Source organism: Nonomuraea terrae, from assembly GCF_044465245.1.
Taxonomy (GTDB): domain Bacteria; phylum Actinomycetota; class Actinomycetes; order Streptosporangiales; family Streptosporangiaceae; genus Nonomuraea; species Nonomuraea terrae.
Window position 1 is genome coordinate 333329 of sequence record NZ_JBITLL010000002.1, and the last position, 113222, is coordinate 446550.

A 113222-nucleotide genomic window follows, 5' to 3' on the forward strand; every position below is an offset into this window, starting at 1 on the left:
CTGGGGCTGCCGCTGCTGCGCCGCCGCCCGGTCGAGCCGACCCCGGCCGGGGCGCGGCTGCTGGAGCACGCCGAGCCGCTGCTGCTGCGCCTGAGCGCGGCCCGCGCCGACGTGCTGCGTGCCGCGGCCCGGCCGCGCCACCGGCTGCACCTGGCCGCGACCCCACTGGCGGTCAACCCCGTCCTGGCCGAACGCCTGGCGCGGGCGCGCGATCGCGAGGCGCGCCTGGACCTCGTCCTGCACACGTGCGCGGCCGAACAGGTGGTCGCCGCCGTCGCCGAGGGGCGGGCCGAGCTGGGCCTGGCCGGCGGCATCGCGGCGCCCAGCGATCCGCTGCGGCTGCCGGACGCGGGCCCGATGACCACCACCGGGGTGAGCCAGGAGGACCTCGTCGTGGTGCTGCCGCCGGGGCATCCGCTGGCCGGGCGGGCGGCGCTGCGGCTGGCGGATCTCGTCGACGCCCGCTGGCTGGACACGCCGCTGTGCCCGCCGTCGCGGCTGCGCGACCTGGTGGGCGAGGGCTTCGCGGCGGGGCTGGGTTACCAGGGCGACGACGTGCACACGGTCGTCACCCTGGTGGCCGCCGGTCACGGCCTGACCTTGCTGCCGGTCTCGGCGGTGCCGGCGGGGGTGTGCGGGGTGGCGCTGGCCGAGCCCCGGCTGGTGCACCGGGTGGAGCTGCTGCACGGCGCCCTGCCCGCCGGCGCCGCCGCCGGCCTGGCCGCGGCCCTGTCGGGCTGAGCGCTCCCCGTTTCCCGCCGCTCCGCGCGTCACGTGGTGGGACGGTGGTCAGGTGTCCGGGGTCAGGCGTGCCCGTCGCGTCCGCAGGAAGGTTCGTTCGGTGTCGTTGGTGGCCAGGGTGATCGCCTCGTCGTAGGCGGCGACGGCATCGGCGGTGCGGCCGAGGCGGGTGAGCAGGTCGGCGCGGGTGGCGGGCAGCAGGTGGTAGCCCGGCAGGTCCAGCTCATCGACGGCGGCCAGCGCCGGCGCCGGTCCGTGCACCTCGGCGACGGCGACCGCCCGGTTGAGCGCGACGATCGGCGTCGGGCTGTGCCGCAGCAGCTGGTCGTAGAGCGCCAGCACCTGCGCCCAGTCGGTCGCCGGCCCGTCGGTGTGCACGGCGTTGATCGCGGCCTGCACCTGGTACGGCCCCGGCTGAGCACGGCGCAGGCACCGCCGCACCAGCTCATGCCCTTCGGCGATCAGCGCCCGGTTCCACAACGACCGGTCCTGCTCCGCCAGCACCACCAGCTCACCCGAAGGCCCCACCCGCGCGGGCCGCCGGGCTTCGATGAGCAGGAGCAGCGCCAGCAGCCCGATCACCTCCGGCTCGTCGGGCATCAGCTCGGCGAGCGCTCTGGCCAGGCGAACCGCCTCCAGGCACAGGTCCGTGCGCAGCAGCTCTCCCGATGTGGAGGTGTATCCCTCGTTGAAGACCAGGTAGAGCACGGTGAGCACCGATGTCAGCCGATCGGGGAGTTCGGCGGCCTCCGGCACGCGGTAGGGGATGCCGGCGTCCCGGATCTTCTTCTTCGCGCGGACGATCCGCTGGGAGACGGTCGCCTCCGGCACCAGGTAGGCCCGCGCGATCTGCGCCACCTCCAGCCCGCCGAGCAGGCGCAGGGTGAGCGCGGTCTGCGCGAGCGGCGACAGCGCCGGGTGGCAGCAGGTGAAGATCATGCGGAGCTGGTCGTCGCGCACCGGTCCCACCACCTCTGGCTCGTCGGGTTGGTGCAGCAGCAGCGCCTGCGCGTGGCGGGCCTCGCGGGTGGATTCCCGGCGCAGGCGGTCGATCGCCCGGTTGCGGGCGGTCGTCACGATCCACGCGCCGGGATTGGGCGGCGTCTCGTCCCACTTCTGCACGGCCACCGCGAACGCGTCCTGCACGGCCTCCTCGGCGAGCCCGATGTCACCGAGCAGGCGCGTCAGCGTGGCCACGCACCGGCCGTACTCCGTCCGGTAGACGGTGTCCAGATCCATCCGCGCTCATCCCCCCTGCGCGTCCACGAACGGGCGCACCTCGATCGGGGCCCCGCAGGCCAGCGCGCACTTCTCGGCCCAGGACAGCGCCTGGTCCAGGTCCTCGCACCGGATCACCCAGAACCCGCCGAGCTGCTCCTTCGTCTCGGCGAACGGGCCGTCGGTCATCGTGGTCGTGCCGTTGCCGGGGCGGACGACCGTGGTGGCGTGCGAGGGCAGCAGGCCGCCGACGAACACCCACGAACCGGCGGACTGCATCTCGGCGGTGACCTTGGCCGTCCGGGCCAGCTGATCCTGCATTTCCGTTTCCGACGGCGACGGCGCGCTTTCGTCGAACTGGACGGCGAGCAGGTACTTCTTCACGGCGAACTCCTTCGCAGGATCAGGCGGGCAGGCGGCGGGCGACGGCCGGGATCTCGATCGCGGCGGCGACCACGTGCCATCCGCGCAACCCGCCCGCCGCGGCGGTCGGGCGGTCGGTGATCAGTGCCATCGCGGACCTCCGGTGCGTGGCGGCCGGCTCGTCGCCGGCCTCTCACCTTGGCTACGAACGCGCACGGCGCCATTCGACACCCCCGGCAGAAAAGAATCAGAAGACGTACTCTCCCCGACCGTGTCCCAGGCGACAAGGCCGTTTCAGGGCAGCGCGGCGGTCGCCCGTTCGCGCAGCGACGCCTCGTGCTCCGGCTCCGTGCACAAGGTCACCGTCAGCCCGGCGTCGCCCAGGACGGCCAGCAGGGCGGTGAACTGCCCGGCAGGCTCGGCGCTGAGCAGGTCCTCGGCGTGCTCCACGGCCAGGGCGGCGGTCTCGGTGTCGCGCAGGCTGTCGGTGAGCGCGTCCCAGTTGCGGCCGAAGTGGCCGGGAAGGCGCAGCGCCCGCGCCGCCTCCTCGAAGAAGGCGGCACGGGTGCGGCAGGCCCGCCCGTCCATCACCGGGCCGGTGGGCGCCGGGCCGGTGGACACCGCCAGCCAGGAGGGCAGCGGACGTGCGGCTGAGCTCATGACAGGTCCTAGAGCCGGTAGAAGTCGGTGTAGTGGTCGGGCGAGAACCACACCGCGCCGGTGCTGCGGTTGACGACGATCCGGTACGCGTCGCGGGCGGCGCCTCTCGCGCGGGAGTACACGTCGTACTCATGGTAGGTGGCGCCGGCGGGCAGCTGGCCTTCGCGGTTGTAGAAGCGTCCGCCGGTGTAGTTGTAGCGGCCGTCCGGCCAGGAGTACCAGCCGGCGGAGGTGGGATAGCCCTTGGACTGCCAGACCGACCTGGTCGTGCGCGCGTCGGCGCACCGCGACATGGTGCAGGAGCCGTAGACGTCGGCGTTCGCGGGGACGACGCCGGCCAGGCCGACGAGCGAGACGAGGGCGGCGAGTACGACGGCGAGCCTCAGCGGCCAGGCAGGTCCGGGGCGTTGCGGGGTGTGCACGGGTCCTCCTCGTGACGTGACGGACACGGAGAGGATCATCGCCCGGCCGGCGAACGTCAACGACAAAGCACCCGAAAGGAATGGTGAACTCTGCGCGGACGATCAGCGCGCCCGCAGCGCGTACACCTCCTGGGTCGCGTCGCGCTGGGTGCGGGTGGCCGAGCGGTCGGTGGTGAAGACGACCACGCCCCGGTCGGCGGCCGGCCAGGTGTTGTTGCCCGGCGTGGTCAGCTGCTCGGCGGCGCTCCAGCCGGTGCGCCCGCGCCGGGAGGTGAACACCTTCCACCGCCAGTCGGCCGAGCGGGAGTCGTACCACACGGCGCGGATCGTCCGGTCGGGGTCGCGGCTGAGGCGCGGACGCTGGCTCATCGCGTCCGGGGCGAGCCCGACCGGCTCCGCCGGCGTCCAGGTGCGGCCGCCGTCGGCCGAGCGGGAGGCGCGCAGCGACAGGTTCGTGCCGGAACTGCGCAGCGCCCTGGTCTCCCAGATGGCCACGAACCCGCCGTCGCCGTCGGCGGCGAGGCTCGGGTGCCGGTCCGCGGCGTCGGCGGCCGCGCTCACGCGTACGGGCTCGCTCCAGGACCGGCCGGAGCGCACGCAGACCAGGATCTGCCAGTTGTCCGGGTCGGTGCCGCCCGGCTGCTCGCCCGGCTCGGGGGTGTGGCCGGTCCACAGCGGGTCGGGGTCGAAGCGGTTGTCCTGCCAGGCGACGATGACGCGCCCGTCCTCCCCGACGGCGACCGAGGGGAACAGTGAGGCGGGGAAGCGCGGCGAGCGGGCGTCCTGCGGCGTGCCGAGGTCGACGCTCTTGCCGGGCGCCGACAGGTTGACCGGCGCGCGGTCCTCGCCGACGACCTGCGCGTACACGTCGAAGGGGCCGCGGGCGTTGTCGGCCCACACCACGACGGGGCGCCGCCCGTCGAGGAGGGCGAGGCCGGGGTGGACGGCCCTGCCCCGCCCGTCCGACAGCCGTACGGCGCGTTCGAACGAGCGGCCGCCGTCGTGGCTGTGGCGCAGCAGGATCACCGGCCGGTGCGGCTGCTCCTGCCCGAGCTCGTCCTGCCAGACGACCCACACGTCGTCGCCGGAGACGGCGATCCGGGGGAAGCGGGCGGTGGGGGAGTCGCCGGAGAGCGTCACGGTGCGGCCGTGTCCCCGGTACACGACCGAGGTCCGGGCGTCGTCGTGCACCTCGGCGACCACGTGCGTCGTGCCGCCGTCCACGGCCACGTCGGGGAAGCCGGTGAACCGGCCGGCGCCGCCGACGGCCAGGCTCGCGCGGTCGTCGCCGTGCTGCGCCGGCGGCAGCGCGATCTCCGGCGCCGGTACGGCGGGCGCCGCCGCCGAGACGAACACCGGGGAGGTCGCCGCGCGCAGCTGGTCGGGCAGGTCCGGGTCGGCGTCCGCGCCGGAGGCCGCGCCGGGCGCGCGGACCTCGGCCCGGTACCAGGTGTGCTCGCCCTTGAGGGTGACGGGCAGGTGGTAGGTCTCGTCGTCGGAGGCCGCCGTGTACGTCGCCACCGGCCCGGCCGAGCGCCCCGGCGCGCCGTACACGAGGACGCGGGCTCCGGCGGCGCGCCGCACGCGCACCCGCAGGGACGCCTTCTTCGGCAGCCGGCCGTGCTTGAGGACGATCTCGTCGCCGCCGAGCGCCTCGTACGTCCCGTCGCCGTCGAGGTCGGCCTCGATGGTGACGAAGGGACCGTTGCGGCGGTGGGACACCGTCGTACGGCCGCCGCGCAGGCCGTCCAGGATGCCGCGCACCGAGCGTTCGGCGGCGAACACCCACGTGGTGGGCTGACCTGGGCCGGCGGTGCCCCACAGCTCGCGGAAGTGGCAGTCGCTGGCGGCGACCGCGCCGAACCGGAAGCCGGCGTTCCACCGGTTCTCCGCGTAGTCGATCTGGGCGTCGGGGTCGGAGGCGACGTTCCACACCTCGACGGTGTTCATGCCCTGGGCGCTGGCGTTGTCGTCGGGCCCGGCGTCGGGGGTGTACTCGCCGTCGTCGGGGTGGGCGGTGGACCAGACGGCGTCCTGGGCGTGGGCGTCCCAGATCGACTGCTGCACGTGCCGGAACGCCGGGGAGCCGGGCGGGTTGGCGCCGTCCACGACGGTGTCGACCGCGCCGAGGACGATGGCGTGCGGTGACCCGTTCGCCTCCTCGCCGGGCACCAGCAGCAGTTCGGACGACTGCCACTGCGGGTCCCAGTGCTGGTCGTAGGTGCGGTGGTCGGTCAGCGGCAGGAAGTCCAGCCCGGTGCGCTCGGCCTCGGCGATCTGGTCGGCGACGGGCAGGTTGCCGGGCAGGGTCTGCTTGGACTGCTGGCGGGGCAGACTGCCGTCCGCGGAGTGGTCGTCGTGCACGTGGGTGTCGCCGGCCAGCCACTCACCTCGCGGGGTCTTCTCGCCGGCCTGTGCGGGGCTCGCCGTCATCGCGCCGGCCGCGACCGCCGCGCCCCCCGCGACGGCCACGAAGTTCCTGCGGCTCAATTCCATTCGGTACGCCTCCCAGTGCCTTGATCCGGAACGGCGCTGACACTAGGGAGGTCTCAGTCCAAAAAGGTAAATACATCGCAAATCGCCCACGCCGCGTGGGGGAACCTTTGGCCCGCTCGGGCGATCCGCGGCAGGCGGGCCCGCACGGCGCAGTGACCGGTGTCGGCACGGACGCGTACGCCGGCCGGATCTCCGCGATGCCGTCGCGCTCCGCCGGGACACCACGGTGAACGGGTATCGCGCGTCGCGGCCGTCGACAGCGTTGTCCACGACCGGCGGGCCGGCCTCCCGCCAGGCCGCGACGATGCCGGCGGGCGGTCTGACAACCGGCGCGTTACTCGCCGTACTCGTCGTCCCGGGGCGCGAGCACCGGCCCCCTGACCTGCTCGGCCGGCCGATTCACGATTCCTCCTTCCCGCCGCGAAGCCGGAGGGCCAGGAACCGACCGGCCCGCTCCAGCGCCGCCGCGGCTTCGGCCGATCCGTTGAGCTGGAACACGTGCGGCTGGCGCGGAGCCACCTCCAACGTCACCGCCACCTCGTCGGCCCCGGCGCGCCCGGCCAGCCGTACGGCGTCGTCCAGCAGGATCTCGCTCGAGCCGACCTGGATCAGCAGCGGCGGCAGCCCCGTGAGGTCGGCGAAGACCGGGCTCGCCTCGGGCGCCGACCTGTCACCGCCGGGGATGTACTGATCGAAGTACCACTCCAGATCGGCCGGAGTGAAGATCGGGTCGACCCCGTCCTTGGACCGCGCGCTCGCGCCGCTGAGGGTGAGATCGACCGCCGGCGAGAACAGGACCGCCGCCGCCGGCATCGGCAGGCCCGCGTCCCGGGCGCGCATCAAGGTGACGACGGCCAGCCCGGCGCCGGCCGAGTCGCCCGCGATCACCAGCCGCCGGGGGTCGGTGCCGGAGTCCAGCAGCTCGCGGTAGGCCGCCAGGCAGTCGTCGGGCGCGGCCGGGAACGCATGCTCCGGCGAGAGCCGGTAGTCGAGCGAGACCGCCCGGCCGTTGAGGTGCCGCAGCAGCGCGACGGTGAGATGGGCGGCGACGCGCGCCGACCCGACCACGAAGCCGCCGCCGTGGAGATACAGCAGCACGTCCTCGCCTGCCGTGCCGGGCGCCTCGATCCGCAGCTCCAGCGCCGGCCGCCCGCCGAGTGCCGTCGCCGACGAGCGGACGTCCGTGGGTAGGGGCCTGGTGAGCATGGCCGCGAACTGCTCGCGCTGTTCGGCAACGTTTCGCATCTCGTCCTCCAGCTTTTAGTTAAGCCGCCTGACAGTCAGGTGACTTTACCATTCATCCTGATACCGTCAAGCTGCCTGACGACATCGCATGGAAGAAAGGCCGCACGGGGATGACGACGCGATCCGCAGCGAACGAGCGGCAAGACAAGCCCAACGTGCCGCTCCCCACCCTGCTCACGCAGGCCAAGGACATCGCGATAGAGCGACTTCACCAGCGGCTGGCCGACGAAGGATTCGACGGGATCCGGTACGTGCACGGCTCCGTCTTCCGGTTCATCGACGCCGAAGGCTCACGGCTGACCACGCTCGCCGAGCGCTCCGGGCTCACCAAGCAGGCGATCGGCGAACTGGTCGGCGAACTGGAGGATCACGGTTACGTCGAGCGGGTGGCCGACGCGGGCGACCGCCGCGCGAAGATCATCCGGCTCACCGACCAGGGCAGGCTGGCCCAGGTCACAGCGGCCCGGATCCTCACGGAGATCGAGCGGCGGTGGTCGCGGCATCTCGGCGGGGACCAGGTCACCATGCTGCGGCGCGCCTTGGAGGAGGTCGTCGCCCTCGAAAGCGGTTAGCCCTCCGACCCCGCACCCGGAGCACCACTGACAGCCGCGGGTTCATGCCCGGCGACGCCGCGCCGGCGCAGGCCACGTCCGGCCGGCCGACGCGCGCCTCGGTGATCCGCGATCCCGCCGGCCGACACGAACGCGACCGCCTCACCGAACGCGTCACGAACCCGGCCGCCGGCGCCAAGTCGGGCACGCAAGTCGGGCGCGACGGACAGGCGCGGACAGGCACGGCAGGTTCGCCCGCCGCATCGAACCACGCGAAAGGCTGGGGCTCACACCACCATCGGCAGGCCACGGTCCAGGCCGGTCATGTGCAGCAGCCGCGACATGAACGGGCGTGGCGCGGTCAGGGCCACGGTGATGCCCATCGGCCGGGCGCGGTGCTGGATGCCGACCAGCACGGCGAGCCCGGAGGCGTCGCAGAACGACACTTCCGACAGGTCGACGATGAGCAGGTTCGTGCTGTAGTCCAGCGTGCTCATCAGTTGCCGGCGCAGCGCCGCGCTGCTGAAGATGTCGATCTCGCCGGACAGGTGGACGATCGTCGGCCTCGACGGGTCGGCCACGCCGAGCGGCGCGGGGTCGATGACGGTCATGGGAATTCTCCTTTCGGAGAAGCTGCGACGATGGAGATGCCTGCCGGCCAGAGATCGGCCCGCCGCCAGAACGGGCGGTACCTGAACCGCTCAATCCGGCCGGCAGGCGGCACGTGGGTCACGTCGACGCCTGGGCCCCCTGCCCGGTGACTGATCCGCCCTCGTTCTCCCAGCGTGCCGAGCTGTCTTCCGGCGCACGCCGGGCGGCGCCGGGCGACGGACAGGCCAGGGCGAGGATGGCGCCGGTGGTCAAGCCGGCGGTGTCCTGGGCGGTGAGGTCGAGCGTGGCCTCGGCGGGCCCGGCCGCGGTGTCCGGCGGGATGATCAGCAGGACGACCGGCTCGCCGGCGGCGAAGATCAGAGTGATCACGCGTGGATCGGTGGAGCGGAACCAGCCGACCCGGACCTGCCGTCCGCGTGCCGGGAAGCGGTGCGGGATGTGCCGCCAGGCGTCCCGATGCAGCCCGACCCGCAGCGTGGTGCGGCCCAGCCGCTCGTCGACCGCGGCGACGAGCGCGGGCAGTTCGGCGGCGGCGTCGCGGGAGCGGGGCCACCAGGCCCCGTCCACGACGGTTCGCCGCTCCGGCACCGGGTGCAGAATGAGCCGCGGCGCGGCATCGACCTGGGGACGCGCAGGTGTGACACGGCTGGATGGTAGCCGTCGAGGCACAAGTGTCGTGGTCATGGTCGCCTGGCCCGTCCAGGCCCTCCGGGGAGGGCCGGTCGTGGTTCGCCGGGGGCGACGCCGACTTGAATGCCAACGCTCGAAAAGTCCTCGGTACCTTCAGTCTACCTCACCACGTTCGGCGAAACCGGGCGTGCGCCGGGCGGCGTCAGACGTGCCAGCCGCTCACTCCGCCCGGCACCGGCGCGGCCGGGTCGTACGGTTCGCGGGTGAAGATGAACGTGTTGAGGTCGAGGTGGTCGCTCGCCACCCGCAGGGTCTCACCGGCGTAGTAGCCGTCGAGCCCCAGCCACGTCCCGTCGTCCTGCGGCACGAACCGGGAGGCCCGCCCGGACCCGCCGACGGGCTCCAGCGACAGCCCCCGCTCGGGCAGCAGCCGCAGGGTGTACGGCTTGGGCCCCCAATGCCACAGCCCCGTCACGGGGAGCAGGTCGGGGTCGGCGGCGACCGGCTGCCACTCCTCGGGCAGGCGGGGCTCGTGCTCGTCCAGGAGGTCCAGCAGGTCGCCGAGCAGTGTGCCGCTCATGCCGGAGGTGGTGTTGGCCATGAACAGCACGCCGACGCCTTCGGCCGGATCGCTCCACACGGTGGCCAGGAACCCCGGCATGGAGCCCGTGTGCCCGGCCAGCCGGCGCCCGCCGGCGCGTGACAGCTGCAGGCCGAGCCCGAAGCCGGAGGTCCACGTGTCGCCGTCGTCGACGGTGGCCGGCTCGCGCATCTCGGCGACGGTGCCGGGGGAGAGCACGCCGGCGCTCTCCCCGCACAGGAACGCCGCCCAGCGGGCCAGGTCGTGCGGGGTGGACCACAGCTGCCCGGCCGGCCCCATCGCGTCGGCGTCGTGCTCGGGCTCGGTGAGCAGCACGTCGGCCCACGGGTGGACGGCGTAGCCGGTGGCGTGCGGGGCGCGCGGCCGGGCCGTGGTGTCGCGCATGCCGAGCGGGTCGAGCACCTCCTCCCGCAGCGCCTTGAGCCAGGTGGTGCCGCGCAGCCGGGCGACGAGCTCGCCGAGCAGTGCGAACCCCACGTTGGAGTAGTGGAAGCGCCGCCCCGGCCGGTGTTTGAGCTCGCGGGGGCCGAGCCGGTCGAGCAGCTCCGCGGCCGGGACGCCGGGGGTGCGCTCCCACCAGGCGGTGGGCGGCTCGGCGGTCAGGCCGGTGGTGTGCGACAGCAGCTGCGCGATGGTCAGGTGGCCCAGCTGCGTGCCGGGCAGGTGCCGCTCCAGCGGGTCGGTCAGGTCGAGTACGCCCTCGTCGCGCAGCCGCATCACCACGACGGCGACCATGCTCTTGGTGATCGACCCGATGCGGTACTGCGTGGCGGCGGTGGGGGCGGCGCCGTCGACGCGGCCGCGTCCGCCGAACCACGCCGTCCGCCCGTCGCGGACGATCGCGGCCGTCAGGGACGGGATCCTGCACTCGGCCTGCTCGACGGCCAGCCTGCGCATCAGCGCGCGGGCGGTCGTGTGGTGCACCTGACTCATGGGCGACAAGAGTAGCCGCTGCCTCCGCGCCCGCCGCCGGCTCACGAGCCGGAACCACCCGGCCGAACGCGTCTTCGCGGTTCGCCGGCCCGAGCAGCGGTCAGCGGGAAGGGGCGCGGTCGAAGGCGTTCAGGATGACCGCGGTGGCGTCCAGGTCGCGGGTGACCGGTCCCAGCCGCGGCACGTCGGCGGAGCCGGGCCAGGTGTGCCCGCCGCCCTCGACCGTGTACAGCGCCAGCGTGGCCCGGCCGGGGCAGGTCCGCCACCGCTGCAGGCGTACGTTCGCGGCCGGCCGGGCGGTCGCGCGGGCGGTGGCGCGGCCGGTGCAGCCGAGCCGGGCCGCCCACGCCGCGGCGGCGCGCTCGACCGGCTCCAGCGTGACGAGCCGTCCGAGGGCGCGCAGGTCGCCGGGGGCGCTGCGCAGCGGGTGCCCGCCCTCGTAGGGGACGACCTGGTCGCCGGTGCCGTGGAAGGCCACGATCGTGGTCGGCGGGGCGTCCTGGCAGGGGCGCACGATGTTGAGCCCGGCGACCGCGGCCACGGCGGACAGGCGGCCGTCCATCACGCACACGAGCGAGACGGCCATCGCCGCGCCGTACGACATGCCCGCGGCGAACTGCCGGCGCGCGTCGACGCACAAGGTGCGCCGCAGGTGGTCCAGCAGCGCGGCGAGGAACGCGGTGTCGTCGGGCCCGCCGGTGCGGGGCAGCGTCCAGCCCATGCGCCCGTCGGCGGCCTGCGGCGTGGCCACCACGTAGCCGCGCCGCGTCCCCTGCTCGGCGAGCCGGCTGTAGGCGCGCTGCTGAACGGCGCCGGACCCGAGTCCGTGCAGATCGAGGATGACGGGATGAGGCCCGTCGCCCTCCGGCAGCGCCAGCAGGAACCGCCGCCGCAGCCCGCCATGGGACAGCACGTGCCGACCGGCCTCCAGCCCCGGCCCGCGCCCGCAGCCATCGACCCCGGCGCCCGTACTGCCGCCGCTGGGACGGGCGGGAGGCGAGGCGGCCGGGGGAGGCCCGGCGGCACACCCGGCGGCGACCAGCGCCGCCACCATCAGCATGATCACGCGTGCCCGCATCCGCGCCCCTCCCTGCGGCGCCCCCGCCGCACCGGCGCGACGCGTCCGCCGGGGCGCCCGGCTAGCATCGCAGGCATGAGCGAGCCCCGGCCTGTCAGGCTTCCCCACGGCGGCACCTTGTCCTGCGACACCTGCCGCAACGACGTGTTCGAAGAGTACCGGTGGAAGCTCCAGACGACCGGGATGACGTTCTTCAACCTCGACTGGGCCAACCGCGACGCGACCTGCTTCGTGTGCACCTCATGCCGCCGCATCCACTGGTTCCACCTGTGACCGTGCGCCGCCCGGGCCGGGCCTGAGGCCGCCGCGAAGACCCGTCCCACGGTTCCGGACCTCTCTCGCGTCTCAGAACGCGACGGCCGACCCGGGTGATCTTCAGGCGGCTTGCCCGTGCTGCTCTACTCTTGCCACGAAAGCAGGCGGGAAAGGGGTTCGCGTGAAGCCTGGCGTGGATGATTCCCACGGTTCGTCCTTGGACGCTGTCCTTGAGCGCATCACGTACGCCAACGAGGAGACCGGCTACACCATCGCCCGCGTGGCCACCGACCGGTCGGGGTCCGAGCTGCTCACCGTCGTCGGGCCGCTGCTGGGCGCGCAGGTCGGCGAGTCGCTGCGGCTGCGCGGCCGCTGGACGTCCCATCCCCGTTACGGCCGCCAGTTCGAGGTCTGGTCCTACACCACCGTGCTGCCGGCCACCGTGCAGGGCATCCGCCGTTATCTCGGCTCCGGGCTGATCAAGGGCATCGGCCCCAAGATGGCCGAACGCATCGTCGACCACTTCGGCACCGACACCCTCGACGTCATCGAACAGCACCCGGAACGCCTCGTCGAGGTGCCCGGCCTCGGCCCCAAACGCACCAAGATGATCGCCGCCGCGTGGGAGGAACAGAAGATCATCAAAGAGGTGATGATCTTCCTGCAGGGCGTCGGCGTGTCCACCTCGATCGCGGTGCGCATCTTCAAGCAGTACGGCGAGGAGTCCGTCTCCGTCGTGCGCAGCCGGCCGTACCAGCTGGCCGACGACGTGTGGGGGATCGGCTTCAAGACCGCCGACACCATCGCCCAGGCCGTCGGCATCCCGCACGACAGCCCCGAACGCGTCAAGGCCGGCCTGCGTTACACCCTGTCGCAGGCCGCCGACGACGGCCACTGCTACCTGCCGGCCCCCAACCTCGTCGCCGACGCCGTCAAGATCCTCGACGTGCCCGCCGACCTCGTCGCCGCCTGCCTGGAGGAGCTCGTCGAGGCCGAGGGCGTCGTACGCGAGCCCGTCCCCGCCGGCGACAACGTGGTGCCGGCCGTCTACCTGCCGCCCTTCCACCGCGCCGAGGTCTCCCTGGCCTCCGGGCTGCTGTCGCTGCTGCGCGCCGGCCACGACCGGCTCAAGGCGTTCGCCGACGTCGACTGGGAACGCGCCGAACGCTGGCTGCACGGCCAGACCGGCGCCGACCTGGCCGCCGAGCAGCGCCAGGCCGTCCGCCTGGCCCTGACCGAGAAGGTCGCCGTGCTCACCGGCGGCCCCGGCTGCGGCAAGAGCTTCACCGTACGCTCGATCGTGCTGCTGGCCCGCGCCAGGCGCGCCAAGGTCATCCTGGCCGCGCCCACCGGCCGCGCCGCCAAACGCCTGGCCGAGCTCACCGGTCACGAGGCCACCACCGTGCACCGCCTGCTGCAGCTGCGCCCCGGCGGCGAGGCCACCTTCGACCGCGACAACCCCCTGGACGCCGACCTGGTCGTCGTCGACGAGGCGTCCATGCTCGACCTGCTGCTGGCCAACAAGCTCGTCAAGGCGGTCGCGCCCGGCGCCCACCTGCTGTTCGTCGGCGACGTCGACCAGCTGCCGTCGGTCGGCGCCGGCGAGGTGCTCAAAGACCTGCTGGCCGCCGACGACGTCCCCCGCGTCCGGCTCACCCAGGTCTTCCGCCAGGCCGCCGAGTCCGGCGTCGTCGTCAACGCCCACCGCGTCAACACCGGCCGCCACCCCGTGCTGGAGGGCATGAAGGACTTCTTCCTGTTCCCCTGCGAGGAGCCGGAGGAGATCGCCGCCCTCACCGTCGACGTCGTCGCCCGCCGCATCCCGCGCCGCTTCCGCCTCGATCCGCGCCGCGACGTGCAGGTCCTGGCCCCGATGCACCGCGGCGCCGCCGGCGCCGGCGCCCTCAACGCCGCCCTGCAGGAGGCCCTGACCCCCGCCCGCGAGGGCATGCCGGAGCGCCGCTACGGCGGGCGCGTCTTCCGCGTCGGCGACAAGGTCACCCAGCTGCGCAACAACTACGACAAGGGCGCCAACGGCGTGTTCAACGGCACCGTCGGCATCGTCACCGACCTGCGCCCCGACGAGCACAAGCTCACCGTCCTGACGGACGAGGACGAGAGCGTCGAGTACGCCTTCGACGAGCTGGACGAGCTCGCCCACGCCTACGCCGTCTCCATCCACCGCTCCCAGGGCAGCGAGTACCCCGCGGTCGTCATCCCGCTGGCCACCAGCGCGTGGATGATGCTGCAGCGCAACCTGCTGTACACCGCCATCACCCGGGCCAAGAAACTCGTCGTGATCGTCGGCTCGCGGCGGGCCCTGGCGCAGGCCGTGCGCACCCGCGGGGCGGGCCGCCGGCACACCGGCCTCACCCACCGCCTGACCCGCCGGTGACCTGCCCGCACACCAGCAAAAGTGACGGAAATGTGACCGAACATCCCTAATTGATTCGGCGTCTTACGAGCAGGAGCATTAAGGTCTTTGACGTACCTTTAGGTACCGCTGGGAGAGGACTGCCTTGAACGTCGCGCCCGCTCGAAGGAGAACCGCCACCGCGCTCGCGCTGCTCACCGCCGCAACGCTGACGGCCTCATGTTCGAGTGGTCCCGCCGCGCAAGAACCCGTCGGCCCCGACGGCACCACCGTGGCCACACCGCAGGCCCCCACCGTCCAGATCACCCCCGCCGAGGGCGCCAAGAAGGTCGGCCTGGACAAGAAGATCGTGGTGACCGCCGCCGGCGCCGCACTCGAGGACGTCACCGTCGAAGCCGACGGCGAGACCCTCAACGGCACCTACAACGCCGACCGCACCCGCTGGACCTCCAAGACCGCGCTCAAGCCGTCCACCAGCTACAACGTCTCCGCCAAGGCCGGCGTCACGAGCGTCACCAGCACGTTCACCACCGCCAAGCCCGAGCGCGCCCTCCAGGTCGCCGACGTCACCCCCAACCGCAAGGGCGAGACCGTCGGCGTCGGCGCCCCCATCATCGTCACCTTCAACCAGCCCGTCTCCAACAAGGCCACCATCGAACGCGCCCTGGAGATCGAGGCGGAAAAGCCCGTCGAGGGCGCCTGGCGCTGGATCAACGACACCGTCGTCATCTACCGCACCGAGAAGTACTGGCCCGCCCACCAGAAGATCACCTTCAACGCCGACATCACCGGCCTGAAAGCCGGCAAGGGCCTGTGGGGAGTCAAGGACTACTCCGCCACCCTCGAGATCGGCGCCAAGCAGATCAGCAAGGTCGACGTCGACAAGCACATGATGTACGTCTACAAGGACGGCAAGCGCGTGCAGACCATGCGCATCAGCGCCGGCATGGCCACCACCCGCGAGTACACCACCACCTCCGGCGTCCACCTGACCATGGAACGTGCCCACCCGGTCCGCATGATCTCCCCCGGCCGCAAGAAGGGTGACCCCGGCTACTACGACGTGATGATCGACCACGCGGTGCGCATCTCCAACTCCGGCGAGTACGTCCACGCCAAGGACAACGTCTGGGCCCAAGGCGTGCGCAACGTCAGCCACGGCTGCATCAACGCCCGCCCCGACCAGGCCAAGTGGTTCTACGACAACATGCAGCGCGGCGACGTCGTCGAAGTCACCGGCACCGACCGCGAGCTCGAATGGAACAACGGCTGGGGCTACTGGCAGATGTCCTTCGCCGCATGGAAGAAGGGCAGCGCGCTCAAGGGCGAGCAGGCATGAGCGCGCCGCGCATCCGTCCCGGCGGCCCCGCCGACACCCCCGCCGTCCTGGCCATGTTCGACAGCGCCGTCGCCTGGCTGGCCGCCTCCGGCCGCACCGGCCAGTGGGGCAGCGCCCCCTTCACCGGCAACCCGCAGCGCACCCGCCAGGTCGCCGCCTGGGCCGCCGGCGGCGGCATGCGCATCGCCGAGGTCGGCGGCGAGCCCGCCGCCTGCATCGTCGTCGGCGCCGCCCACGACTACGTCCCCGCGGCCACCGAACCCGAGCTGTACGTGCAGGGCCTGGTCGCCGACCGCCGCTTCACCGGCCACGGCGCCGGCCGCGCCCTGCTCGACTGGGCCGCCGGCGAGGCCCGCGAGCGCGACGCCGGCCTGCTGCGCGTCGACTGCTACGCCGGCGGCGACGGCCGCCTGGTCGCCTACTACGAAGGCTGCGGCTTCACCCGCGTCGCGCCGTTCACCGTGGGGGAGTGGCCCGGCATGCTCCTGCAGCGCCGCCTGACCTGACCGCCTGACCAACCGCGGCCGATTCAGGAACGAACCCGGCCGCGACCCTTCCTACCGTGGTCCCTCACGCGACAACGCAACGGAGGACCACCATGACCGTCGACCAGGCCACCACCGAGCGCGCCGACCTGCTGGCGGTGCTGGCCAACCAGCGCCGCCTGCTGCGGCACACCACCCGCGACCTCACCGACGAGCAGGCCGGGCGCCGCACCACCGTCAGCGAGCTGTGCCTGGGCGGCCTGATCAAGCACGTCACCGCCTCCGAGCGCAACTGGGCGGGCTTCATCCTGAACGGGCCGTCGGCGATGGCCGACTTCGACGCCATGACCGAGGCCGACCTGGCCACCTGGGCCGACACCTTCCGGATGCTGCCCGGCGAGAGTCTCGCCGGCCTCCTGGCCGACTACGCCGACGTGGCGCGCCGTACCGACGAACTGATCGCCACCCTGCCCGACCTGGACGCCGCCCAGCCGCTGCCGCGAGCCCCCTGGTTCGAGGCCGGCGCGCACTGGTCGGCGCGCAAGGTGCTGCTGCACATCACCACCGAGACCGCCCAGCACGCCGGCCACGCCGACATCATCCGCGAATCCCTGGACGGCGCCAGGACCATGGGCTGACCACACCGGCGGTGAGTCAGCCCATGATGATGACCGATCGCCTGCCGGCACGGCCCTCGGCCATGGCGTCGAGCGCCGCGCCGGCATCGCGCAGGCCGATCGGGGTGAACTCGGGCACGATGCCGTGCGCCGCCGAGAACGCGAGGGCGTCGCGCAGGTCGTGCGGGGAGCCGGACGGGTTCACCATGACGTGCAGCCGGTTGAGGACCATCGGCTGCGTGGGCAGGATCAGCGGCTCCGGGCCGTACCCGACGAGCACGAGCGTGCCGTCGGGTGCCAGGCCGGTGAACGCCGCCGCGGCCGCCGAGGTGGACGGGGTGGTGTTGAGGATCAGGTCCGCGCCGCCGTCCCAGGCATGGAGAGCCTCGGCCGGGTCGCGGTCCTGGGTGGCGATGAAGCGCTCGGCGCCCATCCGCCTGGCCGCCGCCTCGCCCCGGCCGGAGCGGCTGATGACGGCCACGCGGGCTCCCATGGCGGCGGCGTAGCGGACGGCCAGCGCGCCGACACCGCCGGTGCCGATGACCGCGACACGCGAGGTGGCGGTGATCCCGCCCTGCCGCAGGCCGTTGAAGGCGGTCAGGCCCGCGCACATCAGCGGCGCCGCCGCGACCGGGTCCAGCCCCTCCGGCAGCGGGGTCACGAAGTCCGCCTTGAGGACGGCGTATTCGGCGTAACCGCCGTCCATGGCGACGCCCGTGAACCGCTTGCGCGGGCAGAGGATCTGCTCGCCGCGCACGCAGTGGTCGCAGTGGCGGCAGGAGTCGCCGAGGAACTGCGCGCCCACGGCCGTGCCGGCCTCCGGCCACGACACACCGGGGCCGGTCGCGGCCACCACGCCGGTGATCTCGTGACCGGGGACGACCGGGAAACGGGCGATGGGCCAGTGACCCTGGAGCAGGTCCAGGTCCGTGTAACAGATTCCGCACGCGGTGATCTCGACCAGGACCTCGCCCTGTCCGGGCTCGGGCACCTGGCGTTCGATGCATATGAGCGGCTCATGGGCCGCGGTGGCCATGGCGGTGAGCACGCGTGGACCTCGATTCGTGAATGCCGGTTGTCACGTCGTCATGCTCTGGCCGGCCCCGGGCCGCCGTTCGTCAGCTGGAGATGGAGCTGGAGCAGCTCCTCGACGTGACGAAAGCTCGACGATCTTGCCGTCGGCCACGCGCATGAGGTCGGTGCCGGTGAAGGAGACCCGGCGTCCGGTGGCGGGTGTGCCGAACCAGTCGCCGGTGTGAACGGCGGTCATGCGCCAGTGACAGACCACCCAGCCGTCACCGGTCTCTCCTTGCTGGATCACCTCGTGGCGGGTGCCGGTGAATCCGTCGCGGACCGCGGCGACCAGCAGCCGCAGGCCGTCGATGCCGGACCCGGCTCCGGGGACGGGATTGTGATCGACCATGTCGGGCGCCACGATCTCATCGAGGCCCCCGACGTCACCCGTATCGAAGAGCTGGTAAACACGTACGGCGACGGCCTGAGGCTCCGTTCCCTCAAAAAAGGGTTTGTCGTTGTTTCCCACGCCTGCATCTTGCCGCAGCGGGAATACCGGCGGCGAAAAAATGCCCACACCTGCTTTTTCTACGTCCTCTGCGCCTACCACCAGCAGAGACAGGCTGACAGACTTCGCCGAAAACCGCCATTGCCATGCTGGGACAGACGATGACATCGGCCTTTTCCAAAGGCCGCGATTCCCTCCACCAGCAGTCAGGAGAAAACGGCGAATGTCGCCCCTTGTGCAATACACGAACGCTTTCCAGGAAAGCGGCCGATGGCACGCATTCCCTTTCCGACAAGGGGACATCGTCATCAGCACGCACTCCAAGAGCGGTACGACCTGGATGCAGATGATCTGCGCCCTGCTCGTCTTCCAGACCGCCGACCTCCCGGAGCCGCTGCCGGTGACGTCTCCCTGGCTGGACCACCGGATCGTCCCGCACGACGAGGTGCTCACCCGGCTGGAGGCCCAGCGGCACCGGCGGTTCATCAAGACGCACACACCGCTCGACGGAATCCCGAACGACGCACGCGTCACCTACATCGTGGTCGCGCGCCACCCTCTGGACATGGCCGTGTCGCTCTACCACCACGCCCGCAACCTCGACGTGGAACGGATCCGAGCGCTGACGAACCAGCCGGAGCCCGCCAGGCCGCCGGCGCCGGCCTTGCCGCTGCGCGACTGGCTGCTGCACTGGATGGACAAGGACGTGCCACCCCTCGACGACATGGACTCTCTGCCGGGGGTGATGAGGCACCTGTCGGACGCGTGGGAACGACGCCTGCGGCAACCGAACGTCGTCCTCGTGCATTACGACGACCTCCTCACGGACCTGGCCGGCGAGATGCGCGAACTCGCGCGAGCGCTGAACATCAGCGTGCCGGAGAACATCTGGCCGACACTGGTGAAGGCCGCCACGTTCGACACCATGAAGTCCCGCGCCGACAGCCTCGCGCCGAACACCGGGGACGTGCTCAAGGACGCCGCCGCGTTCTTCCACCGGGGCGCCTCCGCCGCGGGCCGCGTGTTGCTCAACGACGACGAGCTCGCCCGCTACCAGGAACGGACCCGCCGGCTGGCCCCACCCGACCTGCTCGAATGGCTGCACCGCCACTGACCCGCCCCCTCCCGCGGCTCAGCCGCCGACACCCCGCAAACCACCACCGATATCCACACCCCGGACAGGGAGTTCACCAGCCATGCCGACAGCAGTGCTGTTCGACGCCTTCGGCGGACCCGAGGTCCTTCAGGTTCGCGAGGCCGAGGCCGGCGAGCTGCGGATCCGCGTCGACGCGATCGGCCTGAACCGCGCCGAGATCATGTTCCGTTCCGGCGCCTACTTCGACAAGCCGAGCTTCCCCGGCGCGCACCTCGGATACGAGGCCGCCGGCGTCGTGGAAGCCGTCGGGCCCGACGTGACGGGCTTCACCGCAGGCGACACCGTCGCCGTCGTCCCCGCCTTCCAGCAGTCCAGCTACGGCGCCTATGGCGACCACGTGATCGTCCCCGCCGCCGCGACCGTGCACCGCCCCGCCTCCGTCCCGGCCCAGCGGGCCGCCGCCGTGTGGATGGCCTGCCTCACCGCCTACGGCGCGCTCGTCGAGGACGCCTTCACCCGCCCGGGCGACCACGTTCTGATCACCGCCGCGTCCTCCAGCGTCGGGATCGCCGCGATCCAGACCGCCCGCCACCTCGGCGCCACCCCGATCGCCACGACCCGCACCGCCGCCAAGAAGCAGCGACTCCTGGACGCCGGGGCCGCGCACGTCATCGTCACCGACGACCAGGACGTGGCCACCACGGTCAAGGACATCACCGGCGGCGCCGGGGTGCGGCTCGCGTTCGACCCGATCGCCGGCCCGGGAGTCGACGACATCGCCCGGGCCATCGCCCCGGGAGGCCGCCTCGTCGTCTACGGCAAACTCGACCCGCGCCCCACCCCTTCCCGAACGCCCACAGTTACCCGGCGCTGACCACCCGCACCTACACCTTGTTCGAGGTCACCACCGATCCGCAGCGCCTGGCCCGCGGCGTCGCGTTCGTCAACGCCGGGCTGGCCTGCGGCAGCCTGAGCCCGATCATCGACCGCATCTTCGAACTGGCGGACATCGCCGAAGCCCATCGGTACATGGAGTCCAACACCCAGATCGGCAAGATCGTGGTCGTCGTCCGGCACTGACTCCGCCGTCCGGCGCGTCACGCTGCCTCGACGTGGCGCAGACCCGGGGAGCGGCACCGCGGCTGTTCGCCCGGGAGGGCGCCAGGGTGCTGACCCGCGACCATCTTTCCCCCGCGACACTCACACGACGCGGGCCGCACGACCAGACCGACGCGGTCCGGCCCGCTCACCGACGTCGCGGGACCACGCACCGCCCACGCGCTGCCACCCGACGACGCGGTGGACGGCGGCGTCGAGTCCCTCACCGGCGAGTTCGACCTGCGGGCGGAATGCCCCCGGCCGACCCCAGCGGGCGCCGGGCGGGCCGGCGTTCTGGGCCAACGCCATGACCGCGCGCGACTTCGACCGCGTCACCCACCCCCGGCCGCGCGCCGCACCAGATCACCGAGCCCGCCCTCGTGCGACCACCTGGCGCCCGCGAGTACACCGACGTCCTGCCGAACGCCGTCCACGATCGACGGCTACGGCCACGACATCACCCACGCCGGCCCGGCACGTACCAGGAACTGGCCACCCTCACCTTCACCCCAGGCACCGGCTCCACCTACGTCCCGCGTGCCTACCACCGGCAGGGACAGGCTCGCGGGCCCCGGCCACGCACACCCAGCGCGATACTGGGAAGCATGGCCACCCGCCCCGACCTGCGCACCGACCCGGCAACCACGCCGGGCCCAGGCCACGGACGACGCCTCGACCCGCGCACCGAGCTGAGCGAGTTCCTGCGCACCCGCAGGGCCCGGCTGAAGCCGGCCGACGTCGGGCTCGACGAGCACGGCCGACGACGCCGCGTACCCGGCCTGAGGCGGGAGGAGCTGGCCCAGCTCGCCGGCGTCTCCGTGGCGTACTACACGCGCCTCGAACAGGGCAACGGCCGCAACGTCTCGGCCGAGGTGCTGGACGCGATCTCCGGCGTGCTCAAGCTCTCCGACGCCGAGCACGCCCATCTGCTGCACCTCGCCAAGCCGAAACAGCACCACCGGCGACGGCCCGCGCCGCAACGCCAGCAGGTGCGGCCCGAACTCCTGGAACTGCTGACGGCCCTGGAGGGCGTACCCGCCTACGTGTGGGGCCGCCGCACCGACGTGCTGGCATGGAACCACACAGCCTGCGCGCTCTTCGGCGACTGGGCGGCGCGCGCCCCCCAGGAGCGGAACTGGGCCAGGATCACCTTCCTCGACCCGGCGGCCCGGCGGCTGTTCGCCGACTGGGAGTCCAAGGCTTCCGACGTGGTGGGCAACCTGAGGCTGGACGCCGGCCTGCACGCCGACGACCCACTGCTCACGGCCCTGATCGAGGAGCTGTCCGCCGACAGCGGCGACTTCCGCAGGCTGTGGGCGTCCCACGACGTCAAGAACAAGGCGCACGGCAGCATGCGGATGACACACCCGCTGGCCGGTGAGCTGACGCTCCGCTACGAGACCTTCACCCTCCCCGGCGACCAGGAACAGTCACTGTCGACCTACCACGCCGAACCCGGTTCGGCCTCGGAGGAGGCACTGCGCCTGCTGCGACGCTGACACCGCCGGCCGTACCGACACCGATCTCAGCCCGGGGGAGAGGCCGGCACCCACGTCAGCAGCGCGACCAGCCGCTCGCGCCCGTCCACCCGACAACGACGCCGGCGAACGGAACTGAACAACCTCCGCCGCAGGGGAGAGGACCCCCACCGAACGCGCCGCACACCCCCAGGCCGCGCGCCCTCACACCAGCCTCAGCTGCGCCGCCCGAGGCCGCACCCGAGCCGGCTCCGGCGCCCCACACGCCATCCCATACACCCGGCACAACTGAGCGATCTGCTCCGTGATCCGCCCCTCATACTGCGGCGACGGCAACCCCGCCCCGTCGTACAACTCCTCATACCGCCCCACCAACTGCGGATGCGCCTGCGCCAGCCACTCCACATACCACTCCCGCGTCCCCGCAGGCAGGCGCAACACCACCGGCTCCACCACCCGCACCCCCGCCGACGCGATCCGCCGCACCGTCGCCCCCAGCTGATCAGCCGCATCACTCAGCAACGGCAACACCGGCGCCATCAGCACCCGGCACTCAACCCCAGCCTCCACCAGCGCCGACACCAACTCCAGCCGCGCCTGCGCCGTCGGCGCCCCCGGCTCCACCACCCGCCGGATCCGCTCGTCCACGAACGCGATCGACACCGCCACCCGAGCCCCCGCCCGCGCCAGCAACCCCGTATCCCGCAACACCAGCGCACTCTTCGTGTACACCGTGAACGGCACCCCCGCGCCCTCCAGAGCCCCGATCACCCCCGGCATCAACCGGTACGTCTCCTCAGCTGCCTGATAACAGTCACCACCGACCCCCACCGCCAGCTCACCGCCATCCCAGCGCGCCAGCTCCACCCGCAGCCGCTCCACCACATTCGGCCGCACCACGACCCGCGTGTCGAAATCACGCCCCGCATCCAGCCCCAGCCGCCGGTGCCCCGCCCGCGCACCACACCCCCGGCACGCGTGAACACAACCCCGATAAGGGGAGACCCCCCACCCCTGCGCGACCCCCGCCACCTGCGGCACCCGCTCGATCACCGTACGGGCCTGCATCTCGTAAAAACCACCACGCACCACCGCACGCCGCTCGATCAGCGGCCGATCATCGGCAGCATCGACAAGCGCAAGCGCGTCCCAACCCACATCCACAGTGGAACACGCATTCGACTCCACTTTCAAGCGGAACCCCCACACCCACCGGGGGAGCAAACCCCTAAAATCCGTACACCCGTACCACTTCTCCACCCAAGGAGACCCCCATGGCCTGGATCCTCCTCGCCCTCGCCATCGCCACAGAAGTCCTCGCCACCACCGCACTCAAACTCAGCAACGGCTTCACCCACCTCGGCTGGACCATCGCCGTCATCGCCGGCTACGTCACCTCCTTCACCCTCCTCGCCCGCGTACTCAAACTCCAACTCGACATGGGCACCGCCTACGCCGTCTGGTCCGGAGCCGGCACCGCCGCCATCGCCCTCATCGGCGCCGCCTTCATGGGCGAAACCCTCACCCCACTCAAAATCGGCGGCATCCTCCTCATCATCGGCGGCGTCGTCCTCCTCAACCTCGCCGGCGGTGCCCATTGACCCAAGAACGCGCCCGCCGCCGCCGCGCCACCCTCCTCACCGCCGCCGTCGACCTGCTCACCGAAGGCGGATTCGCCGCCGTCACCCACCGAGCCGTAGCCCAACGCGCCCAACTACCCCTCGCCGCCACCACCTACTACTTCACCTCCCGCGACCACCTCCTCGCCGAAGCCTTCGCCCAACTCGTCGACACCGAACTCGCCACCACCCGCACCTGGACCACCGACCACGGCATCACCGGCATCCCCGACCAGCTCGCCACCACCGACCGCACCCGCCAACTCGGCCTCTGGGAGCTCTACGTCCACGCCGGACGCCACCCCCACCTCCAGCACATCGCCCGCCGCTGGACCGACGGCTGCGTCCGCATCGTCGCCGACGCCCTCCACCTACCGGAAACCGACCCCCGCGCCCGCCTCCTCTACACCACCATCTGCACCCTCTGGCTCGAGCACATCGTCGAACAACGCCCCCTCGACGACGCCCACACCCTGCTCACCCTCGCCCTCGAAAACGCGTTGCCACCCCCCTGACCCCTCCTTACACTGCCCCCGTGCTCACACCCCACTATCCGATCACCACCCCCCGGCTGACCCTGCGCCCCTTCACCACCGCCGACCTCGACGCCCTGCACGCCTACGAATCCCGCCCCGACGTCACCCGCTACCTCTACTGGGACCCACGCGACCGCGACACCACCCGCGACCTCCTCGACAAAAAGATCAACCGCACCGCCATCCACCACGAAGGCGACGCCATCGACCTCGCCGTCACCCTGCGCGACACCGGCGACCTCATCGGCAACTGCCTGCTCATCTGGACCAGCGAACAACACCGCCAAGGCGAGATCGGCTACGTCCTCAACCCCGCCCACCACGGCCACGGCTACGCCGCCGAAGCCGCCCGCGCCCTGCTCCACCTCGGCTTCACCGCACTCGGCCTCCACCGCATCGTCGGCCGCCTCGACGCCCGCAACACCGCCTCCGCCCGCGTGCTGGAAAAACTCCACATGCGCCACGAAGCCACCCTCATCGAGAACGAATTCGTCAAAGGCGAATGGTCCAGCGAAGCCATCTACGCCATCCTCGCCACCGAATGGACAGCATGACCATCCACCACCTCGCCCTCCGCACCGACTGGGAAAACGCCCAGCACGCGGGGGAGTACCGCATCTCCACCCTCGGCCGCACCCTGGACCACGAAGGCTTCATCCACTGCAGCCGCGACCACACCCAGCTACGCGCCGTCCACACCGCCTACTACAGCCACGTCACCGAGCCGCTGCTCGTCCTCGACATCGACCCCACCGGCCTCGACATCCGCACCGAGAACGGCTACCCCCACCTGTACGGACCCCTGCCCATCACCGCGGTCACCGCCGTACACCCCTACACAGCCTGAAGGACCGCGTGGACACCCGCACCGCCGCCCAGCGCTTCGCCCACACCTGGCAACACGGCTGGACCCACCACGACACCGACGCCATCATCGCCCTCTACCACGACGACGCCGTCCACACCAGCATGCCCTTCCGCCCCCCACACCAGGGCAAACAGGCCATCGCCGACTACATCCGCTGGTCCTTCACCGGCGAAACCGACCCCCACGCCACCTTCGCCACCCCCATCGTCGACGGCGACCAAGCCGCCATCGAATTCCGCGTCCACGCCCACGAAAACGGCCGCCCCATCACCTTGGCCGGCTGCGTCTTCGCCCGCTTCGACCCCGACGGCCTCGCCGTACGAACCCGCGACTACTGGCACACCACCGAAGGACACCACTGACCCGTCAGCGCGGCCCCCGCACCTGCGACACCACCGGACGCGAACGCTCCACCTGCTGCGTCCGCACCTGAGACTCATCCACCGGCCGCCCCGCCACCTGATCAGCGACCTGATCCACCACCTCGGCCCGCCGCTCGGCACACCCGCCCGCGCAATAACCGTTCGTCACGATCAGCCGCCCACGCAACGGCGTGTACGACTCCTTACCGGACGCGGGCCGAACACCCTGACACACCGGACATATGACCGACTCGTTTCCCACGTGCTGCCCCTCTCCGCGCGAATAGCAGAAACTCCACCCTAAATCGCGCAACCCGACAAGGACAGCGAATCAACCGAACGTCAACCGAACCGTCAACACCGGCATGATCACGAGCCGGGGAGACGAGCGGCCGGACACCGGCCCGCGAAATCCCTGCTCACCAACACCGCGGCCACACACCACGCGACTCCCGCCCGCCGCACCGACCGCCACCGACAGGCCGCGCCGAATCGGAAAATCGTCCCGCCAGCCCCACGCGTCCAGGGGAGCACTCACCCCTTCCGGAACGGTCTACTTGACATAATGTTCATTATCGAGCAACCACCGGAGGGCCCGCATAAACCGCCCGCACCCGGGAAGACGCCCCGCATGCCCGCCCAGATCGCACTGCAGATCAGCCCCGGCATCATCGCGCTCAGCGCCGTCCTCACCGCGGCCGCCATCTGGCTGATCATTCTCGCCGTACGTCTCACATACCGGCCGCGCAACCGTCCCGGAATCAGCGTCGATCTCGTCGACCAGGCCCGCGAGCTCAAGGCTCTCGGGCAGATCCAGGAAGCCGTCTTCCTCGTACGCGGCGAGACCGGCATGAGCCACCGCGCCGCCGCCAGGTTCGTCAACCGCTTATGACCCCCCAGGCCCGGCACGGCCCGGTAAAGCGCACTTATATCCCATACCAAACAGAAGGTGGATTCTGTTCGGTATGGGACATAAAGCCTGATGGCCCATAAATCGTGACATCGGCACCACAACGGCCCAGCACGACCCCGCCTCCTCGCCGTACGGACCCGCGACTCCCCGCCCACGACAGCGGCGAACGGCCGGATTCAGCAAGAAGTTCGGCCGGGTCGAGGACGTTCGGGTTCCGCACCGGAAATCGCCGCTTCTCAACCCCTCCCCCGAAATCGCGGCGCCGACGGCCGTTCTTGACGGCCGGCCTCGGCCGGTGGCGCCTCCTCGGCCGCCGTAGCAGGCTTGGGCTTGATGCAGCGGCAGGTGCGGGCAAGATCAGTCACGCCTGCAGGGTCTTCCCTACCATCAAGATGATCGCCAAGCGGCGCATACTCGTCTTCATCCGGGTCGCGCCGAGACCGTAACGGGCGTCCGCGGGCCAGCCTTCCTGCTCGACCTTCCCACCTACTTTGCCCGGGGCTGCGATGATCAGCGGCCGGGACCGGGCCGGGCGTGCCGCCACCGTCTACGTCACTGGCGGGCCCAAGAACCGGCAGCACCTGATCGACACCTTTGTCGTCGCGATGTGCGACCGCGGAGCCCGGGCAGCAGCCGCGGCCACTGGACCGACGGGACGCCTCCAGTTCTGCTACTTGCTGGGCCAGAAAGGGATGGCCTCTTCAGCATCTACGGTCCCCCGCCATCCCCAGCGCCGACGGGCCGGTTACCAGGCGTAAGCCTCGGGGGCCGGACCGGGACCGGGGAAGATCTCATCCAGGCGGGCCAGCTCGCTCGCGCCGAGGCGGAGATCGAGGGCCTGGAGGGAACGGTCTAGCTGGTCCAGTGTGCGTGGTCCGATGATCGGGCCGGTGACGCCGGGCTGGTGGAGCAGCCAGGCCATGGCGACGTCGGCCGGAGGGTGGCCGATCTCGTCGCAGAACTGCTCGTAGGCCGCCACCCGCTCGCGGTTGGCCGCCAGCCGCTTGGCCGTGAGGTCCGATCCCGAGGCGCGTCCGGTGTGGGTTTTGCGCAGGATGCCGCCGAGGATGCCGCCGTACAGCGGGGACCAGGGATCACTCCGAGGCCGTACTCACGTGCGGCCGGCAGCACCTCCAGTTCCGCGGTTGCGTTCAGCGAGGTTGTACAGCGGCTGCTCGCTCACCAGACCGAGCGAGTGGCGTCGCCTGGCGGCCTCGTTGGCCTGGGCGATGTGCCAGCCGGCGAAGTTGGAGGAGCCGACGTACAAGATCTTGCCCTGGTTCACCAGGACGTCCATGGCCTGCCAGAACTCCTCCCATGGCGTGTTCCTGTCGATGTGGTGAGCCTGGTAGAGATCGATGTGATCGGTGCGCAGCCGGCGCAGGCTGTCCTCGACCTGCCGGCGGATGTGCAGCGCCGACAGGCCGCGAGTGTTGGGGCCCTCCCCCATCGGCTCGTAGACCTTGGTGGCCAGGACGATGTCGTCGCGGCGCCGGTTCTTGGCCACCCAGTGTCCGATGATCTGCTCGGTCCAGCCCTCGCCGAGGCGCCAGCCGTAGATGTTGGCGGTGTCGAAGAAGTTGATGCCGAGTTCGAGAGCACGGTCCATGATCGTGTGGCTGGTGTCCTCGGGAGTGTCCGGCCCGAAGTTCATCGTGCCGAGCACAAGCCGGGATCGCTCGACGTGGTGGGTCTGGTCTGGGTGCCGCCGCCGCTGAGTCGTCGAGCGGTCGCCGATTTGCCCGTGGGATCAGTTGGTAAAAGCAGTCTGGGTGCGGTGGTGCTTGGGGGTGTCGATCTCGTCGAGCAGGGCGATGGCGAAGTCGGCGTAGGAAATGAGGCCGATGCCCGCAGGGCCACCGGTCCGGTAGTGGCCGACTCGCGGGCCGTCGTGGTCGAAATTTCCGGTGGGGCTGGCGTACACCCAATCGAGGCTGCTGGCGGTGGAGAGCAGAACCTGCAGTCCTGCGGCATGGCCCTCAGAGAACGGCCGATACTCGGGCGGGAATGCGTCGGTGTCCATGAGCCGTACCCCTGGTTCGGTCTCCAAGAGGGTGCCAAGACCGACCACCAGCAACCGGCCGACTCCGGCACGAGACAGTCCGTCCAGCAACGCGGTGGCCGCGCCGACATAGAAGCTGTCGGGCGACGCTTCGGCGTCATGGACGGCGCTGATCGCCGCATCGTGGCCGGCGGCGACCGCGGCGACGCCGTCCACATCCGTGACATCACCGGCCACGACCGCCACCTCATCGGCCGCCAGGTCGCCGTACTTGGCCGGATCACGGACCACCGCGGTGACCTGGTGGCCGCGCATGCGAGCCTCGCCGACCGCCGCGCGGCCGGCCCTGCCACCGGCACCGAAAATAACGATCTTGCTCATCTGGATGCTCCGTTGTGTCCGGCAGGCCAGGTCACCCGCCACTGCTCCGGAACGGTATCCACAAGATACTTGTTACTTCAACGGTACTGAGTTACCGCCAGGATAGTGACTGTGCCACTCGACCCTGAGATGTTCGACCCAGCCTGTCCATCCAGCGTCATGCCGATCCGGATCGGCGAGAAATGGTCAGCGATGGTCCTCATCTGCCTTGAGCACGGCCCTCGCCGGTTCACTGAGATCCGCACCCCGCTCCGTGGGATCACGCCGAAGGTGCTCACCGAGACGCTGCGCGCGCTCGAACGCGACGGGCTGATCACCCGCACCGCCTACCTGGAGATCCCACCCCGGGTCGAGTACGAGCTGACACCGCTGGGCCGCACGCTGCTCGAACCGATCGCGGCCTGCCGCGTCTGGGCACAGAACCATCTTCCCCAACTGCTCAAGGCACGTGAAGCCTACGAGCACCGGATCTCCCGCTGATGGTCGAAGCGCGTCCTGGTCCGCTCGGCGTACCTCCTCACACAACGGATCGACGATGCCGAGCTGCTCGGCCACGAAGTCGACGACCGAGGCCGGCACGTCGGAATCCTCCAGGAACGCCCCGGCCCACCGAACGGTGACGAGCTGAAGGCCGAAGCCAAGCCGAGTGGCGTCGCGCTTTCCGGCGATCAGGCCCGCGCTCTTCGTCCAGGATCGTCCAGTGCTCGACCAACGCGTCGATGTGCATCGGGGGCGTTTCATGACCAACGAGCATTGACGCCAAGGGGGTGTCGCCCAGTTGAGGCCTTGCGGTTGACTGTTCCCGAGTGATCTACGGGAGGCTGCGGTGGGCTGGATCCGCGAGTACCCGCGCGTTCAGGTGCGGCATCTGCACAACGCGCGCCCTAAGTTCGGGGAGTGGGAGTTGACCATCTCTGTGACCCCGATCGCCGTGCGGCGGCCGGCACGCGGGGTCAAGCAGGCGACCGTAGTGTGCCGCGCGTGCGGCGCCGAGCTGGGTGTACGAGTCCACAGCGCGATGAGCACCCGCGTGACGAAGTTGCTCCTGCTGCTGCTCGGCATCGTCGCGACGCCCGCGACCGTGGCGCTGTCCCTGATCATGGTCGAGACCGACAACGGCGGGGCGATCGCCGGGGCGTGGGTGTCGCTGTTCCTCGCGCTCGGGGGGTTCATCGGCTGCTACTTCGTTGACGGCGTGCGGCTGCCCAAGGGTGGCGCCCTGCACCGGCTGGCCTATCAGAGGCGACAAGGGCAAGATCACGGGTAACGGGCACTAAGGTGGCGGAATTTCGAAACGGCCTCGGCGCCTCGGGTTTCCGCTTCGCTCTTGTCGCTGGGTTACAGCCCGGAAAGGTACCGGAACGGCAGCTCGGAGCGAGGTGATCTTTGCCCGATTTGCTCTAATATGCAGCTCCTTGTCGGGGTGCCGACGGCGCTCCCCTGCCCGGGCAGCTTCGCGGGCTGAAACCCTGCCCGGCACCGACGACGGTGACCTGGGCGGGGCTTCCTGGCGCGGCGGCGGCCGTGCACACGATCTGTTCGACGGCCAGAGCGGACAGGTCGCCTGCCGGAGTGGACGGGTGCACCGCCAAGTGGCCGGCCGGCTCGGCCTTCACCGAGAACGGGGCGGCTTCGCGCGGGACGTCGCTGGTGAGTCCTTGCGCCCGCTCCCCCGGAGTGGGTCCGGCTGCCAGCAGCGCGAGCGTGTCCGCCGGGAACAGTGGACGCCGGCCGGCCGGCCGTGTCACCGCGCTGAGCCTGCCGTGCTTGACCAGGTAGAGGGTGATCGTCGGGGATGGTGCGACGGCTCCGCTCGGCGGCTCGCCGGCGGAGATGGCGTCGCTGGGTCGTACGCCGCAGCCGGTGACGGCGGCGAGCGACACGAGGCCGGCGGCGAGTGCGCGGTGTGCGAGCCTGGTCGTCACTCGGGGTCTCCGTCCGGGTCGTGTGTCCGGCGTGGCAGGCGCAGGGTGAAGAGGGCGCCGCCGTCGGGGGCGTTGGTGGCGGTGAGGTCGCCTTGGTGCAGGCGGGCGTTCTCGCGTGCGATGGCGAGGCCGAGGCCGCTGCCGTCGGATCTGGCTCTTGCCGCGTTGGCTTTGTAGAACCGGTCGAAGACGTGTGGCAGGGCGGTTTCGTCGAGTCCGGGTCCGTGGTCGCGGACGTGGAGGGTGATCCAGTGGTGGTCGGCGGTGAGGTGCACGGACACGGGTGGTTCGCCGTGTCGCAGGGCGTTGCCGACGAGGTTGGCGAGGATGACGTCGACTCGGCGTGGGTCGAGGCGTGCCGTCACGGCGGGTGGGAGTTCGGTGTGGACGGGTTGTGACCAGCCTCGGGCGCGCAGGGTGGCGTGTACGAGTTCGGCCATGTCGACTTCGTTGAGGGCGAGGGCGGCGACGCCGGAGTCGAATCGGCTGATTTCGATGAGGTCGTTGACCAGTTCGGTGAGGTTGAGGGTTTCCTGGCTGACCAGTTTGGCGGCTCGGCCGGCGGGTTCAGGAAGGTGGGATGCTTCTTCGTCGAGGATGTCGGCGACGGCGGTGAGTGCGGCCAGTGGGGTGCGTAGTTCGTGGGATACGTCGGCTACGAATCGGCGGGCGTCGGCTTCCATGTCGCGGAGTTGTTCGACGTGTCGTTCCAGTTCGGCGGCGGTGTTGTTGAAGGTGTGTGCGACGTCGGCGAGTTCGTCGGTGCCGCGGACGGTGATTCTGGTGCGCATGTCGCCTTGGCCGAGGAGGCGTGCGGCGTGGCCGAGTTCGCGTACGGGGCGGAGTACGCCGCGGGTGGCCAGGAGTGCGAGGAGGACGGCGAAGGCGAGGGCGGCTGCGCCGGTGAGCCAGGCGCGTGTGGCGAGGCGGTCGATGCTGCGTTGTTCGGACAGGAGGCTGCGTACGGTGTAGACCTCGATGCCGGACGTCCGGGTGGGCCGGTCTCCTTCGGTGATCAGCAGGGGCGAGCCGATGATGAGGAAGGGGGCGTCGTGCCATATGACGCGTTGCCAGGCGACGACGCCGTCGGCGACTGTTCGTCGCAGTTCTGGCGGGATCATGGCGGGGTCGAGGCGGCCGGGTGAGTGGGTTTCGTGGTAGAGGGCGATCGCGTTGCTGTTGTGGTCGGTCATGGTGTGGGCGATGTCGGTGAGTTCGGCCGGGCCTGGTGTGGGGGTTCGCAGCGGGTAGAGGGTTTCCAGGCGGTTTTTCATGGCTTGTACGGCGGCGTCCTGGGCGCGTTGCAGGATGGCGGTGCGGGCTTCGACGTACATTCCGCCGGCCACCACCGCCGCGGTGACCACGCACAGCAGGGCGAACGCCGACAGCAGCCGGGCGCGTAGCCCGAAGCTTGGCCGAGGTGTCACCTTTGGTTCACACCGGCCCGAATCGGTAGCCGAACCCGCGGACCGTCTGGATGTAGACGGGGGCGGCGGAGTCGTCCTCGATCTTGGCGCGCAGCCGCTGTACGCAGGCGTCGACGAGGCGTGAGTCGCCGAAGTATCCGTGTTCCCACACGGATTCCAGCAGTTGCTGGCGGCTGTGCACGCGGCCTGGTGCGGCGGACAGTTCGAGCAGCAGGCGCAGTTCGGTCGGGGCGAGGCTGAGGGGTGTGCCGCGTTTGGCGATCACGAGTCCGGCCCGGTCGATGGTCAGGTCGGCGTGCCGTTCGAGCTCTGCTTGATCCCGGCCGACGCGGCGGAGTACCGCGCGGATGCGTGCCTCGAGCACTCGGGGTTGTACTGGTTTGACGACGTAGTCGTCGGCGCCTGCCTCGAGGCCGGCGACCACGTCGATGTCGTCGCTTCGTGCGGTCAGCATGATGATGGGGATGTCGCCGGTGGCTCGGATGCGGCGGCAGACTTCGAATCCGTCGATGCCTGGCAGCATCAGGTCGAGCACGACGACGTCGGGAAGGTCGGTACGCAGGCGGTCCAGTCCTTGTTCGCCGGACTCCACTGCGCGTACCCGGTGCCCGTGGCGGGTGAGGGCCAGGTCGAGGCCCTCCCGTACGGCGGGGTCGTCCTCGATCAGCAACACCCGCGACACGCCGCCGAGTTTCACAGCTCGCTCCGTAACTCGTCCGCCGGTCAACGTCTTCCATTGTCGGCCGGTCGTGTCCTCGCTTCGTCGCCGCGATGTCATGGTCGTGTCACGGTCGCGCGGGCGGTGGCGGCCGTCGAGAAACGGTGACATGCGGCGGACAACGCACGCATATTCGGCGCCAATCGTAGTCGGCATGAACGAAGCACGCATCATCCCGCTTCGGCCCCGAGACCGGCTGTTCGCGCTGGTCACGATGGTGCTGGCGGTGCTGCTGTTGCCGGTGGCGTTCGTCCGCCGTCCTGGCCGTGCCCGGGAACTGGCCGGTGCTTGGGCGTTGGGCATGCGGTTCCCGGCCGAGGACCTCACGGGGCTCACGGAGGGCGCCAGGGCGGCGTTCACCGCGGCGCGTACGGAGGCGCTGTGGCGGCATGGCCAGCTCATCGGCCTGACGTCGGGATATCGCGATCCGGTTGTTCAGCAGCGGATGTTCGATGAGGAGGTGCGCCGCTGCGGCTCTGCGGTGTTGGCGCGGATGCTGGTGTTACCGCCGGCGGAGTCCTGCCATGTGCGGGGTGTGGCGCTGGACGTGCGTCCGTATGAAGGCGCGCGCTGGCTGGAGGAGCACGGTGCTCGCTACGACCTGTACCGCATGTACGACAACGAGTGGTGGCATTTCGAGTACCGCCCGGACCGCGGTGGCGTGCCACCGCGGCGACGGCCTCATCCGGGCGTGAGCTACGTGTTCGAGGACGGGGACCGGACGCGGCCCGGGTCCTCCGAGTGACGGGGTCGCTTTCGGTGAGTGACGACGGCGGGTTGCTGGGATGGCGTCTGCAGGCGGCGCGTGAGCGGGCGTTCGTGGGGCGGGAGGAGGAGGTGGCGGTTTTCCGGGCGGCGTTGTACGGCGGCGGCTGCGATGTGGTGTACGTGCACGGTCCTGGTGGTGCCGGGAAGTCGGCCTTGTTGCGGCGGTTCGCTCAGGAGGCGGTGGTGGCGGGGCGGCCGGTGTCCGTGGTGGACGGGCGCATGGTGGAGTCGTCCCCGGCGGCGTTCGAGGCGGCGGCCGGGCTGGTGCTTCGTGACGCGGACAGGGTGCTGCTGGTCGACGGGTTCGAACGCCTTCAGGGTCTGGAGGGGTGGCTGCGCGAGTGGTTCCTGCCGCGCGTGCCGGTGGGGGCGCTGGTGGTGATCGCGGGGCGGAACCCGCCGGATCTGCGGTGGCGGGTGGATCCGGGATGGGCGGGGGCGCTGGAGGTGCTGCCGCTGGGCGGCCTGCGGGCCGGGGACGCGCGGGCCTTGTTGGACTTTTCCGGGGTGCCGGCCGAGGTGCGCGAGCCGCTGCTGGCGTTCGCGGGTGGTCATCCGCTGGCGTTGTTGCTCGGTGCGGCGGCGGGGGTGAAGGCGGTGGCGGTGAAGGAAGGCGGGCGGTGGATGCCGCGTCAGGACGTGGTGGCGGCGTTGCTGGATCAACTGGTGGGTGAGGTGCCGTCGGTGGCGCATCGGCGTGCTCTGGAGGTCTGTGCGCATGCGTACGTGACGACGGAGGATCTGCTGCGGGCGGTGTTGCCGGAGGATGCCGGGACGTTGTTCCGGTGGTTGCGGGGGTTGCCGTTCGTGGAGTCGAACGGTCTCGGGTTGTTTCCGCTTGCTGTGGTGCGGGAGGTGGTGGAGGCGGATCTGCGGTGGCGGGACCCGGAGGGGTACGCGGTGATGCACGACCGGGTCCGTGCGCATCTGGCGGAGCGGGTGCGCACGGCGGGTGATGGGGACGTGGCGGGTGCGGTGGCGGCGCTGCTCTACCTGCATCGCGGCGATGGGGTGGCGGCCGGTTTCGGTGGCCGGCATGACGGGGGCGGGTTCCGGGAGGAGGCGGTGCGGGAGGAGGATGTCGGCACGTTGCTTCAGGTGGCCGAGGGTGCGGGGGCTGCGGGCTGGGTCGCTTTCTGGGCGGAGCGTCAGCTGGAGGCGTTCCGGTTGTACCGGCGGGTCGAGACCGGCGAGCCGGTGGCGTTTTCGGCGTGGTTGCGGTTGGCGGAAGTCGATGAGGAGGAGTTGCGGGCTGATCCGGTCGTGGCGATGGCGTGGGGGCATGCGCGGGCTGCCGCGCCGTTGCGGGCCGGTGAGCATGTGGGGGTCGGGCGGTTGTGGGTGGTTCCGTCGTATCGCGGGAGTTGGCCGGTGATGGAGGTGGTGCTGGGGCGGGTGGTCGGCGATTGTCTGCGGTCGGAGCGGCTGGCATGGTCGTTCATCGGGATGCGGCATCCGGACGACGCGTGGGTGGAGTTTTTGGGGCGGCGTTTGGGGATGCGTGACATCTCCGGGCGGCCAGGGCTGGGTGATGACGGGTACGCGGTGTTCGTTCATGATTGGCGCGCGGTGCCGGCGCGGGCGTGGCTGGACCGGCTGCCCGTCGCCGGGTCTGCCGGCGGTCCGGGTGCGACGGCGACGTTGGCGGTGTTGTCGCAGGCGGAGTTCGCCGACGCGGTTCGCCAGGCGTTGCGGCAGTTGCCGCGGCTGGACGTGCTGGCGGCTTCCCCGCTGACGCGCACCCGGCTGGTCGCCGAGCGGGCCGGGCAGAGCCCGGCCACGGCATTGGGTGACCTGCTCCGGCAGGCGATCGACGATCTGCGTGAGGATCCGCGGGCGGTCAAGTTCCATCGGGCGTTGTCCGTCACGTACCTGCGTGGCGCGCCCACGCAGGAGGTGGCCGCGGAGCGGCTCGGTCTTCCTTTCACCACCTATCGCCGCCATCTGGCGGCCGGTATCGAGCGGGTCTGCGCCGACCTGTGGCACCGGGAGTTGTACGGCGCGTCGGCGTAGCGGTCCGGCTGAGCCGCGGAGCACCGGCTCTATCGCGGTGGACGAACGTGACCGAGGGCGTGTCCGTCGGCGAGCGCGAGGCCGGCCGCCGCCTCCGCGTGCAGTCGAGCGCTCGGCAGCACGGGGATGGCGCCGTCCTTGTCGCTGATGAGCAGTTCGATCTCGGTGCAGCCGAGGATGACGCCTTCGGCGCCGTCGTCGGCGAGGTCGTCGATGATCTGGGCGTAGGCGTCCCTGGACGATTCCCGGAGGACTCCGCGCACCAGTTCGTCGAAGATCACGCGATGGACGCGTTCTCGCTGCTCGCGGCGCGGGATCACCACGTCGAGGCCGTGGGCGGCGAGCCGGTCCCGGTAGAAGTGCTGCTCCATGGTGAAGCGCGTGCCGAGCAGGCCGACCTTGCGCATGCCTCTGGCGCGGATCTCGGCGCCGACGGCGTCGGCGATGTGCAGCACGGGCACGTTCACGGCCCGCTCCACGTCGTCGCTCACCCGGCTGAAGGTGTTGCTGCAGACGAGCAGGAGGCCGGCGCCGAGCTCCTGGAGTTTCCTGCCCGCGTCGGTGAGCAACGTGCTCACCTCGTCCCAGCGGTCGGCGAAGATGAGGTTCTCGACGGTCGCGTAGTCGATTGACCAGATGAGGCTGTCGGCGGAGTGGCTGCCGCCGAGTCGCTCGCGTACCCGCTGGTTGATGATCTGGTAGTAGATCACCGTCGATTCCCAGCTCAATCCGCCGATGAGACCGATGGTGCGCATGGAGCTCCGTTTCGTCAGATGGTGATCGGAGGGAACGGACCGGCGTCGGCCAGCGCGCGGGCGCAGGCGCCGAGGCCGGTCTCGCTGGAGGCCTTGACGAACACCACGTCTCCCGGTTCCAGGAGCGCGGTGGCGAGCCTGAGGGCTGCGGTCACGTCGTCGGCGGTGTGCACGGCCACGCCGTGGCCCGCGGATCGCGCCGCCTGCGCCATCGCGTGCGGATCCCCCGCTCCGACCGTGATCAGCACGTCGTAGCGGAGGTCGGCGACGAGCCGGCCGATCTCGGCGTGCTGGGCGCGGGAGGCGTCCGCCTGCTGTCCCATCGCGCCGAGCACGGCGACGGTACGACGGGTGCCGGCCAGGGCCTTGGCCGCGCGCAGCCCGGCCCGCATGGATGCGGGGCTGGCGTTGTAGGCGTCGTCGACGACGGTGACGCCGTCGGGTCGTTCGACGATCTCCAGGCGGCCCGCGGAGCGGCGTCGTGCGGCGTTCAGCCCGTCGGCGATCTCGGCGACGTCCAGGCCGAGCGCGGTGGCGGCGGCGGCCGCGGCCAGGGCGTTGCTCACCTGGTGCTCGCCTATGAGGTCGAGCTGGACCGGGGCGCGGCCGGAGGGCGTCACCAGCGTGAACGCGGGTCGTGCGCGGTCGGTCAGGCGCACGTGTTCGGCTCGCACCTGTGCCTGCGCCGATCCGCCGTACAGCAGGATCCGGGCGTTCGTGCGGCCGGCCATGCCGATGACGTACGGGTCGTCGGCGTTGAGCAGGGCGTACCCGTCGGCCGGGAGCGCCTCGACCAGCTCGCCTTTGGCCTGGGCCACGTCGGCCGGCCCGCCTCCCATCCGCTCCACGTGGGCGGTGCCGACGTTGAGCACGAGCCCGATCCGGGGTGGTGCGAGCCCGGTCAGGTAGGTCAGGTCGCCCTTGCGGCCTGCGCCCATTTCGAGCACGAGGTAGCGGGTGGTGGCGTCGGCGCGCAGCACGGTGAGCGGCAGCCCGAGCTCGTTGTTGAACGACCGGTCGGTGGCGACCGTCGGGGCGTGTCGTTCGAGGACCTGGGCGAGCAGGTCCTTGGTCGTGGTCTTGCCCACGGAGCCGGTCAGGCCGATCACGGTCGGGCTGATGTGGTGGAGCAGGTGCCTGGCCAGCAGGCCGATCGCGCGCTGGACGTCGTCGACGACGAGGGCGGGCACGCCGACGGGCCGTGCGGCCAGCACGGCGACGGCGCCGTTCGCGACGGCGCCGGCCGCGTGGTCGTGGCCGTCGACGCGGGCGCCGATCGTCGCGGCGAACAGGCCGCCGGGCACCACTTCGCGGGAGTCGACCGCCGAGGGCGCCGTCACCAGCGCGTGCGGGTCGGGTACGTCGTGCGGGCTCGCGCCGACGGCCTGCGCGATCTCGTTCAGCGTCATGGGGATCATGAGCCGCTCCTGGCGAAGGCGAGGTCGATGAGGCGGCGCAGCAGGTCCGGGTACGGGACGCCGCTCGCGGCCCAGGCTCTGGCGTAGACGGAGCGGGCGGTGAAGCCGGGCATGGTGTTGATCTCCAGTACGTACAGGCGTCCGGTGTGCTCCTCGTGGAGGAAGTCGACCCGGGACAGGCCGTAGCCGCCGATGGCCCGGAAGGCGCGCAGGGACAGCTCGCGCACGTCCTCGGCCACCCGTTCCGGCAGTTCGGCGGGGATGGTGGCGATCTCGGCCTGGCTGAGGTATTTGGCCTCGTAGTCGAGCCAGTCGCCGGGCACGATGAGCTCGCCGGGGACGGAGGCGTCCGGGGTGTCGTGGTCGCCGAGCACGCCGCAGATGATCTCGCGTGCGGTCACGCCCTGCTCGATGACGACCACGCGGTCGTAGGTCAGCGCCAGTTCCACGCCGGCGCGCAGTTCCCGCATGGAGGTGACGCGTGAGATGCCGATGGAGGAGCCCAGGTTGGCCGGTTTGACGTACATCGGCCAGTCGAGCGACTTCACCAGATCAAAGTGGTCGGTGGTGGTGCGCCATTGGTGCTCGGTGAACCACGCATGCGGGGTGACCGGAATGTCCTCCGCGAGGAACGTGCGCCGCATCGCGACCTTGTTCATGGCCACGGCGGAGGCCATGACGCCGCAGCCCACGTACGGGATGCCGAGCGTCTCCAGGTGACCTTGGACGACGCCGTCCTCGCCGAACGGCCCGTGCAGGACGGGGAAGACCACGTCGGCCAGGTCGCGTCGCAGCTCCACCGGCCATCTGCCCTGCCGGTCGATGATGACGGGGACGGGCTCGTACAGGTCCCTCGGCAGGGCTTCGAGCACAGCCTGTGCCGACTGCAGCGACACCTCGTGCTCGGCGGACGGCCCACCCGCCAGCACGGCCACGCGTACGCGTTCAGCCACGATCGATCAGCCTTTCTCGGTGGCACGGAGACAGCACCGCCGGCGGCACGGTGTTTCCCGGTCGCCGGACCAGCCCGCCGAGTGTCGGCTGTTCGCCTGACCGGTTTCCAGGCCATTCGCCGTCCACTTCCTGGCCAAGGGTGGGGCATTCCTCTTGCGCCGAGGTGCCATCGGTGGGGGTCCAGAGGCGCTGAGTGCGGGATTGCATGGCGTGGCGGGTGGCGGGGGTCACGCGGGGTCGAGGGTGGTGGCGGGGGGCGGTTCGGGTTCATGAGGTTTTCCCGGGGCCGAACCTTTGCCTCAAACCAGGCGAAATAGGCCACGAGCTGTGGCATTTGCGTTGAAATGTCAGCAGCGGTGGAGATTTCGTGTCAGCATCGGTGACCATGGATGGGTCGTACGGGACTGCGGTGAAGGTCCGGGACATGTGGGATCTCCCCTGCCCTGGGCCGGGAGCCGCGGCGTGAGCCTCCTGTGACAGCCCCGCCCCGTCCCGCCAAGACCGCGCGTGCAGCCGGTGTCGTCCCCCTTGCCTGGAAAGAAGTTCCGCGTTGCGTATCTTGCTGCTCTGCTCGTCCTTCAACGGCCTGACCCAGCGTTCCTGGCTGGAGTTGCGCCGGGCCGGTCACGACGTGAGCGTCGAGCTGGCCGTGTCCGAGGAGGCCATGGTGGAGGCCGCCGAGCTGGCCAAGCCGGATCTGATCATCTGCCCGTTCCTGAAGGAGCGGGTGCCGGACGCGTTGTGGCGCACCCACCGTACGGTGATCATCCACCCGGGGCCGCCCGGTGACCGGGGGCCGTCGTCGCTGGACTGGGCGATCGTGGACGGCGAGCCGGAGTGGGGCGTGACGGCGCTGCAGGCGGTCGAGGAGATGGACGCGGGCCCCATCTGGGGTTACCGGCTGTTCCCGATGCCGCCCGAGCCGCCGCGCAAGTCGTCGTTGTACAACGGCCCGGTGGCCGACGCGGCGGTGGAACTGGTGGCGGAGGTGGCGGCCAAGGCGGGCGACGCGTCGTTCGTGCCGGTGCCGCTGGACTACCGCTCTCCCGAGGTGCGAGGGCGGCTGCGGCGGGCGATGCGGCACGCCGACCGCGAGTTCTCCTGGGCCGAGCCGAGCGAGCAGATCCTGCGGCGGGTGCGCGCGGCCGACGGCTCCCCCGGCGGCCGGACGGTGCTGGGCGAGCTGCCGGTGCGGGTGTTCGACGTCTACCGGGGGCCGGACCTGCCGGGCACGCCGGGCGCGGTGGCGGCGCGGCGTGAGGGCGCCGTGCTGGTGCACACCGGCGACGGCACGGTGTGGGTGGGTCACCTGCGCGTCGAGCGTGAGGGCGCGGTGAAGCTGCCGGCGGCGATGGCGCTGGGCGAGCTGGTGGCGGGCCTGCCGGAGCGGCCCGGCTACAGCGAGATCACCTACGACCGCAGCGTGGGCGTGGGCGTGGTGAGCTTCGACTTCTACAACGGGGCGATGTCGAGCGAGCAGTGCCGGCGGCTGGCCTCGGCGCTGCGGTACGCGGCCGCGCAGGACACGCGAGTGCTGGTGGTGCGCGGCGGTGAGACGTTCTCCAACGGCATCCACCTCAACGTGATCGAGGCCTCGCCGCAGCCGGAGCTGGAGGCGTGGACGAACATCAACGCGATCAACGCGGTGTGCCGGGAGATCCTCGACTGCACCGGCCAGCTGGTGGTGACGTCGATGGCGGGCAACGCCGGCGCTGGCGGCGTGATGATGGGGCTGGGCGCCGACCGGGTGATCGTGCGCGATTCGGTGGTGCTCAATCCGCACTACCGGACGATGGGGCTGTTCGGCAGCGAGTACTGGACGTACGTGCTGCCGCGCCGGGTGGGCGCCGAGCAGGCCTGGCGGCTGACGCAGGAGGCGCTGCCGATCGGCGCGGCGCAGGCGGTGGAGCTGGGACTGGCCGACAAGGCGGTGGCCGGGTCGCGGATGGAGTTCGAGCGGCGGGTGCTGGAGTACGCCGAGCGGCTGGCGGCCGATCCGGGCTACGATCGGCTGCTGGCGGCGCGGCGGCAGGCGCGGGAGGCCGACGAGCGGCGCAAGCCGCTGGACGCCTACCGGGCGGAGGAGCTGGCGGAGATGAGCCGCGACATGTTCGACGACCGCAACGGGTTCCGGCAGGCGCGGCAGGCGTTCGTGTACAAGGCGCCGGCGCAGGCGACGCCGGAGCATCTGGCACGGCATCGGGAGTGGTCCGGCGCGTCGGCCCCCTCGATCGCGGGTACATCTCATATGTGAGATAAGGTCTGCTGTTGTGGCAGATGACTATCTTGTGCGGATCGGCCGGCTGATCCGGGACGCCCGCCAGCATCGCGGGTGGACACAGCTTCAGCTGGCCGACGCTCTGGCGACGAGCCAGAGCGCGGTGAACCGGATCGAGCGCGGTAACCAGAACATCAGTCTTGAGATGATCGCCCGGATCGGTGAGGCGCTCGACAGCGAGATCGTCTCCCTGGGGTATGCCGGGCCGATGCATCTGCGGGTGGTGGGCGGCCGCCGGCTGTCGGGCAGCATCGACGTCAAGACGTCGAAGAACGCGTGCGTGGCGCTGCTGTGCGCGTCGCTGCTCAACTCCGGCCGGACGATCCTGCGCAAGGTGGCGCGGATCGAGGAGGTCTACCGGATCCTCGAGGTGCTGGCCTCGATCGGGGTGCGGGCGCGGTGGATCAACGAGGGCAGCGATCTGGAGATCGTGCCTCCGGCGCGGCTGGAGCTGGAGTCGATGGACACCGACGCCGCCCGCCGCACCCGCAGCGTGATCATGTTCCTGGGTCCGCTGATGCACCGCACGGAGCAGTTCCAGATCCCGTACGCGGGCGGCTGCGACCTCGGCACGCGTACGGTGCAGCCGCACATGTCGGCGCTGCGGCACTTCGGGCTCGACATCACCGCGACCGGCGGCTTCTACCACGCGCAGGTGGACCGCGGGGCGGCGCCGTCGCGGCCGATCGTGCTGACCGAGCGGGGCGACACGGTGACGGAGAACGCGCTGCTGGCCGCGGCCCGTCACGACGGGGTGACGGTGATCCGCAACGCCTCCTCCAACTACATGGTGCAGGACCTGTGCTTCTTCCTGGAGCAGCTCGGCGTCCGGGTGGAGGGCATCGGGACGACGACGCTGACGGTGCACGGGCAGCCGCACATCGAGCGTGACGTCGACTACTCCCCCTCCGAGGACCCGGTCGAGGCGATGAGCCTGCTGGCCGCCGCCGTGGTGACGTCGTCGGAGCTGACGATCTGCCGGGTGCCGGTGGAGTTCCTGGAGATCGAGCTGGCGGTGCTGGAGGAGATGGGTCTGGATCACGACCGGGGGCGGGAGTATCCGGCGGCCAACGGCCGCACCCGGCTGGTCGACCTGACGGTGCGGCCGTCGAAACTGATCTCCCCCATCGACAAGATCCACCCGATGCCGTTCCCGGGGCTGAACATCGACAACGTGCCGTTCTTCGCGGCAATCGCGGCCTCGGCTCAGGGTTCGACGCTGATTCACGACTGGGTCTACGACAACCGGGCCATCTACCTGACGGAGCTGACCCGGCTCGGGGCGTCGGTGAAGCTGCTGGACCCGCATCGGGTGCTGGTGGAGGGTCCGACGCGCTGGCGCAGCGCGGAGATGATGTGCCCGCCGGCGCTGCGCCCGGCGGTGGTGGTGCTGCTGGCGATGATGGCGGCCGAGGGCACGTCGGTGCTGCGCAACGTGTACGTGATCAACCGCGGTTACGAGGATCTCGCCGAACGGCTGAACGCGCTGGGCGCGCGTATCGAGACGTTCCGCGACATCTGATTTTTCTGTCGGTGCGGGCCGCTACCGTCGTCCTTGGATCTTCCGTGGGAGAAGGGGGTGGCGGGTGCGGCCTGCTGAGCTGGAGCGCATCACCGTGGCGCAGGCGGCCGACCGTTATGTGGAGCTGGTGCGGGCCAAGACGCTGACGGGCGCGCTGTCGCCGGCGACGGCGGAGGTGTACGCGCGTGACGTGGCGACGCTGGTGGAGCTGGCCGGCGACGGCACGGTGCTGGACGACCTGACCGGCGCCGACGTCGACGCGATCCTGGTGGCGTTCGCCCGCAAACCGGACGGGCGCCGGGCGGGCGGTACGGCGGGAGACTCGGCGGGGGCGGGGCAGTCGCCGTCGTCGCAGGCGCGGTTCCGCCGGTCGATCTCGGCGCTGTTCAAGCACGCGACGCTGGCCGGCTGGGTGCAGCTCAACCCGATGACCCGCTCGACGGTGACGGCCAGGCAGCGGGGCGGGCTGCGGCCGGAGCGGCGGGCGCTGACGCGTGAGCAGGCGCAGGGCCTGGTCGGAGCGGCGCGGGAGCTGCCGCAGGCGCCGCCGGAGCGGAGCAAGCGCCGCGACCAGCGCACCGAGCTGCGCGACGCGGTGATCGTGCTGCTGCTGACCACGATGGGGCCGCGGGTGTCGGAGCTGGTGCGGGCCAACGTGGAGGATTTCTTCACCAACGACGGGGTGCGCTACTGGCGGATCTTCGGCAAGGGCGGCCGCACGCGTGACGTGCCGCTGCCGGGCGACGTCGCCGAGGTGTTGCAGGCGTATCTGGAGCGGGGGCGGCCGCGGGTGGCCGACAAGGCGCTGCTGCTGTCGTGGCGGGGGCGGCGGCTGGCGCGCGGTGACGTGCAGGCGGTGATCGACCGGGTGCAGCGGCGGGTGCCGCCCGATCAGCGGCGCTCGGTGACGCCTCATGGGTTGCGCCATACGACGGCGACGCATCTGCTGGCCGACGCGGTCGACATGGACGCGGTGCGGCGGGTGCTGGGCCACAGTGACCTGTCGACGCTGGGCCGCTACCGCGACGAGCTGCCGGGCGAGCTGGAGGTGGCGATGCGCACGCACCCGCTGCTGCGCGAGCGGCCCGCGCCGGAGGGGTGAGCGGGCTCAGGTGAGCGGGCCGCGGCTGTAGGCGGCGGCCACGGCCGAGGCGCGGTCGCGGACGCCGAGTTTGGCGTAGATGTGCGCCAGGTGGGTTTTGACGGTGGTCTCGCTGACGAACATCGCGGCGGCCGTCTCCTTCGGCCCCCGCGATGAGCGGCCCCGCAGCGGCGGCGCGCCGCAGCACCGTCGTGTCCGCGTGGGACAGCAGCGAGCGGCGGCCCGCCCACACGCCCACGAGCGCGGCCGTGACCGCGCCCGTCATCCCCGAACGGGGTCATCATCCACTCCAGCTGCCGCAGCGCCGGCGCCGCCATCGGTCCGGCACGGCGAGCGACCACAGGTACGCCCGCTGCGTCGTACCGGACGGGCCGCCGTACACGAGCGCGGAGATCACCGCGACGGGGACGAGCCACGCCGCGGCGGTGGCGGGCAGCATTCGGCCCCGCACCCGCATCAGCCGGCACATCAGGAGCCCGAGCAGGCCGAGCACGTCGCCGGGGAACAGCAGCAGCCCGTGGGCGGCGCCGAACGCCAGCAGCCCCCGGCCGCGCCGCCTGAGCACCGCCCGGCCTTAGGCGTCGTCGCGCCGCCGGTTCCACATCTGCGCCATGCCGTAACCGAACAGGGCGGCGAACATCGGGTGGGCGCGGGCGTCCACGAACGGCTCACCGCGGACACCACCCGGTCGGCGAGGCCGTGCTCGATGACGTGCTGCCGGATGCTGTACGGCCGGCCGTACAGGAAGAGGGCGGAATTGGCGACGGCGATCAGCGCGAGCCTGACGCCTCGGGCCACATCGGGGGCGAGCAGGCGGTCGCGTTCGCCGACGCGGCTCAGTGTCACGGGTGGTCTCCCTGCCGCTCGATGGGTTCGCACCGAGCGTGCGGGGAGGCGGGCGGCCGGCGAAACCTGCGAAGGGTCCCATTCGGCGGCGGATGGACGATACACGGGCATCGCCCATCCGGGCAGACGCCTTGAGGAGCGTTACAGGGTGGGTGTCGGCGTGATGTGGTGGGCGAGCTGGTCGAGCGAGATGCCCAGCACGTCGGCGAGCGCGGCGATGGTGAAGAACGCGGGCGTGGCGATGCGGCCGGTCTCGATCTTGCGGAGGGTCTCGGCGGACATGCCGGCCGCGGCGGCGACCTCGACGATGCTGCGCTCGCCTCGGGCCCGGCGCAGCACCAGACCGAGTTGCTCGCCGCGGAGCCGCTCTTCGGGGGTCAGCGGAGGTCGCACCATGTCTTCACTCTATACCTGCGAATAGAAATACCGGCCCGGCCGATGCGTCCCCGTGGGCGGCGGGCCCATCCGGGGCAGAGGCACGCGCCGCCGGTGGTGTCCGGCACGATGCCGGCGATCCAGCGGGTGCCCTTGGCGGCGAGGGCCATGGGGCAGGGCCGTGCAGGGCCGTGGGGCAGGTGGCTACGCGTCGGCTCGAGCGTCGGCGCCGGAGGTGGTGAAGTAGGCGGCGCTCTCCGCGTCCGCCGGGTAGTACGACTCGATCGCGACCTCGTCCAGGGTGATGTCCGTCGGGGTGCCGAACGTGGTGGTGGTCGAGAACAGCCGCAGCTCTCGCCCGCCGAAGCGAAAGATCATCGGGATCACGACCTCGGACTCGATCGGGTGGATCACCTCCTCGGCGTGGGGCGCCAGCAGTTCCTCGTAGATCGCGGTGAGCTCGGGGTCGGCAGCGGTGGCAAGCTGCCGCGCGATCCGGGTACGCAGCAGCGAGCGGACCTCCGCCAGATTGACGAGGTGAGGGGCGAGCCCGCGTGGGTCCAGTCCCAGCCGCACCATGTTGATCGGCGGCCGCAGCAGGTCGGGGTCGACGCCGGTGAGGAACGCGTCGATGGCGCGATTGCTCATCACGATGTTCCACCGGCGATCGATGACCAGCGCCGGGTACGGCTCGTGCGCACGCAGCACCCGGGCGATCGCGTCCCGGACCGCCGGCAGCGCCTCCCCGTCGAGCGGCCGCTCGGCATAGCGGGGAGCGAAGCCGGCGGCGAGCAACAGCCGGTTGCGCTCACGCAACGGCACATCCAGCTGGTCGGCGAGCCGGAGGATCATGTCGGCACTCGGGTTGGACTTCCCGGTCTCCACCAGGCTGACGTGACGGGCCGAGACGTCGGCGGCGATCGCGAGATCCAGCTGGCTGAGCCGCCGGCGATGCCGCCACTGCCGCAACAGTTGCCCGACCGAGTCCATGACCGCTGACCTTACTCCTCCGCGAGCCGGACGCCATGACATGCCATGTCATCGACAACCCCCACGAACGGCGGGAACACTGCTGACCTGTGACTACGCACGACATGACCACAGACAACAAGAGCATCGTCCAGCGAGCGCTGACGGCACTGGTCGCGACCGGCGACGTCGATGCGCTCGCGCCACTGCTGAGCGACGACTTCGCCCACCACCGGCCGGACGCGACCTCGAAGACCAAGGCGGAATGGCTCGCCGCCGTAGGCGCCGCGCTCGTCCCGCTCGCCGGCATGCACGTCGAGATCCAGCACGTGCTGGCCGACGGCGATCACGTGGTGATGCACTCGAGACGCCGGCTGCCCGGTGCAGAGCCGGAAATCGCCGTCGTCGACATCTGGCGGCTCGACGACGGGCTGATCGCCGAGGCATGGGAGATCATCGAGCCGGTGAACCAGGCGGCCGCCAACCTGACGTGGTGGGAATCCGCTGATCATTGACCCGGCCACGAACCGGGAGCCGCTGCCGGGAAGGGCAGGGGCATCGAGGGACAGCCCGATGCCCCTGCCGTCCGGCCCGGCGATCCCACCGTCATGCCGGCCTTCGAGGCTGCCGCGGCAGGAGCGCCGGAGCCGTCCGAACCGGTGCGCGTCGATGTCGCCGGGATCGGCGAGCAGCCGGCGGAACCGTACCGGAGCAGGTCTTCGCCTCCGAGGCGGCGGCGCATCCGGGAGATCCGCGCGTGCGGGCGTACAGGCCCTCGGCGATCGGCTGGAACGGTCAGCCCTGGTGTCCGGCGGCGACGTCCACGACCCAGACGATGCCGTAGCGGTCTTGGAGCATCCCGTACAGGGGAGCCCACTGCGCGGCCGCGAGCGGCCGCACGATGCTCGCTCCGGCGCAGAGCTTCTCCCAGTACGCGGTGATCTCCTGTGTGCTCTCGCCGCGCAGGGAGACGAAGAACGAGTTCTCGCCCCGCTCCCACGGCATCCGCGCGGGCACGTCGTAGGCCATCACGCGGAAGCCGTTGCCGGCGACCACCTGGCCCCACATGACGTGGTCCGCCTCGGCGGGGTCGTGCACGTTCCCGGCGTCCTCGTAGGTGACGACGGCGAGGTCGCCGCCGAACACGGACCGGTAGAACTCCAGCGCCGCGCGGGCGTCGCCGCGGAAGTTCAGATGAGTCACGGACGTGACGGACATGGTCGGCTCCTGAGCGTCGATGATCGTCACCGGACGGCCGTCCGGCGCGGGACAACAGTCGCAGGGGAACAGGCCAGGAAGTGGCCGCTACTTGCGGCAGGATGGGGAGCATGCCGAAGACCTCAGCGCGACTGCTGGCGCTGCTCTCGCTGCTGCAGGCGCGCCGGGACTGGCCGGGCGCCCTGCTGGCCGAACGGCTGCGGGTCAGCCCGCGCACCGTGCGACGCGACGTCGACCGGCTGCGCGAGCTCGGCTATCCCATCGCGGCCTACAAAGGACCCGACGGCGGTTACCGGCTCCAGGCCGGCACGGAGCTGCCGCCGCTGCTGTTCGACGACGAGCAGGCCGTCGCCCTCGCCGTCGCGCTCCAGCTCGCCACCACCACCGGCGCCGGCATCGAGGAGGCCGCGGCACGCGCGCTGACCACCGTCCGGCAGGTCATGCCCGCACGGCTGCGCCACCGCATCGACACCCTCCACGTCACCGCCGTCGAACCGCGGGCGGCGGGCCCGCAGGCCGACAGCGGCGTGCTCATGACGCTCGGCGCCGCCGTGCACGCCCGCGAAGTGCTGCGCTTCGGCTACGCCCCCGAAGGGGAGGACGCCCCGCCGCGCCGGGCGGAGCCCCACCACCTCCTCACCTGGGGCGGACGCTGGTACCTCGTCGCCTGGGACCTCGACCGCGAGGACTGGCGCACCTTCCGCGCCGACCGGATCACCCCGCGCACCCCGGCAGGGCCCCGCTTCACCCCGCGCGAGCTGCCCGGCGGCGACGTGGCCGCCTTCGTGACCGGCAGGTTCCGCGGCTCCGACGGCTCGCCCGGCTGGCCCTGCCGCGGCGAGGTCGTCCTCGACCTGCCCGCCGCCGCCGTCTCCGCCTACACCCACGACGGAGTCGTCGAACCGCTCGGCCCCGGCCGGTGCCGGCTCGTTCTCGGCTCATGGTCGTGGACGGGCCTGGCCGCCGCCATCGGCAGGTTCGACGCCGCCATCGAGGTCGTCGGCCCGGCCGAGCTCAAGGCCGCCTTCGCCCGGCTGGCCCGCCGCTACGCCGACGCCGCGAACCCCTGACGGTCAACCGGGCAGGCGTCCCGCGACGTCGGGGGGACGCATCCCCCAGGTGGCGGCGCAGCGCCGCGAGAGCGGGATGGGCGCGAGCGCATGCGGGTAGAGCGGCGCCGGAGCCCGCAGGGCGATGCGGCGCAGGTCCTGGGAGGCCGGCCACACGTAGCGGTCGCGCGCCCCTCGCGGCGTCCGCGTCCGGGAGCGTGGCGACGTCCAGCTCGATGCCCGGGTGCGCGCCATGAAAGCCGTGCAGCGCCACCGCCGGCGCGATGCGCGGGTTCGGCACGTCGACGCGTGGCGCCCGGTCGTACGGAGGCGGCTCACGGGCGTGCGGCAGGAACGCGTCGAGGGTGAGCCGCACCCGGCGGGGCCGTGCGGGTGAACGCGACGATGCCGAGACCGCGCTCCAGCGGCCACGCGCTTGGACACGGCCCGCCGCGTGACCGACAGGTCGGCGGCTGGTACCGGCCGGTCAGCGATCAGTTGCGGACGGCGCCTGTCGGAGCGTAAACCGGTTGCGGCGCGCGAGAAGGGCGGCCGACCATCACACGGTGGACGAACACTTTTCCCGCGAGACGGCGGCGCCCGTGCCGCGGGCCGTCGCGTACGTGCGCGATCTGCTCGACGGTTTCGGCCCGGCGTGGGTGCTGTGCGGCGGGTGGGCCGCCGACGCGTGGCTCGGCCGGCAGACGCGCGATCACGGGGATGTCGACATCGCCGTCTTCCACCCCGACCAGCGCGCCATCGCCGAACACTTCCCCGGCTGGGCGCTGGTCGGTCACGACCCCAACGTGCCCGGCGACACCACCGAGCACTGGGACGGCCGGCACCTCGACCTGCCCGCCCACATCCACGTCCCCGAGCGCGGCAGCCCGCTGTCCACCTCGGCGGACTTGACGCACCCGGCCTTCGAGTTCGAGTTCCTGCTCAACGAGCGTTCCGGCGACGACTGGATCCTCAACCGTGAACACGGCATCGCCGTCCCGCTGCACCGTGGTGTCCGGCCGTCCCGCTGGGGGCTGCCGACGGCCGTCCCGGAAGTCGTGCTGTTCTTCAAAGCCGGGGGACACCTCACCGCCGCCGAGGCGCGGACCGCGAACGACGTGCTGCGGCCTCGCGACGAGCAGGACCTCTTCGCTCTCCTGCCGGCCCTGACCGCGGGCCGGCGCTCATGGCTGGCGCAGTCGCTCGGCACGGTGCGGCCCGAGCATCGGTGGCTGGCTCACCTCCGATCCTGAGCTCCCCGCAGCTCGGCGCCGAGCGCGTCGAGCCAGTCGCCGGTGCCCTGCCGCCGCCAGCTGGGATCCTCGCGTCCGTCGAGGAACGTCGCCTGCTCGGTGAGCGTGAGCAGCGTGCCGTCGTCGGCCGGGGCGAACTCGACCGTGGTCAGCGACACCGTGGCCAGGTCGTCGCCGCCGTACAGGCAGGAGGTGTAGACGATGCGGCTGCCGGCGACGATGTCGCGGTACCAGGACTCGAACGTCAGCGGCTTGCCGCTCTCGCCGGCGGGGCTGCGGTTGATCTCCCGGCCGCCGACGCGGAATTCCAGCTCGTGCCCGCCTCCGGGAGCGAACCAGCGGGCCTTGGTCTCCGGGTCGGCCCAGGCGGCGAACACCTTCGCGGGCTCGGCCGGGTAGGTGCGCTGGAGGGTGAAGGTGGCGTGGGTGACGGTCATGAGGTGGTTCCTTCCTGGTCGGCGGGCGGCCGCTGGGTGAGGAGGTCGTCGAGCCGGTCGAGGCGCTGCTCCCAGGAGGTGCGCTGGCCGGCGAGCCACTCCTCGGCCGCGCGCAACGTGCGCGGCTCGATCTGACAGGTACGGACCCTGCCGGTCTTCTCGGACGTGACCAGGCCGGCGCTCTCCAGCACGTGAAGGTGCTGCATCACCGCCGGCAGCGACATGTCCAGCGGCTCGGCCAGCCGGCTCACCGTGGCCGGTCCGCGCACCAGCCGCGCCACGATGGCCCGGCGGGTCTCGTCGGCCAGGGCGTGGAACGCCCGGTCCAACGACTCCGAATACTTAGTCACATGCTTAAGTATCCGGGCCCTCGCCGAGATAGTCAATCAGCTGCTTAAGTTTCGGGGACGCGAACCCACGCGCGGCACTACCTGTGTGGCTAATAGGTAGCGACATAGGGATTTGTCCCGTCCTTCGGCGGGGGCAGCACGGAGCATCCTGGAGTCGTACCGTCAACCTTTGGGGGAAGGAACGACGTGCACACCAAGCAGCGACATCCGCCCGGCCTCCAGCCGAAACCGCCCTGGCGGCCGCCGTCCTGGAACACGTTCCTGGCGATGAGCCACGGCCTCGCCGTACGCGCCGGATGGGCCGGGCACGGCCACGACGTCTCCTGGCTGCTGTCGGCACGGCCCTCCGCCGTGCCCACCGCCCGCAGGATGACCGCCGCCCGGCTGAACTCCTGGGGCCTGAGCGAGCACGCCGAGGCCGCCTCCCTGCTCGTGGCCGACCTGGTCGGCCAGGCTCTGGAACACGGCGCCGCCACCATCAGGCTCGCACTCGGCCTGACCGACGGATTCCTGCGCTGCGAAGTGGAGAACGCCGGCGCGCCCTCGACCCACGACCACCACCACGACACCCGGCCGGCGCCGCCGGCATGCTGCGGCGGCGTCGCCGGCGAGGTCGCCTGGTTCGAACTGCCCACCGGCACCGCACAGGCCCCGCCCTGACCGACAGGCACGTCGTGGCGGCCGGACCCGGCGGTCACCATCTCACCGGGCCGGTTCCGGCCGTCCCTCCCCCTCACCCCCGCCAAGACCTCCCCCGGGGCAGGCCGGCCTCAGGGCGGCTCCTCATCAGGAGACCGCCCGCCGGCCTGCCTTTCCTCCACCCCATCGCCCTCCCGCTTGCGCTGCCCCACCCACACCGCGATCTGCGCCCGCGAATTGAACCCCAGTTTGGTCAGAATGTGCTCGATATGCCCCTCCGCGGTCCGCTGCGCGATCACCAGCGACGCCGCGATCTCCTTGTTCGTCATCCCCTGAGCCACCAACCGGGCGATCTGCGCCTCCCGCCGCGTCAGCGGCCCATCACCCGGCCCCGCCCTGCTGCCGTCCGGAGCGGCCCGCCCCTCCCGCAGCGCGTACGCCACCGCCTCCGCACGCTCCATCCCCGCGCCACGCCGCACCGCCGCCTCGAACGCCACACCGCCCAGCGCCTCACGCGTACGCCGCTCACAGGCGTCGTGGTAACCGGCCAGATGCCCGTACCCGGACAACGCCGCCCCCACCATCCCCCACACACCACTCACCACGCCCAGCAGCCGCGCCGCCCGCTGGTACTCCCGGCGCGAAGCCGCGATCCACGCCAGCACCTCGATCGTCAGCGCCTCACCCAGCACATCGCCCATCGACCGGTTGTAGTCCAGGCCCGCCCGCTCCAGCTCCGTGGCCCGCTCCAGCTCGCCCTGCCGCCACAGCTCCACACCCAGCGCCGTCAGCGTGTACGCCTTGTGCCAGCGCTCACCGTACGCCTCACACACCGCCAGGCACTCCTGCGCCGCCGCCACCGCCGGAGCCGACTCCCCCAGGAACGAATGCGCCAGCGACAACCGCGTCAACGTCAGCGCCAACGCCACCGGATCACCCGAGACACGGTGCAGCTCCAGAGCCTGCCGGTAGCACACGATCGCCTCCCGCGGCCGGCCCTCGACCATGGCGGCCATCCCGCAGAACATCGTCACGAAACCCAGCAGCGACTCATCGCCCAGCCGCTCACCGATGCGGCGGCCCTCCCGCAGCATCGCGTGCGCGGCCGGCAGGTCCGCCTGCACCAGCGCCAACCACGCCGCCGCCCACAACGCCCGCCCGCGCTCGACCGGCGGGCCCGCACCGCTCGCCAGCGCCCGCTCCAGCCAGTGCCGGCCCTCAGCCAGGTAATAACTGGTGATCCAGTGATACAGCAGGTCGGCCGACATCACCACGCCGGCGCCGTACTGGCCCGGCGTCGCGAACGACCACTCCAGCGCCGCGCGCAGGTTCGCATGCTCGGCCTGCAACCGCCGGAACCACGCCAGCTGCGCCGGCCCGAACAACTTCTCCCGCGCCCGAGCCGCCAGCTCGCGGTAATAACCGGCGTGCCGGGCCCGCAACGCCTCCCGCCCGCCGGCGAAGGCCAGATGCTCCCAGCCGAAGGCCCGCAACGTGTCGAGCATCCGATACCGTACGCCGCCGTCCGCGTGGTCCTCGCGCAACAGCACGGACTTGTCCACCAGGCCGATCACCAGGTCGACGACCTCCTCGCGGGCGATCCCGTCCCCACAGCAGACCGCCTCCGCCGCCTCCAGATCCAAGCCGTCGGCGAACACCGACGCCCGCTGCCACAGCAGCCGTTCCTTGTCCGAACACAGGCCGTAACTCCAGTCGATCAGCGCCCGCAACGTCCGGTGCCGGGGCAGCACGGCCCTGGACCCCGCCGTCAGCAGGCGAAAACGGTCATCCAGCCGTTCCAGCAGCTGCCGCGGCGACAACGCCCGCAACCGCACCGCCGCCAGCTCGATCGCCAGCGGCAACCCGTCCAGGCGGCGCACGATCCTGCGCACCACCTCGCCGTTGTCCTCGGTGACGGCGAACGACGGCAGCACCGCCCGCGCCCGCTCGGCGAACAGCCGCACCGCCTCGTTCTGCGTCAGCTCCTCCACCGACGACGACTCATCCTCGCCCGGCAGCGACAGCGGCGGCACCGCCAGCGCCTGCTCCCCCGCGATGCCCAGCGCCTGCCGGCTGGTAGCCAGGATCCGCACCTCAGGCGCCGCCCGCAGCAACGTCTCCGCCAACACCGCGCACGCATCCAGCAGATGCTCGCAGTTGTCCAGAATGATCAGCGCCTGCTTGCCGCGCAGATGCTCGGCCACCACCGCCAGCCGCGGATCCGTCGTCTCGTCGCGGATCTCCAGCGCCTCGGCCACCGCGTGCGCCAGCGACGCCGGGCACGTCAGCGAGGCCAGCTCCACCAGCCACACCCCGTCGCGGAAGGCGCGCCGCATCTCATGACCGGCCCGCAACGCCAGCCGCGTCTTGCCCACCCCGCCCATGCCGGCCAGCGTCACCACCCTGGACGCGGCCAGCAGCTGCCTGACCTCGGCCACCTCGTGCCGACGCCCGACAAAACTGGTCACCTCGGCCGGGAGCCTGTCGTTGTGGCGCCCCCGGGAGGCGTTGGTCGTCCCCGCTGTCATCGTGTCTCGTACGACAAGGCCGGCGGGTCACCATGAGCGCCGTCACCCCGACGTAGGCACCCAGAGTATGCGCAGGTCACGGCCCGTGGGGATGCCGGTCAAGAAGCCACGGCGATATTTGGACAGCGCATGACGCGGCGGCGGCCACACCTTGACCAGCCCGCCGCCGAACCTTGACCGTCCGCCCCTACCCGAAAGCCGCAGCCCGTTCACACGGCCCGCCGGACAGCGGCATCTCGAACCACACGACCTTGCCCCACCGGGTGGACGAACTGCCCCACGCCGCCGACAGCTCCTCCACCAGCGCCAGCCCGCGCCAGCCCTCGTCGTCCTCGGCGGCCGCGTGCCGCACCGGCAGCTGCTGCGAGCCGTCACCGACCTCGCAGCGCAACACCCCGTCGACCACCCACAGCGTCAGCAGCACCAGCCCCGCCGCGTGCCGCACCGCGTTCGTCACCAGTTCACTGGCCAGCAGCTCGGCCACATCGCACGCCTGGTTCCAGCCCCACACCAGCAACTGACCGCGCACCAGATGACGCGCCCACGTCACCGACACCGGCCACGGCGGCAACGTCCACGTCGCCCCCGCCACCGAGCAGGCCTCCGGCTGCTGCCCGTCGGCGCCCTGCGCCGTCGTGGTGCTCCGGCACGTGTCCTGGCGCGCCTGCGGAGGGCGCCTGTCGCGGTCTCCGTCGTCCATGGACAGGCGGGCAGGCTGATCATGGCACATGCTGATCGTCCTCGCTGGTCGGCGGATATCGCTTCACCACCGTCAGCCTGCCCGTAACCACACCACAGAAAGAGGACAAAAATCCCCATACGGGTACCTAATTTCCACTACCCAGGACACACCGGCTGCCGCAGCACCGTCCGCGGCCGAGGATCCGTGAACGGCGTCAGATAAACCTCACGATGCGGCCCGTTCACCACCAGACCACGCGCCGCCATGAACTTCCTCCATCACCCTCAACGACACATGCTCCTCGCTGTACGGCCCCTCATGCACCACCTCCACACACTCCCCTCCGTGAACACCGACACCCGCACCCGATCCACCACACCCCCACCCGCGCCCGATCCAGCGACCACGCCTCCGGCTGCCCCGCCAGCGGCAGCAGCACATGCCACCGCCCTCCCGTGGCACCTCCAACGCCGGACCGTCCCTCCGCCCACCACAACCCCTCTAACGGCTCCGACGGACCACCCATCCCCGCCGCCACCGCATACAGCGCCCCGATCACCGCCACATGCTGCGCCCCGCCAGGCTCACCCGACCCCGTCGAACTGCCCGATCGGCAGCAACTCCTCATCCACGCACCCCAGCATGAGCCCCTCCCCCAAGGGGAGAGTCCAGCTTGACCCTCACCCAACGTCACCCGGCACAGTGGAGCCCATGAGCCTCTCCGTCGGACAGGTCGCCCGCCTCGCCGGCGTCACCGTACGCACCCTGCACCACTACGACGAGATCGGCCTGCTCACCCCCGGCGAACGCACCCACGCCGGCTACCGCCGCTACACCGACGCCGACCTCATCCGCCTGCAGCACATCCTCCTCTACCGCGAACTCGGCTTCCCCCTCGACGAGATCGCCGTCATCCTCGACCACCCCCACACCGACGAACTCACCCACCTGCGCCGCCAGCACGAACTCCTCACCCGCCAAGCCGAACGCCTCCACCAGGTCATCGCCGCCGTCGAACGCGCCCTCCAAGCCCGCACCACCGACATCACCCTCACCCCCGCCGAACGCTTCGACATCTTCGGCCGGTTCCGCCCGGAAGACCACGAACCCGAAGTCGAACGCCGCTGGGGACACACCCCCGAACACGCCGAAAGCCGCCGCCGCGTCGCCTCCTACACCAAAGCCGACTGGCTCAAGATCAAAGCCGAAACCTCAGCGCTCAACGACGACCTCGCCGCCGCCTGCCAAGCCGGCCTGCCACCCGACAGCCCCCACGCCATGGACCTCGCCGAACGCCACCGCGGCCACATCACCCGCTGGTTCTACGACTGCGGCCACGACCTCCACCGATGCCTCGGCGACCTGTACGTCCAAGACCCCCGCTTCACCGCCGTCCACGACGCCGTCACCCCCGGCCTCGCCGCCTACCTCCGCCACGCCATCCACGCCAACGCCCGCCGCCACACCCCCTGACCCCACTACATGCCCTTGCAGGCATATAACCAGAGCGGTATATTCGCGGCCATGCCCTTCGACGTCCTCGCCGAACCCACCCGCCGCCGCATCCTCGACCTCCTCCTCCAACGCCCCCACCAAGTCACCGAACTCACCCACCACCTCGGCCTCACCCAACCCGGCACCAGCAAACACCTGCGCATCCTCCGCCAAGCCGGACTCGTCACCGTCCGCAAGGACGCCCAACGCCGCTGGTACGAACTCCGCCCCCAACCCCTCGCCGAAATCGACGCCTGGCTCACCCCCTACCGCCGACTCTGGAACACCACCCTCGACCGCCTCGAACACCACCTCGACACCATGGAGGACGACCGATGAACGAAACCCTCACCCTCCACCCCGACGGCCGCACCACCCTGACCATGCAACGCCGCCTGCCCCACCCACCCGAAAAGGTCTGGCGCGCCATCACCGAGCCCGAACACCTCGCCGCCTGGTTCCCCACCACCGTCACCATCGACGGCGACCGCGTCACCTACGGCTTCGGCCCCGACGGCCGCGTCACCGACCACGACCCACCCCACCTGTTCGCCCACACCTGGGACGACGACCACCTGCGCTGGGAACTCCAACCCGACGACCAAGGCGGCACCCTGCTCACCTTCACCCACACCTTCACCGACCGACACGGCGCCGCCAGCTTCGCCGCCGGCTGGCACACCTGCATCCGCGCCATGCACGCCCATCTCGACGGACGCGACACCCACCAGCCCGCCGAACACGACCCCGCCGAATCCCGCCGCCTCCACGAGGACTACATCGACATCCTCGGCCTGCCCTCCGCCACCGTCCACGACAGCGGAGTCCGCGTCGAACGCCAGCTCACCCGCCCCGCCGACGAGGTCTGGCGGCTCCTCGACGGCGACCGCGCCACCCCGGGCGACCCCCCGCCCGCCCCGTTCACCATCCCCGGCCTGACACCCGGCGCCGTCACCCGCGCCGAACCGGCCAAACTCCTGGAGTACGACGTGCCCGCCGGCACCGTCCGCTGGGAGCTCGCCCAGGGCACCGGCCAGGGGCCACGCCTGATCATCACGCACACGGGCGACACCGCCACCCTCGCCGCCTGGCGCGTCCACGTCGAAGCGCTGGCGGCTTCTCTCGTTGCTTGAGGGTGTTTCTGTTTGGGCGCGGATCGCGCCCAAACAGAGGCCCTTTACAAAGTAGATTTCTCAAGGCCGAGAACGGCCGCCGTCATCGCCCTCGCCCGCGCCGGCACCACCAGCAGGTCCGTCGAATCCGACGACTGATCGACGCACCCCACCAGCGGCAGCCCCTGCACCACCGGATCCCGCACCGCAGCCATCAGCGCCTCGGCGAACCGGTCCCCGCCGATCACCCGGAACGGCCGATCGTGGAACCCGCGCACCTCCTCGTCCAGCCGCGCGGCCAGCCCCATCCGGTTCTGCAGCGCCGCCAGCCGCGCGTACGCCGCCGACAGCCCCGCCTCACGCTCCCGCCACGAACGCGCCGCCACCGCCGCCATCAGCGCCTCCCGCAGCTCCGCCGCCCCCGGCAGCCGCGCCAGCGCGCTGCCCAGCCATTTCCCGTACGGCGGGTAACGCCGCCGCAGCAGCAGCGCCAGACGCATCACCTCCCGCGCCAGCCGCGCCCCCACCACGGCCGAGCCCAGCTCGTCGCCCACCTCCGCGCACCGGCCGGGGAACGGCTCCTCCTGCGCGATCCGCCGCCACTGACAGGCCAGCACGTACCGCCACACGTCATCCGGATACCAGCGCACCGCCGCCCTGGCCGACTCCAGGCCCGCACCCGGCAGGCCGTCGTGGAACACCTCACCCCGCGTCACCTCGGCCAGCCGCTGCCACGGCGCCGACAGCCAGTCCAGCAGCGACACCCCGGCCCGCGGGTCGAACCCCAGCTCGCCCACCAGCCACGACCCCAGATCCGTCACCGTGACACCCGGCCGGGTGCGTTCGCGGTACTCGAAGACGGTCGGCAGACCCCGGAACCGTTCCGGCAGCCCGGCCACGACCTTCGCCTCGACCTCCGCGACCCGCTCGGGCGCCACGAACACCAGCACGCGCGGACCCCAGTCGTGGTCGGTGGAGCGGGCGGTGTCGAACGCCAGCACCTCCGACCCCGGCCCGACCAGCGCCGCGCTGTGCTCCACACCCGACACCAGCGGCGCCACCACCTCACCGTAGAAGGCCCTGGACAGGTCGATACCTGGGACGAAATCGGACATCACGCGGACAACTCTGCACCAGGGCCGCCGGAACCTCACCCGATTTAACGCGGGGCGCGGCCCAGCGGCTCAGCGGGCGTCGAAGACCGTCCGCGAGTCCAGCCAACGCCCTGGTCACCGGCGGCGTCGACACGCCGCTGACGCGGGCCGACACCGGAGGAGTCCCTGCGCGCCGCCGCGGCGCTGCACCCGGCCGGACGGATCGCCCCGGCCGGACCAGGTCGCGGCGTTCGCGGCGTTCCTGCTGAGCGACGAAGCCGCATTCATCACCGGCGCGGCGCTCGCGATCGCCTGAGGACAGCAGCGGCGCTCGCGATGACTTCAGGAATTCCGGCCGACGTGGGCGGCCATCACCGGGCGCCGGCGGTAGCCGATCCGCTCGTACACCGCGAGGGCCGCGGCGTTGTCGTCGTCCACCATCAGCGCCGCCCGCCCGTGCGCGGCCACCAGCTGAGCCGACACCCACCGGCACACCCGCTCGGCCAGCCCCCGGCCGCGGAACGACGCCCGCGTCGCCACCCCCGCCAGCAGCCCGACCGTCGGCGCCGACCACGCGTCCGCCGCCACCGCGGCCAGCACCCCGCCCTCGCGCAGCCCCGCCCACCGGCGCACACCCGGCGCCCCCGGCACCGCGTACGACTCCGGTGCGTCCCGCGCCAGCAGCGCGCTCACCTCCGCGTCCGCGTCCGCCAGCCAGCCCACGCCGGCGACCGGATCGCCGCCGTACGCGGGCAGGCTCATCCACGAGAACCTTCCGCTCTCCTGCACGTCGTCGAGCTTGGCCGTCACCTCACGCATCAGCTCCAGCTCCCCGAACGGCCTGAACCGCGGCCCCAGCTCGGCCAGCGCGTGCCGTACCAGGCCGACCGCGGACGACGCGTCACCCCACACCGCCAGCCGGTCACGCCGCGACACCTCCCGGCTGCCGGCCACCACCGCCTCGCCCAGCGCCCAGGCCCGCGCGCCGCCGCTCAGGCCCTGCGCCGTCCACATCACCAGGTCGTCGTCCCCGCACGCCGCCCGCAGCTCCGCCTCCTGGCGCAGCTCACGGATCACAGAATCGCCCCCGGCCGGTACGCCGCCGCCTCGGGGAAGGCCGCCACGACGTCCTCCACCTGGCGCACCACCTCCCGCACCTGGTCGGCCGCCGCCCCGGTGAACGACACCCGGTCGGCCAGCAGCGCCTCCAGCCGCCCGCGGTCCAGCGGGAAGCGGGCGTCGCCCGCCAGCAGGTCCAGCAGCGCGTTGGCCGCGCCGCGCGAGCGCATCGCCAGGGCCGCAGCCACCGCGTGCTCCTTGATCAGCTCGTGCGCCTGCTCGCGCCCCACCCCGGCCCGCACCGCCGCCATCAGCATCTTCGTCGTCGCCAGGAACGGCAGGTAGCGGTCGAGCTCGGCGGCGATCACCGCCGGGAAGGCGCCGAACTCGTCCAGCACCGTCAGCATCGTCTCCACCAGCCCGTCGAAGGCGAAGAACGCATCCGGCAACGCCACCCGGCGCACCACCGAGCACGACACGTCACCCTCGTTCCACTGGTCGCCGGCCAGCTCACCCACCATGGAGGCGTAGCCGCGCAGCACCACGGCCAGGCCGTTGACGCGCTCGCAGGAGCGGGTGTTCATCTTGTGCGGCATCGCCGACGAACCGACCTGCCCCTCCTTGAACCCCTCGGTGACCAGCTCGTGCCCGGCCATCAGCCGGATCGTCTTGGCCAGCGACGACGGCGCCGCCGCCAGCTGCACCAGCGCCGTGACCACCTCGAAGTCCAGCGAACGCGGGTAGACCTGCCCGACGCTGGTGAAGCGGTGCTCGAACCCCAGGTGGGCGGCCACCCGTCCCTCCAGCTCGGCCAGCTTGCCGCGATCGCCGCCGAGCAGGTCGAGCATGTCCTGGGCGGTGCCGACCGGGCCCTTGACGCCGCGCAACGGATAGCGGGCGATGAGCTCCTCCAGCCGCCGGTGGGCCACCAGCAGCTCGTCGGCCGCCGTGGCGAACCGCTTGCCCAGCGTCGTGGCCTGCGCCGCCACGTTGTGGGAACGCCCGGCCATGACGGTGGCCTCGTGCTCGGCGGCCAGGCGGGCCAGTCGGGCCAGCAGCGCCACCACCCGGTCGCGCACCAGCAGCAGGCTGTCGCGCACCTGCAGCTGCTCGACGTTCTCCGTCAGGTCGCGCGAGGTCATGCCCTTGTGCACCTGCTCATGCCCGGCCAGGGCGTTGAACTCCTCGATCCGCGCCTTGACGTCGTGGCGGGTGACCCGCTCACGGGCGGCGATGGAGTCGAGGTCGACCTGCTCGACGACCTTCTCGTAGTCGGCGACGGCGCCCTCGGGCACCGCGATCCCCAGCTCGGCCTGCGCCTTCAGCACCGCCAGCCACAGCCGCCGCTCCGCGACGATCTTGTATTCGGGCGACCACAGGCGGGCCAGCTCCGGCGAGGCGTAGCGGGCGGCCAGGACATCGGGGATACGCGGCTTGGAAGTCACGTCCGACAAGTGTAGGCACCCGGCGCCGCGTGTCCGGACGCGACCCGCTTGGCCTTTCCTTGACTCAACCCGATATATCGCGCTCTGGCGGGGTAGACGAAGGACTCCCACGAAACGCAATGAGGAGTGCGATATGGGCTTGAGTTACCGCAAGTCGCTCAAGTTCGGCCCGTTCCGGCTGAACCTCTCCCGCGGCGGTGTGGGTCACAGCTGGGGCAACCGGCTGTTCCGGGTGACCCGTACGGCGGACGGCCGCCGTACGCTCTCGGTCAACCTGCCCGGAGGCTTCCACTGGCGCAAGACCGTCGGCCGCCGCTGACCGACCCCATGGGGATACGACATTCACCGTCGTATCCCCATTTTTTGCCATATGCCTAGCCGTTCATGGAAAAAGCCCGGGAAGGGACGACACCATGGACAAGGTACGGCTGGGCCGCACCGAACTCCAGGTAAGCCCCATCTGCTACGGCACCTGGCAGTTCGGCGGCGACTGGGGCAAAGTCGATGAGTCCGCGGCCATCGACGCCATCCGTCACGCCCGCGACCGCGGCGTCACCTTCTTCGACACCGCCCAGGGCTACGGCTTCGGCATCGCCGAACGCATCCTCGGCCGCGCACTCGACGGCGACCGCGACAACGTCGTCATCGCCACCAAAGGCGGCCTGCGCATGGACGGCGACGACCTCGTCCGCGACTCCAGCCCCGCCTGGCTGCGCCAAGGCGTCGAAGCCAGTCTGGAAGCCCTCGGCACCGACCACATCGACCTCTACCAGGTGCACTGGCCCGACCCGGGCACCCGGCTCGCCGACAGCGCCCAAGCCCTGCGGGACCTGGTCACCGAAGGACTGATCCGGCACGTCGGCGTCTCCAACTTCGACACCGACCACCTGCGCGCCTTCCCCGGCGTGGAGACCCTCCAGCCTCCCTACCACCTGTTCCACCGCGACATCGAAGCCGACGTGCTGCCGTACGCGGCCGAGCACGACCTCGGCGTGCTCGCCTACGGACCCCTCGCACACGGCCTGCTCGGCGGCGGCTTCGACGAGCACACCACCTTCCCCGACGACGACTGGCGCTCCCAGAGCCCCGACTTCACCGGCCCCGGCTTCCTGCGCAACCTCGAGATCGTCGCCGAACTCCGCCGCTACGCCGAACGCCTCGGCGCCACCGTCGGCCAGCTCGCGATCGCGTGGGTGCTCGCCCACCCGGACGTGCACGTCGCCATCGTCGGTGCACGCAACCCCCGTCACCTCGACGAGAGCCTCACCGCCGCCGACCTCACCCTCGGCCAGGACGACCTCGCCGAGATCAACCGCATCATGTCCGGCGCCGCCCCCATCTCCGGCCCCACCCCCGAAGGCATGTGAGCTGTCAGACGGCCATCCTGAGCAACCGGCCGACGTGCCGCCATCTGGGGTCGCGCAGCGGATGTCGCTCTCCACGGCAATGCCTTCGAGGGCGGCGTCCATGTCGGCGGCGAATCGCTCCGCGGGGTGGTGACGGCGGCCCGTGATCATGTCTCGGCTGCGGCCGTAGGGGTTAATGGCCGCCCCGGCGATGGCGCACAGCACGAGACCTCTGGGGATCCGGGTTCGTCGTCTGACGATCTTGTTGGTCGGTCTGGTCAGCGTGGACCAAGGGGGTCGCCAGTCCACCGCCTTTACATTGTAGATTTCCTAACGCCGGCCCCTTGCCGGCCAGGGCCGTGAAGCCCATCGCGTCGCGCCGTGAGGTCCGCCGAAATGTCTGCCGCCGGCTCCCAGAAGGTTGCCGTTCTCGCCAGGAACGCCGCCGGCGCCGCGTCGTCCAGGGCGGAGCCGGTGGCCAGGTCCGGACGGCGGTGACGACCGCCTCGGCGCCGTCGCAGAGCTCGGCGACGCCTGGGCGCGATCGGTGGTGAACCTGATCTGCTGCGCCGGGACGCCGACCGCGCGGATGGCGCTGACCTGGCGGGCCCGCCTGCTCAGCGACGAACTCGAACACCCCGCCAGCGGAATGAGCCGACCCAGAACCGTGATCCGGCGTCGATCGCGCCGCAATCTCGTCGATCGACGCATCGCGCCTCAGCGATCGCAGAAAGGCCGGGAGAGCGCGAGATCGGCGTCCACTCGGCGCAACCCGTCGAAACCCCAGGTGTTGACGCCCTCCAGGTCGACCTCGTTGTAGACGCGAACCGCAAGGTCGCGCAGCGAGCGGGCGAGCCGGGCGTACTCCAGGTGGGTGGGGTCGAGTCGCTCCGCGCTGTAGGCGCGCAGGAAGCGCACAGGGTCGGGCCCGCACAAGGCGGCGAACACATCGTGCTCGCGCGGCGCCAGCATCGCGTGACCCCAGTCGAGCAGCGCCGCGATGCGACCGTCGCGGTCAACGAGCACGTTGTGAGGGAACAGGTCGTGGTGGCACACGACGTGGGGCACGTCGATCGCGCGTGCCCGTTCGATCACCGCTTCGAGCCGGTCGACGTTGGCCATGACCTCGTCGCGGCGGTCGACGATCCACGGGTGGTCGTGACGGTCGCGCAGCGCCTCGATGCACCACTCGTCCATATCGGTGCGGGGCAGGACGAGGTCGGGGATCTCGTGCACGGCGCGCATCGCCCGCGCGATCGCGTCAGCGTCGTTCCACGTTCCCTGGCGGCCGTCGACGAACGGGAACAGCGCGTAGCGCCGGCCTTGGTGCTCGGAGGTGTACGAGCCGTCAAGTGCTCGCTCCGCCGCAGGAACGGGGACGCCCCGGGCTGCCAACTCAGCGGTCAGCGCCAGACCGGCGTCGCTGTCGGCCTGCTGACGCCAAAGTTTCACGAACCAGCGCCCGTCGGTGAACGCATCCGCTTCGAACCCGCCCGGATGCGGCCGCAGCTCGCCCACCTCGACACCGAAGGCGTCGCGGACCTGGGTCGTCGTCGGCGGTCGTGCTTCGCTCCACATCGACCCAGGACGTTACCGCTGCCGAGGGCAGCCGGTCGACGTCTTTTCGCGAGCATCGGCTCGACGTGGCCGACCCGCCGGTGTTGAAGGCCCGCCCCCCGCGCGCGCCTCGACGTGTGGATCCAGGTCCTCATCCACCACACCGACTCGTCGACCGCCACCGCCCGCGGGGCTCTCCTGAGAGGAGGTGGGGTCTGGGCCAGGTCGCGATAGGTGGGCATGCCCAGATCGACGGCGGCGTTGCGGCGGGCGATGAGTCCGTCGACCTGGCTTCGGCGGCGGCGAGGCTGACGTGGAGCCCTTCGGCTTCGCCGGTCCGGCCGTCGCGTTGGGCTGCGGTGATGCGGGCGAGCGGGTTGTCGCGGATCTCCTGGAGCCGAAGCTGCCGGACCGGGTCGATGCGCCAGAGTGGGCACCGAATACAGGATTCTCTGAACTATAGGGCTGTTCGTCCCAAAGCCTCCGATCTGCGGCTTTCTGCAACCGAATCGGTGATGCCTGAGGAATCACAGCGAGATGCTCCGGAGAGCGAGAGCCGCTCCGCCTGCCGCCTCAGTACTGTGACTTCGCATGACCGACACCGAGCTTGAGATCACCTCAGACCTGGTCCGCGACCTGCTGCAGGAGCAACATCCAGACCTTGCGGGGCTGGCCATCCGCGAGGTGGCGGGCGGCTGGGGCAACCAAATGTGGCGCCTCGGGGACGAGCTGGCCGTGCGCATGCAGCGCATGGACCCCACTCCGGAGCTCCAGCTCAAGGAGCGGCGGTGGCTGCCTGTGCTGGCCCCGCGCCTGCCGCTCCCGGTGCCGACCCCGGTGCGGTTCGGCGAACCGTCCGAGCGCTTCCCCAGGCACTGGACCGTGATGACGTGGGTTCCCGGCGAGCCGCTGGACCACGGCTCGATCAGCCGCGGCGCCCACGCGGCCGACACGCTGGCGGCCTTCCTCAGGGCGCTCCATGTGGAGGCGCCCGCCGAGGCCCCGGCCAGTTCGGACCTCGGTGCTCACCCCAAGAGGTGCACGGGCGGCTTCGAGCAGTTCTTGCAGGCCATTGACCCCGACGCCGTCGGCGATGTCCGCGCCGTCCGGGCCGTCTGGGCCGATGCCGTCGCGGCCCCCGAGTGGGAGGGTCCGCCGGTGTGGGTGCACGGTGACCTCCATCCGGCGAATGTCGTCGTCTCGGACGGGACGCTCTCGGGCGTGATCGATTTCGGTGCCTTGTCCGCCGGCGATCCGGCGTGGGACCTCGGCGCCGCGTGGGTGCTGCTCCCCGAGGGCACCGCCGCACGGTTCTTCGACGCGTACGCGCACGCGGACGAGGCGGCGATCAGGCGCGCCCGCGGGCTGGCCGCCATGAAGAGCCTCTTCCTGATGCTCATGGGGCAGAACGGAGATCGGGGCCTCCCCGGCGGCAAGCCGCACTGGGGACCTGCAGGCCGGGCGGCACTTGATCGTGTCCTGAAGGGGGCCTCGCCGTAGGGCTGGACGTGCTGCCGAAACAGGGGGTCCGCCTGCGGCGGTCGGCGGGCTTGAGCAGCTGGGCCCACTCCAGATCGGCCAGCGCGTATGCGCAGACACGACACGCTCATCTCCAGCTCCTCACGCCGGTTGGTGGCCGACGAAGATGACGCTGTCGGCGCCATCGGATGCCTCCACCACGTTGAGCCCTTCCTGAATCTCCCGCTGGAGCCCGCGCAGGCGGAGATGCCGCGCGACGAAGACGGTCTTTTGCGCCCGGCCGACCTCCAGCATGGCCTGGTAGGTCGGGTGAGATGCGGACTCGGTGAAGCGGCGCAGGATCGCCTCGGTGGAGGCGGTGCTCTGCATGATGGCGATGGCGGATGTGATCATCTGTCGTAGTTCGCAACGCAGACCAATCGCGGTCCCACATACGGCGGCGCATACTTCCAGCGAGTCCTCCGCCGGCGTACGCGCGGATGCGAACGCCGGGCGGTGGCCACGTGACCTGGAGCCCCCACCGCTCCCCCGGTGACCTGGCGATTCTCCGCCCCCTCGTTCCCCCTGTTCCAAGATCGTTCCTCTCTGTAGGGTGTAATGCGCCGATGGCCATCGACACCCCCGACGACCCCCGAGGTGAGGCATGCGCCAGATCCGGACGGAGATCCACATCTCCGCTACTCCCGAGCAGGTATGGGCGATCCTGGTGAACTTCACGGCATATCCGGAGTGGAACCCCCTCACCCCCGGGCTGCGCGGCGAACCGGTGGCCGGAAGCCGCCTGACCCTGCCCACCACCTTCATCCCCGGCAGCTCCGTCACCGTGCCGATGCGCGCGACCGTCGAGGAGGTGACCCCGCCACGGCGGCTGGCCTGGCGCAGCAACGTGATCGCGCCGGGCATCGCCAGCTCCCTGCACGCTTTCGAGCTGACCCCCGACGCAGGCGGCACCCACGTACTCCACCGGGAAACCGTCACCGGAGTGATGGCCCCTGTGGTGTGGCCCATGGTGAGCAGGTTCGCGCCCCAGTTCGACCAGCTGAACCGGAAACTCAAGGAACGCGCCGAAGCCCTCGCCGCCCACTAGGCCGGCAGGTCACCGCCTCGTACGGCGTCGCTCGTGGGCGGCCGCCAGCAGGAGGTACGCGCCGGCCGTCCAGGTGTAGGCACGATCGCGCAAGCCCTGACCGGTGCGGGCGTCGAAGTTCTCGGCGAATCCCGACTTCTCGCACAGGGCGCGGAAGCGGGCGCTGATCTCGTCGGCCAGGTCCGGATATCCGGCACGGCGCAACCCGTCCTCGATCAGAACGGTCGAAGGCGCCCAGATGGGACCGCGCCAGTAGCCGTCGTCCTCGTAGTGCGGCGAGTCGGGCAGCTCGGTGGCAGGCCCGAACGCGGTCAGGTGCCGCTCGATCCGGGCGGCCAGCGCCGCGCGGACGGGGTGCGGCAGCTCCTCCCCCAGCACGATCGGCATGAGGTCGAGCAGGCTGGAGCTGGACCAGGTACGCCCCGACAGCGCGCCGCGGGCGATGAAGCGTTCGCCGTCCCACAGTTCGCGGAGGAGCGCGTCACGCATCCGGTCGGCCTGCGCGTTCCACCGGGCGCAGGCGTCCGCGTCGGTGGCCAGGCGGGCGAGTTCGCGCATCTGGAGGACGAGGAAGGCGGCCAGGTCGGCGGTCTCGACGACGCGCTCGGAGTCGAAGGTGGTGGCGTTGTCCCAGCCGCTGTCGTTGCCGTGCTGGTAGTGCGGCAGTTCGCGGCCGGGGACGCGGCGGGCGGTCAGCCAGAAGGCGGTCCAGCGTTCCAGTCGCCGGTAGACGTCGTCCGGCACGGGTGGCGGAGGAAGGTGACGCAGGGCCCACCCATGGATGGGCGGTTTGACGAAGTTGTAGAGGATCTCGGAGTGGGTGATGGAGTCGGGCAGGGCGCCGGCCGCGTCCTGGTGGTCGAAGGGGAGGTGGTACTGGTCCCATGCCAGGCCGGGCAGGCCGGCGGCGACGGCGATGGCGTTGAAGCAGTGGTCCCAGCTCCAGACCTTGTCCATCCAATGCTTCGACATCAGCACCGCGGGTCTGGTGACGAAGCCGGCTGGGCGCACGGTGGCCGACCACAGCACGTAGGCGGCCAGTTCGGCGGCGGGTGTGCGGTCGCTGCGCCAGGGCGCGACCGCCGCGGCGAAGGCGTCGAACTCCGCCCGCGCGGCCTTGACCACCTCGTCGAAGGACCTCGTCGCGGTGTAGGGGGCGCGGGCGGTCTCGTACTCCTCGATGGCGACCTCCCACGCGCCGCTCAGGCCGACCCCCCGCTCGGCGGCGCCGAGCACCTGGGCGCCCAGCGGCTCGGCCTGCCCGCGAAGGACGGTGATCCGGTAGCGGCGGCCGGTCTGGTAGACGGTGAAGACGTACGAGCCGTCGACGGGGTCCTGGTAGAAGTACGGGCCACTGAACGGTGTCAGGACCGGGTCGGCGGCCAGCAGGTGGAGGCCGAGGCCACGCCCGCGCACGCGTACCGTGTCGACGTTCTCGTAGGCGAGGTCGATCCGGCCCTCGCCGTGGTTCCAGGTGAGTCGCTGCGGAGCGGCCGTGATCGCGGCGGCGGTCGCGGGGATCAGCTTCAGGATCGGGTGCATTCCGCTCTGGTGGGAGACCAGGTGCACGTCCTGGGCGTAGGTCTTCTCGGCCACCACGGGCGAGAAGCCGAACCAGGACCCGTGGTAGCTGAACGGGATCTCCCACGGGGAGAACACCGGGCCTGGGGCGGCGACGGTCATCAAGCAGAGGTCCCTTCTCGGACGTCGAAGGCGCCCACGGTGAGGCGGCGACAGCTGACGCCTCCTCCGGTCATCGTGTACGTGCAGGCGCTGAGCGTGTTGACTGCGGTCGCGGCGATGGTGACCGAGCTGCCGGGCGTGGGCGTCACTCTCCCGGAACGCTTCCTTCGAGGGGCACTGCTCTGTGCTCTGGTGACACGGGAAGGAAGATCCGCATGCCCGACGGGCCGCGCCGCGCCCACTCGTGGTACGGCCGCAGGAGCACGTCGAACCACTCCCCGCCCTCGGCGGGATCGGCCGGCCCGGCCGGATACGGCCACGACGGCTCGGCGAGGGGCAGTGTCCGGCCACGGACCAGGGCGCCATCGGGAACCGCCTGGGGAACGGACCGGGGGTCGACGACCAGGGAGTCGAAGCCGCCGGGATCGGGCAGGTCGCGGGACTCCACGCACAGCACCTCGGGCCCACGCTCCACCGCCACGCATCCGCGCACGGCGTCGATGCGCGGATCGGGCCAGGTGAAGCGCGGCTCGACCGGCAGGTGGAGGACGATCTCGTCGCCGGCGCGAAAGGCACGCCGCACCCGCGCCAGACCGGGTTCGACCGGGCGGGTCCGCCCGCTGTCGGTCAGCGTGGCCCCGGCGGCCCAGGCGGGGACGCGCAGGGCGAGCGTCCAGGGCGCGGGCGCGTCGGCCACGATCCGCACGCGGACGGCACCGCTCGCCGGATAGGCGGTCTCGACGTCCACGGCCGCCGGCCGGCCGCCCGGCAGCTCGGCGCGGATCTCGCAGGGGGCGTACTGGTGGATCTGCAGGCCCTCGTCGTCGGTGGTGGCGAGGTAGCCGTGCAGGCTGGCGAGCGTGCGGGCGACGTTCGTGGGGCAGCAGGAGACGTCGAACCAGGCGGCCCGCACGCCGGCCTCCGCCCGCGGGCTCACCTCGTCCGGTCCGGCGGGCCTGCCGGGAACCCGCTGGTGGAGGGGGTTGGCGTAGAAGAACGCCCGGCCGTCGGCGCTCGGAGAGGTCGCCATGACGTTGTAGAGCGTGCGCTCGATGAGGTCGGTGTAGCGGACGTCGCCGGTGGCCAGGTGCAGCCGCCAGGAGACCATGATCGAGGCGACCCCGGCGCAGGTCTCGCAGTAGGCCCGGTCCGGGGGCAGCTCCCAGTCCTCGCCGAATCCCTCGTCCTGGTGGCGCGAGCCCATGCCGCCCGTGAGGTAGGTGCGGCGGGCGACCGAGCGTTCCCACTGCCGTTCCACGGCACGCAGCAGCTCGTCGTCGCCGCGTTCGACCGCGACGTCGACCGCGGCGGCGGCGAGGTAGAGCGCGCGCACGGCGTGGCCGCGCCACACCGGGGCTTCGCGGACCGGGACGTCGTCCTGGAAGTACGCGCGCCCCAGGGGGATGTCGCGCAGCGTTCCGTGGCCGCGGCGGTCGAGGAACAGGCGAGCCTGCTCGACGTACCGCTCCTCCGCCAGCGCGCGGCCGAACTCGGCCAGGCCGACCTCGATCTCCGGGTGCCCGCAGATCCCGGCCGGCCCGTCGGGACCGAACACGCGGCACACGTGGTCGGCGGCCCGTCGCGCGACGCGCACCAGGTCGTCCTCGCCGCGGGTGCGCAGCCGGGCCACGGCGGCCTGGAGCAGGTGGCCGGTGTTGTAGAGCTCGTGGCCCATCTCCAGGTCGCTGTAGCGCGGCGGCTGCCCGGCGTGCCCGAAGCAGGTGTTGAGGTATCCGTCCGGGTCCTGGGCTCGGGCGACGCGGGCGGTGAGCCGCTTGATCGCCGCCTCCGCCTCCGGGTCGCCGCTCCTCGCGCTCTCCCAGGCCAGGGCCTCCAGCAGCTTGTAGACCTCCGAGTCGGAGAACGACCAGCCGGGACGGTCGGGCCCGGTGGTCCCGTCGGCGACCCGGTCGAAGTTGGCCAGCCAGCCGAGGCGCTCCATCCACGACTCGCAGTGGGCGAGCGTCGCCGTGGCGTTCACGGCCTGGCGGCTCCCCCAGAACCCGCCGGTGAGCGAGACCTGCGCGAGCCCGAGGGGGCGTGCCCGGCCGTGGGACGGGAGCACGGGGCTGGTCATATGGCGAAGACCCTTTCTGTCAGTCCTTGACGGCGCCCGCGGTGACCCCTGCGGCGATGTAGCGCTGCGCGAGGACGAGCAGGAAGGCCGCGGGCAGTGACGCGACCACGGCGGTCGCCATGATCGAGTTCCATTGCGTGGTGTTGTTGCCGATGTAGCGGAAGATGCCGAGCGTGATCGGGATGACGTCGCTGTTGCGGTTGAGGGTCGAGGCGAAGATGAAGTCCGACCACGCCCACAGGAAGGCGAAGAGCGAGACCGTGATCACGGAGTTACGGCTGAGCGGGAGCACGATCGACCGGAACGTCCGCCAGGTGCTCGCCCCGTCGATCTGCGCCGCGGCCATGACCTCCCCGGGGATGCCCGCCATGAACGCCCGGAACAGCAGCACCGCGAACGGCACGGCCAGCGTCGAGTCGGCCACGATCAGGCCCGCGACCGTGTTGAGCAGCCCGAGCCTGATGTAGATCGCGTAGAAGCCCATGGCCATGACGACGGCGGGGATCATCTGCGCGACCAGCAGCAGGAAGTCGATCGCCCGTGCCCCGTGCGGGCGCAGCCTGGCCAGGGCGAACCCGGCCGGCAGCGACACGACGAGCGTGAGCGCGACGGTGCCCAGGCCGATGAAGAGGCTGGTGGCCAGGGCGGGCAGCTGCTGGCCGAGCGCGGCGGCGTAGCCCTCGAACGTCGGGTCCCAGGGGAACCAGTGTGGCGGGTCGGCCCGCATGTCGCTCGTCTTGGTGAGCGAGACGTTGACCATCCAGTAGACGGGGAAGAGCATCACGCCCACCAGGACGACGCCCACCGCGGTCTTCCACGCTCTCATCCGGTCTCCTCCCTTCTCTGCAGGCGCACGTGGGCGAGCCCGGCGACGAAGGCGATGAGGATGAGCAGGTTGCCGACGGCCGCCGCCGGGGAGAAGTCGGGCTGGCCGGTGCCGAACGCCTCGCGGTACGACCAGATGGCCAGCGTCGTCGAGGCGTCCGCCGGGCCACCCCTGGTCATGATCCAGATGATGTCGACGACCTTGAGCGTGTAGATCAGCCCGAGCAGCAGCGTGATCAACGACACCGGCCGCAGCAGCGGGAGCGTGATGCGCCGGAAGCGCTGCCAGGCGCCGGCCCCGTCCAGACCGGCGGCCTCGTACAGCTCGGCGGGGATGTTCTGCAGCCCGGCGTACAGGATGACCAGGTTGAACGGGACGCCGAGCCAGATGTTGGCGATGGTGACGGCCAGCAGCGAGGTGTCCGGCGACGTCAGCCAGTTGATCTGGCCGATGCCGAACGCCTGGAGCGCCGCGTTGACGATGCCGTTCTCGCTGTTGAGCATCCACGACCAGGTGGACGCCGACACGATCAGCGGCAGCAGCCACGGCACGAGGAACATCGCCCGCAGCGTCGCCGCGAGGCGGAAGTGGCGGTGGAAGAAGACCGCGAGGGCCAGCCCGATGGCGTACTGCGCGGCAATGGACGCCAGTGTGAACACGGCCGTGCTGCGCAGCGCCCGCACGAAGGTGCCGTCGGCGAGGATGTCCCGGTAGTTCTCCACGCCGGTGAACTCCGGATCGCCCTGCACGAAGGCGCGCGGCGTGTAGTCGTGCACGCTGAGCTCGATGTTGCGATACAGCGGATAGGCGTAGAAGACGAGCAGGTAGACGATGAGCGGGGCGAGGAAGGCGACGGCCGTCCACCGCCGGGCCCGGTTGCGCGGGGCAGCCGGGCCCGGCTCTCGTCTCACCGCGACCGGCTCGGTGCGAAGCGAGGTCATGGGATCAGTCGCCGGTCGCCTGCTTCGCCTGTGCCTGCGCCTGCTTGAGCGCGTCGGCGGGGCTCGCCGCGCCGCTCAGCGCCTTCTGCACCGCGGTCCACAGCGCCTCGGAGATCGGCGGGTAGTCGGTGCCGAGGTTGTCGCTGGTGCGTCCCTTGGCCGAGCGCACCGCGTCCACCCAGGGCTGAAGGGAGGGCTCCTTGGCGAGGATCTGCTCCTGCCCTTCGGCGGTGGACGGGATGTAGTAGGCGAACGTGGTGCCGGTCTCCACGAGCCCCTCGGGCGTCGTCATGCACTCGAGGATCTTCTTGGTGGCGGCGTACCGGGCGGTGTCCTGCTGCACCGGGACGGTGATGAACTCGCCGCCCGTGGGTGTGGCGGCGGCGCCGCCGTCCTTGCCGGGGATCTGGACGACGCCGGTGGGGAAGTCCGCCTGCGCGGCGCTGTTGATCTGCCAGGTGCCGTTCTCGGCGAAGGCGAACTCGCCGGTCAGGAACTCCTCCCAGGTGGTGTTCTGGGAGTTGCTGATGACCGAGTTGGGGGCGATGCCGCTCTTGACCCACTCGGTCCACAGCGTCAGCGCCTCGACGGCCTGGGGTGAGTCGAGCTGGGTGAGCTGCGCGCCGGCGCCCCAGAACCACGGCAGGAACTGGAACGAGCCCTCCTCGGTGCCGATGCCCGCGAAGGTGATCGGCTTGGCGCCCGCGGCCTTCACCTTCTCCAGGGCCGCGCCGAGCGAGGCCCAGTCCTTGATCGACGCCGGGTCGACGCCGGCCTCGTCCAGGATCTTCTTGTTGTAGTAGAGGGCGAGGGTGTTCGCGCCGATGGGGATGCCGTACGTCTTGCCGTCCAGCTCGCCGGCGGCGACGAGGTTCTCGTCGAACCTGGAGGTGTCGAGGCCGAAGTCGGCCATCGGGGCCAGCATCCCGGCGTCCGCCAGCGTCGAGACGGCCGGGTTGTCGAGGAGGATGACGTCCGGCGCGTTGCCCTCCTGTCCCGCGAGCAGGGCCTGGTTCGTCAGCGCGGTCGTGTCGTACGCGGTGCGTTCGATGGTGACGCCGGCCTGTCGCCCGCACGAGTCGACCCGCTTGGCCCACGCGGAGGACGCGTCGTGCTGCGGGTACGGGTCCCACCAGGTGTACGCGCCGCCGGCGGAGGCCGTGCCGGCGCCGGACGCGCCCTGGGGGGCCGACGCGCAGGCGGTGAGGGCGGACAGCGCCAGGACGGCGGTTCCGAAGACCGCCGCCCTCGTGAACACCGACGGACGGTTCACGATTCCTCCAAAGTTAACGCTCACATCGGGAGCGTGCCGGAAGTGTGGGGGTCAGGAGCTGGAGCTAGCGGGAGTGCGGTCCCGGGGGCGCCGTGCTCTCCCGGGAGACCAGTACGGGCGAGATGAAGCGCACCACGAACGGCTCCGCTCTGGCCTGCGCGGACTCCACGCGGCGCACGAGCTGGCGCACCGCCATGGAACCGAGGCGGTCGGGCGCGCTTTCGATGAACGAATACGGCAGGGAGAAGGTGGCGGCGAAGTCGGCGGAGTAGCGGCCGATGACCGACAGGTCTTCGGGCACCCGCAGCCCTCGTTCGTAGGTGAGCGAGGGCAGCGCCGCCGCGACCGCCTCGTTGTTGATCAGCAGGCCCGTCGCCGCCGGGTAGGCGTCGAGCAGACCGCTGAGCAGGCGTCCCACGGCGGGTTGCCGGGACTCGCCGTAGACGGCGTGCAGCGTGACGCCGAGCTGACGGGCACGTTCGAGCGCCGCGTCGCGCAGCCGCCACACGTAGGCGCCGCCCCGCTCGACCACGTGCTCCGGGTGGGAGATCAGGATGAGCTCACGATGGCCGAGCCGGTGGAGGTGGTCCACCATCACCCGCCCGGCCTCCTCGAAGTCGAGGTCGAACACGTCGAGCCCGGAGCAGTCGCCGGGCAGCCCGACCAGGGCGCCCGGCTGCGGCGCGGCGCGCAGGACGGGCAGCCGGGCGTCGTCCTGGGCGACGTTCATGAGCACGACGCCGTCGACCATGCGGGAGTCGGTGACCCGCCGCAGCGCCCGCACCCCGTCGGCCTCCGTGACCAGCAGCGTGTCGTAGCCGAGGTCGCGGGCGGTGTTGGTGACGCCCAGGATGTACTGCATCATCGCGGGCGCGAACTCGTCCTCGTGGAACTGGGCGAGCAGACCGAGGACCTTGGTCTGAGCGGTGGCGAGCGCACGGGCGCCGGCGTTCGGCGTGTACGCGAGCGCCTCGGCGGCGGCCAGCACGCGCCGGCGCACCTCCTCCGAGATGGGCCGCTTGCCCGACAGCGCGTAGGACGCCGTGCTGCGGCTCACCCCGGCCTCCCGGGCCACGTCCCCGATCGTCGCCACACTCACCTCCCGATCATCGAACCGGTTCGACGATTGCGTTGCCATGCTCCCTCGCATCGTTGCCCCGACGTCAGCTTCTCCCCCGGACCGAGCAGGCTCCTCTCAACGCGGAGGCATGCTTCGATCGCCGGAACGAGCGAACCGGTTCAACGATGTGGCTCGACTGTTGCTCCGCCCGGCACCGGCGGTCAAGAGGGAGCGCAACCGGCGATATCGAATCGTGACATGCCGGAAACGCGGAGAGTCGGCCCATTGACGCGCCCAGCGCGGCTACGTAACCTACGCGAAACCCTCGGTTGCGTTGCCACATCGCTCCCTCAGCCTTGTTAGCGCTCACACCAAGGGACATCGCCATGGCATTCCCGAGCATCACCAGGGCCCTGTGCGCCGGCCTCGTACCGGCGGCCGTAGCCCTCTCGTTAACCACCGGGGTCGCCGCCGCGGCCGCCGCGCCCGATCCCGTGCTCGTCTACGAGTTCGACGCCGACGACGTCACGACCGGCTCCATCACCGACTCCTCAGGCAACGGCCTGCACGGCGAGCTGGTCAACGCCGCCACGGCGGCGCTGGTGGACGGCGCGGCGGGCGGCCACGCGCTGAGCCTGCCCGGAGGCGCCCCGACCTCCGGCGGCGCCTACGTCAGGCTGCCGCTGGCCGCCGTCAAGGACAAGACCGACCTGACCGTGTCCGCGCGGGTGAAGTGGGACGGCACCACGGCCCCGTGGCAGTGGATCTACGCACTGGGCAAGGACAACACCCGCTACCTGTTCAGCACGCCGTACAACGGCGACGGCCTGCTGCGCACGGCGGTCACCACCTCGGGCGGCGGCGCCGAGGCCCAGGTCACCGGCTACGCGCCGCTCCCCGCGAACACCTGGAAGACGCTGACCGTCACCCTCGACACGACCGCCCGGCGCATCACGACCTACCTCGACGGGGCGGCCGTCGCCTCCACCCCCACGACGATCACGGCCGCACAGCTGATCGACGCCTCCACGACGTCCGCCGGGTTCATCGGCCGCTCGTTCTACCCCGACCCGCTGTTCGACGGCGCGATCGACGACTTCCGCGTCTACGCCGCGGCGCTGACCGCCGAGCAGGTGGCCGAGGTGACCGGCGGCACGCCCCCGGCACCGACCGGCCTGAGCCGGGACACCTTCGACGTGCGCACGACCATCGGCACCGCGCCCGCCCTGCCGCCCGCGGTCCGCGCCACCTACTCCGACGGCTACGACCGCGACCTGCCCGTGGCCTGGTCGCCCGTGGACCCGGAGAGGTACGCCACCGCCGGGACGTTCGCCGTCACCGGCACCGCCGCCGGCCGCCCGGTCACCGCCCAGGTCACGGTGGTCCGCGAGGGCCAGGTCGTCATCGACCTGGCCAAGGACACCGGCGCCTTCCACGGCGGCGCGTCCGGCACCCTCTACGGCCTCTACGGCCCGGGGGTGCCGACGAACAACCTCATCGAGGGCATGAAGCTGCGCACGGTGTCGACCAAGGCCCAGGACGGACCGCAGCACCCCGGCGCGGACGCTCTGGAGGTCGTCAAGCCGCTGGCCGACAGCACCGACGGCGACGTGTACATCTACATGACCGACATCCACCGCGGCTTCCCGTACCAGTGGCCGGGAAGCACGCCGCAGGAGAAGCTCGACCTGTACCAGCAGAAGATCGCCAAGCAGGTGGACCAGGTCCTGCAGCTCGACCCGAAATATCGCGACAACATCGTGTTCGTGCCTTTCAATGAGCCCGAGGGCAACATGTTCGGCACCGGCGAGTGGAGCTACAACCGCGTCAGCTGGCTCAACGACCCGCGCGACTACTTCAAGGCGTGGGACGAGGTCTACGCCCTCATCAAGGGCAGGATGCCGGACGCCCGCATCGCCGGCCCCAACACCAGCGTGCTGTACTCCCAGGTCGAGGGCTACCTCGAGCACGTGGTCGAGGCGGACACCGTGCCCGACGTGATGACCTGGCACGAGCTCAGCCATCCCGAGCAGGTGCGTACGAGCGTGAAGCGCTACCGCGAGATGGAGGCCGACGTCTTCGCCGGCACGCGGTACGCGGGCACGCAACTGCCGATCAACGTCAACGAGTACGCCTTCAACTACCACACCTCCGTGCCCGGCCAGATGATCCAGTGGGTGTCGGCCATCGAGGAGTCGAAGGTGGACGCCGACATCGCGTACTGGAACATCGACGGCAACCTGTCGGACTCCGCCGTGCAGGCCAACCGGGGCAACGGCCAGTGGTGGCTGCTGCACGCCTACGGCCAGATGTCCGGCCACACCGTCCAGGTCACGCCGCCGTACCCGGGCCAGAACTACACCCTCCAGGCGGTCGCGACTCTCGATCCCGCCAAGAAGCAGGCCCGCGCCATCTTCGGCGGCGCGAGCGGCGCCGGGCACATCCGCTTCGAGAACGTCCCGTCGAACGTCCTCGGCCCCAAGGTGCACGCCTGGATCCGCGAGATCCCGTGGACGGGGCAGATCGGCGACTCACCCCAGCCGGAGATCATCGCCGAGCGCGACGTCACCGTCGAGAACGGCGCCGTGGTCTTCGACTTCGGCGCCGCCGACCTGCCCAGACTGGAGGAATCGTCGGCGTACGAGATCGTCCTGTCCCCCGCCGGGACGGGCACCGTGACGGCGCCCGCGCCGCAACTGTGGGAGCGGTCGTACGAGGCGGAGGACGCGAAGTACACCGGCGGCGGCTACAGCCGCAACGGACCTGAGGGCTCGCCCTCGGACGTGTCGAAGTTCTACACCTCCGGCCGCTACGACGTCGGAGGGCTGCGCACCGGCTCCGACGGCGTGCTCGACTTCACCGTCGAGGTGCCGAAGACCGGCCGCTACGACCTGAGCGTCTTCGCCAACTCCCTCAACACCTTCGACGCGGTACGCGAGCAGGGCCCGACCAACGTCTTCGTCCGCGTGGACGGGGCCGCGGAGCAGGAGCTGTTCCTGCCCCTCGGCTACAAGTGGGTGGTGTGGGACCACGCCGACACCACCGTGGAGCTCACGGCCGGCAGGCACGTCATCTCCCTGGCCGCGCGCAGCCTCGACGGCGGCAAGGCCACCAAGGGCGACGCGATCGTCGACCGCATCCGCCTGTCGCTGCCGAACCCGGCGGCGGCGACCTCGACGTACGAGGGCGAACTGGCCGAACTGCGCGGAGCCCGGGCTGCGTACGACGTCAAGGGCGCCGGGGTCGCCGGCTCGGGCGCCGCGGCCGTCGCCCGGGGCAAGTCCGTGACGTTCTGGGTCTACTCGGCCGACGACGCAGCCGCCGAGCTGGACCTCAAGCTGTTCGGCCCGGGCAAGGCGAAGATGACCGTCAACGGCCTGGAGGTGCTGGACGATGCCCGGCGCGGCGCCGCCACCGCGACGGTGTCCCTGTCCGGCGGAATCAACAAGGTCACGGTCACCGGCCGTTCCGCCACGACGCTCGTCGACCGCCTCGACGTGCGCCCCGCCCCCGACGCGCTGCCGGCCACCGTCTACGAGGCGGAGTCGGCCCGGCTCGCGGGCACGGCGAAGGCCGCTCCGCTGTCCCTGGCGAGCGGCCAGGCCGCGGTCACCGGGGTCGGCGGCACGCCGGGCAACGACAACACGCTGACCTTCACCGTGCGGGCGGACGCCCCCGGCAGCTACGCGATGCGGGTCCGCTACTCCAACCCCGAGCAGTCGCCCGCCACGCACTACAACCCCGACCCGCTGGCCCGGCACGCCGACATCTCGGTGAACGGCGCCGCCCCGCAGCGGGTGCTGTTCCCCCACACCTTCCACGAGAACAACTTCTGGGAGCTCACCGTCCCGGTGAAGCTGAAGAAGGGAGACAACACGGTCCGGTTCTCCAGCGAGGAACTGCCGAACTTCGACGGCGAGACGTACGCGTCGCAGACGTTCCCGGGAGTGCTCCTGCGCTCCCAGTACGCCCCGGTGATCGACAAGATCACGGTGGCGCGCCACAACCGCTGAAGCCGAGTGCCCGGCGGGGAGGAGACCCCGCCGGGCACCGGCGGTCACGCCGGCCGGCCCGCCAGGTTCTGCTTGCCGGGCTCGGCCGGCTTGTCGCACTCACTGCTGCTGGACGCGTCTTCGCCCAGGCGCGGGCCCGCCGGGACGCCCTCTCCCCCGAAGACGCCCACATGCCGGGCGGCCCCTCCGTCGAGGAACTCGCGGCGCTCATCCACGAGCAGCTCTCTTCGGCTGCTGCCGAGGTTTCGGCTGCTTGAGTGGGTGGTCGACAACATGCCCACGCCTTGACAATGTAGATCAGCTTCCGGGTCCTTCTCCCGACGCGCTCCGGCCGGAGCGCGTTCGCGCGCCAGCGTCCGGGGATCGATCGGCTCCTCATGAGACGGCGGCAGCCACACCTCTGTGACGGCGCCGGCGATGATCGCGGCGCGTTCGTCCAGTAGCTCCCACCGCCGGCAGGCCTCGCGCCCCGCCGGCCGAGGGCTCGACCTCGTGCTGTCGGGACACGCCGTGGTCCAGCCGGGCGTAGGAGGGCGAGAGACCGCCTATGTCGCGGTGCCGCCGCCGCTAAGGTGATCAAGCTCGGGGCTGGAACGATCAACGTCAGTGGAGGAAGTTGTGCGTCCGCATCGTCTCGCCGCGCTGCCCGCGGCCGCGTTACTCGCCTCGGCGGGGCTCATCACCGCGCCGCAGGCGGCCAACGCCACCCCTTCGACAATCACCGTCCAAACCGTCGCACCCGATTCGCTCGATCCCGTGATTGCCGCCGTCAAGCGCCAGTTCGCCAAGAAAAGCGGCGTGCGGTTCACCGCCAAGTCGGTGGAGAGAACGGTCGGCATCGTCGGGACCGAAACCTCCTCCGGCGCGTACCGCTTCTCGGCTTCGGGAGTGTACGCCTCCGACGTCACAGATCTCGATGAGGACGGCTGGCGTTTCCGCGTGCGCACGGTGGGACGCGTCAGCTACTCCCAGGACAACAAGTACGACATCCTCCCCAAGGGCAAGTGGCGCTTGCAGGGGAATGCGCCCAACTATCGGTGGAAAGACGATCTGGTCGACGGGATCAACCCAGGCTTCCTGGCGCTGGCGGACTCCCACGATCACAGCGTTTCTGACGGCGGAACCATCGAAGGCACGCCCTGCACCCTCTACCAGGGCACGGCGACAGTCCCCGGGCTCAGCACAACCCAGCCCGGCGTCAGATTCGACACCAAGGACGAGGGCTGGCTGGGAGGGACAATCTCGTGGCGTCTCTGGGCCGGCCCGGATCACCTGCCACGGCGCTTCCACGCCGTGATCACCTGGGATAACGCCCCAGACGAAAAAGACGTCAGCTTCGACTACATCAAGCGCAACAAGATCTACCGGCAGTGGGGATCCGACTTCACCATTACGCATCCGCCCAAGCAGACCGTAGTTCCCGACTGACGGCGGCGAGCTCCGGCCAGCGGCGGGCTCGGCGCCGCCCGCGGGCGAGCCCGGGCGGGTGAGGGCCGTCGAGTCATGCCGACAGCCGGTACGCGCCATCCCGCGTCGAGGAAGCGCCGTGCGGCGGCTGCGCCCACCAGGGGATGCGGATCATCGTGCCCACCTGTCCGTCGGCTCCTTGCGCGCTTGGTTGGCCTGCTCGTAGGCGGCGCCGGGCGCTGCTCGGCCAGCAGCTCTGCGTGCTCGGCCGCCCGCTGCTGCACCGGCCACGGGGTAAAAAGTTGTCCGTACGGGGCGATCCACGCCGGCAGGCGGTGCCGGATCCAGCTCGGCAGCCAGCGCGGATCGTGAGTGTGGATCCGCGGGGTGCCGTCCGGTCGGTGGTCGAGCGCGTGCCGGATGTCGCTGACGGTCGCGCCGAGCTCGAACGCGGGCCGCAGCACGCTGCGCAGGTGCCGCGCGGAGAGGCGGCGGAACAGCGGCAGCTCGCGGATCAGCCGTTCACACGCTGCGAGTCTCTCCTTCTTGGTGACCAGCGTGACGGTCGCCCGCCACTCGGATGCGGATGTCGCGGGCGCGGTGCGTCGTCTTGCGCGCGCGTTACGGGGAGTGTCCTCACCTACAGCAAGAGGGGAGGGGTTGGGGGTGCAAGATCCATCCACCGGGGCGCTGCCTGCGGAAACGTCAGACACCAGCTCCAGGTGCGGGCGCGTCGGCACGGTCTCGCACGACCACGGAACCTCCTCCGCGCTCGCGGGCGTCACCGTCGCGGGCTCCACGGGGTCGTCCTCGTCGGCCTCGAGGATCGCGGCCGGGATGATCAGCAGGTACTGGCGGCCTCGTTGCCGCGCCCGTCGTCGTCCAGCCCGCGCCAGGTGCCCTTCCTGTAGCGAACGGTGGTGCCGGGCACCGCGCGGACCAGCAGCCCGGCCTTGATGAACCACGCGTACAGGTTGGCGACGGTCCGCTCCCCCGCCCGCACAGACCCCGTCCGAGGATCACCCGCCAGGCCCCAGTGCGACCACATTGGTTCACTGGCTCGGGGAACCGTCCTGTACTGCTTGCGTCGGCGACGAGAAAATCCAGCTCATCAAGGAGATCCGTGCGCTGACCTCCCTCGGCCTGAAGGTGGCCAAGGACCTGGTCGACGGCGCTCCCAAGCCGGGCTTCGTCGGCCCTCCCTGCGTTGCCCGGCCGTGACCCGCCTTCGGCATGATCACCGATCATGAAACGAGCGATTATCACCCTTGCCGCCTTCGGGTCGCTGCTGGCGACCGCCACCCCGGCGGAGGCCGCCCCCAAGGACCCCGCACGCGCGCTGAAGGCCCAGCTGAAGTCGGGCCACGGCGTACGCTTCACCGAGACCACCACCATCGCCACCCCGTCCGGCGGCGATAGGACGAAGTTCCAGGACCGCAAGGGCACCCTCCAGTTCTCCGCCAAGGGCATCGCGGCCTCCGACATCACGGCCACGCAGGTCGGCGCGCCCCGCGAGCGCGTCGTCACCGTCGGCAGGACCAGCTACGTCTCCGGCGGCATCCTGTCGGAACAGCTTCCGCCCGGCGCGAGCTGGAACAAGACCGGCTACATGCCCGGCGGCACCGGCGGCTTCCACGGTCAGGTCATCAACCCGGCCGAGCCGAAGACCCTGGCCGCGCTGGTCAAGAAGGGCAAGCCGAGCAGGAGCACGATCACCGGGAAGATCACTTTCAAGGACCTGGCGAAGGTGTCGACCTGGTTCGACGCCTCGGTGCCGCTGCGCATGCACAACGACACCACGGTCTCCTACACCCTGACGCTCACCTCCGCCGGGCTGGTCAGCAGGGTGAAGAGCTCCTACGCGGCGACCGGCGTCATCGACGTGAACGGCCGCGACGGCAAGGTCATCACGATCGACAGCCGCTTCACCGGATGGGGCGCCAAGGTGTCGATCAAGGCGCCCGACACCGGTTCGGTGGCCGACCTGAACGACTGATCGCCAGTTGCGCTACGCCGCGGGCTCACGGGTCAGGCGGACGAGGACGCCGCGGCCCCGGCGCCACCGTCAGCGTGAAGTAGTTCTCCTTCGCTTCCGAGAAGGAGCGACCACACCCCGGTTTCGGGTGGGTCGCTCCTCTTTGCCACTCGTTACGCTGTCTGGGCATGGTCAACGTTGACGTCGGCGAACGGCCGGCCGTTCGCCGGGTCGGTGTCGTCGAGGAAGGCCGCGGCCACGTAGCCGGGGTCGTCAGGACCCGGCGCAGGCGTCCCGGCAGGGGGTCGGGGCGGTGATGACCGGTCCCATCATCCATCGGGCCAGGTCGGTTACCAGTTCTTGGGGTGGTCGACGAATGTGTCGGGCCGTGTCGTGGCGGTGAGCCGGTTGGCGAACGGTTCGATGTCCAGCAGCGTCCCCACGGTGAGGTATCCGCGCAGGTGGGTGGCGCACGGCGGTCTCGTTCAGCACAACCGCCTCTGCCGTGCTGCTGCGCAACAGGTCATCGGCGAGCTCCCGCAGAAGGTGCGACCGGTCCAAGGAGCGGTGGCGGTAGCGCGTGGCCAGCACGCCGAGCGGTTCGTGGAGACGGCTACGGGTCTGATCGATGGCGAGGACGCGGTCCCGCAACGGGTCGGGAACCTCGGCGAAGGGCGCGAAGGTGTGGACGCCTGCGCTCGCACCGCGACCGGCTCCCACCCGGACGCCCTCAGCCAGCGACGCCGCATCCTCGTCATCGCGCGTGTATGTGATCATCCGCTGGTAGCCGAGCGCCCGCCCGGCCCGCCCGGCCGCCGCGTATAACAGGCAGGCGTTCCGGGTGCCGTCCGTGGCCGGCCTTGTCACCTCCAGCGTGCGGAGGCCATAACGGCTGCTTCACGAATCACGATCGAACAGGTCTGCATGGGCCAGGCTTGCAACCTCCCGCCTAACGGCGTTAGGTTACCTAACACTGTTAGATAAGAGGTTGACATGCCCCAACGACCCCTGAGCCCTGCGCTGATCCTGGAGACGGCGCTGGACATCCTCGACCAGGAAGGCGATGCCGGGCTGTCGATGCGCGCCATCGCGGCCCGCCTCGACGTCAAGGCGGCTTCGCTCTACTACCACGTGCGCAACAAGGACACCCTGCTCCAGGCGCTCGCCGACCACATCGCTCATGAGCTGCATGGCGACGCCGACCTGACCGCCCCATGGCGGGAGGTGCTCACCACGATGGCCGTGCGCTTGCGCGGCATCTTGCGTACGCATCCCGGTGCCGCCGCCGTGGTCGCCACGAAGAACGTCTCGCCAGAGGCCGCACAGCAGATCGCTGACCGCCTCGGGCCGCCCCTGGCCGCCAGCCTGAACACCACGGCGGACCGGGCACTGCTGCTGGCCCAGTCCCTCTTCGTCCTCGTCGCCGGACTGGCACTGGCCGAGTTCGGCGACGTACCCCATGAGCCCGCCGCTCCCCGCGCGTACTACGACGCGTGGTTCGACCTCGCCGTCGGCACCTTCCTCGACGGCATCGACACTCCATAGGAGACTGCGATGTTTGCTGCCGCGCTCACGCTTCTGCTGCTGGCCGTCGTCTACTTCGTGCTGACCACGCTGGTCGACCTCGCCCCGCTCAACAACGTCACCGCGGCCACCCGCCGTGACAAGACCATCGAGGTCTCGGTCAACGCGTCCGTCATGATGCTGCCCGTCGTCCTCGTGCTTGTCGCGGCCGCGCTGCGCACCTCCATCCCCGCGTATGCTGCCGCCGGCCTCGAGATGCTCATCCTTGTCGGCGGGCTGGCGCTGTGGTGGCTGCCCTACCTGGCCGGCGTCACTGTTCCGTGGGCGACCGCCGGCACCGGCGAGACCTGGGCCCGACTGCACGCCCGCACGTATGCCAAGACGATCATCGTGCTGCCCCGGATCGGTGATCGTCCCCGGCCCAACCTTGAACACATGATCCTGCACTCGCTTCTCCTTGCGGCGGCCGTGATCACGTTGCTGTACGCGCTGAGCATCTGAGACGGGACCGAGGAGCTCCATGGTGATGCCCTGTCGGTGGCCGGTGTCGTAGTGGCGCGCGACCGGACGCCTGACGATGGCCACTCCGACCAGGACTTCCCCGAGCGCGGCGCCGATCGAGAACGTGTGGACGCGAGGCTCCCACAGGTGCCGGTGCGCGCCGGCGCCGAACGCGCACGCCTGATTGAAGCTCACCGGGACGAGCTCCAGCCGGCCGCTCACTTCGCGGGCGGCTTCCACGACCGCGCCCGCTTTCGCCATCAGCATGCCAGGAGTGAACTTGCCGACCGCGGTGGTGGCGTCACCTCTTCCGTGGCCGACACCAGTTCCCCGCCCGCCGTCTTCAGGCGGGCGAGGTTGAGCTGGTTGCCCATCCGGTTATGGCCGAACCGGGAGTACTTCCCTACAGGATCGCCGTGGGGCCGCACCTTTCTCCACCTGAGCGATGGCGGCCATGAACATCAGATCTTCGATCCAGCCGCCGTTCGGCCAGGCGCCCGGCGGGATGTAGTAACCCCGCCGGGCCGCTAACGGTCACGCTGGATGGCCGGCGAGATCTTCTCTTCCAGCACCATCGACACTCTCACGTACGCGATGGCTGGGATCAACGTGGCGCGGTCCTCGATCACGCTTGCGGGTCACCGCGACGTACAGGGTCGGGACCAGCACCAGGGTCAGGATCGTGGAGGAGATCAGGCCGCCGATCACCACGATCGCCAGTGGCTGGGAGATGAACCCGCCGTGCCCGGTCACGCCCAGCGCCATCGGTGTCAGCGCGCAGATCGTGGCGATCGCCGTCATCAGGATCGGCCGCAGCCGTTGCCGGCCGCCCTCGATCACCGCCTCGATCACGCCCATGCCCTGGTCGCGGTACTGGTTGATGAGGTCGATCAGCACGATCGCGTTCGTCACCACGATGCCGATCAGCATCAGCATGCCGATCAGCGCCGGCACGCCCAGCGCGGTGTCGGTGAGCACCAGCAGCCCGATCGCGCCGGTCGCCGCGAACGGGATCGACACCAGCAGGATCACCGGCTGCACGAGGCTGTGGAAGGTCGCCACCATGATGAGGAACACGATCGCGATCGCCGCCAGCATCGCCATGCCGAGGTCCGCGAACGCCTCCTCCTGATCGGCCGACACACCGCCGATCTCGTAGGAGGCACCGGCGCCCAGCGACAGCGCGTCCAGCTTCTCGCGCAGCTGCTGCGTCACCGCGCCCAGGTCGGCGGCGTCCGCCTTGGCCGACACCGTCGCCGAACGTTCACCGTCGATCCGCGTCACCTGCGTCGGGCCGTCCACCTGGCGCACGTCCGCCACCGACGACAGCGTCACCAGACCGCCGGCCGTGGGCAGCTTCATGTCCTCGATCGCCTCGAGGTCGTCCGGCGCGTCCGCGCCGCGCAGCACCAGATCGCTCGACCGGCCGTCCAGCGTCATCTGGCCCAGCGGGGCGCCGCGGAAGGCCTGCGCGACCGCCTGGCCGACCTGCGCCTCCGACAGCCCGCGCGCGGCGGCCTTCTGCCGGTCGACCACGACCTCCACGCGCGGCGCGCTGGTCTCCAGGTTGGACGACAGGTCGCGCAGCTCCGGCACGTCCCGCATCGCGGACTCGACCGCGTCGGTGGCCTCGCGCAGCGCCTCGATGTCCGGCGCCTGCACGATCACGTCGATGGTGTCCGCGGCGAACCCGGCGCCGCCGGCCCCGCCCACGGTCACCTCGCCGACCCCGGACAGGTCCTCGACCCGTTCGCGCAGCTCCTGCTCGGCCTGGACGGCGTCGGCGTCCTCCTTGAGCGTCACCGAGAACGACGCCCGGTCGGAGCTGCCGCCTCCCCCGCCCTGCAGGGCGTTGCCGCCGCCGACGTTCACCTGGTACGTCTCGACGCTGTCCAGGTCGGCCAGGACGTCCTCGACCTTCTTGGCGGCCTTGTCGGTGGTCTCCAGATCCGTGCCGACCGGCATGCGCTGCGACAGCGACAGCGTGTTCTGCCCGGCGGCGTCCAGGAAGTTGGTCTGCAGGCTGCCCGCGATGCCCATCGTGGCGACGAACACCGCCACCCCGATCAGCACCGTCACCAGCTTGAACCGCGTGGCGAACCGCAGCACCGGCAGGTACGCCCGCTGCAACAGCGAGCGCCGTTCCTTGGCCTCGACCTCATCGCGCCGGCGCCGCGCCTCCTCCGGCGTCAGCACCGGCGCCTTCAGGAACCAGAACGCCAGCACCGGCACCACCGTCAGCGACACCACCAGCGAGGCCAGCAGCGCCACCGTCACCGTGATCGCGAACGGGCTGAACAGCTCGCCCACCATGCCGCCCACCAGTGCGATCGGCAGGAACACCGCCACCGTCGTCAGCGTCGACGCGGTCACCGCGCCCGACACCTCCCGCACGGCCGTCAGGATCGCCTGCATCTTGGCCTCGCCGTATTCCAGATGCCGTTTGATGTTCTCCAGCACCACGATCGAGTCGTCCACGACGCGGCCCACGGCGATCGTCAGCGCGCCCAGCGTCAACATGTTGAGCGAGTAGTCGCCCGCCCACAACACGATCAGCGCGATCACCACCGACAGCGGGATCGACACCGCCGTCACCAGCGTCGAGCGCACCGACAGCAGGAACACCAGGATGACCAGGACCGCGAACACCAGGCCCAGCACGCCCTCGGTGGTCAGGCTCTCGATCGACTGCTCCACGTACGGCGCCTGGTCGAACACCACCGACACCGCCGTGTCCGAGGAGTCGCCCAGCGCCTTGGTCAGGTCGGGCAGCTTCTCGCGGATGTCATGGGAGATCGCGACCGCGTTGCCGTCGGGCACCATCGTCACCGACACACCGAGGCTGGCCCTGCCGTCCGTACGGGTGATCGTCGTCGGATCGGCCAGCCCGCGGGTGATCGTCGCGACGTCACCCAGCTTGACCGGCTTCGGGGCCCGCGGCGCGGCCTGCCCCGGCCCGGGCTGTCCCGGCCGGCCCGCCTGCGCCTGACCGGCCTGAGGCTGGCCCGGCTGACCGGCCTGCGGCTGGGCCTGCTGCGGCACGGCCGCCTGCGGGGCCGGCGTCAGGTACAGGTTCTTCAGCTTGCTCAGGGTGTCGACCCGCGCGCCGACCTGCACCGTCAGCGACTTCTCGGCCGAGATCAGCGTGCCCGCCGGCACCGGCGTGCCGTTGGCCCGCAGCACCTCCGGGATCTGCGCCGCCGACACCCCCGCCAGCGCCATCTTCCCCGCGTCCGGCTCGATCGTGACGACCTCGTCGCGGGTGCCCGTGACCGACGCCTCCCGCACGCCCTCCACGCTCTGCAGCTCCGGCACCACGATCTGGCGCAGCTTGTCGGCCATGGCCCGCTCGTCGCCGCCGTCGCCCACCGCCAGCACCATCACCGGGAGGTCGTCGGTGCTGCCCGCCACCACCTGCGGGTCGACCCCGTCCGGCAGCTGCAGCCGGCTGACGGCCTGCTGCATCTCGTTCAGCACCGCGTCGATGTCGGTGCCGTACTCGAAGGCCACCTGGATCTGAGCCATGCCCTCACGCGAGGTCGAGGTCATCTGCTCCATGCCGTCGAGACCCTGGAAGGAGTCCTCGATAGGCTCGGTGACCTGCTCCTCCACGATCTCGGGCGAGGCCCCGAGATACGGGGCGATCACGAAAGCGCCGGGAAACGACAACGACGGCAGCAACTGCTGCTTCAGCTGCGGGATCGTGAACGCGCCGAACGCGCTGAGCACCACCGCCAACAAGATCACAAGGCTGCGGTTGACCAGGCTCAACCGGGCAAGTGCGGTCATAGGCCCCCTCCAAGGTTCGCCCAAGACTAACACTTCGCTTAATACGAATATTTAGACGCCTCAAGACATCCTGATAACCTTCTCAGGAAGCGAGAGGTGAGCGTGAACGACGAACGCGAAGACCTGATCCGCCGGATCACCGAGACCCAGCGGGATCTGGGGCGGCTGCTGGCCCGGCACCCGTCTCCCCTGTTCCGCTCCCACCTCACCATGAGGCAGCTCAAGGTCCTCATGATCCTGGCGGTGAACGGCTCCGCCTCCGGCCAGGACCTCGCCCACGGACTCGGCGTGGGGCTCGGCACCGTCACCGGCATCGTCGACCGCCTGGTGACCCAGGGCCTCGTCAGCCGGCACGAGGACCCGCACGACCGCCGCGTGCGCCGCGTCGAGCTCACCCCGGACGGCGTCGCCCTCATGGAGGAGATCAACGACACCGGCATCGAGCACTACCGCCGCATCATGGACCACCTCGACACCGAGACCCTGCGCGCCCTCGACCACGTCACCCGCACCGTGCGGGCCGTGGCCGAGGACCTCGCCGAGGAGGGCTCCCCCTCGGTGAAGGGATGACGATCACGAACCGGCCCGGCGCCTTTACATTGTAGATTTCTAACCGAGGCGGGACAGCACCGGCGGAAGCTCGCCCTCGTGCACCACCGTCAGCCGCCGCGTCGCCCGCGTCACCGCCACGTACAGGTCACGGCCGCCCTGCTCCGACTGGGCCAGGATGCCCGCCGGGTCCACCACCACGACCGCGTCGAACTCCAGCCCCTTGGCCTGCGTCACCGTCAGCACCACCACCGGCGCGTCCAGGTCGCCGTCCGGGAACAGCCGGGCCACCTCCGCGCGCCGCGCGTCCGGCGTCACCACACCGAGCCGGCCCTCGCCGATCTCCGCCAGCTCCCGCGCCACCAGGTCCGGCAGCCCGGACACCGGCAGGCGCACCGCCCGCGGCTCCGCCTCGCCCTCGCGTACCGACACCGGGGGCTCCTGCTCCGGCGCGAACGCGCGCAGCACGTCGGCCGCCACCCGCATGATCTCCGCCGGCGTGCGGTAGTTCACCAGCAGCCGCTCCTCCCGCCAGCGCCCCTCCAGATACGGGTCCAGCACCTCCCCCCATGAGCGCGCGCCCGCCGCCGCCCCCGTCTGCGCCAGGTCGCCCACCACGGTCAGCGACCTGGCCGGGACCCGCCGCATCACCATCCGCCACGCCATCGGCGACAACTCCTGCGCCTCGTCCACGATCACGTGCCCGTACGCCCACGTGCGGTCGGCCGCCGCCCGGTCGGCCGTGGTCAGCCCGGCGCCGTCGTCGGCATGCCGCTCGGCCAGCACGTCGGCGCGCTCGAAGACGCCCTCCTCGGCCACGCCCGTCGAGGTCAGCACCTCGCGCGCGTACAGCTCCCGCTCGGCCAGCTCCTCCACCGCCAGGCGGGCCGCCACCCGGCGCGCCGAATCGTCCTCGCCGAGCAGCTCGGCCGCCTCGTCCAACAGCGGCACGTCGCCCACCGTCCAGGGGGCCTCCACCGGGCGCACCAGCTCCTGCCAGGCCAGCCCCTGCGGCGCCACCGCGGCCAGCGTCCGCGGCGAGGCGAGCAGCTCCGAGACCAGCCGCCGCGGGGTCAGCTCCGGCCACAGCCCGTCGACCGCGCGCCGCACCTCCGGCTCCTCCCACAACCGCCGCGAGGCCAGCTCGATGTCCAGCTCGTCGAGGTCGCCCTCCAGGTCGAGCGGCTCGGTCAGCTCCGGGTCGTCCACCTCCAGCTCGTCGATGTGCAGCGACTCCTCCAGCGCCCGCGCCTCGGCCTTCGCCAGCTCCTTGAGGAGCTCGGTGACGTACAGCTTGCGGGCCATGTTGTGCGGCAGCCGCACCGCCCGCGCCCGCTCACGCAGCCGCGCGCACGTCTCGTGCGGCACCCGCAGCCGCAACCCGTCGAGCTCCACGACCAGCTCGCCGCCGGGCACCCGCTGGCGCTCCCGCACGGCCCCGGCGACCACCTCGGCCATCCGCAGGTCGCCCTTGACCACCGCCGCGGCCGGGGCGTCGTCCGCCACCGCCCGGACGCCCGGGAACATCTCGCCCACCGTGGTCATCACCACCTGCGTCTCGCCCAGCGCCGGCAGCACCTGGCCGATGTAGCGCAAAAACATCGCGTTGGGGCCCACCACCAGCACCCCGCGCCGCTCCAGCGTGTCGCGGTGGGTGTAGAGCAGGTACGCCGCCCGGTGCAGCGCCGCCACCGTCTTGCCGGTGCCCGGCCCGCCCTGCACCACCAGGGCGCCCTGCAGCGAGGAGCGGATCACGCGGTCCTGCTCGGTCTGGATGGTGGCCACCACGTCGCCCATCCGCCCCGTACGGCCCCGGCGCAGCGCCGCCAGGAGCGCGGCCTCACCCACCAGCGCGCGCCGGTCGCCCTCGCTCATCCCCTCGAGGTCGAACACCTCGTCGTCGATGCCGACCACGCGGCGGTCCTTCAGGTGCAGATGGCGGCGGCGCACCAGCCCGCCCGGGTCGGTGGCCGTGGCCACGTAGAACGGCCGCGCCGCCGGCGCCCGCCAGTCGATCAGCACCGACTCGTGGTGCTCGTCGCGCAGCCCGATCCTGCCGATGTAGACGTTCTGTCCGGAGCCGTGGTCGATGCGGCCGAAGCACAGCCCCCGCTCGACCGCGTTGAGCTGCGCCAGCCGCCGCGCCTGCTCGCCCGCCGACGCCTCGCGCTCGACCCGCGCCTGGCGGCCGGCCACCGCGCCCCCGCCGGCGTACACCTGGCGCAGGGAGCGCTCGGCCCGCTCCCGCGCGGCGTCGAGCAGGCCGTAGAGCCACGACACGGTGCGCTGTTCGCTGTCAAGGGCTTCCGCGAGACCATCTTGCCGATTAGCCATTCCGTGGTATACTCCTAACGAGGAGGTCTGTGAAAGGCTCTTCTAACGATGAGGGTGTCCGAGAGTACTCCCCTCCCGTCTTCGCGCGCAAACCCCGGTGTCAGGCGCGGTGTCAGGCCACGGAATCGGGCGGCGGGGCGGTCGAGCGGCGCGGCACCAGCGTCGGCGTCACCGAGAAACGCACCGCGCTCGTCCTGCCTTCGACGCGTTCCAGCAGCAGCCGGCCCGCCGTGCGGCCCATCACGCCGCCGTCCTGGTCGACGCTGGTGAGCGAGATCTGCGACAGCCCCGCGAGGCGCGTGTTGTCGTAACCGGCCAGCGACACGTCCGCCGGCACAGAAAGGCCCGCCTCGTGCAGCGCCGTCAGCGCGCCGAACGCGGCCTGGTCGGCGCCCGCGAAGATCGCCGTCGGGCGCGGCGAGCGGGCCAGCAGCTCACGCGCCCCCTGGTAGCCGCCCTCCTCACTGTAGGAGGTCAGCGCCACCGCGATCTCGCCGTCCAGGCCGTGCTCGCGCATCACCCGCGCGTAGGTGGCCGCCCTGATCTCGTGCAGCGTCGCCGCCGCCCTGCCGCGCCCGGTGGCGCGCTGGCCGATGTGCGCGATGCGGCGGTGGCCCAGGCCGATCAGGTGGCTCACCACCAGCTCCGCGCCGACCTCGTCGTCGTCCAGCACCGTGTCGTAGCGCGCCGACTTCTCGTGCAGGCCCAGCACCACCGCCGGCACCTGGCCCGCCACCTCCTCCAGCCGCGCCCGCGCCACCCGCGGCGCCACCATGAGCAGGCCGTCGACCTGCCGGTCCACCAGCGCGTCGATCGCCCGCGACTCGGCCTTGGCGTCCGGCCCGCCGGACACGATGATCGCCTGGTAGTCGGTGGCGGCGAGCTGCTCGTACAGGCCGTCGAGGATGTCGGGGAAGAACGGATTGCGCAGGTCGGGCAGCAGCACCCCGATCGTGTACGTGCGCCCGCGCATCGCGCGGGCCGCCGCGCGCGGCCGGTAGCCGAGCTCGTCGATCGCCGCCCTGACCCGGTCGCGCATCGCGGGGCTGACGCCATAGGCGCTGCGCAACACCTTCGACACCGCCGTGGTGGAGACCCCCGCGTGGTGTGCCACGTCGGCGATCGTCACGCGCCGCGGCTGCCGCGTGCTCATCGCCTCTGCCTCTCCCTGGACACGCGCTCGGACCGGCGCGAACGCGTGGGTAACGTTACCCGAATCGGCATGACGGAACACCGCACAGTGGCTGCATCACGGTTGGGAATCGTTCCCCAATCCAAGCCTTGACGGGTCAGTACGGTGACACTTACGTTAACTAGCACCGGGGGCTCTTAAAACGATTCAACCGGACCTGGAGGGGTGTCGTGAAGACCTCTCATCGCATGCTCGCCGCGGCGCTGGCCGTCGCCACGACCACCGCCCTGACCTCCTGCGGATCCGGCTCCGAGCCGGCCGCGGACGACGGCACCACGACGCTGTCCTTCCTCGTCGACAACAGCCCGGCCTCCCTCGACACGGCCAAGGCGCTGACGGACGCGTTCATGCAGGCCAACCCGAACATCACGATCGAGACGGAGACGCGGCCCGGCGGCAGCGAGGGCGACAACATCGTCAAGACTCGGCTCTCGACGGGCGACATGTCGGATGTGTTCTGGTACAACTCCGGCTCGCTCCTCCAGGCGCTCAACCCCGCCCAGACCCTCGTCGACCTCACCGGCGATCCGGTGCTCGCCAACGTGCAGGAGGACTTCCTGAACGTGGTCTCCCAGGGCGGCAAGGCGTACGGCGTCCCGGCCGGCAGCGCCATGGGCGGCGGCATCCTCTACAACCGCAAGGTCTACGAGCGGCTCGGCCTGCAGACGCCCAAGACCTGGGCCGAGTTCATGGCCAACAACGACAAGATCAAGGCGGCCGGGATCCCCCCGGTCATCGCCACCTTCAGGGAGACCTGGACCTCGCAGCTGTTCGTGCTGGGCGACTTCTACAACGTCCAGGCCGCCGCCCCCACCTTCGCCCAGGACTACACCGCCAACAAGGCCAAGTTCGCCACCACCCCCGCGGCCAGAGGCGGGTTCGAGCATCTCGCCGAGGTGCACGCCAAGGGCCACCTGAACGAGGGCTTCGGCTCCGCCACCGTCGACCAGGGCATGAAACTGCTGGTCGAGGGCAAGGGGGCGCACTACCCGATGCTCAGCGCCCAGCTGCCGCCGATGGTGAGCGAGACGCCGCAGGCCGCGACCGACATCGGCTTCTTCGGCATCCCCGGCGACGACCCGGCCAAGCACGGCGCCACCATCTGGGAACCGGGGGCGCTCTACATCCCGAAGAACACCGAGAACCTCGAGACCGCCAAGAAGTTCCTGGCCTTCGTCGCGACCCCGGCCGCCGCCGACGCGATCACCAAGGCCGTCCAGCCGGCCGGGCCGTACCGGATCAAGGGCGCCACGCTGCCCGACGACGCCATCCAGGCCGCCAAGGACCTGCAGACCTACATCGACGACGGCGCCACCGCGCCCGCCCTGGAGTTCCTCTCCCCGGTCAAGGGCCCGTCGCTGGAGCAGATCACCGTCGCCGTCGGCTCGGGCCTGACACCGCCCGCCGAGGGCGCCGCCCAGTACGACCAGGACGTCGAGAAGCAGGCCAGACAACTGGGGCTCGCGGGGTGGTGACCAGGCAGGACGCCGGGCCCCGCACCGGGCCCGGCCGCGCACCCGAGCGCCGGCGCGACCGTACCGCGCACGGACGGCAGCGCTCGGCCTACCCGTACGCGCTGTACCTGCCGGCCGCGGTCGTCTACGTGGTGATCTTCGGCGTGCCGACGGTGATGGCGTTCTACTTCGCGCTGACCCGCTGGACGCTGTTCGACAGCGAGTTCGTCGGCCTGCAGAACTTCCGCGACTTCTTCGCCGAGCAGAACCTGCGCATCGGCTTCACCAACACCCTCGTCTACGCGGTCGTCACCAGCGGCCTGAAGGTGGTGCTGGGGCTGCTGCTCGGCGTGCTGCTCACCTCGCGGCTGCGGCTGCGCGGGTTCCTGCGCTCGGTCGTCTTCTTCCCCGTGCTGGTCTCCACCGTGGCGGTCGGCTTCACCTTCACCGCGCTGCTGCGGCCCGACACGGGGCTGGTCAACCGGGCGCTCGCGCTGATCGGCGTCGACGGGCCCGACTGGCTCGGCGACGCCACCACGGCGCTGCTGTCGGTGGCCATCGTGGACGTGTGGAAGGGCGTCGGCATCGCCACCGTGATCTACATCGCCGGCATCCTGTCGATCCCGCAGGAGTACTACCAGGCCGTCGCCGTCGACGGGGGCGGCGCCTGGCACCGCTTCCGGCACGTGACCATGCCGCTGAGCTGGCCGGCCACCTACTCGGTGATCATCCTGTCGTTCATCGGCGGCCTGCGGTCGTTCGACCTCATCTGGACGATGACGCGCGGCGGGCCCGGCTTCACCAGCGACACCATCGCCTCGATCATCTACAAGCAGTACCAGGCCGGCTTCTTCGGGCTGTCCACCGCCGGCAACGTCATCCTGTTCGTCGTCGTCACGGCCGTCGTCGTCCCGCTCAACTGGTTTCTCGGCAGGAGGCAGGCAACGCCATGAGAGCCTTGCGCAGGGCCGGCGGCGAGCTGACCGCCCTCGTCGTGGCCACCGCCGTCTTCCTGGTGCCGTTCTCGTTCATGCTGCTGACCGCGGTCAAGGACGAGTCGCAGGCACAGGACCTCGACTTCGCCTGGCCCACCAGCTGGCCGATCGTGGAGAACTTCACGGCCGTCATCCAGGCGCGCGACTACGTGCTGCTGCGCGCGTACGTCAACTCCACGATCCTGACCGTCGGCTCGGTCGCGCTGATCGTGGTCTTCGGCGCCATGGCCGCGTTCGTGCTGCAGCGCCGGGCCGGCCGGGTCGGGACACTGGCCAACTTCCTCGTGCTGTCGGGGCTGATCATCCCGCCGGCGATCGTGCCCACGATCTGGCTGCTGCAGGCGCTCGGCCTGTTCAAGACCATGCCGGGGCTGATCCTGGTGGAGGTCGCCTTCAACCTGTCGTACGCGGTGCTGTTGTTCCGGGCGTTCATCGCGGCCATCCCGCGCGAGCTGGACGAGGCCGCCATGATCGACGGGTGCGGCGGGCTGCGGTTGTTCTTCCGGGTGATCTTCCCGCTGCTGCGGCCGGTCACCGTCACCGTCATCCTGACCAGCTCGGTCACCGTCTTCAACGACTTCGTCAACCCGCTGTACTTCCTGCCCGGCGACGACAACGCCACCGTGCAGGTCACCCTCTACAACTTCCAGAGCCAGTACAGCACCCAGTGGAACCTGCTGTTCATGGACATCGTCCTGATCACGATCCCGCCGCTGCTGCTGTTCGTCTTCTTCAACCGCAAGATCGTCGCCGGCATGACCGCCGGAGCCATCAAGGGATGACATGACCTCTCTCACCGTCGAACCGGTCACCTTCGAACACCACCGTGACGCCCTGGGCATCGGTGAACCCGAGCCGCGGCTGTCGTGGGTCGTCAGCGCCGATCTGCCGGGCTGGCGGCAGGTCGCCTATGAGATCGAGCTCAGTGACGGCACCGCCACCGGGCGCGTCGAGTCCGGTGAGTCCGTGCTCGTGTCCTGGCCGGGGACTCCGCTGGCGGCGCGGGAGCGGCGCGGGGCGCGGGTGCGGGTGCACGGCGCCGACGGCTCGCTCAGCGGCTGGAGCGCCTGGTCGTGGGTCGAGGCCGGGATCCTGGAGCCGTCCGGGTGGCGGGCGCGGGCCGCCGCGCCGCCGGTGGAGCTGCTCGGCCCGCCCGACGGGCCCGCGCTGCTGCTGCGCCGCGAGTTCACGCTGCGCGGTCCCGTCGCCTCCGCCCGTCTGTACGTCACCGCGCACGGCGTGCACGAGACCGAGATCAACGGCCGGGTCGTCGGCGACGAGGTGCTCGCGCCCGGCTGGACCAGCTACCACCACCGCCTGCGTTACCGCACGCACGATGTGACGGCCCTGCTGCGCGAGGGCGGCAACGCCGTCGGCGCCACCCTCGCCGACGGCTGGTGGCGCGGCCGGCTGGGCTTCAACGGCGGCGTCACCGGCGTCTACGGCGACCGTACGGCGCTCATCGCGCAGCTGGAGGTCACATACGCCGACGGCGGCACCGACGTGATCGTCACCGACGGCGACTGGCGCTGCGCGCCCGGTCCGGTCACGGCCGCGAGCCTGTACGACGGCGAGAAGCACGACGCCCGCCTGCTGCCCGCCGGCTGGTCGCGGCCGGGCTTCGACGACGCCGGCTGGCTGCCCGCCGACGTGCTCGACCACGACCCGGCCCTGCTGGCCGCCCCCACGGGGCCGCCGGTGCGCCGGGTGGAGACGCTCGATCCCGTCGAGGTGCTGACCGGCCCCGGCGGCGAGACCATCGTGGACTTCGGCCAGAACATCGCCGGCCGCCTGCGCATCCGCGTCCAGGGACCGGCCGGGCGGACCGTCACGCTGCGCCACGCCGAGGTGCTCGAAGACGGCGCCCTGGCGCTGCGGCCGCTGCGCCAGGCCGACGCCCTCGACCGGTACACGTTGCGGGGCGACGCCGAGCCCGAGGAGTGGGAGCCGCGCTTCACGCTGCACGGCTTCCGCTACGCGGAGATCTCCGGCTGGCCAGGCCCGTTCGACCCCGCCGATGTGCGGGCGGTGGTCTGCCACACCGACATGGCCCGCACCGGCACGTTCACCAGCTCCGACCCGCTGCTCAACCGGCTGCACGACAACGCCGTGTGGAGCATGCGCGGCAACTACGCCGACGTGCCCACCGACTGCCCGCAGCGCGACGAGCGGCTGGGCTGGACGGGCGACATCCAGGTCTTCGCCCCCACCGCGTCCTTCCTGTACGACTGCGCCGGCCCGCTGGCGTCCTGGCTGTCGGACCTGTCGGCGGAGCAGGCCGCGTACGGCACGGTGCCGTTCTTCGTGCCGTGGGTCGGCGTGCTCGGCCGCGAGCCGGTGCCGGCCGCCGCGTGGGGCGACGCCGCGGTGATCGTGCCGTGGGTGCTCTACCAGCGCTTCGGCGACATCGGCATCCTGGAGGCGCAGTACGCCGCCATGACCGCCTGGGTGAACGAGATCGCGGCCCTGGCCGGCGAGTCGCATCTGTGGGACACCGGTTTCCAGTTCGGCGACTGGCTGGACCCGGCCGCGCCGCCGGACCAGCCGGGCAAGGCGCGTACGGATCCGGCGCTCGTCGCCACCGCCTACCACGCCTGGACGGCGCACCTCGTCTCCGAGGCCGCGCGCGTGCTGGGCCGCGACGACGACGCCGAGCGGTACGCGGCACTCGCCTCAGCCGTGCGGGAGGCGTTCCGCGGCGAGTTCGTCACGCCGTCGGGGCGGCTGGCCTGCGACACCCAGACCGCCTACGCCCTCGCGCTGGAGTTCGGGCTGCTGGACAAGCCCGAACAGCGCGAGCGGGCCGGGCGCCGGCTGGCCGAGCTCGTCGCCCACGACGACCACCGCATCGGCACCGGCTTCGTCGGCACCCCGCTCGTCATGGACGCGCTGGCCTCGGTGGGCGCGTACGACACCGCCTACCAGCTGCTGCTGCGGCGCGAGTGCCCGTCGTGGCTGTACCCGGTCACCATGGGAGCGACCACCATCTGGGAACGCTGGGACAGCCTGCTGCCGGACGGCAGCGTCAACCCGGGCGAGATGACGTCGTTCAACCATTACGCGCTCGGGGCGGTCGCCGACTTCCTGCACCGCACCGTGGCCGGGCTGGCCCCGGCCGCGCCCGGCTACCGCCGCCTGCGGGTCGCGCCCCGGCCGGGCGGCGACCTCACGCACGCCTCGGCAGAGCTGCGCACGCCGTACGGGCCGGCGTCGGTGGCCTGGCACCGTACCGGGGACACCTTCACCCTCACGGCGACCGTCCCGCCGGGGACGGTGGCCGAGGTGGACCTGCCGTACTCCGGCGAGCCCGCCACGGAGGTCGGCTCCGGCACCCATACCTTCACCGTGCGGATCTAGCCACCGTGCGGATCTAGCCACCGCGTGGATCTAGCCACCGCGCGGGCTGCTACGTTGGCGGGCCATGTCGGAGTATCTGTCTGCACTGTTCTCCCTGCGGGGCCGGCGCGCACTGGTGACCGGGGGCAGCTCCGGCATCGGGTACGCCATGGCGGAGGCGATCGGCCGGGCCGGCGCCGAGGTCGTGCTGGTCGCCCGCCGGCCGACCGAGCTGGACGAGGCGGTGGCCCGGCTGCGCGGGCACGGCGTCACCGCCTCCCGGATCAGCGCCGACCTCGGCGTGCGCGACGACGTCCGGCGGGTGTGCGAGACGGCCGGTGAGATCGACATCCTGGTCAACGACGCGGGCAACAACATCCGCAAGCCGATGGCCGAGCTCACCGACGACGACTACGAGCGCACGCTGGCCGTGAACCTGACGGCGCCGTACCTGCTGGGGCGGCACCACGGGCCCCGGATGGCGGCGCGCGGGTGGGGCCGCATCATCAACGTCGGCTCGCAGCAGTCGATCAGCGCGTTCGGCGACAGCGGCGTCTACGGCGCCGCCAAGGCGGCGGTGGCCGGGCTGACCCGGTCGCAGGCCGAGGCGTGGTCGGCCCGCGGGGTGTGCGTCAACACGATCATGCCGGGGTTCGTGCTCACCCCGCTGACCGCGCCCGCGCAGGCCGTGCCCGGCCGCGTCGAGGCGATGGCCGCCCGGCACATGGCCAAGCGCAACGGCGTGCCGGAGGACTTCGCGGGCGCGGCGGTGTTCCTGGCGAGCGACGCGTCCGCGTTCGTCACCGGGCAGATGCTCTTCGTGGATGGGGGTTTCTCCGTCCACTAGTGCGCTGACCACTTACGTTCGCCGGGTTTGGCGACACCACTGGTAGGCGTGCGAGGTGTCCCGGGTCTGTGTGGCTCACTCTCGATGGCGAGCAGGTCGAGGGTGTGGGTGTGGGTGAGTGACTCTCGTCGGCCACACTGGGTCCATGCAATACGTGGGCCGGGTCCCCGCCCCGCCACTCGACGGGTTCATCGACGACATCTACTGCCTGACCGGGGTGCCGCGCCATCGCCGGATGAACGTCCCGCCGATGCCGTCGGCACACCTGTTCGTCAACCTGGGTGAACCCGTCCGCCTGTGGGACTCCGACCCTTCGGTGCCGCCGGCAGTGTTCGTCGATGGGTGGTTCATGGGTGTATGGACCAGGCGTTTCCTCATCGAGTACCCTACCCGGGTGCGGCTCGTCGGGGTGCACTTCAAGCCTTGGGGGATTTCAGCATTCGTCGGCATGCCGGCAACCGAGCTGCGGGACCGATGGGTGCCGGTCGATGCCGTCTGGCGACGGTCTTTGGATCGGATTCGCAACCGGGTCGGCGACATCGCATCGGCCGCCGAGACACTGCGGGTGTTGGAGGGGGAACTGCGATCGCGACTTGCTGAGGCACCGTCGCGCAGTCTCGCCCTGGTCCGGCACACAGGGGGGCGTTTGGAGACCTCCCACGGCGTGGTTCCGGTCGGTACGCTGGCCGATGCCGCCGGAGTGAGTGGCAATCACCTGGCCACGCTGTTCAAGTCTCATGTCGGGGTCACCCCGAAGCGGGTGGCGCGGATCTACCGCTTTGCGCGGCTGATCGTGTCCGTAGACGCCCGGCGTCCGGTCGACTGGTCCGCGCTCGCTCAAACGGCGGGCTACTTCGACCAAGCTCACTTCAGCAGGGAGTTCAAGGAATTCACCGGCCGTTCCCCGACGGAATACCTGGCCCTGCGGCGGCGATTCCCCGCCGAGCGGGGGTTCCCGCCGGACCGCGGTCCGATGCCCGCTGATTGATTTTTTACAAGCCCAGCCGCCCTCCGGGGCGACAGGATCGGGGCGAATGCGCAAGAAGTCTGAAGGAGAACCTGTGGGCACAGTATTCATGCACAACGTGGTGTCGGTGGACGGCTTCATCGCCGACGAGAACGACGACGTCGGGCCACTTCACGATTGGTACTTCAACGGGGACACCCCGATCACCGGAGGCGGCAACCAGCAGTACGATCATTCCGGAGCTGGAAGCGCCTTCAAGGTCTCAAAGGCATCGGCGCAGTACGTCCGGTCGATGTGGGAGTCGATCGGCACGATTGTGATGGGCCGCCACATGTTCGACCTGGTGAACGGTTGGGAGGGTCATCCGCCCACGGGCGACCACGTAGTCGTGGTGTCCCACCGGCCCAAGCCCGAGGGCTGGCGCCCCGAGGCGTCGTACCACTTCGTCGATGACGTGACGGCGGCGATCGACAAGGCCCAGAAACTCGCCGGAGGGCGAGCCATCAGTGTGAACACCGGAGAAGTGGGCAGCCAGATTCTGGCGGCCGGCCTCGTGGACGAGGTGGCGATGGACGTGGTGCCGGTGGTGTTCGGGTCGGGCAAACGCTACTTCGGCAGCATCGATGGGCAGCATCTGCTGGAGGATCCCCATGTGGTTATCCAGGGCGAGGGGGTGCTGCATCTGAGGTTCAGGGTTCGCCGCTAGGGGGTGCCTCAAACCGGCTGCCCTACTGGCAACAGGACCCCGCACAGGTCCTGGATGACCTCGAACGGGTCCGGCTTCTGATCTCCCGAGCGACAGACCACCAGCTGTGACCGGAAACCATCATCGGATTGGACGAAGATCAGGCTGCGGGTCGGAGTGATCGGCCGCCCCATCGGATGCCCTTCTCACCGCGGACACGGGCGCGTTCGCGGCGTTGGGCGGCCAGCACATCGGAGTGGCGGGCGTGGGTGTTGCGCCAGCGCAGGTAGGCGTGCAGGACCCGGGTCTGGACGGTGTGGTTGGCATGGTTGGAGTTGGCCAGGGTGAACTGGCGCAACGGGCCGAAGTGCGCCTCAATCGGATTGGCCGGACGCGTAGGTCGGCGTGAACAGCAGCTCGACCTTGTGCTTCTCGGCCCAGGCCAGGATGCGCCGGTTCTTGTGCGCGGACAGGTTGTCCAAGATGACGTAGATCGGGGCGCCGTCCGGGCGGGCGACGCGGATTGACTTCAGGGCGGCCCAGGTGTGGTCGATGCCTTTGCGGGCGCGGTTGATGCCCCATAGCAGGTCGTCACCGACCGAATAGCGGCCGTGGAAGTAGCGCACGCCGTGGGTCCGGCGGTAGGTGGCCGGCAGCCGGTCCGGCTTGCCCTGCACCGCCCAGCCGGTCCCGGCGGTGGGGCGGATGCCGAGCGGGCCGAACTCGTCGAAGGCGAAGGTGCGCTCGGGCCGCTGGGTCAGCGCGTACTTGATGCGGTCCAGCTTGGCGTCGAAGTCCGGGTCCGGGAATTCTTTCCAGGTTTTGGTGTGCTGGAAGGCCATCGCCTACCTGCGCGCGGCCGAGTCGCTGACCTGGGAGGAGCGGCTGGACACGAGCACCCTGCTGCGCCGCGAACCGGTCGGCGTGGTGGCCGCGATCATCCCATGGAACGCACCGCACCAGTCCGCTCTGGCCAAGGTCGTCCCGGCACTGCTGGCCGGATGCACGGTCATCCTGAAGCCCTCGCCGGAGACGGCGGTGGACGCGCTGGTGCTCGCCGGCATCTTCAGCGAGGCGGGCCTGCCCGAAGGCGTGCTGAGCGTCCTGCCGGCCGACCGGCCGGTCAGCGAGTACCTCGTCTCCCACCCGGGCGTGGACAAGATCGCGTTCACCGGGTCGACCGCCGCCGGGCGCCGTATCGCCGCGATCGCGGGCGAGCAGCTCAAGCGGGTGAGCCTGGAGCTGGGCGGCAAGTCCGCCGCGATCATCCTCGACGACGCCGACCTCACCGCGGTGGCCGAGGGCCTGAGGACGGCCTCGTTCGGCAACAACGCCGAGAGCTGCGTCGCGCACTCGCGCGTCCTGGCCCCGCGCAGCCGCTACGAGGAGGTCGTCGAGGCGCTCACGACGATGGTCGAGAGCCTGACCGTGGGCGACCCCGCCGACCCGGCGACGTTCATCGGGCCCCTGGTCCGCGCCGACCAGCAGCAGCGTGTGCGCGGCTACATCGAGCTGGGGGTCAAGGAGGGCGCCCGGCTGGTCACCGGCGGGCCCGAGGCCCCGGGAGGGCTGGAGAGCGGTTTCTACGTGCGGCCCACGCTGTTCGCCGACGTCGACAACGGCATGCGCGTCGCGCAGGAGGAGATCTTCGGCCCGGTCCTGGTCGTGATCCCCTTCGAGGACGAGGACGACGCCGTGCGCATCGCCAACGACTCCTCCTACGGGCTGAGCGGCGGGGTCTGGAGCGCCGACCGGGAGCGCGCCCTGCGGGTCGCGCGGCGCATCCGTACCGGCACCTTCTCCGTGAACGGCGCCGCCGCCTCGCTGGCCGGGCCGTTCGGCGGTTACAAGGCCAGCGGCATCGGGCGCGAGTTCGGCGCCGTCGGGCTGGGCCAGTACCTGGAGCACAAGACGATCAGCGTCTGACGCTCAGGCCCTCCGGCGGGCCAGCGTGCCCGCGACGAGGGTGGCCAGGATGTCCCTGAGGGACGGGACGAACTCCATCCGCATCACGGCCAGCGCAGGGTCGGCCTCGTAGGCGGCGAGCATGGCGGCCGACGGCCGGGCGTGCGTCCACACGGCGCCGACCGCCAGGATCGCCGAGGCGCACATCCGCTCGCTGTCCTCGCCGAGCTCGGGAACGTGCCGGCGGGCCAGCTCGGCGAGAGCTCCGACGTTGGCCATGGTGGCGCGCTTGTGGCGGGCGGCCACCTCGGGTGAGACATTGTGCTCCAGGACGCCCGCCTGGGCGCTCAGCAGATCGCACAACATCCGGCGCTCGGCGAGGGAGTCGGTGAGAACGGCGGCGAGCCGCTCGCTCCGCTCCTCCACCGGCCGGCCGGGATCCACGGCGGCGGCGAGCAGCCCGGGCAGGTCGGCGTTCCACTCCTGCCAGGCGCGGTCCAGCAGCTCCAGCAGGATCGCCTCACGAGACTCGAAGTAGCGCAGCACGTTGGACTTCGCCAGCCCGATGCGGCGGCTCAGCTCGTTGAGACTGATCGCGCCGACCGGCATTTCGCCGAGCATCGTCACGGTCGTGTCGAGGATCGTCCGCCGCCGGATCTCCCGCTGCTCCTCGCTGCGCGCACGCTGGAACGTTGGCATGTACGCATATTACAGACCCCCGGTCTGTGACCCGAGGCCAGCGCCTTTACATTGTAGATTCATACCGGGCCGAGAACTATTGCACTTCATGTCTAGGTATCGCGTGTCGGATAAAACCGGATTAAGCGTATATATGTGGTCATAGCGTGTCTTTATGGACGACAATCAGCTAGGGGACTTTCTTCGCGCCCATCGCGAAGCGGTACACGCTGAGGATGTCGGGTTCAGACCACCGGGCCGCCGCGGCAGACGCGGGCTGCGGCGGGTGGAGGTGGCCAGGCTGGCCTCCGTCAGCACCGACTACTACTCCCGGCTGGAGCAGGGCAGGCACCGCAACCCATCCGACCAGGTGCTCGACGCCGTGGCACGGGCGCTGGGGCTGGACGACGCCGCGGTGCGGCACATGCACGAGCTCGCCCACCCCAACCCCCGGCCGCTGCCCCGGCCGGTACGCGGGCAGGAACGCGTCGACCTTCCGGTGCGGCGGCTGGTGAAGAGCTGCGAGCACTTCCCGGCGTGCGTTCTCGGCCGCTGGATGGACGTGCTCGCCGGCAACGCCATGATGGACGTCCTCTACGCCGGTCTGGCGTACCGGGACAACATGCTCCGGCTGACCTTTCTCAACCCGCTGGCCCGTCTGTTCTACCCGGACTGGGAGACCCGGGCGCCCGCGCAGGTGGCGGAGCTGCGGGCCACTGCGGGGACCGACCCGGACCCCTGCCTGGCCGAGCTGGTCGATGAGCTCTGCTCCGGCAGCGACGACTTCCGCCTGCTGTGGTCGCGCCACGACGTCAAGCCCAGGACCCGCGGAGTGCGGTGCTTCCGCCACTGGGAGGCGGGCGACCTCACGCTCGACTACCAGGCGTTGTCCGTCAACAGCGCCCCCGACCAGCATCTGGTCACCTACCAGGCCCAGCCCGGCAGCGAGTCGGAACAGAGACTCGCGCTGCTGGAGACCTTCACGCGGCCCGCCCGGTCACCCGAGCTCGCCGCCGTGAGCGCGGGAGGCGGCCCATGATCGTGGCTCTGCTGAGAAGCCGGGTGACGGCCACCTGCGTGCTCCCGCAGTCGATCCAGGCACGCTGCACGCTGATGGTGAGCGCGGCCGTGCTCGTCTGCCTGGCCCTGACGGGCGTCTGCCTCGCCATGGCGATCAGGCAGGTCGCCGAAGCCGCCCTCTACGACGACATCGAGGCCGTCGCCGCCCGGTGGGCCGGTGAGGCGCGCGAAGGGCGCCTCGGCGGCCCACCGGGGACGATCCCGGTGACGACGAGGGTCGACCACATCCAGATCGTGGACGCGCACGGTCTCGTCCTGGCGGCCAGCCGGACAGTCGTCGGCCTGCCGCCGCTGACCGGACTGCGGCCGGCCGTCCGCGACCGCGTCAGGGAGACCACCGCCCGCCGGCCCGACGGACGGCCCCTGCTCCTGACCGCCGTCCGCGTCTCGCCCGGGGCCGGCTCCCGGTACGTGTACGCCGGGCTCGCCGAGCCGCCCGTCCTGGCCGGGCACCGGCTGGAGCTGGTCATGGCGGCCCTCGCCGTGCCGATCCTGCTGCTGGCGCCCCGGGCGATCACCTCGGTGGTGGGCTGCACGCTGCATCCGGTGGAGGCCATCCGGGCACGGATGCGCGAGATCGGCGGCCGCACCCTGAACCTGCGGGTGCCGGTGCCGCCGGGCGACGACGAGATCGCGCGGCTCGCCCGCGCGATCAACGAGATGCTCGCCCGCGTGGAGTGCGCGGTCATCCAGCAGCGCCGGTTCGCCTACGACGCCGCCCACGAGCTGCGCGGGCCGATCGCGGGGCTGCGGGCGGTCCTCGAGGACGCGCTCGCGGAGCCCGGCGCGGGCGATCCCACCCTGACGTACCGCAGGGCGCTGTCGTCCGCCGACCGGCTGGAGGCGATCGTCGACGACCTGCTCGTGCTCGCCCAGCTCAGGAAGGGCGACCCGGCGCCGCCCGAGCAGGTCGATCTGGGCGCCCTGGCGGGCCAGGTGGCCGCCGCCCGCCCGTCCAGGCCGCCCATCCGCGTCGGCGTCCCGCCCTGCGCGTGGGTACGGGGCTCGCGGGTCCAGCTGGCCCGCGTGGTGGAGAACCTGCTGGCCAACGCCCAGCGGCACGCGCGTTCCCGGGTCGAGCTCGTCGTCGCGAACGCCGACGGGCACACGATGCTCAGCGTGACCGACGACGGCATCGGCATCGCGCCGCAGGACCGCGAGCGCGTCTTCGAGCGCTTCACCCGCCTGCCGGACGCGCGCCGCCGCGACCCCTCCGGCAGCGGGCTCGGCCTCGCGATCTCCCGGGAGATCGCCGAGGCGCACCGGGGCACGCTGCGGGTCGAGGACTCCCCCGTGGGAGCCCGGTTCGTCCTCCGGCTGCCGGGCGCCGTGGCCGCACCCTGCCGGAACGCGCGGCGGCGGAGTGAGGCGTGCTGATCGCGCTCTTCATCCACTTCTCAGAAAGGAGGCTTACCGTGGAGCTTCGTGCTGGTTCGTGAGAAGGCGGAGACGGCGGTGCGCGTACGGCCCCGCCGGATGTGGCGGGCGCGGGTGGCCACGGGGGTGGCCGTGCTGTTCGCGGCGGGGACGGCCGTGCGGGTGGGCGGGGTGGAGTCGGGCGCGTTCCTGGTGCCGCTCGTCTCGTTCACGCCGTACTTCGCCGTCGCGGCCCTGGTGGTGCTGGGGGTCGTGGCGCTGCTGAGGTGCCGCGCCGCCGTCGCGGTCATGGCGGTGGTGTGCGCCTGCCTGGCCTGGCTCGTGGTGCCGCGGGCGATCGCCGGCGACGCTCCCGCGCGGGGGCGGCCGCTGCGGGTGCTGACCGCCAACCTCAACGGCGGCCGCGGTGACGCCGCCGTGATCACCGACCTCGTACGCAGGCTCGACGTGGACGTGCTGAGCGTGCAGGAGCTGACCTTCTCGGCGCGCGACCGGCTGGCGGAGGCCGGGCTGGAGAGCATGCTGCCGTACCAGATCAGCAGTCCGGAGCCGCGCGGTCCCGAGGGCAGCGGCGTCTACAGCCGCCACCCCCTGCGCGAGCGGACGGGGCTGTTCGAGCCGGTCGGGCACCACATGCCGGTGGCCGAGGTGTCGCTGCCCGGCGGCTCGTCCGTGGAGGTGGTCGTCGTGCACCCGGTCGCGCCGGTGCCGTCCACGGTGCCGGAGTGGGAGGCCGGGGTGGCCTCGCTGCCGCCCGCGCCCGGCTCCGGGCCGCCGCGCATCCTGGCGGGCGACTTCAACGCGACGCTCGACCACGCGGTCTTCCGGCGGCTGCTGGCCACCGGCTACACCGACGCGGCGGACGCCACCGGGCAGGGGCTGATGCCGACGTGGCCGCACGGGCGTTCGCTGCCGCCGCTGGTGACCATCGACCACGTCCTGACGGACGCGCGGGCGGGGGCCGTGGGGGTGCGGGTGTTCGACGTGCCGGGGTCCGACCATCGGGCGCTCTTCGCGGACCTGCGGGTGGCGGGCTGATCCGGCGCCTTCCGGGGCCTGACATGTCCGATTCATCGGGGACGGCGGGAAGCTGACGATCAACCCGCGCGGGGGATGTTTCCCGACATATGATCATCTTCTGTATCCCGTCGTCACCCCGGAGGCCCCCATGACCGAGGAGACCCCTCACCCGCGGATCGACACGTCCGTACCGCACTCCGCCCGCGTCTACGACTACTGGCTGGGCGGGAAGGACAACTTCGCCGCCGACCGGGCGGTCGCGGAGGCCACGGCGAAGGCCTCGCCCGGAGTGGTGCAGGGCGCGCGCGACAACCGCGCCTTCCTCGGCCGCGCCGTGCGCCACATCGCCGCCCAGGGTGTCACCCAGTTCCTGGACATCGGGACGGGCATCCCGACCCAGGGCAACACGCACGAGGTGGCCCAGGCGGCCGACCCGGCCGCGCGGATCGTCTACCTCGACAACGACCCGATCGTGATGATCCACGCCCGGGCGCTGCTCAAGGGCACCCCGGAGGGGCGGACGGCGTACATCGAGGCCGACCTGCGCGAGCCCGACGCCATCCTGAAGCACCCCGAGCTGCTGGAGACCATCGACCTCAGCAAGCCCGTCGGGCTGGTCATCGTGGGCACGCTGATGTTCATCAAGGACCACGAGGACCCGTTCGGCCTGGTGGCGCGTTACAGCGAGGCGCTGGCGCCCGGCAGCTACCTGGCGATCTCGCACGTCACCGCCGACTTCGCCCCGAAGCTGGTGGGGGCGAGCGCCGAGGCGTACAACAGCGAGGCCCTGGCCTTCACGCCGCGCAGCGGTGAGCAGATCCTGCGTTTCTTCGAGGGGTACGAGCTGGAGGAGCCCGGCCTGGTCCCGGTCTTCGACTGGCGCCCCGACGGCCCGGTCGACCGCGCCCCGCAGGACGCGGGCGCGTACGGCGTGGTGGGCCGCAAGCTCTGACCTGCACGGGAGCCTCTCCCTCGCCCGCATGACATGCCCCCGTCGGGGAATTCACGCTGTCATGCGGTGCGGTGGTCGTCATGGGCGAGTCCTCGCGGTATCCGCGACCAGGAGGTTTCCCTGATCGACGTACCCGACACCGAACTGGCGGACGAGGCCACCCGGCTGGTACGCGAGTCCATCGCCCGGGGCTTCCCGCGCGAGCACGACGTGCCGGAGGACAGCATCCGCCGGGTCTGGACGGCGTTCGGCAACGTCGAGGCCGACGTGCTGGAGCGGTACGTGCCGGGCTTCGAACGCGGCGATTTCGTGGACACCATCCTCGAGTCGCCCTGGCCGGAGCAGCCGGTTCCGCGCGTTGTACGGTGGTTCGGCCCGTGGCCGGACGTCCCGGGCGTACACGCGAACGGGAAGGCTCATGGACGAACAGCAGATCCTCCAGCGCATCCACGCCCTCGTCGACGAGGAGCACGAGCTGCGCTCGCAGAGCGCGTCGGCCGGGCCGGAGCAGCACACCCGGCTCACCCACCTGGAGGAGACCCTCGACCAGTGCTGGGACCTGCTGCGCCGGCGCCGCGGCCGGCGCGACGCCGGTATGGACCCCGACGACGCCGAGGCCGCGCCGGTCTCGCAGGTCGAGAACTACCTGCAGTGACAGCGGAGGAGTGAACATGCTGCGTACGTGGCTGACCGAGCGCTTCGGGGTGGACGTGCCGCTGGTCGGGGCACCGATGGCCGGGGTGAGCGACGGGCGGCTGGCCGCGGCGGTGTCGGCGGCGGGCGGGCTCGGCATGTTCGGTGTGCCCCCCACCGCGTCCGCCGGGTGGATCAGCGACCAGGCCGCCGTGGCGGGCGCGAGCGGGCGGCCGTACGGGATCGGGCTGATGGCCTGGGCCCTCACGGACGCCCAGCTGGGCGCGGTGATCGAGGCGCGCCCGGCGCTGGTGTCGGTCAGCTACGGCGACTACGCGCGCCACCTGGGGCCGCTGCGGGAGGCCGGGATCGTGGTGGCCACCCAGGCCGGCACCACGGAGGAGGCCAGGGACGCGGCGGGGGCCGGTGCGGACGTCGTCGTGGCCCGCGGCGGCGAGGGCGGCGGGCACGGACGCGGCGAGGTGGCCACACTGCCGCTGCTGCAGGGCGTGCTGGACGCGGTGGACGTGCCGGTGCTGGCCGCGGGCGGCATCGCGACGGCGCGCGGGCTGGCCGCCGTGCTGGCGGCGGGCGCCGAGGGCGCCTGGGTGGGCACGGCGTTCCTCGGCTGCGCCGAGACGACGCTCCCCGAGGCGGCCCGGCGGCGGGTGCTGGCTGCCGGGGAGACCGGCACGGCGTACGGGCGGGTCTTCGACGTCGCGCAGCGGCTCGCCTGGCCCCCGGAGTACGGCGGGCGCGCTCTGCGCAACGCGTTCTTCGAGCGGTGGGAGGGCCGGGAGGCGGATCTGGCCGCGGACGACACAGCGTCCGCCGAGCTGGCCGCCGCCCGCCAGGCGGGGGACTACGACACCGCCTACGTCTACGCCGGGGAGGCGGTCGGCCTGGTGGAGCGTGAGCGGACCGCGGCCGACGTGGTGGCCGCCTTCGCCGCCGCCGAACGTCTGCTGCGCCGCTTCACGACCCCCTGACGTCACCAGCGGCCGGCGCGCGCAGGACGCCGCCCCCCGCCATCAGCCGCCGATACGTCTTCTCCCGCCGGCCGTGGGGGTCGCCCAATGGGTAGGAGTGCGGGCAGACGCGTACTCGGGGGGTGGGCGAACGTGGGGATCGAGGGTGAGCGGGTCCTGGGCGGTCTGCTGCAGGCCATGCATCTGTGCGCGATGGAGGACCTGCCGCGCGAGATCGCCTCGCACGCGCGCCGGGTCGGCTTCTCCCAGATCGTGATCTACACGACCGACCTGCAGCAGCAGCTCCTCGTGCCGCTGCCGGGCCAGAGCGGTTCCGACGGCGCGGTGCCGCGTACGGTGCGGATCGATGGCACCCTGCCGGGGCGCGCCTTCCGCCTGGTGGAGATCGTCCGCACGCGTCCCGTCGCGGGCCCGGCGACCTCAGAACCCGCCGCGGACCCGGCGACCTCAGAACCCGCCGCGGACCCGGCGACCTCAGAACCCGCCGCGGGCCCGGGGACGGCGGAGCAGGAGGAGGCGCCGGGAGGTGAGGGGGCGCGGCGGTTGTGGGTGCCGATGCTGGACGGCACCGAGCGCGTCGGCGTGCTGGGCGTCACGGTGCCGCACGACGACGAGCTCGCCGAGTCGCGGGTGAAGAACCTGGCGGCCCTCGCCGCGGTCCTGCTGATCAGCAAGCGCCCGCACAGCGACTCCTACGCCCGTCTCGTCCGGACCCGCCCGCTGACGCTGTCGGCCGAGGTGCTGTGGAACCTGCTGCCGCCGGGCACGTTCGCCACGGAGGACGTGGTGGTCAGCGCCGCGCTGGAGCCCGCGTACGACGTGGGCGGCGACGCCTACGACTTCGGGCTGGACGGCCGGATCCTGCGCCTGGCGGTCTTCGACGCGATGGGGCACGACACCTCGGCCGGACTGACCGCCACCCTGGCCATCGGCGCGTTCAGGAACAGCCGCCGGCTGGGCGCGGGCCTGCCGGAGACCGCCTCGGCGGTCGACGCGGCGATCAGTGAGCAGTTCACCGGCCGCTTCGCCACCGGCATCCTGGCCGAGCTGGACCTCGGGACGGGCGTGCTGAGCTGGGTGAACCGGGGCCATCACCCGCCCCTGGTGATCCGCGAGGGCCGCCTGGTGGCGACGCTGGAGGGTGTGCCCGACCCGCCGATGGGGCTGGGCCTGGACGCCTCGACGGGGCTGCTGTCCTACCAGCTCCAGCCCCGCGACCGCCTGCTGTTCTACAGCGACGGCATCATCGAGGCGCAGAGCCCCGGCGGCGAGCTGTTCGGCCTGGAGCGGTTCATCGACTTCGTGGTGCGGCGGGAGGCGGACGGGATGGCGGCGCCGGAGACGCTGCGGCGGCTGATCCAGGCCATCCTGGAGCACCAGCGCGGCCGGCTCCAGGACGACGCGACCGTGCTGACCGTGGAGTGGCGCGACACCCAGCGGGCGCGCGGCCTCACCCTGTGAGAGGCGGACGTTCGCCGGATCACCGCTGGGGTAGGGGGCAGGCCCTTCCGGGAGAGGAGAGGCGTGCCGCTCGAACAACTCGTCCATACCGTGTCCGGCACGGCGATCATGAGCCGGCGCCGCCGCGGGCCGGGCCCGGCGGTCGTGTGCGTGCACGGCGCCGGGGTGTCCGGGCGGGAGATGCTGCCGTTCGTCCAGGAGCTGGGCGCGACGCACGACGCGTGGGCCGTGGACCTGCCCGGATTCGGCCGCAGTGAGAAGCCCTCCGCGCCGCCCACGCTGGCGGGGCTGTCCGACGCGGTGGCCGCCTGGCTGGCGGAGTCGGGGCTGGAGCGGGCGTGCCTGCTCGGCGGGTCGTTCGGCTGCCAGGTGGCCGTGGACGTCGCCGTGCGCCATCCGGACCGGGTGGCCGCGCTGGTGCTGGTCGGCCCGACGGTGGATCCGCTCGGCCGCTCCCCCGTCCGGCTGGTCGCGCAGTGGCTGCGCAACTCGGTGCACGAGAGCCCGCGCATGGCGCCGCTGAACGTCGCCGACTACCTCGACGCCGGGCCGCGCCGCGTGCTGGCCAGCTTCGGCGTCTCCATGCGCGACCGGGTGGAGGACAAGCTGCCGTACGTGGCCGTGCCGGCTCTCGTCGTGCGCGGCGGCCGGGACGGCATGGTGCCCCAGGCGTGGGCGGAAGAGGTGACGCGGCTGTTGCCGCGGGGGCGGCTCGTGGTCATGGAGGGGTTGCCGCACATGGTGCCGTACCGGGACCCGCGAGGGCTCGCCCGTGAGGTCACCGCGTTCCTTGAGGAGGTGGCCGCGTGAGGCCGGGCAAGGCGGTGGCGTCGTTCGACTCGGCGACCGGGATGTTGCGTGCCCTGGCGCGGTTCCTGCACGACAAGGACGTGCCGCTGATCGGCCAGGGCCCGGCGGCCATGGAGCCGGCGATGTCCGCGCTGCTCGGCGCGGCGAGCCGGCTGCCGCGTGCGCTGCAGGAGAAGGCGTACGCGGTCAGCGGCTGGGCGGAGGCGGTGCCGCTGCGGCGGGTGCCGGAGATCCGGTCGGAGGAGCTGGCCCGGTGGGTGACCGGGCACTACCCGCGGCGCCGGTATCCGGTGGCGTTCGTCGGTTCGTCCAACGGGGCGCTGGTGCACCTGGCGGCGGCGGTGTCGGCGCCGTGGCTGCCGCAGACGCTGCTGCTGCCGGTACGGCGGCACGGCGTGCACCCCGACGACCCGCGCGGCGACCTGGACACGACCCGGCAGGCGGGGCGGGCGCTCCTCGACGCCAACCCCGACCTGGTGCTGCACCACATGCACGACGCCAACCAGGACCGCCTGATGATCGCGGGCATGACGTACTTCCGGGTGAAGTGGCGGCGGCTGCCGCAGGCGTACGCGCGGTTCCTGGAGGAGTCGCTCGAACCGGGCGCGACGCTGGTCGTGGTGGAGTGCGGGCTGCGCTGGCCGAGCACGCGGGTGGGGCCGCGGCACGTGTTCCAGCACGGCGCGCTGGGCGGCGCGACGCCCGAGGAGTACGCGCACGGCGGCCCCCGCGTCGCCGACTACCTGCGCCGCTACGGCTCGCCGAGGCGCGCGTGGGACTACCCGCCGGCCGACGGCGAGCGGCCGGAGGCGGAGTGGGGGTTCGAGCCCGAGCTGCTCGGCGACCTGGAGAAGCTGGCCGAACGCCATGGCTGGCGTCTCGCCCGGCTGCGCTTCGGTGAGCCGGAGGACCTGAGCCCGGCCGTCGCCGATCTCCACCGGTCCTGGCACGAACGCCGCGGCCTGCCCGCCGACCGGCTGCTCGTGGAGTGCTTCCTGCTGCTGGAGCCGTGGTGGGCGCTGCGCAGCGGCTCGGCGCCGTTCTGGACGGTGTTCAACACCGAGGCCTCGCACGCCCGGCTGCGCTCCTACCTCGACGCCGCCGACCCGTACGACGAGATCCGGCTCACCCTGTTCTCGCACGGAGTGGACTCGGTGGGGCTGGCGCCGATCGACGCGTGGCGGGAGCTGCTGGCCAGGGCGCGCAAGGTCGGCGTGTTCACCGGCGTGGACACCCGCGCCTACCCGCGCGACTTCGCCGTGCTGGCCCGCGCCCACCGGGAGCTGGCGCGGATCAGGACGACGTACCCGATGCCGCTGCCGCTGGAGTGGGCGCGGGCCGAGGAGTTCCTCGGCAAGCGCGAGGAGCTGGAGCTGCGCACCCGCTGACCGTCAGGGCAGCCGGTGCAGGCCCTCGTGCCGTACGGTCCAGGAGGCCGGGAAGCCGGGCGCGGGCGGCCCGCCGTCCCAGCCCCTGGCCATGAGGGCGACCGCGGCGAGCAGGCCGCCGTTGCCCGGCAGGTAGACGGGCAGGCCGGGGCTCTGCCGGTTGTGCCCGTTCGGCAGGTACGTGTTCTTGGCGACGGGCATGAGCAGCGCGTCGACGGCCAGGTCCGGCTCGCCGAGGCGGGCGGCGGTCATGGCGATGGCCGGGTAGTCCCAGCCCCAGGTGGACTCCCAGTTCCAGTCGCCGAGCACGTCGCGCAGGGTGGCGCGCATGACGCCCGGGTCGACGATCCGGGTCGGGGGGACGAAGCCGAGCGCGTACAGCATGGACGGGTGGTCGTCGCGGACGGTGTAGGGCGGCGCGTCCATGGCCGCGTACACGCCGTCGCGGACCAGCGGGGCGGCCATCCCGGCGGCCACCTCTGCCCAGGACGGCTCGGGGGCCAGGCCCAGCAGCCGCCGCCAGCGCTGTGCCGTCTCCAGCGCCCACGCCCAGTACGCCAGCTCGAACGCCGGGTCGGCGGCGTCCGCGCGCACGTCGGCGTACGACTCCTGGGCGGGGACCAGCGGCGGGCCCAGGCCGTACCCGCCGGGGCCCTTGACGGCGAAGGCGGCCATGAAGGCGGCCGTCTCCAGGACGAGGTCGCCGTACAGGGCGACGGCGCGGCGGGTGCCGATCGCGCGGCGCACCAGCTCGGCCAGGTAGATCGGGTGCGGCTGCTGCCACACCAGGAACGGGCCGATCGGGCTGGGGCTCTCGCGGCCGTCGGGGCCGACCTGCTTGGGCCAGCGCGCCCCGGGGCAGCCCTGCGCCGTGGCGGTCCCGCGGGCGCGGGGCAGGATGGCGGCGTACCAGCCGAGGCTGCGTTCGAGCAGCTCGGGGCGGCCCCACAGCGGGAAGTGGGCCGCGTGCCACCAGTGCATCTCCAGGTGGAAGCGGCCCCGCCAGCTGTTGGCCATCAGGCCGGTCTCGGCCGGCGGGGTGGAGCCCGCGCAGTGGATCGCGGTGAGGTACTGCGACAGGACGACGCGGCGTTCCAGCTCGGGGGCGCGTTCGTCGTGGCTGCCGGACAGGTCCACCGCGCCGCCGGTGCTCCAGAACCGCTCCCAGTGCCGCTCGGATGCCGCCACGACCTCGCCGAACGACGTCTTGCCGCCGGCGGGACCGGACGGGTGGAAGGCGACGACCAGCTCGGCCGCCGTCCCGTCGAAGGTGATCAGGTACTCGTGCGGCCCGGCCTGCGCGACCCGGCCGCCGGTCAGGGTCACCGCCACCTCGTAGGCGGTGCCGTCGAGCCGCCGCGCCACCGTGAAGCCGTCCGCCGACGGCCGCAGGACCGAGGAGTGCGCCTGCGGCCGCGACCAGTCGGCGGCGTTGCCCCACGCCTGCGACCCGTACGGGAAGGCCAGCCGCACCGCCACCCCGTCCAGCCGGGGCGACTCGATCCGGAAGGCGAGCACGTCCCGCTCGGGGTGGCAGGCGGTGACGACCTGGAACGGCGTGCCGCGCAGCCGGTAGGCGCCGGTCAGCACGCCGGTCCACAGGTCGAGCCGCTGCCGCGCGCCGCTCACGTCCTCCGGTTCGAGCGCCCGGCCGCCGGCCGCGACGAGCCCGATCCTGGCCAGGTCGAGCCGGTGCGGGTTGGCGCGGAGCCACGCCTGCGCCGGTGACGGGCGGGTGATGTCCGCCATGTCGACGTACGGGACCGGCCCGCGCGGCGTCCGGTACGTCCGCGTCGTCGCGGCCAGGTCGTAGGGGCCGGGGACGCTGTGCCACCCCCACGAGGCCATGGTGGCCAGCAGCGTCCCCGGCCCCTCGGGGTCGTCGACCGGGTGGAGGCCGGGGAAGGTCTGCAGCCCGGTGACGTCCGCGGTGTAGCAGAGCTCGCCGTTGCCCACGGACAGCGGCGACTCCGGCAGCACGGACGTCACCTCGACCGCGTGCCGGCCCACGAGCGCGCGGCGGTCGATCATCAGCCGATCGCCGTCCCGACCTGCTTGATGAAGTCGGCCGCGGCGGCGGCGGGCTGCTGGCGGCCGAACAGCACCT

At 71.5% G+C, this 113222-nt stretch carries 109 protein-coding genes and 5 pseudogenes (2 of these 114 running past the window's edge); 60 read left to right on the top strand and 54 right to left on the bottom strand.

The window, feature by feature from the left end:
- Positions 1 to 741, top strand: partial view of a LysR family transcriptional regulator gene (locus tag ACIBP6_RS07875; protein WP_132610263.1) — the 3' portion only. It extends 126 nt beyond the left edge of the window; the window shows 741 of its 867 coding nt (coding positions 127-867); the start codon falls outside the window, past its left edge; the stop codon is at positions 739 to 741.
- Between the two features lie 48 nt (positions 742 to 789).
- Here ACIBP6_RS07875 and ACIBP6_RS07880 read toward each other — a convergent pair whose 3' ends face one another.
- The 6 genes from ACIBP6_RS07880 to ACIBP6_RS07905 form a co-directional block, all read right to left on the bottom strand.
- The gene (locus ACIBP6_RS07880) at positions 790 to 1980 is read right to left on the bottom strand and encodes an RNA polymerase sigma factor (protein WP_397049905.1); all 1191 of its coding nucleotides are present in this window, start codon (positions 1978 to 1980) and stop codon (positions 790 to 792) included.
- 6 nt (positions 1981 to 1986) lie between these two features.
- A complete protein-coding gene (locus tag ACIBP6_RS07885) occupies positions 1987 to 2343 on the bottom strand; it encodes a YciI family protein (protein WP_397049907.1) in 357 nt (118 codons plus the stop codon).
- A 273-nt stretch (positions 2344 to 2616) separates the two neighbouring features.
- On the bottom strand, positions 2617 to 2982 hold the full coding sequence (locus ACIBP6_RS07890) for a barstar family protein (RefSeq protein WP_397049909.1): 366 nt from the start codon (positions 2980 to 2982) through the stop codon (positions 2617 to 2619).
- An 8-nt stretch (positions 2983 to 2990) separates the two neighbouring features.
- Complete coding sequence (locus ACIBP6_RS07895; protein ID WP_397049911.1) at positions 2991 to 3404, bottom strand: ribonuclease domain-containing protein; 414 nt, start codon at positions 3402 to 3404, stop codon at positions 2991 to 2993.
- A 102-nt stretch (positions 3405 to 3506) separates the two neighbouring features.
- Positions 3507 to 5894, bottom strand: coding sequence for a CehA/McbA family metallohydrolase (locus ACIBP6_RS07900; RefSeq protein ID WP_397049913.1), 2388 nt, complete (start codon positions 5892 to 5894; stop codon positions 3507 to 3509).
- Positions 5895 to 6299: 405 nt separating this feature from the next.
- Positions 6300 to 7145: an alpha/beta hydrolase gene (locus ACIBP6_RS07905; protein WP_397049915.1), complete on the bottom strand. Its 846-nt coding sequence runs from the start codon at positions 7143 to 7145 to the stop codon at positions 6300 to 6302.
- A 155-nt stretch (positions 7146 to 7300) separates the two neighbouring features.
- On the opposite strand from ACIBP6_RS07905, the gene ACIBP6_RS07910 reads away from it, so the two are divergent.
- On the top strand, positions 7301 to 7717 hold the full coding sequence (locus tag ACIBP6_RS07910) for a MarR family winged helix-turn-helix transcriptional regulator (protein WP_397049917.1): 417 nt from the start codon (positions 7301 to 7303) through the stop codon (positions 7715 to 7717).
- Between the two features lie 266 nt (positions 7718 to 7983).
- Here the strand turns inward: ACIBP6_RS07910 and ACIBP6_RS07915 are convergent, their stop codons facing one another.
- The 4 genes from ACIBP6_RS07915 to ACIBP6_RS07930 all read right to left on the bottom strand — a co-directional run bounded on the left by ACIBP6_RS07915 (position 7984) and on the right by ACIBP6_RS07930 (position 11550).
- On the bottom strand, positions 7984 to 8307 hold the full coding sequence (locus ACIBP6_RS07915; protein WP_132610275.1) for an STAS domain-containing protein: 324 nt from the start codon (positions 8305 to 8307) through the stop codon (positions 7984 to 7986).
- Between the two features lie 118 nt (positions 8308 to 8425).
- Positions 8426 to 8992, bottom strand: coding sequence for a DUF5994 family protein (locus tag ACIBP6_RS07920; RefSeq protein ID WP_397049919.1), 567 nt, complete (start codon positions 8990 to 8992; stop codon positions 8426 to 8428).
- A gap of 148 nt (positions 8993 to 9140) precedes the next feature.
- The gene (locus ACIBP6_RS07925; protein ID WP_397049921.1) at positions 9141 to 10472 is read right to left on the bottom strand and encodes a serine hydrolase domain-containing protein; all 1332 of its coding nucleotides are present in this window, start codon (positions 10470 to 10472) and stop codon (positions 9141 to 9143) included.
- 100 nt (positions 10473 to 10572) lie between these two features.
- A complete protein-coding gene (locus tag ACIBP6_RS07930; protein WP_397049923.1) occupies positions 10573 to 11550 on the bottom strand; it encodes an alpha/beta hydrolase family esterase in 978 nt (325 codons plus the stop codon).
- A gap of 75 nt (positions 11551 to 11625) precedes the next feature.
- Between ACIBP6_RS07930 and ACIBP6_RS07935 the strand changes: the two genes are divergently transcribed.
- The 5 genes from ACIBP6_RS07935 to ACIBP6_RS07955 all read left to right on the top strand — a co-directional run bounded on the left by ACIBP6_RS07935 (position 11626) and on the right by ACIBP6_RS07955 (position 16641).
- Positions 11626 to 11823, top strand: a complete 198-nt coding sequence (locus tag ACIBP6_RS07935) for a hypothetical protein (RefSeq protein ID WP_397049925.1) — start codon at positions 11626 to 11628, stop codon at positions 11821 to 11823.
- 163 nt (positions 11824 to 11986) lie between these two features.
- The gene (recD2, locus tag ACIBP6_RS07940; RefSeq protein ID WP_397049927.1) at positions 11987 to 14200 is read left to right on the top strand and encodes an SF1B family DNA helicase RecD2; all 2214 of its coding nucleotides are present in this window, start codon (positions 11987 to 11989) and stop codon (positions 14198 to 14200) included.
- 124 nt (positions 14201 to 14324) lie between these two features.
- Positions 14325 to 15518 (top strand): L,D-transpeptidase, encoded by a 1194-nt coding sequence (locus tag ACIBP6_RS07945; protein ID WP_397049929.1) that lies wholly within the window; start codon positions 14325 to 14327, stop codon positions 15516 to 15518.
- Positions 15515 to 16024, top strand: a complete 510-nt coding sequence (locus ACIBP6_RS07950) for a GNAT family N-acetyltransferase (RefSeq protein ID WP_397049930.1) — start codon at positions 15515 to 15517, stop codon at positions 16022 to 16024. The genes ACIBP6_RS07945 and ACIBP6_RS07950 overlap by 4 nt, the downstream gene beginning before the upstream one ends.
- 92 nt (positions 16025 to 16116) lie before the next feature.
- A complete protein-coding gene (locus ACIBP6_RS07955; protein ID WP_397049932.1) occupies positions 16117 to 16641 on the top strand; it encodes a DinB family protein in 525 nt (174 codons plus the stop codon).
- Between the two features lie 16 nt (positions 16642 to 16657).
- Here the strand turns inward: ACIBP6_RS07955 and ACIBP6_RS07960 are convergent, their stop codons facing one another.
- Both ACIBP6_RS07960 and ACIBP6_RS07965 read right to left on the bottom strand, forming a co-directional pair.
- Complete coding sequence (locus ACIBP6_RS07960; RefSeq protein ID WP_397049933.1) at positions 16658 to 17668, bottom strand: alcohol dehydrogenase catalytic domain-containing protein; 1011 nt, start codon at positions 17666 to 17668, stop codon at positions 16658 to 16660.
- A gap of 30 nt (positions 17669 to 17698) precedes the next feature.
- A complete protein-coding gene (locus tag ACIBP6_RS07965; protein ID WP_397049935.1) occupies positions 17699 to 18163 on the bottom strand; it encodes an ester cyclase in 465 nt (154 codons plus the stop codon).
- A 202-nt stretch (positions 18164 to 18365) separates the two neighbouring features.
- Here ACIBP6_RS07965 and ACIBP6_RS07970 point away from each other — a divergent pair, with 202 nt between their 5' ends.
- The 4 genes from ACIBP6_RS07970 to ACIBP6_RS07985 all read left to right on the top strand — a co-directional run bounded on the left by ACIBP6_RS07970 (position 18366) and on the right by ACIBP6_RS07985 (position 21835).
- On the top strand, positions 18366 to 19256 hold the full coding sequence (locus tag ACIBP6_RS07970) for a sulfotransferase domain-containing protein (protein WP_397049937.1): 891 nt from the start codon (positions 18366 to 18368) through the stop codon (positions 19254 to 19256).
- Positions 19257 to 19338: 82 nt separating this feature from the next.
- Positions 19339 to 20112, top strand: a complete 774-nt coding sequence (locus ACIBP6_RS07975) for a zinc-dependent alcohol dehydrogenase family protein (RefSeq protein ID WP_397049939.1) — start codon at positions 19339 to 19341, stop codon at positions 20110 to 20112.
- 17 nt (positions 20113 to 20129) lie between these two features.
- A complete protein-coding gene (locus ACIBP6_RS07980; RefSeq protein WP_397049940.1) occupies positions 20130 to 20318 on the top strand; it encodes a zinc-binding dehydrogenase in 189 nt (62 codons plus the stop codon).
- Positions 20319 to 20941: 623 nt separating this feature from the next.
- Positions 20942 to 21835, top strand: a complete 894-nt coding sequence (locus tag ACIBP6_RS07985) for a helix-turn-helix domain-containing protein (protein WP_397049942.1) — start codon at positions 20942 to 20944, stop codon at positions 21833 to 21835.
- A 183-nt stretch (positions 21836 to 22018) separates the two neighbouring features.
- On the opposite strand, the gene ACIBP6_RS07990 is transcribed toward ACIBP6_RS07985, so the two are convergent.
- Entirely contained in the window at positions 22019 to 23002 is a 984-nt protein-coding gene (locus ACIBP6_RS07990; protein ID WP_397051483.1) for a radical SAM protein, read from the bottom strand.
- An 86-nt stretch (positions 23003 to 23088) separates the two neighbouring features.
- Here ACIBP6_RS07990 and ACIBP6_RS07995 point away from each other — a divergent pair, with 86 nt between their 5' ends.
- Genes ACIBP6_RS07995 through ACIBP6_RS08015 form a run of 5 tightly spaced genes read left to right on the top strand, consistent with a single transcriptional unit; the run spans position 23089 to position 25199 of the window.
- Positions 23089 to 23415, top strand: a complete 327-nt coding sequence (locus ACIBP6_RS07995) for a DMT family transporter (RefSeq protein ID WP_397049944.1) — start codon at positions 23089 to 23091, stop codon at positions 23413 to 23415.
- On the top strand, positions 23412 to 23948 hold the full coding sequence (locus ACIBP6_RS08000; RefSeq protein WP_397049946.1) for a TetR/AcrR family transcriptional regulator: 537 nt from the start codon (positions 23412 to 23414) through the stop codon (positions 23946 to 23948). Before ACIBP6_RS07995 ends, ACIBP6_RS08000 begins: the two co-directional genes overlap by 4 nt.
- Before the next feature lie 20 nt (positions 23949 to 23968).
- Positions 23969 to 24523, top strand: coding sequence for a GNAT family N-acetyltransferase (locus ACIBP6_RS08005; RefSeq protein ID WP_397049948.1), 555 nt, complete (start codon positions 23969 to 23971; stop codon positions 24521 to 24523).
- Positions 24520 to 24816 carry a DUF952 domain-containing protein gene (locus ACIBP6_RS08010; RefSeq protein WP_397049950.1) on the top strand — a complete coding sequence of 99 codons (297 nt, stop codon included), beginning with the start codon at positions 24520 to 24522 and terminating at the stop codon, positions 24814 to 24816. Before ACIBP6_RS08005 ends, ACIBP6_RS08010 begins: the two co-directional genes overlap by 4 nt.
- Before the next feature lie 8 nt (positions 24817 to 24824).
- A complete protein-coding gene (locus ACIBP6_RS08015; RefSeq protein WP_132623001.1) occupies positions 24825 to 25199 on the top strand; it encodes a nuclear transport factor 2 family protein in 375 nt (124 codons plus the stop codon).
- Positions 25200 to 25203: 4 nt separating this feature from the next.
- Here ACIBP6_RS08015 and ACIBP6_RS08020 read toward each other — a convergent pair whose 3' ends face one another.
- Positions 25204 to 25386: a hypothetical protein gene (locus ACIBP6_RS08020; protein WP_397049952.1), complete on the bottom strand. Its 183-nt coding sequence runs from the start codon at positions 25384 to 25386 to the stop codon at positions 25204 to 25206.
- Between the two features lie 444 nt (positions 25387 to 25830).
- Here ACIBP6_RS08020 and ACIBP6_RS08025 point away from each other — a divergent pair, with 444 nt between their 5' ends.
- Entirely contained in the window at positions 25831 to 26091 is a 261-nt protein-coding gene (locus tag ACIBP6_RS08025) for a hypothetical protein (RefSeq protein WP_132623005.1), read from the top strand.
- A gap of 766 nt (positions 26092 to 26857) precedes the next feature.
- On the opposite strand, the pseudogene ACIBP6_RS08030 reads toward ACIBP6_RS08025, so the two are convergent.
- Together ACIBP6_RS08030 and ACIBP6_RS08035 are read right to left on the bottom strand one after the other, a co-directional pair.
- Positions 26858 to 27766, bottom strand: a pseudogene (locus ACIBP6_RS08030) (aldo/keto reductase).
- 96 nt (positions 27767 to 27862) lie between these two features.
- Positions 27863 to 28495 (bottom strand): NAD(P)-dependent oxidoreductase, encoded by a 633-nt coding sequence (locus tag ACIBP6_RS08035; RefSeq protein ID WP_397049954.1) that lies wholly within the window; start codon positions 28493 to 28495, stop codon positions 27863 to 27865.
- A gap of 111 nt (positions 28496 to 28606) precedes the next feature.
- Here ACIBP6_RS08035 and ACIBP6_RS08040 point away from each other — a divergent pair, with 111 nt between their 5' ends.
- On the top strand, positions 28607 to 28975 hold the full coding sequence (locus ACIBP6_RS08040) for a winged helix-turn-helix transcriptional regulator (protein ID WP_397049956.1): 369 nt from the start codon (positions 28607 to 28609) through the stop codon (positions 28973 to 28975).
- 57 nt (positions 28976 to 29032) lie between these two features.
- On the opposite strand, the pseudogene ACIBP6_RS08045 reads toward ACIBP6_RS08040, so the two are convergent.
- A pseudogene (locus tag ACIBP6_RS08045) lies at positions 29033 to 29236 on the bottom strand (DUF4158 domain-containing protein); the annotation flags it as partial.
- An 85-nt stretch (positions 29237 to 29321) separates the two neighbouring features.
- On the opposite strand from ACIBP6_RS08045, the gene ACIBP6_RS08050 reads away from it, so the two are divergent.
- Positions 29322 to 29762 (top strand): hypothetical protein, encoded by a 441-nt coding sequence (locus tag ACIBP6_RS08050; RefSeq protein ID WP_397049958.1) that lies wholly within the window; start codon positions 29322 to 29324, stop codon positions 29760 to 29762.
- 133 nt (positions 29763 to 29895) lie between these two features.
- On the opposite strand, the gene ACIBP6_RS08055 is transcribed toward ACIBP6_RS08050, so the two are convergent.
- Genes ACIBP6_RS08055 through ACIBP6_RS08065 form a run of 3 tightly spaced genes read right to left on the bottom strand, consistent with a single transcriptional unit; the run spans position 29896 to position 32529 of the window.
- On the bottom strand, positions 29896 to 30420 hold the full coding sequence (locus tag ACIBP6_RS08055; RefSeq protein WP_397049960.1) for a hypothetical protein: 525 nt from the start codon (positions 30418 to 30420) through the stop codon (positions 29896 to 29898).
- Positions 30417 to 31847 (bottom strand): ATP-binding protein, encoded by a 1431-nt coding sequence (locus tag ACIBP6_RS08060; protein ID WP_397049962.1) that lies wholly within the window; start codon positions 31845 to 31847, stop codon positions 30417 to 30419. Before ACIBP6_RS08060 ends, ACIBP6_RS08055 begins: the two co-directional genes overlap by 4 nt.
- A gap of 7 nt (positions 31848 to 31854) precedes the next feature.
- Complete coding sequence (locus tag ACIBP6_RS08065) at positions 31855 to 32529, bottom strand: response regulator (protein WP_397051485.1); 675 nt, start codon at positions 32527 to 32529, stop codon at positions 31855 to 31857.
- Positions 32530 to 32719: 190 nt separating this feature from the next.
- Between ACIBP6_RS08065 and vanY-N the strand changes: the two genes are divergently transcribed.
- Positions 32720 to 33310 carry a D,D-peptidase/D,D-carboxypeptidase VanY-N gene (gene vanY-N, locus ACIBP6_RS08070; RefSeq protein ID WP_397049963.1) on the top strand — a complete coding sequence of 197 codons (591 nt, stop codon included), beginning with the start codon at positions 32720 to 32722 and terminating at the stop codon, positions 33308 to 33310.
- Positions 33311 to 33324: 14 nt separating this feature from the next.
- Entirely contained in the window at positions 33325 to 35346 is a 2022-nt protein-coding gene (locus ACIBP6_RS08075; protein ID WP_397049965.1) for an AAA family ATPase, read from the top strand.
- 29 nt (positions 35347 to 35375) lie between these two features.
- Here ACIBP6_RS08075 and ACIBP6_RS08080 read toward each other — a convergent pair whose 3' ends face one another.
- From ACIBP6_RS08080 to ACIBP6_RS08090, 3 genes are read right to left on the bottom strand one after another with little or no spacing between them, the layout of a single operon-like run.
- Positions 35376 to 36101, bottom strand: a complete 726-nt coding sequence (locus ACIBP6_RS08080; RefSeq protein WP_397049967.1) for an aspartate/glutamate racemase family protein — start codon at positions 36099 to 36101, stop codon at positions 35376 to 35378.
- Between the two features lie 14 nt (positions 36102 to 36115).
- Positions 36116 to 37519: a UDP-N-acetylmuramoyl-tripeptide--D-alanyl-D-alanine ligase gene (locus tag ACIBP6_RS08085; protein ID WP_397049968.1), complete on the bottom strand. Its 1404-nt coding sequence runs from the start codon at positions 37517 to 37519 to the stop codon at positions 36116 to 36118.
- On the bottom strand, positions 37516 to 38472 hold the full coding sequence (locus tag ACIBP6_RS08090) for a D-alanine--D-alanine ligase family protein (RefSeq protein ID WP_397049970.1): 957 nt from the start codon (positions 38470 to 38472) through the stop codon (positions 37516 to 37518). Before ACIBP6_RS08090 ends, ACIBP6_RS08085 begins: the two co-directional genes overlap by 4 nt.
- Positions 38473 to 39023: 551 nt before the next feature.
- Here ACIBP6_RS08090 and ACIBP6_RS08095 point away from each other — a divergent pair.
- From ACIBP6_RS08095 to ACIBP6_RS08105, 3 genes are all read left to right on the top strand, one after another.
- Positions 39024 to 40727 carry an enoyl-CoA hydratase-related protein gene (locus tag ACIBP6_RS08095; RefSeq protein ID WP_397049972.1) on the top strand — a complete coding sequence of 568 codons (1704 nt, stop codon included), beginning with the start codon at positions 39024 to 39026 and terminating at the stop codon, positions 40725 to 40727.
- Between the two features lie 16 nt (positions 40728 to 40743).
- Positions 40744 to 42273, top strand: a complete 1530-nt coding sequence (locus ACIBP6_RS08100) for a helix-turn-helix domain-containing protein (protein WP_397049974.1) — start codon at positions 40744 to 40746, stop codon at positions 42271 to 42273.
- A gap of 64 nt (positions 42274 to 42337) precedes the next feature.
- Positions 42338 to 43375 carry a tyrosine-type recombinase/integrase gene (locus tag ACIBP6_RS08105; RefSeq protein WP_397049976.1) on the top strand — a complete coding sequence of 346 codons (1038 nt, stop codon included), beginning with the start codon at positions 42338 to 42340 and terminating at the stop codon, positions 43373 to 43375.
- Between the two features lie 6 nt (positions 43376 to 43381).
- Here the strand turns inward: ACIBP6_RS08105 and ACIBP6_RS08110 are convergent, their stop codons facing one another.
- The 4 genes from ACIBP6_RS08110 to ACIBP6_RS08125 all read right to left on the bottom strand — a co-directional run bounded on the left by ACIBP6_RS08110 (position 43382) and on the right by ACIBP6_RS08125 (position 45586).
- Positions 43382 to 43498 (bottom strand): response regulator transcription factor, encoded by a 117-nt coding sequence (locus ACIBP6_RS08110; RefSeq protein ID WP_397049978.1) that lies wholly within the window; start codon positions 43496 to 43498, stop codon positions 43382 to 43384.
- A gap of 157 nt (positions 43499 to 43655) precedes the next feature.
- Positions 43656 to 43940: a hypothetical protein gene (locus ACIBP6_RS08115; RefSeq protein WP_397049980.1), complete on the bottom strand. Its 285-nt coding sequence runs from the start codon at positions 43938 to 43940 to the stop codon at positions 43656 to 43658.
- Positions 43941 to 44362: 422 nt separating this feature from the next.
- Complete coding sequence (locus ACIBP6_RS08120; protein WP_397049981.1) at positions 44363 to 44617, bottom strand: helix-turn-helix domain-containing protein; 255 nt, start codon at positions 44615 to 44617, stop codon at positions 44363 to 44365.
- Positions 44618 to 44800: 183 nt separating this feature from the next.
- Complete coding sequence (locus ACIBP6_RS08125; protein ID WP_397049983.1) at positions 44801 to 45586, bottom strand: helix-turn-helix domain-containing protein; 786 nt, start codon at positions 45584 to 45586, stop codon at positions 44801 to 44803.
- A gap of 104 nt (positions 45587 to 45690) precedes the next feature.
- Between ACIBP6_RS08125 and ACIBP6_RS08130 the strand changes: the two genes are divergently transcribed.
- Complete coding sequence (locus ACIBP6_RS08130; protein ID WP_397049985.1) at positions 45691 to 46080, top strand: nuclear transport factor 2 family protein; 390 nt, start codon at positions 45691 to 45693, stop codon at positions 46078 to 46080.
- A gap of 280 nt (positions 46081 to 46360) precedes the next feature.
- Here the strand turns inward: ACIBP6_RS08130 and ACIBP6_RS08135 are convergent, their stop codons facing one another.
- Entirely contained in the window at positions 46361 to 46783 is a 423-nt protein-coding gene (locus ACIBP6_RS08135; protein WP_397049987.1) for a VOC family protein, read from the bottom strand.
- Positions 46784 to 46893: 110 nt separating this feature from the next.
- Here ACIBP6_RS08135 and ACIBP6_RS08140 point away from each other — a divergent pair, with 110 nt between their 5' ends.
- Positions 46894 to 47853: a helix-turn-helix transcriptional regulator gene (locus ACIBP6_RS08140; protein ID WP_397049989.1), complete on the top strand. Its 960-nt coding sequence runs from the start codon at positions 46894 to 46896 to the stop codon at positions 47851 to 47853.
- A 3-nt stretch (positions 47854 to 47856) separates the two neighbouring features.
- On the opposite strand, the gene ACIBP6_RS08145 is transcribed toward ACIBP6_RS08140, so the two are convergent.
- Positions 47857 to 48087 carry a hypothetical protein gene (locus tag ACIBP6_RS08145; protein WP_397049990.1) on the bottom strand — a complete coding sequence of 77 codons (231 nt, stop codon included), beginning with the start codon at positions 48085 to 48087 and terminating at the stop codon, positions 47857 to 47859.
- A gap of 311 nt (positions 48088 to 48398) precedes the next feature.
- Here ACIBP6_RS08145 and ACIBP6_RS08150 point away from each other — a divergent pair, with 311 nt between their 5' ends.
- On the top strand, positions 48399 to 49085 hold the full coding sequence (locus tag ACIBP6_RS08150; RefSeq protein WP_397049992.1) for a nucleotidyltransferase domain-containing protein: 687 nt from the start codon (positions 48399 to 48401) through the stop codon (positions 49083 to 49085).
- On the opposite strand, the gene ACIBP6_RS08155 is transcribed toward ACIBP6_RS08150, so the two are convergent.
- Both ACIBP6_RS08155 and ACIBP6_RS08160 read right to left on the bottom strand, forming a co-directional pair.
- Positions 49070 to 49522, bottom strand: a complete 453-nt coding sequence (locus ACIBP6_RS08155) for an SRPBCC family protein (RefSeq protein WP_397049994.1) — start codon at positions 49520 to 49522, stop codon at positions 49070 to 49072. The two genes, ACIBP6_RS08150 and ACIBP6_RS08155, sit on opposite strands and share 16 nt — an antisense overlap.
- Entirely contained in the window at positions 49519 to 49872 is a 354-nt protein-coding gene (locus ACIBP6_RS08160) for an ArsR/SmtB family transcription factor (protein ID WP_397049996.1), read from the bottom strand. The genes ACIBP6_RS08155 and ACIBP6_RS08160 overlap by 4 nt, the downstream gene beginning before the upstream one ends.
- A 186-nt stretch (positions 49873 to 50058) precedes the next feature.
- Here ACIBP6_RS08160 and ACIBP6_RS08165 point away from each other — a divergent pair, with 186 nt between their 5' ends.
- Positions 50059 to 50532 carry a hypothetical protein gene (locus ACIBP6_RS08165; protein ID WP_397049997.1) on the top strand — a complete coding sequence of 158 codons (474 nt, stop codon included), beginning with the start codon at positions 50059 to 50061 and terminating at the stop codon, positions 50530 to 50532.
- Between the two features lie 110 nt (positions 50533 to 50642).
- Here the strand turns inward: ACIBP6_RS08165 and ACIBP6_RS08170 are convergent, their stop codons facing one another.
- Entirely contained in the window at positions 50643 to 53039 is a 2397-nt protein-coding gene (locus ACIBP6_RS08170; protein ID WP_397049999.1) for an ATP-binding protein, read from the bottom strand.
- Positions 53040 to 53226: 187 nt separating this feature from the next.
- Entirely contained in the window at positions 53227 to 53769 is a 543-nt protein-coding gene (locus ACIBP6_RS08175) for an ATP-binding protein (RefSeq protein WP_397050001.1), read from the bottom strand.
- A gap of 663 nt (positions 53770 to 54432) precedes the next feature.
- Between ACIBP6_RS08175 and ACIBP6_RS08180 the strand changes: the two genes are divergently transcribed.
- From ACIBP6_RS08180 to ACIBP6_RS08190, 3 genes are read left to right on the top strand one after another with little or no spacing between them, the layout of a single operon-like run.
- Complete coding sequence (locus ACIBP6_RS08180; protein WP_397050002.1) at positions 54433 to 55194, top strand: MerR family transcriptional regulator; 762 nt, start codon at positions 54433 to 54435, stop codon at positions 55192 to 55194.
- A gap of 51 nt (positions 55195 to 55245) precedes the next feature.
- Positions 55246 to 55554 (top strand): ArsR/SmtB family transcription factor, encoded by a 309-nt coding sequence (locus ACIBP6_RS08185; protein WP_132623954.1) that lies wholly within the window; start codon positions 55246 to 55248, stop codon positions 55552 to 55554.
- Positions 55551 to 56348 (top strand): SRPBCC domain-containing protein, encoded by a 798-nt coding sequence (locus ACIBP6_RS08190; RefSeq protein ID WP_397050004.1) that lies wholly within the window; start codon positions 55551 to 55553, stop codon positions 56346 to 56348. The genes ACIBP6_RS08185 and ACIBP6_RS08190 overlap by 4 nt, the downstream gene beginning before the upstream one ends.
- Positions 56349 to 56392: 44 nt before the next feature.
- Here ACIBP6_RS08190 and ACIBP6_RS08195 read toward each other — a convergent pair whose 3' ends face one another.
- From ACIBP6_RS08195 to purB, 3 genes are all read right to left on the bottom strand, one after another.
- Entirely contained in the window at positions 56393 to 57442 is a 1050-nt protein-coding gene (locus ACIBP6_RS08195) for a DUF4037 domain-containing protein (RefSeq protein ID WP_397050006.1), read from the bottom strand.
- A gap of 321 nt (positions 57443 to 57763) precedes the next feature.
- On the bottom strand, positions 57764 to 58498 hold the full coding sequence (locus ACIBP6_RS08200) for a GNAT family N-acetyltransferase (RefSeq protein WP_397050008.1): 735 nt from the start codon (positions 58496 to 58498) through the stop codon (positions 57764 to 57766).
- Entirely contained in the window at positions 58495 to 59925 is a 1431-nt protein-coding gene (gene purB, locus ACIBP6_RS08205; protein ID WP_397050009.1) for an adenylosuccinate lyase, read from the bottom strand. The genes ACIBP6_RS08200 and purB overlap by 4 nt, the downstream gene beginning before the upstream one ends.
- A 133-nt stretch (positions 59926 to 60058) precedes the next feature.
- Between purB and ACIBP6_RS08210 the strand changes: the two genes are divergently transcribed.
- Both ACIBP6_RS08210 and ACIBP6_RS08215 read left to right on the top strand, forming a co-directional pair.
- Positions 60059 to 60244 (top strand): DUF4236 domain-containing protein, encoded by a 186-nt coding sequence (locus ACIBP6_RS08210; RefSeq protein ID WP_111180310.1) that lies wholly within the window; start codon positions 60059 to 60061, stop codon positions 60242 to 60244.
- 94 nt (positions 60245 to 60338) lie between these two features.
- Complete coding sequence (locus ACIBP6_RS08215; RefSeq protein WP_397050011.1) at positions 60339 to 61292, top strand: aldo/keto reductase; 954 nt, start codon at positions 60339 to 60341, stop codon at positions 61290 to 61292.
- Positions 61293 to 61988: 696 nt separating this feature from the next.
- Here the strand turns inward: ACIBP6_RS08215 and ACIBP6_RS08220 are convergent.
- Entirely contained in the window at positions 61989 to 62849 is an 861-nt protein-coding gene (locus ACIBP6_RS08220) for a phosphotransferase enzyme family protein (protein WP_397050013.1), read from the bottom strand.
- 570 nt (positions 62850 to 63419) lie between these two features.
- Between ACIBP6_RS08220 and ACIBP6_RS08225 the strand changes: the two genes are divergently transcribed.
- Complete coding sequence (locus ACIBP6_RS08225; protein WP_397050014.1) at positions 63420 to 64328, top strand: aminoglycoside phosphotransferase family protein; 909 nt, start codon at positions 63420 to 63422, stop codon at positions 64326 to 64328.
- Between the two features lie 120 nt (positions 64329 to 64448).
- On the opposite strand, the gene ACIBP6_RS08230 is transcribed toward ACIBP6_RS08225, so the two are convergent.
- Positions 64449 to 64700: a Tn3 family transposase gene (locus tag ACIBP6_RS08230; RefSeq protein WP_397050015.1), complete on the bottom strand. Its 252-nt coding sequence runs from the start codon at positions 64698 to 64700 to the stop codon at positions 64449 to 64451.
- A 250-nt stretch (positions 64701 to 64950) separates the two neighbouring features.
- On the opposite strand from ACIBP6_RS08230, the gene ACIBP6_RS08235 reads away from it, so the two are divergent.
- Entirely contained in the window at positions 64951 to 65394 is a 444-nt protein-coding gene (locus tag ACIBP6_RS08235; protein ID WP_397050016.1) for an SRPBCC family protein, read from the top strand.
- 9 nt (positions 65395 to 65403) lie between these two features.
- Here the strand turns inward: ACIBP6_RS08235 and ACIBP6_RS08240 are convergent, their stop codons facing one another.
- From ACIBP6_RS08240 to ACIBP6_RS08265, 6 genes are all read right to left on the bottom strand, one after another.
- On the bottom strand, positions 65404 to 67077 hold the full coding sequence (locus ACIBP6_RS08240) for an amylo-alpha-1,6-glucosidase (RefSeq protein ID WP_397050017.1): 1674 nt from the start codon (positions 67075 to 67077) through the stop codon (positions 65404 to 65406).
- Between the two features lie 145 nt (positions 67078 to 67222).
- Complete coding sequence (locus ACIBP6_RS08245; RefSeq protein ID WP_397050018.1) at positions 67223 to 69154, bottom strand: glycoside hydrolase family 127 protein; 1932 nt, start codon at positions 69152 to 69154, stop codon at positions 67223 to 67225.
- A 19-nt stretch (positions 69155 to 69173) separates the two neighbouring features.
- Positions 69174 to 69980 (bottom strand): carbohydrate ABC transporter permease, encoded by an 807-nt coding sequence (locus tag ACIBP6_RS08250; RefSeq protein WP_397050019.1) that lies wholly within the window; start codon positions 69978 to 69980, stop codon positions 69174 to 69176.
- Positions 69977 to 70921, bottom strand: coding sequence for a carbohydrate ABC transporter permease (locus ACIBP6_RS08255; RefSeq protein ID WP_397050020.1), 945 nt, complete (start codon positions 70919 to 70921; stop codon positions 69977 to 69979). The genes ACIBP6_RS08250 and ACIBP6_RS08255 overlap by 4 nt, the downstream gene beginning before the upstream one ends.
- Before the next feature lie 4 nt (positions 70922 to 70925).
- Complete coding sequence (locus ACIBP6_RS08260) at positions 70926 to 72194, bottom strand: sugar ABC transporter substrate-binding protein (protein WP_397050021.1); 1269 nt, start codon at positions 72192 to 72194, stop codon at positions 70926 to 70928.
- Positions 72195 to 72258: 64 nt separating this feature from the next.
- The gene (locus tag ACIBP6_RS08265) at positions 72259 to 73287 is read right to left on the bottom strand and encodes a LacI family DNA-binding transcriptional regulator (RefSeq protein WP_397050023.1); all 1029 of its coding nucleotides are present in this window, start codon (positions 73285 to 73287) and stop codon (positions 72259 to 72261) included.
- Positions 73288 to 73640: 353 nt separating this feature from the next.
- On the opposite strand from ACIBP6_RS08265, the gene ACIBP6_RS08270 reads away from it, so the two are divergent.
- Entirely contained in the window at positions 73641 to 77267 is a 3627-nt protein-coding gene (locus ACIBP6_RS08270) for a LamG-like jellyroll fold domain-containing protein (RefSeq protein ID WP_397050025.1), read from the top strand.
- 44 nt (positions 77268 to 77311) lie between these two features.
- Here the strand turns inward: ACIBP6_RS08270 and ACIBP6_RS08275 are convergent, their stop codons facing one another.
- Entirely contained in the window at positions 77312 to 77482 is a 171-nt protein-coding gene (locus tag ACIBP6_RS08275) for a hypothetical protein (protein WP_397050027.1), read from the bottom strand.
- 391 nt (positions 77483 to 77873) lie between these two features.
- Between ACIBP6_RS08275 and ACIBP6_RS08280 the strand changes: the two genes are divergently transcribed.
- Complete coding sequence (locus ACIBP6_RS08280) at positions 77874 to 78695, top strand: hypothetical protein (RefSeq protein WP_397050029.1); 822 nt, start codon at positions 77874 to 77876, stop codon at positions 78693 to 78695.
- Positions 78696 to 79515: 820 nt separating this feature from the next.
- On the opposite strand, the gene ACIBP6_RS08285 is transcribed toward ACIBP6_RS08280, so the two are convergent.
- Positions 79516 to 79677, bottom strand: coding sequence for a hypothetical protein (locus tag ACIBP6_RS08285; protein ID WP_397050031.1), 162 nt, complete (start codon positions 79675 to 79677; stop codon positions 79516 to 79518).
- 86 nt (positions 79678 to 79763) lie between these two features.
- Between ACIBP6_RS08285 and ACIBP6_RS08290 the strand changes: the two are divergent.
- The 3 genes and pseudogenes from ACIBP6_RS08290 to ACIBP6_RS08300 form a co-directional block, all read left to right on the top strand.
- A pseudogene (locus tag ACIBP6_RS08290) lies at positions 79764 to 79859 on the top strand (ribosomal protein L7/L12); the annotation flags it as partial.
- A 61-nt stretch (positions 79860 to 79920) separates the two neighbouring features.
- A complete protein-coding gene (locus tag ACIBP6_RS08295) occupies positions 79921 to 80670 on the top strand; it encodes a hypothetical protein (RefSeq protein ID WP_397050032.1) in 750 nt (249 codons plus the stop codon).
- A 546-nt stretch (positions 80671 to 81216) separates the two neighbouring features.
- Complete coding sequence (locus ACIBP6_RS08300) at positions 81217 to 81474, top strand: hypothetical protein (protein WP_397051531.1); 258 nt, start codon at positions 81217 to 81219, stop codon at positions 81472 to 81474.
- On the opposite strand, the pseudogene ACIBP6_RS08305 reads toward ACIBP6_RS08300, so the two are convergent.
- A pseudogene (locus tag ACIBP6_RS08305) lies at positions 81445 to 81516 on the bottom strand (hypothetical protein); the annotation flags it as partial. The gene ACIBP6_RS08300 and the pseudogene ACIBP6_RS08305 sit on opposite strands and share 30 nt — an antisense overlap.
- 126 nt (positions 81517 to 81642) lie before the next feature.
- Between ACIBP6_RS08305 and ACIBP6_RS08310 the strand changes: the two are divergent.
- Together ACIBP6_RS08310 and ACIBP6_RS08315 are read left to right on the top strand one after the other, a co-directional pair.
- Complete coding sequence (locus ACIBP6_RS08310; protein ID WP_397050034.1) at positions 81643 to 82194, top strand: TetR/AcrR family transcriptional regulator; 552 nt, start codon at positions 81643 to 81645, stop codon at positions 82192 to 82194.
- A gap of 9 nt (positions 82195 to 82203) precedes the next feature.
- Entirely contained in the window at positions 82204 to 82674 is a 471-nt protein-coding gene (locus ACIBP6_RS08315) for a hypothetical protein (protein ID WP_397050036.1), read from the top strand.
- 534 nt (positions 82675 to 83208) lie between these two features.
- Here the strand turns inward: ACIBP6_RS08315 and ACIBP6_RS08320 are convergent.
- Positions 83209 to 86463, bottom strand: coding sequence for an efflux RND transporter permease subunit (locus tag ACIBP6_RS08320; protein ID WP_397050037.1), 3255 nt, complete (start codon positions 86461 to 86463; stop codon positions 83209 to 83211).
- Between the two features lie 96 nt (positions 86464 to 86559).
- Between ACIBP6_RS08320 and ACIBP6_RS08325 the strand changes: the two genes are divergently transcribed.
- On the top strand, positions 86560 to 87033 hold the full coding sequence (locus ACIBP6_RS08325) for a MarR family winged helix-turn-helix transcriptional regulator (protein ID WP_397050039.1): 474 nt from the start codon (positions 86560 to 86562) through the stop codon (positions 87031 to 87033).
- Positions 87034 to 87072: 39 nt separating this feature from the next.
- On the opposite strand, the gene ACIBP6_RS08330 is transcribed toward ACIBP6_RS08325, so the two are convergent.
- Together ACIBP6_RS08330 and ACIBP6_RS08335 are read right to left on the bottom strand one after the other, a co-directional pair.
- Positions 87073 to 89292 (bottom strand): HelD family protein, encoded by a 2220-nt coding sequence (locus tag ACIBP6_RS08330; protein ID WP_449593960.1) that lies wholly within the window; start codon positions 89290 to 89292, stop codon positions 87073 to 87075.
- A 166-nt stretch (positions 89293 to 89458) separates the two neighbouring features.
- On the bottom strand, positions 89459 to 90499 hold the full coding sequence (locus tag ACIBP6_RS08335; protein ID WP_397050043.1) for a LacI family DNA-binding transcriptional regulator: 1041 nt from the start codon (positions 90497 to 90499) through the stop codon (positions 89459 to 89461).
- Between the two features lie 209 nt (positions 90500 to 90708).
- Between ACIBP6_RS08335 and ACIBP6_RS08340 the strand changes: the two genes are divergently transcribed.
- The 7 genes from ACIBP6_RS08340 (at position 90709) to ACIBP6_RS08370 (ending at position 98843) form a co-directional block, all read left to right on the top strand.
- Positions 90709 to 92013 (top strand): ABC transporter substrate-binding protein, encoded by a 1305-nt coding sequence (locus tag ACIBP6_RS08340; RefSeq protein WP_397050045.1) that lies wholly within the window; start codon positions 90709 to 90711, stop codon positions 92011 to 92013.
- Positions 92010 to 92945, top strand: a complete 936-nt coding sequence (locus tag ACIBP6_RS08345) for a carbohydrate ABC transporter permease (protein WP_397050046.1) — start codon at positions 92010 to 92012, stop codon at positions 92943 to 92945. Before ACIBP6_RS08340 ends, ACIBP6_RS08345 begins: the two co-directional genes overlap by 4 nt.
- Entirely contained in the window at positions 92942 to 93769 is an 828-nt protein-coding gene (locus ACIBP6_RS08350; RefSeq protein WP_132615613.1) for a carbohydrate ABC transporter permease, read from the top strand. The genes ACIBP6_RS08345 and ACIBP6_RS08350 overlap by 4 nt, the downstream gene beginning before the upstream one ends.
- A 1-nt stretch (position 93770) precedes the next feature.
- Positions 93771 to 96344, top strand: a complete 2574-nt coding sequence (locus tag ACIBP6_RS08355; protein ID WP_397050048.1) for a glycoside hydrolase family 78 protein — start codon at positions 93771 to 93773, stop codon at positions 96342 to 96344.
- Between the two features lie 64 nt (positions 96345 to 96408).
- On the top strand, positions 96409 to 97170 hold the full coding sequence (locus ACIBP6_RS08360; protein ID WP_397050050.1) for an SDR family NAD(P)-dependent oxidoreductase: 762 nt from the start codon (positions 96409 to 96411) through the stop codon (positions 97168 to 97170).
- A 145-nt stretch (positions 97171 to 97315) separates the two neighbouring features.
- Positions 97316 to 98158 carry a helix-turn-helix domain-containing protein gene (locus ACIBP6_RS08365; protein WP_397050052.1) on the top strand — a complete coding sequence of 281 codons (843 nt, stop codon included), beginning with the start codon at positions 97316 to 97318 and terminating at the stop codon, positions 98156 to 98158.
- Positions 98159 to 98231: 73 nt separating this feature from the next.
- Positions 98232 to 98843: a dihydrofolate reductase family protein gene (locus ACIBP6_RS08370; RefSeq protein ID WP_397050054.1), complete on the top strand. Its 612-nt coding sequence runs from the start codon at positions 98232 to 98234 to the stop codon at positions 98841 to 98843.
- 139 nt (positions 98844 to 98982) lie between these two features.
- On the opposite strand, the pseudogene ACIBP6_RS08375 reads toward ACIBP6_RS08370, so the two are convergent.
- A pseudogene (locus ACIBP6_RS08375) lies at positions 98983 to 99664 on the bottom strand (transposase); the annotation flags it as partial.
- Between ACIBP6_RS08375 and ACIBP6_RS08380 the strand changes: the two are divergent.
- A complete protein-coding gene (locus tag ACIBP6_RS08380; RefSeq protein ID WP_397050056.1) occupies positions 99594 to 100748 on the top strand; it encodes an aldehyde dehydrogenase family protein in 1155 nt (384 codons plus the stop codon). The pseudogene ACIBP6_RS08375 and the gene ACIBP6_RS08380 sit on opposite strands and share 71 nt — an antisense overlap.
- 3 nt (positions 100749 to 100751) lie before the next feature.
- Here ACIBP6_RS08380 and ACIBP6_RS08385 read toward each other — a convergent pair whose 3' ends face one another.
- Entirely contained in the window at positions 100752 to 101426 is a 675-nt protein-coding gene (locus ACIBP6_RS08385; RefSeq protein ID WP_397050058.1) for a TetR/AcrR family transcriptional regulator, read from the bottom strand.
- 154 nt (positions 101427 to 101580) lie between these two features.
- Between ACIBP6_RS08385 and ACIBP6_RS08390 the strand changes: the two genes are divergently transcribed.
- The 9 genes from ACIBP6_RS08390 to ACIBP6_RS08430 all read left to right on the top strand — a co-directional run bounded on the left by ACIBP6_RS08390 (position 101581) and on the right by ACIBP6_RS08430 (position 111115).
- The gene (locus tag ACIBP6_RS08390) at positions 101581 to 102444 is read left to right on the top strand and encodes a helix-turn-helix transcriptional regulator (RefSeq protein ID WP_397050060.1); all 864 of its coding nucleotides are present in this window, start codon (positions 101581 to 101583) and stop codon (positions 102442 to 102444) included.
- On the top strand, positions 102441 to 103862 hold the full coding sequence (locus ACIBP6_RS08395; protein WP_397050062.1) for a sensor histidine kinase: 1422 nt from the start codon (positions 102441 to 102443) through the stop codon (positions 103860 to 103862). The genes ACIBP6_RS08390 and ACIBP6_RS08395 overlap by 4 nt, the downstream gene beginning before the upstream one ends.
- A gap of 48 nt (positions 103863 to 103910) precedes the next feature.
- Positions 103911 to 104900, top strand: a complete 990-nt coding sequence (locus ACIBP6_RS08400; RefSeq protein ID WP_397050064.1) for an endonuclease/exonuclease/phosphatase family protein — start codon at positions 103911 to 103913, stop codon at positions 104898 to 104900.
- 130 nt (positions 104901 to 105030) lie between these two features.
- On the top strand, positions 105031 to 105834 hold the full coding sequence (locus ACIBP6_RS08405) for an SAM-dependent methyltransferase (RefSeq protein WP_397050066.1): 804 nt from the start codon (positions 105031 to 105033) through the stop codon (positions 105832 to 105834).
- A 418-nt stretch (positions 105835 to 106252) separates the two neighbouring features.
- The gene (locus tag ACIBP6_RS08410; protein WP_397050068.1) at positions 106253 to 106489 is read left to right on the top strand and encodes a DUF2630 family protein; all 237 of its coding nucleotides are present in this window, start codon (positions 106253 to 106255) and stop codon (positions 106487 to 106489) included.
- 16 nt (positions 106490 to 106505) lie between these two features.
- Positions 106506 to 107456 carry an NAD(P)H-dependent flavin oxidoreductase gene (locus tag ACIBP6_RS08415; protein ID WP_397050070.1) on the top strand — a complete coding sequence of 317 codons (951 nt, stop codon included), beginning with the start codon at positions 106506 to 106508 and terminating at the stop codon, positions 107454 to 107456.
- Positions 107457 to 107588: 132 nt separating this feature from the next.
- Positions 107589 to 108917 (top strand): PP2C family protein-serine/threonine phosphatase, encoded by a 1329-nt coding sequence (locus ACIBP6_RS08420; RefSeq protein WP_397050072.1) that lies wholly within the window; start codon positions 107589 to 107591, stop codon positions 108915 to 108917.
- A 63-nt stretch (positions 108918 to 108980) separates the two neighbouring features.
- Positions 108981 to 109727, top strand: coding sequence for an alpha/beta fold hydrolase (locus ACIBP6_RS08425; RefSeq protein ID WP_397050074.1), 747 nt, complete (start codon positions 108981 to 108983; stop codon positions 109725 to 109727).
- Positions 109724 to 111115 carry a hypothetical protein gene (locus ACIBP6_RS08430; protein WP_397050076.1) on the top strand — a complete coding sequence of 464 codons (1392 nt, stop codon included), beginning with the start codon at positions 109724 to 109726 and terminating at the stop codon, positions 111113 to 111115. The genes ACIBP6_RS08425 and ACIBP6_RS08430 overlap by 4 nt, the downstream gene beginning before the upstream one ends.
- A 3-nt stretch (positions 111116 to 111118) precedes the next feature.
- On the opposite strand, the gene ACIBP6_RS08435 is transcribed toward ACIBP6_RS08430, so the two are convergent.
- Both ACIBP6_RS08435 and ACIBP6_RS08440 read right to left on the bottom strand, forming a co-directional pair.
- Entirely contained in the window at positions 111119 to 113146 is a 2028-nt protein-coding gene (locus tag ACIBP6_RS08435; RefSeq protein ID WP_397050078.1) for a hypothetical protein, read from the bottom strand.
- Positions 113146 to 113222, bottom strand: the final stretch of a protein-coding gene (locus ACIBP6_RS08440; RefSeq protein WP_397050080.1) for an ABC transporter substrate-binding protein. The gene runs 1216 nt beyond the window's last position; the window shows 77 of its 1293 coding nt (coding positions 1217-1293); its start codon lies beyond the right edge, outside the window — the gene reads right to left on this strand; it ends in the stop codon at positions 113146 to 113148. Before ACIBP6_RS08440 ends, ACIBP6_RS08435 begins: the two co-directional genes overlap by 1 nt.

Coding starts and splice junctions, on each gene's coding strand:
- ACIBP6_RS07880 (WP_397049905.1), bottom strand. CDS start 1,980: ATGGATCTGGACACCGTCTACCGGACGGAGTACGGCCGGTGCGTGGCC.
- ACIBP6_RS07890 (WP_397049909.1), bottom strand. CDS start 2,982: ATGAGCTCAGCCGCACGTCCGCTGCCCTCCTGGCTGGCGGTGTCCACC.
- ACIBP6_RS07905 (WP_397049915.1), bottom strand. CDS start 7,145: ATGCGAAACGTTGCCGAACAGCGCGAGCAGTTCGCGGCCATGCTCACC.
- ACIBP6_RS07915 (WP_132610275.1), bottom strand. CDS start 8,307: ATGACCGTCATCGACCCCGCGCCGCTCGGCGTGGCCGACCCGTCGAGG.
- ACIBP6_RS07920 (WP_397049919.1), bottom strand. CDS start 8,992: ATGACCACGACACTTGTGCCTCGACGGCTACCATCCAGCCGTGTCACA.
- ACIBP6_RS07925 (WP_397049921.1), bottom strand. CDS start 10,472: ATGAGTCAGGTGCACCACACGACCGCCCGCGCGCTGATGCGCAGGCTG.
- ACIBP6_RS07930 (WP_397049923.1), bottom strand. CDS start 11,550: ATGCGGGCACGCGTGATCATGCTGATGGTGGCGGCGCTGGTCGCCGCC.
- ACIBP6_RS07935 (WP_397049925.1), top strand. CDS start 11,626: ATGAGCGAGCCCCGGCCTGTCAGGCTTCCCCACGGCGGCACCTTGTCC.
- ACIBP6_RS07950 (WP_397049930.1), top strand. CDS start 15,515: ATGAGCGCGCCGCGCATCCGTCCCGGCGGCCCCGCCGACACCCCCGCC.
- ACIBP6_RS07955 (WP_397049932.1), top strand. CDS start 16,117: ATGACCGTCGACCAGGCCACCACCGAGCGCGCCGACCTGCTGGCGGTG.
- ACIBP6_RS07970 (WP_397049937.1), top strand. CDS start 18,366: ATGTCGCCCCTTGTGCAATACACGAACGCTTTCCAGGAAAGCGGCCGA.
- ACIBP6_RS07975 (WP_397049939.1), top strand. CDS start 19,339: ATGCCGACAGCAGTGCTGTTCGACGCCTTCGGCGGACCCGAGGTCCTT.
- ACIBP6_RS07985 (WP_397049942.1), top strand. CDS start 20,942: ATGGCCACCCGCCCCGACCTGCGCACCGACCCGGCAACCACGCCGGGC.
- ACIBP6_RS07995 (WP_397049944.1), top strand. CDS start 23,089: ATGGCCTGGATCCTCCTCGCCCTCGCCATCGCCACAGAAGTCCTCGCC.
- ACIBP6_RS08010 (WP_397049950.1), top strand. CDS start 24,520: ATGACCATCCACCACCTCGCCCTCCGCACCGACTGGGAAAACGCCCAG.
- ACIBP6_RS08025 (WP_132623005.1), top strand. CDS start 25,831: ATGCCCGCCCAGATCGCACTGCAGATCAGCCCCGGCATCATCGCGCTC.
- ACIBP6_RS08035 (WP_397049954.1), bottom strand. CDS start 28,495: ATGAGCAAGATCGTTATTTTCGGTGCCGGTGGCAGGGCCGGCCGCGCG.
- vanY-N (WP_397049963.1), top strand. CDS start 32,720: ATGAACGAAGCACGCATCATCCCGCTTCGGCCCCGAGACCGGCTGTTC.
- ACIBP6_RS08080 (WP_397049967.1), bottom strand. CDS start 36,101: ATGCGCACCATCGGTCTCATCGGCGGATTGAGCTGGGAATCGACGGTG.
- ACIBP6_RS08085 (WP_397049968.1), bottom strand. CDS start 37,519: ATGATCCCCATGACGCTGAACGAGATCGCGCAGGCCGTCGGCGCGAGC.
- ACIBP6_RS08110 (WP_397049978.1), bottom strand. CDS start 43,498: ATGTTCGTCAGCGAGACCACCGTCAAAACCCACCTGGCGCACATCTAC.
- ACIBP6_RS08120 (WP_397049981.1), bottom strand. CDS start 44,617: ATGGTGCGACCTCCGCTGACCCCCGAAGAGCGGCTCCGCGGCGAGCAA.
- ACIBP6_RS08125 (WP_397049983.1), bottom strand. CDS start 45,586: ATGGACTCGGTCGGGCAACTGTTGCGGCAGTGGCGGCATCGCCGGCGG.
- ACIBP6_RS08130 (WP_397049985.1), top strand. CDS start 45,691: ATGACCACAGACAACAAGAGCATCGTCCAGCGAGCGCTGACGGCACTG.
- ACIBP6_RS08135 (WP_397049987.1), bottom strand. CDS start 46,783: ATGTCCGTCACGTCCGTGACTCATCTGAACTTCCGCGGCGACGCCCGC.
- ACIBP6_RS08140 (WP_397049989.1), top strand. CDS start 46,894: ATGCCGAAGACCTCAGCGCGACTGCTGGCGCTGCTCTCGCTGCTGCAG.
- ACIBP6_RS08145 (WP_397049990.1), bottom strand. CDS start 48,087: ATGGCGCGCACCCGGGCATCGAGCTGGACGTCGCCACGCTCCCGGACG.
- ACIBP6_RS08155 (WP_397049994.1), bottom strand. CDS start 49,522: ATGACCGTCACCCACGCCACCTTCACCCTCCAGCGCACCTACCCGGCC.
- ACIBP6_RS08170 (WP_397049999.1), bottom strand. CDS start 53,039: ATGACAGCGGGGACGACCAACGCCTCCCGGGGGCGCCACAACGACAGG.
- ACIBP6_RS08175 (WP_397050001.1), bottom strand. CDS start 53,769: ATGTGCCATGATCAGCCTGCCCGCCTGTCCATGGACGACGGAGACCGC.
- ACIBP6_RS08180 (WP_397050002.1), top strand. CDS start 54,433: ATGAGCCTCTCCGTCGGACAGGTCGCCCGCCTCGCCGGCGTCACCGTA.
- ACIBP6_RS08185 (WP_132623954.1), top strand. CDS start 55,246: ATGCCCTTCGACGTCCTCGCCGAACCCACCCGCCGCCGCATCCTCGAC.
- ACIBP6_RS08190 (WP_397050004.1), top strand. CDS start 55,551: ATGAACGAAACCCTCACCCTCCACCCCGACGGCCGCACCACCCTGACC.
- ACIBP6_RS08195 (WP_397050006.1), bottom strand. CDS start 57,442: ATGTCCGATTTCGTCCCAGGTATCGACCTGTCCAGGGCCTTCTACGGT.
- ACIBP6_RS08210 (WP_111180310.1), top strand. CDS start 60,059: ATGGGCTTGAGTTACCGCAAGTCGCTCAAGTTCGGCCCGTTCCGGCTG.
- ACIBP6_RS08215 (WP_397050011.1), top strand. CDS start 60,339: ATGGACAAGGTACGGCTGGGCCGCACCGAACTCCAGGTAAGCCCCATC.
- ACIBP6_RS08220 (WP_397050013.1), bottom strand. CDS start 62,849: ATGTGGAGCGAAGCACGACCGCCGACGACGACCCAGGTCCGCGACGCC.
- ACIBP6_RS08225 (WP_397050014.1), top strand. CDS start 63,420: ATGACCGACACCGAGCTTGAGATCACCTCAGACCTGGTCCGCGACCTG.
- ACIBP6_RS08230 (WP_397050015.1), bottom strand. CDS start 64,700: ATGATCACATCCGCCATCGCCATCATGCAGAGCACCGCCTCCACCGAG.
- ACIBP6_RS08235 (WP_397050016.1), top strand. CDS start 64,951: ATGCGCCAGATCCGGACGGAGATCCACATCTCCGCTACTCCCGAGCAG.
- ACIBP6_RS08240 (WP_397050017.1), bottom strand. CDS start 67,077: ATGACCGTCGCCGCCCCAGGCCCGGTGTTCTCCCCGTGGGAGATCCCG.
- ACIBP6_RS08245 (WP_397050018.1), bottom strand. CDS start 69,154: ATGACCAGCCCCGTGCTCCCGTCCCACGGCCGGGCACGCCCCCTCGGG.
- ACIBP6_RS08250 (WP_397050019.1), bottom strand. CDS start 69,980: ATGAGAGCGTGGAAGACCGCGGTGGGCGTCGTCCTGGTGGGCGTGATG.
- ACIBP6_RS08255 (WP_397050020.1), bottom strand. CDS start 70,921: ATGACCTCGCTTCGCACCGAGCCGGTCGCGGTGAGACGAGAGCCGGGC.
- ACIBP6_RS08270 (WP_397050025.1), top strand. CDS start 73,641: ATGGCATTCCCGAGCATCACCAGGGCCCTGTGCGCCGGCCTCGTACCG.
- ACIBP6_RS08295 (WP_397050032.1), top strand. CDS start 79,921: ATGAAACGAGCGATTATCACCCTTGCCGCCTTCGGGTCGCTGCTGGCG.
- ACIBP6_RS08310 (WP_397050034.1), top strand. CDS start 81,643: ATGCCCCAACGACCCCTGAGCCCTGCGCTGATCCTGGAGACGGCGCTG.
- ACIBP6_RS08315 (WP_397050036.1), top strand. CDS start 82,204: ATGTTTGCTGCCGCGCTCACGCTTCTGCTGCTGGCCGTCGTCTACTTC.
- ACIBP6_RS08320 (WP_397050037.1), bottom strand. CDS start 86,463: ATGACCGCACTTGCCCGGTTGAGCCTGGTCAACCGCAGCCTTGTGATC.
- ACIBP6_RS08335 (WP_397050043.1), bottom strand. CDS start 90,499: ATGAGCACGCGGCAGCCGCGGCGCGTGACGATCGCCGACGTGGCACAC.
- ACIBP6_RS08350 (WP_132615613.1), top strand. CDS start 92,942: ATGAGAGCCTTGCGCAGGGCCGGCGGCGAGCTGACCGCCCTCGTCGTG.
- ACIBP6_RS08355 (WP_397050048.1), top strand. CDS start 93,771: ATGACCTCTCTCACCGTCGAACCGGTCACCTTCGAACACCACCGTGAC.
- ACIBP6_RS08360 (WP_397050050.1), top strand. CDS start 96,409: ATGTCGGAGTATCTGTCTGCACTGTTCTCCCTGCGGGGCCGGCGCGCA.
- ACIBP6_RS08365 (WP_397050052.1), top strand. CDS start 97,316: ATGCAATACGTGGGCCGGGTCCCCGCCCCGCCACTCGACGGGTTCATC.
- ACIBP6_RS08380 (WP_397050056.1), top strand. CDS start 99,594: ATGCGGTCCAGCTTGGCGTCGAAGTCCGGGTCCGGGAATTCTTTCCAG.
- ACIBP6_RS08385 (WP_397050058.1), bottom strand. CDS start 101,426: ATGCCAACGTTCCAGCGTGCGCGCAGCGAGGAGCAGCGGGAGATCCGG.
- ACIBP6_RS08390 (WP_397050060.1), top strand. CDS start 101,581: ATGGACGACAATCAGCTAGGGGACTTTCTTCGCGCCCATCGCGAAGCG.
- ACIBP6_RS08395 (WP_397050062.1), top strand. CDS start 102,441: ATGATCGTGGCTCTGCTGAGAAGCCGGGTGACGGCCACCTGCGTGCTC.
- ACIBP6_RS08405 (WP_397050066.1), top strand. CDS start 105,031: ATGACCGAGGAGACCCCTCACCCGCGGATCGACACGTCCGTACCGCAC.
- ACIBP6_RS08410 (WP_397050068.1), top strand. CDS start 106,253: ATGGACGAACAGCAGATCCTCCAGCGCATCCACGCCCTCGTCGACGAG.
- ACIBP6_RS08415 (WP_397050070.1), top strand. CDS start 106,506: ATGCTGCGTACGTGGCTGACCGAGCGCTTCGGGGTGGACGTGCCGCTG.
- ACIBP6_RS08435 (WP_397050078.1), bottom strand. CDS start 113,146: ATGATCGACCGCCGCGCGCTCGTGGGCCGGCACGCGGTCGAGGTGACG.